Here is a 114,456-nt window from a genome sequence, read left to right as displayed (position 1 = left end):
ATTCGCCGACCTCAAGCAGCGCATTCTGCACGGCAACCCGCCGCCACTGCCACCGGAATCGTCGCCACCTTCCCCAGCCACGCCGCCGCACGACGAGAACGAATCCGGACCACAGCCTCAGAAACGTGGAACCGATGGCCGCATCTCGTTCCTGCTGATCACGGCAACGGCAGCATTCCTCGCTGGCGCCCGATCTGCAGGGTCTCCCGCCGGGACACGAATCGGACGCTCGGGGCTGCCGGTCCAGCAAGTAGCCAGCGATCCCAAGGCCATCTACCCGGACCAGCAGGTCACATCGAACCTTCTGGTCGCCCCACCGATCCAGCCCTCACAAGGCAGGGTCGTGTGGGAGCCCGATACTCCAGGATCTCAAACCGGAACATTGAGGGGCACACTGCACACCGGTGTCGACGCCGGCACCTCCCTCGGCCCAGGGCAGCTTCTGATATCCAAGAATGGCGAATACCTGGATATCCCGGTCACCAAGAACGGCAACGACTACGTCTGGGAAGTCCCCAACGCCAAATCAGGCGACGAGATACAAATTTGGCAGGAAGTCTACTTCCGCTCACTCAAAAAACCGCGGGACCAGCCGACAGTCACGTTCAAGGGAACGGTCCATCCACAGCAATACCCGCCACCCGACGCAATCAAAGTCACGCCGGAAACAAGAACAAGATCTATAACGGCCATCCGAATCCGAATGTTGAACATGGTGGTCATGGATGGAACGCAACGAACCCGAAGCGGAACAAGGATCTCTTTCCGGAGAGCTGGACAGAGGACGATATCGCTAGGGCCGCGATAGCGATTGCGAAGAACCCGAAGCCGTACCCGCGGCAACCACAGCGGGACAGCGGTAACTACATCGTCAACGGGTACGCCCCAGGTCCTGGCGGCGGGCTCAACATCAACGTTGTGGTTGCCCCGAACGGGGAGATCGTGACAGCGTATCCAGACGGAGGCCAGCCAGGGGTTGGCCGCACGGGCCCCGACGGCCGGCGCCGGTGACCTGCTTGTTGACAGAATCGGAAGGTGAAATGTGGATGAAGCCTACTACGCCCAGCAATTGAAGAATCACCATTGGTGGAGCGAGAGAATCGATAAACTGCTGGATGGCCTGCGCGCTAGATTGGAGGCGCGCTCGGCGGCGCTCGGCGACGATGAAAGTCCATACGTCTTCTACGATGCGATGCGGGAACAGGCAGAAACCCCAATTCTGGTCGACTCCATCGCGGCGACGCTGTACCGTGGGCAGATACCGATCACCCCCGCCGAACGCGACTTGTTCCGGGAACTCATGTACAAGATCGAAGATCCTGATCCGATGTTTCGGTTCTTACATGATCGCGACCACATCATGACAGAACTCAACGTCGTCGACGAGCTCCCCCCGCTACCCGATCCTGGGCAGGACGGGCACCCGGCACTCGAGGTCAGTATCGATCTGCATCGCCAGCCCGAATAGTGAGCTTGCGCGCCGGTGTGAACTATGCCTAACGAGCCTTGACCGACAAATCCTCGATAGGACGCTGCGGATCATGGCATAACTCTTGATCGCCGGACCGAGGATGGCTGATACGTGTTGGTCGATCTGCTGGCTCCGCGCGGATTCGGCGAGTGTCTTGCTAGCGAGGTATCCAGGCGGGGAGCTTGGCGCCGCGTTAGTTGCTCGTGACAACCCACTGAAATCCTCTGCATCACTTGAGCTTTGGGGGAGAGGCGCTTCGCGTCCCCTTCTCGGGGACTCCGTACCTATTGATATATCGGCTGGTCAGGGTAAGTTTTCTGGACTTGATTGGCCGGGGAGCTAGGCGCGACTGAGTTCGAGTAACGTGACATATGGTCCACTTCATTCGCTGGGTGAGCCCTGCACGCGGAATGCGCGTGCGGGGCTCATTTCGTCTGTTTTGTGGGGGCGCAACCCCCACGCCCCGCCCGGCGGGGCTTCGCCCCCCCCGGACCCCCCTTCTCGGGTTCGCCTGCCCGAGGTTGTTCGCGCCCTGGACTACCTCCTCCGGTGCGCCGAGCCGAGGCAGCACCGCCGGATCTCCTTGTCGGGCTCGCCTACCCGAGACCGTCTGCCCCCGGCCCTCTCCGGGGTTCGCCAATCCCGGAGTCGTGCGGAGTTTGGAGTCAGCACCACACGACTGGGTTGCCGGTGTCGGCGGCGGCTTGGAGCACTCGGGTCAACGGGATGAGTATGTAGTCGAACCGGTCTGGGCTGACCGGCGTGTTCTGCACGCGCATCCGGCGCGGATAGCTCGGAGAGTTCGTCGGGTTGATCGGACCGTGCACCGGGACCTTCGTCCGTTGTCCGGTGCCGAGGTCGGTGAACCAGTATCCGCCCCGCCACGACTGTTTCTGGGTGAAGTTGCGCGCCCGAAAGATCTCCGATTCGGGATCTGCGGCGGTGTCGACGATTGTGAGACCGGCTTCGGCATCAAGTGCAAAGTTGTGTTTTGTCCGGCCATCCCAGCTGAAAACTCCTTTGTATGCCGGTACCGCGGTTACCAGCGTTTCACCAGTTGAGGCGTCGACGAGCGTGGTTTCGGTGCCGACGGTGGGCCGGTCGCGGAATTCGGCGATTTCGATGAGCGCAGCCGAGGCTGACGTTGGTGACAGCTGGCCACCGTTGCGGTCGGGAAGTTCCGTGGACAGGGTCGGGAAGTCGGCTGCTCCGGCTGCCTCCAGGGCTGACCGAAAGAGTCTGTAGCCGGACCAGTTCGAGATCCGTTCGGATGCGAATTCCATATGTTCGTGCGGGCATGCGCCGTCACGGATCCAGCCGTCCACACTGTGGTGCTGATCTTCATGCCCTTCGTAGGGCAGCGAGAGCGTCAGATAGCCCGCGCCGTCTTCGACGATCAGGTCTACCGGGACCGGCGCGGCGGTGGTGCGGCCGTCCTGCCAGCATCGGCAGCGTACGAAGGCATCCAACCCCATGCCGCCATCGTAGAGACGGCTTTGACGACGTGCGTCGATGCCGGAGAGCTGTCCATTCCACCGGCAAACCACTGCCGATGAATTACGCACTGAAATTGATTCAAGTGTCCTCGGCATCGAGGGCGATGTTGCGGGCGAATACCAGTCTCCGCTGGGCTGCCACACCGCTGCGATCCCGTCGGCGAATCCCGTTTGGTCAGCAGCTCAGCCGCTTTCGGACGTGTCGGCCACGCCGTCGAGCCCGAAGCGCCGAGCTCGGTGATAGAGCGTGGGTGTCGGCGGTGGTGCTGCTCGGAACTTCAGTCCGTGGAGGTAGACACGGTTGTGAAGATGCCGTTGCTGTGGTTGGTCGTGTTCGGTAGCCTCCGAACATGAGTGATGGGGGGATTCCAGCAGCTGGACAAAGCGTTTCCGTAGTTCCCGAAAAGGTGCGTGATGTCGGCAAGTTCGTCTATGAGCTGGCCGAAGCGCTGCGCACGGCGTTGGATTCCGCGGCAAAGGACGTCGCCACATTGGCGGGTGGCACGTGGACAGGTGACTTCGCGAACGAGTTCGGTGATGGCTGGGCCGATGTGCGAGACGGCGGCGGTCAGATCATCGCCGCCTTGGCAGGTATGGCCGAAAAACTGGGGGTCACTGCCGAGACGTACCAAGCCCGCGATGAAAGCAACGCCACCGCACTGAACGCCTCCAGCTTGGATCTGCCGTGAGTGCGGAGTTCCAGGTCGATCTCGACCATCTCGATGAGATCGTGGCGAGGCTGGCCGGTCTGGCGGGGTTCGTCGCCGAGCGTCTGGATGAGGTCGATGACAAGGTCGCCACTCTTGCCGGGAGCGGCTGGGAGGGCGTCGCGGCACAGGCCTATGCTCAGGCGCATCGTGAATGGGCCACGGGTGCAAGAGAATTCGCTGACGGGGTCCGGGAAATGAGTGATGCCGCGCGCAAGGCCCACTCTGCTTACGGTCGGGCGATCGAGATCAATTTGAGGATGCTCAAAGGGGGCTGAGCAGTGCTCGTCAACTGGGAAACCTACTACGAGGCCGCCAAGAAGTGTCATGACCTTGCGGTTGAGCTGCGTAGTGCAGACAAGCCGGTGCACGATGCGGTCAAGGGTGAGTGCGCCGGCATGGCCGGTGACGCCCCCGGATGCAAGCAATGGGGCGAAACCTACGACCGGGTTGCCCAGGAAACGATGCAGACATGCACGCATCTGGCTGACGCTCTGACCAACTTCGGGAATGTGCTGTACGCCAGCGGATACAACTATGGCGTAGCCAACAAGAGCAGTCCGGCACCACCGCGACCGACGATCCAGCAGGTCGGGGAGTATAGGGTCAGTATTCCAACTTCTGTTCATGAAAATGGAAACGGTGTCAAACACAACGGCGGCGCCGAGGAGTTCTTCAGCGAACTCGTGGCCAAGCTCGTCAGCACATTCGAAAAGCTCCCCAACGGAGATGTCGACAAGCTCGCGAAAGCCTCCACCACGTGGAAGACATTTGCCGAAAACGAGACCGTCAAAGGTGCGAGCGCTAAGATCTCTACGATTTCCTCCTTGTTCGACGGCATGGACCAGGCTCACAACCGGCAGCTTATCCAGGAAACCTTCGGCTCCCTCAAGTCCGGAGCCGACAATCTGGCCGCGGCTTCACTCAATGTCGCTGCACCGGTCGCGGATTACCATGGCTCGACAAGAGAGGTCGGCGAGGCGATCAAATCGGCAATGGAAACGTTCGCTTGGGCCGTCGGGCTACTCGTTGCCGGTGCGGCATTGGGTGCTCTGTTCAGCTTCGGCGGTTCTATTGCGGTGGCCGGCGCGGGTGTTACCGCCGCCGCTGCCGATACAATCAACGTTATCCGCGGTCTCTATAGCAGCAAGAGGCTGTTTCAGATCCTCAAAGTCACGCTGGCCGCCAGCGTAACCGTAGGAGTCATCGACTCCTTCGACAAAGTTCCCACCCTCAGTGATGGCATCAAGGCTTTGGCCACCATCATTGCCATGCGCGCGGTGATCGATGATGGCGACCAGGGTTCTGGCACCGGGCCCGATTCGGCGGCGGTACCCAACAAGGATGTCACTGACGAGATGGCGCGGATGCTCCGTGAGGGCATCCATCCAGGTGAAGACTGTTCTGAGATTGCGGAACGATTGGAAAAGGTAGCGGCGGGCGCAGGAGAGATACTCAGAGTTGATCCACCACCCGGGAAAGATGTGACTGTCGAGGAATATGGGAGGCGCGAAGAATTCCTATATCATGAAGTCTATACAGACGGGAAGTACGTCTACGATCCACGGCATAATTCCAATCCGGTACCGATCGAGGAATGGCGGAAGACTATTATGGGAGATAATCCCGGTGCTACTATCAAGCCGGTGGGGTAATGAACTCTCGTGATTTCATTGCCCGACTCCAGCCCTACGGGGATCTCGAATGGTACCGGCACGCGGGCGGTACTCGCGATGACGGCTCGTCCGTTCCGCCGCTGGTGGTCTGGCGTTTTGCGGAACCTCGGCCGGTTGAGTTCGCAGAACAGCTGCGTAAAATTATCGATTCTGATCATCGTGATATCGACTGGCTGTTCGACACCACGCGGCGGAACTGGGTGTTGGTTCCGGAGCGAGTCATGGCCGAGAAAGAACATCACCGCTTCGCGACCGAAGCGCAAGCCTCGGATTTCCTGGAGCGGCAAGATAAAGAATTCTGCGAGCGTGCGGTAAAAGATTTCGACCGGATCATCGGTGAACTGGATGAGCTCTTGGGCGCTGGCGGAGCCCGGTAGGTGTTAGTGCGGTCGGACCGGTCGCACATCAGCCGAGCCTCACTCGAATGCGCACTTCATCCCGTCCTCATCAGGGAAAGGCCGCTGATTCGCGGAGGCGGTGTAGGCGTAGGGCGAGTTGGATTTCGAGGGCGCGGTCGGGGTGTTGCCAACCTTCGCAGAGGAGGGCGGTGATGCGGTCGAGGCGTTGGGTGACTGTGTTGACGTGGATGTGGAGGAGTTTGGCGCTGTTGCTGAGGCTGCAGCTGGTGGCGAAGTAGGTTTCGAGGGTGTCGATGAGGGGGGCGCCGCGGCGTAGGTCGTAGTCGATGATCGGGCCGAGTGTGGTGTTCAGGAATGCCAGTACGTTGTCGCCGCTGTTGATGAGCAGGCCGATGAATCCGAGATCTGCTGCGCTGGCGGATGATCCGTGTTTGCCGAGTGCGTTCATCAGTTGGATGCATTGGCGGGCTTCGCGGTAGGCGGCGGGTGGCCGGTTCGGTAGGTCGACTGGTCCGGAGCCGGCGACGGTTGCTGAAATCCCTAGTGCCGCACGGAGTTCCTTGGCGACGCAGTGTGCGGTGGTGGAGGCGTCGTTGCCGGGGAGCAGCAGGACGGTGTGCCTGCCGCGAGTTACCGCTAAACCGTGGCGGGACATGACGTAGTGGGTTGTCCACGCCGCGGCGCGGTGGTGGCCGCCGTGTTCGGCGACGACGAGCATCTGCGGTTGTGTCAGATCGATGCCGAGCAGGGTGGCCCGGCTGTGTAATGCCTTGTCGTCGATGACACGCCCGTCCAGCAGGTCGTCGAGGAGTTCGCCGCGCACTCGGCCCTCGGCTTCGGCGATGCTGCGCTGGAACAGCAACAGGAGTGCGGTGACGAGTGCGGCTCGCTCCAGGATGCGCTGATCGGCGGGCGGCAGTTCGCCGGGATGATGCAGGACCAGCGTGCACAACGGCCTACTGCCTGCGCCGCCCGGTGCGGCCCACAGCTCCTTCGCTACGACGGTGCGGCCGAGTTGTGCTGCGGTAGCGGCTATTTCGCGGACGGCCTGTTCGTCGCCGAGTTGCGCGCCGGCATCCGCTGGGCCGATTTCGGTGAGTCTGCGCCCGTCGGCGTCGAGTACCAGCAGCGCGCCGCCGAGAATGTCGGCGGCCACGGTCGCGACATCCGCTACGCCGCCGCCCCGAACGACCAGGTCGGTCATTCTGTCGTGTGCCTGCGCGGCGCGTTCGACGGTGTTGTAGTGCGCGTGCATGGCCGCGCTGGCCGCACTGAGTTCGGCTAGGGCGGTGCGTGTTTCGGTGAGCAGCCGCGCCGAGTCGACGGCGATCGTCGCGTGCGCGGCGAGGGAGACCAGCAGCGCTATCTCTTCGGGAGCGTAGGGGCGGAAGTCGCGATGCGAGGCGAAGAGGACACCGATGACCTGGTCGCCGAGCTTCATCGGCACGCCGAGGATGGCGACGAGACCCTCCTCCCGCACGGCACTGTCGATCTCCGTGGTGTGGCGGAACCGTTGGTCGGCAAAGTAATCCGCAGTGCTGTACGGCATTCCAGTCTGCGCGACCAGCCCGCCCAGACCATCGCCCATCGCCAGCCGGGTGGATCGGAAGGCCTGCGAGCCGGACCCGTCGGTGACTCGCATGAAGGTGTCGCCGCGCTGTGGATCCGGCAGGGTCAGATAGGCGACATCAGCGTGCAGCAGCCGCCGCGCGCGGTGCACGATGGCTTGCAGGACCGCGTCCACATCGCGTAGCCCGGCGAGATCTCCGGCAGTGTCGAACAGTGCTGCCAATTCGGCTTCCCGGCGAGCCCGGCGCTCCAGCAGCGCGCGGACTCGTAGCGCAGCGCACTTGGCGCTGTCCAGCTCGGCCAGTTCGGCGGCGGAAGCACCGGCGGTGCGCGCTTCGAGCAGTGGCGCTTCGAATTCGACGGCAGGAGCTTCCCGCTCGAGCATTTCCAGGAAGATCTCGCACGTCACGGCCATCATGGTGTAGCGCCTCCGCTCGGGGCGACATCGGCAGTCTCGATCCGGGCGTTGGTTGCCGGTCGCCATCGCCTGCCGGTCGGGGCTGTCGGTAGGTCGCGGCCGGCGCCCCGGTCGCCGTGGACCACCCATGGTGCCTCCACACCTCGAGATGTGCTGCCGAAAACACTATGTGTGGTCCAGCGGCGTGACGATGTGGGTGGCCGACACATTTGCCGCAGCGAATGTCCATCTCGCCCATACATTGATCGGCACACCACGGCCCGTATTCGACTGGCCCTCGCGCATGTGGGTGGTGACCTCCGCCATGATCTGCGGCGGAAAAGTGGGTGACGCGCACCTGTCGAAGCGGCCGACCGGCGAACAGACTTTCTGACATCACCGCTCGAAAAGGAACAAGATGCCGCTGTTTCGCCGTCTCTCCGCCACCGTAACGGCCGTCGTTGCGCTCGCGGGATCCCTTGTCGCCGTTTGCGTGCACACGCGAGAAGCGGTGAATACCCGACAACCGGTCGTGCGGTCCATGGCGTGCGTGGCTCCGCTCGTGGTGGGTGCGCAGCGGCAGGACGTCGCCTGCCTCGCAGACTTGACCACGGCAGGCACCGTCGCTTCGGGCCACACGGTGGCTGCGGATTGGGCCGGACTGCATCCTCCGGGCGCCCGCAATCCGACCGGCGTGCCGGGAATGCAGATCGACGGATACTTCCCCGACAACTCGACCACGAACACCAACCACGGCTGGAATCACGACAGCCAGTTCGTCATTCGGCTACCGGAACGCTGGAACGGTGGCCTGGTAGTCGCGGGCACGCCAGGAAATCGCCGCCAGTACGCCAACGACTTCATCATCTCCGACTGGGTACTCGCCCAGGGCTACGCCTATGCCGCGATCGACAAGGGCAACACCGGACCGGAGTTCTATCGTGACGGCGACGCTCCCGGCGATGCGATGGTCGAATGGCACAACCGGGTCACTCAGTTGACGATCGCGGCGCAGGCCGTCGTCGCCCAGCGTTACGCCCGCCCGGCCACCCGCACGCTGCTCGCCGGAATCTCCAACGGCGGCTACCTAGTTCGCTGGCAGCTGGAGAATCGGCCGTGGCTCTACGACGGTGGCGTGGACTGGGAGGGGCCCACCTGGCAAGCGAATGGCCCGAACCCGCTGAGCTATTTGCCGCCTGCATCGCGCGGTTACCAGGATTACCGTGCGAATCCGGCCGCCATCGACGGTATTGTCGCCGCTGGGTTCCCCGCCGAGTCGGAGCCGTTGTGGGAGTACCACGACAGGTCGTACTGGGGGCCCATCCAACGGGGTTACCGGCAGGAAATCGATCCTGGCTATACCGGTGCCGAGGCCGACTACGTCTTTGCCGACCGTCCGGCCGCCATCCGGGACGCCATGGGCCGAGTGTCACTCACCGGACGAATTCAGTGCCCGCTCATCACGATTCACGGCACCCTCGACGCGCTGCTGCCGATCGGTAAGGAATCGGACCTCTATGCCGAGCAGGTCAGCGGTCAGGGTCGTGCCGCGCTGCATCGGTATTACCGGATCGAGGGTGGCAACCATGTCGATGGGTTGTACGAGCAGCATCCGGATCTGGTGCGGCCCATGCTGCCGTGCTTCCGCAGCGCCTTCGCCGCGCTCGAAACGTGGTCCGGCACAGGGCAATTGCCGCCGCCGAATGCGACGATACCGCGTCCGGTGTCCGGTGATCCGGCGGAAACGTGCGAGCTGAGCGGCTGAATCGACCGGGTAAGGCCCGTTCCCGCGGGCCGAACTTTCCCCAATGATGAGGAAACGCAATGAAGATTAAAGAATTGGCGGCGGCGCTGGCCACCGCTGCTGGACTGGTGGCCGTCACCATGAGTTCGGTGACGGCCGCAGTCCCCAGCCCCACGCCGGAAGCCTTGCGCGGTTATAACATCAGCGCCACTTACGTTTCGGGCATCTCGTCCGGCGGGTACCTGGCGAATCAGCTACACGTCGCTTATTCCGATGTCTTCTCCGGTGCTGGGATATTCGCCGCGGGCCCGTACCGGTGCGCGGGGGATTTCGACTACGCGGTCAGAGCCCAGACCGGTTGTATGCAGAATGGAACACGCAAGTCGCCCGCGCAATTGGCGGAGGAGACCAGAACCCTGGCGGCGTCCGGCAAGGTCGACGCTGTCGCCAACCTGGCCGGTGACGCGGTGTACCTCTAACACGGCACGAACGACACGACCGTCCACCAAGCCGTGAACGACGATCTCGCGACCTATTACTCGGGTTTCGGCGCGAACGTCACCTACCGGAAGAACAGTGCGGCCGGGCACGCCTGGGTCAGCCCGCTGGGGCCGGTCGCCTGTTCCAGCACAGCATCCCCGTTCATCAACGACTGCGGTGACGACCCGGTGGGTGAGCTGCTGGCGGCGCTGCTGGGGACCGTCAACAGCCCGGCTGGAACGCTCAGCGGAAAGCTCGTCCAATTCGATCAGAACGCGTTCGCGCCCGGGGGGAATGCGAATGCGATAAGCATGGACGCCAAGGGTTTTGCTTATGTCCCTCCGGTGTGCTCCCAAGGCGCTTCGTGTCGTCTGATGGTTGCCCTGCACGGATGTAAACAGGGCTACAGCTATCAGTCGTTCGGCGACGCCTTCATGAAGAACGCCTATCTCAACGAGTACGCCGACACCAACAACATGATTGTTCTTTACCCGCAGGCGATTCCGCTCAGCACTGCGGGGACCACCAATCCGAACGGTTGCTGGAACTGGTGGGGATACGGCGGTGACGCGGCATATGCCTGGCACGGCGGTAAACAGCTGGAGGCCATATCGGCCATGGTCCGCAAGCTCTCGAGCGGATCGACCCCGACCACGCCGCCGACCACGACAATTCCACCGACCACCACCGCTCCCGCACCCACCTGCGTAACCGACACCAACTACGCCCACACCACCGCAGGCCGTGCCTATCAATCCGGTGGCTACGCCTATGCCAACGGCTCGAAGCAGAAACTCGGCCTCTGGACTATCTACAACAAGAGCACGATCAAGGAAACCGGCCCGGGGCACTGGGAGCTGTTCTGATTCGCAGCGCTGAGGTACACATCCTTGGTGTTTGTTCCGGATCGGCGCGGGTACGCGATGCCGGGGGCTACGGGAGGAGAGCGAGGATGCCGAAAACCACGAAGACGGGTAAGCCGATCAAGAGTGAGCTGCCGAGCACTCTCGTCAAGTCCGAGGCCAAAGCGCAGCGCACCTTTGCCGAGACCTACGACTCCGCGATCAAGGAATACGGCGACGAGGAACGCGCTCATCGAGTGGCCTACGCCGCACTGAAGCACAGCTACGAGAAGGTCGGCGATCACTGGGAACCCAAGGAACAAAAGGGACCCTCCGACGCGCGCGCAGAAAGCGGCGGGCCGAACGCCAGCGGAGAGACCGCGGAGGGCGTCGACGCGAACGCGAGTAAGAAGCATCTCCAAGACGTGGCACGCAGGCTCGACATCGCAGGACGTTCGACCATGACAAAGGACGAACTCGTCGAAGCAATCAAAAAGGCGAACAGGCGCAAAAGCGCGGCAGCACGCTGAAGGCGTTGCACGACTTCGAACCCGTGACCGAGGTTCGCGGTCTGGCCGATACCTGGTGGCGCGGCTCGGATTCGCTGGTGGCGATCTATACGGGGGAGGCCGAATGCTTTGGCGCACAGAAGTTCGCGCCGCCCGCGTATATGCCGGTCTCGACAAAGGGGACTGAGCGGAGAAACGGTGAACAGTCCACCGGCTGAAATAGCCTCGGCCACTTGGGCACCGCCTCGTTCAGGCGGCTAACAGCTATTGGACCAGGCTCGCTGGAGCTGGGGCGGCGGTGGGGCCGCCGCCGGGGAATGTCTCTGTGGTGAAACATGACATGGTGATTGCGGTGCCTGCGGGGCCGACGCCGACGATGGTGTCGAGTGTGTATGCGTCGGCCGGGTGGGCCTGAGTTGCGATGGCGCCGTTGGGGTATGGCGGTTTGCGGGCCGGCGGCCAGCCGAGGTTTTGCCAGGCGGATTCGGCGTCGGCCAAGGTGGTGTACAGGGTGTCGCTCGGCAATCGATAGCTGAGCGAGTAGTACTCGGGGTTGGGGAAGAAGGCGCTGCCGGTTCCGGTGGGTGATGCGTAACCGGGTGGCGTCTGGCGGTCGGGATGCGCTTCGAGGTAGGTGCCTTCGGGCATGGCACGGATGGTTTGCAGGAGGTATTCGACGCAGGCGTCCCGCGCTTGCTGTGCGTTGGCGGGTGGGGCGGCTTCGGCGGGGGCTGCGAAGGCGGTGATGGCGAGGAGGGCTCCGAGGCCGGGTAGGGCCCGGATGGCGAGGTTTCGCATGAAGGCTCACATCCTAAAATTTGGATTACCAGAGTTGCTGGAACGTAGCCTAGCAAGCGATGACGCAGATCACAATGGGTGCGGGCCGCCACGGTGGAGGCGTGCCTCCACCGTGGCGGGTCGGCATCATTCGCCGTCGGACCACCAATCGTCGAGCCACCAGCCGCCGTCGGACCATTCGTCCTCCGGCCAGTCGCTGTCGGACCACTCGTCCTCGGGCGCAGTGTCTTCCGGCGCTGCGTTGTCGTCGGCTTCGACATCCGTCCCGGTGTGCGGGTGGCTGGGGGCGGGAGATCCGGACTCTTGGCAGGCTGGTGCTACCGGTCCATTGCTTCCGGTTTCGAGGAAGCCGTCACTGATCCATTTGCCGTTGTCGAGTTTGTTCCACAGGTCGGTGCTGCCCCATTTGCCGTTGAGCCGGCCACCGCGGGCGGTGCAGGCGATGGTCAGTACTTCACCATCGCGGACCCCGCCGACGACCGAATGCTGGGTGCCGGGACCGGAACGCAGGTTCACCTTGCGATTTCGATCGGGATGGGGCCGCACCACACCCTTGGCCAGGGTGGGATCGGGCTTCGGTGGCTTGGGTTCGCTCGGCTTGGGCGGTGTCGTGGGTTTCGGCGGTGTCGTGGGCTTAGGGTCGGTCGGCTTCGGTGGCTTGGGGTCGGTCGGCTTGGGCGGTGTGGTCGGTTTGGGATCGGTCGGCTTCGGCGGGGTCGGCGGATTCGAGTTGTCACCGCCGCCGTAGTTGACCAGCCTGCCGCCGGCGCGGACCCGCTCACCTTCGTGCTCGGCGTACCCGCCGTACGCATCGGGACCTTCTCGGAATGTCCAGCCGCCGAGGGTGACTCCGTTGACGGGCACCGGTTGCGAACCCTTGTACAGCGACATGTGCACATGCGCCCCGCTGGCGAAGCCGCCGCAGGGCAGCTGGGTGCCGGTGCGGCCGAGGTAGGTGCCCGCGGTGATCTCGGTGCCGTCGGCGGCGCCGATGATGTCGGTCATGTGGTAGTAGGAGGTGGTAAAGCCGTTGTTGTGAACGATCTTCACCTCGGCGCTGCCGTTGCGGACGCACGTCTTGTAGATGCGACCCGACGCCGGCGCGGTCACGCGACCGTCACCACCGTTGAAGTCCAGCGAGTTGTACGGTCGGCTGCTGCCGCTGATGCCGTGCGGCCCGCCGCCCATGTACCAGCTCTGCCCCTGCTTCCACGGTAGCGAGAGCGAGGAATTCGCCGAGCGTGGCTGGGCGGTGGCGGCGGCGGTCAAGGTTGCCTTCTCGCCACCACTGACCACCGATTCCGGTGCGGCACTGACCATGTGGCCGAATTCGGGTGTGCCCTCCAGGGCGACTTCCCAATCTCCGTCCTCGTGTTTTGCCACGTACAGCGTCGATTTCGGCGGGTCCTCGCTCTCACTGTCCTGGGGGACCGTCGCGGCACCGAAGACCCACTCACCGTCGCTGCGCATGCGGTCGACGACGGGTGGCTTCTCGGTGGCGTCTTCCACCTGCTGTGTGACGAGGGTGTCGCTGATCGCGTCGTCCAGGCCGTCGGGACCATCGGTGGCCGGTTGGGCGCTGACCGGGCCGATGGTCATCGCCAGGCCGACGACGGTTGCGATGACGAGTGTGGTGACTGCACCGGGGAATATCCAACCTCTGCGGAGGCGTGGATCAATCGATCTCAATGTAAGGCAACTTTCTGCGTCGGTCGTGTCATCGATCGATAGGCCGAAACGGCCGGCCGGGCATGTGGGGTCGCGTATTTTCGACACGTCGAAACGAGGTGTCGTAGCTCCGTATCGGAAAAAGGCGACGCGACTTCTGAGCCGCCGGGCGGCGCTCAGCAGTGCTCGGCAGGCGCTCGACCGTGTCGATAACGGATCGGTCTCACTTGCCTGCTCGCATTCCCACTTCCCAGCCGAAAGTGTAGGTTAAGCGATTGGTGACAGGCGGAAGAGTTAGCCATTCTATAAATAGACTTAAGCCTGGATTTAATAAACAGGCATCAGTATTCTTGATAAGTTATGCGCATAATTGAGATCTATGCGTCGGTGCATATATCGCTTGCGGGTTCGACGCGTGGTGTCCGCCGAGGTCGGTCTGGAGCCGAACCACGGTTGCCTCGACACCCTCGACACCCTCGACACCCTCGACACCCTCGACACCCTCGACACCCTCGACACCCTCGACACCCTCGGCGCCGTCAGCCCTCGAACCCTCTGGCCTCGCACCCACTCCGGCCGCGCACGAAGGCCTCGCCCAAGCCCCTGGGCTCCCGTCCGGGCTGCGGTCCCGCCCATCGAGTAACGGTCGAGAGCGAATTTCGATATCCCCGTAGTTGCTTACGTATCGTTACACACGCTCCCCGTACCGATCTCGCGAGACGCGCAGTGCACTATGCGCGAGCACACCACCATCGTTGGAAGGTTGCAGGAATGCCATTCAAACAACTCGGCAAGCTATCGGCCGTTGCCGTCGTCGCTGTCGCGGCGCTCATCGGCGCGAGTGCCCCCGCCTCCGCATCGAATTATGTGGGAGTCAACTTGCCGATGACATCCACCGGCGCCGATGGAATCGGCTGCGCCGGCGATGTATGGGCCACGGGCAATGTATATCCGGACGGCGATGTGCCGGGAACGGTCGACCTGCAATTGAAGGGCTGGCTGAAGGTATTCGGAATTCCGGCCCCGTGGTGTTCGGTCACCGCAATCGTCGACTGGCGAAATCTCGATACCGGCGCAAGCGGCTCGGGCTCGGTATTCCTCGGCGGCGGTAATGGCACGCCGTTCTTCTGGACCGCTCCGCAGAACGGCAACCTCCGGTTGGTGACGGGCCGCGGCCAGGTGGCGTTCACGATCAACACCAATTTCCCGCACACCCCCAGCGAAACAACGTTCACCGTGTACTGAGTCACCGGTAGTCGAACGAGAACGGCGAATGCGCACGCTGCGCATTCGCCGTTCTCGCGTCAAAGCACCTGGGAGACTTGGTAAGCAACGCCACCCTCGATCAGATACCCCGAGCCGACGCAGACGATGTCGTTGAGCCACGCGTACTGCTCCGCCCCGGTCTCGAAGAGCGGGGCCGTCCGAAAGTAGTAGTCGGCCGGGTCGATCCGGCGACTCTCGACGGGATCGGCGATGGCGTCGCGCAGTTCGGGCCGGACGGTCCACCGTCCTCCATAAGCCATGTGAATCAAGGCGTCGTCGTGGGTGCGCAGCGTGAGCCGGACGTCCACCGTCATGGACCGGTCCGGCCGGAACAGTGTCCAATCCCCGCCGCCCGGCACCACTTCGCCGCGCAGCTTCGCGCCCGCGAACGATCCGCCCGCCGCGCCGAACAGAATCCGCCGCCCGAACGGTCCCGCACCGATATCCAACGGCGGGTTCAGGTCGACGACCATGTCGAACAGGTGCGTCGTCCGGATCTCACCCACGTCCTTTGCTCGCGTATCGAAGGTCATGTCTCGGCTCTGGCCGGTGTCGATAGTCACAATTCAAAAGTACGGTCGACCGTATGTATAGTCAAGAGGTGGGAGTTGGCCTGCCCGACTTGGCACTTGGCGACCGCGCTGGCGCAGCGGCGCCGATCCGCTCGGGCATTCGTCTTTTCCCGGCCCCACGCGTTAACTTGATCGGGTGATCAGGAATTCGGTACCCACAACGGCGGGAGCATGGCGGGCGGGTGACGGCGCCGCGGTGTCGTTGCGTGAGGCGACAGTGGCGTGGGCGCTGGCCGCGCACGCGGAACTGGCCGAGATCGCCACCGGGTACGGGCATTTCATCACCGTCGCGGAGCTGGCCGAGCGGGTGCAGGAGGTGTCCGGCGTGCATACCGGCGCGCCCACCCGTACCTGGATGGACGCGATTCTGCGCAAGATCGCCCGCCGCTGCCACGGCGCGGGCGAGCCGCCGCTCACCGCGCTCTGCGTGCGGCAGAACCACACGGTCGGCGACACCTACAAGTACGTGCTCGAGCTGGCCGGCCTGCCGATTCCGGATGATATGGAACTGCACGCCGCCTACGCGCGCTGGCAGTGCTACCAGTTCTACGGCGCCGCGATGCCTGCCGACATGGCAGTCCCGCCGCTCACGCCGAAGGTGGCGGGCCGCCGCGCGCCGAGCAGCACCGCGCAGGTGGAAACCAAACCGCAGCCGACGCGCGCGACGGTGTGCGCGCAGTGCTTCATCCAGCTTCCCGCCAACGGCACGTGCGAGTACTGCGTGTAATCGGCTCTCTCAGAACAACAAAGGCCCGCGCTCGGGGGAGCGTGGGCCTTTCGTTTATCACGAAACGGCGCCGATGAATCCACCGATGGCGGCACCGATCGCACAACCGATGATGGCACCGACGTGCGGCTGCTAATTCAGCGCGTCGGGCGCGGGACAGGGATCGCCGGCGTAAGGCAGGCCGAGGGCTCGGTGCACGAGAAACGCGACGGCGGGGGAGTCGGGGAGGATGCCGTGGTGGAAAGTATCGGTGGGGCACACGTCTTGCACCCAGAAATTCTCGACGGTCGCATTCCGGCCCGCGCGCAGAAAAGTCGCTTCCGGCGGGGTGACCACGCGATCCACACGGCTCGCGATCGCCGTGTACCGCACGCCGGGTTCGGTGTCGCCCGCGGCATTGAGCGTGCGGATGAATTCGCTGCCGGTCAACTGTTGCGCCGCGGCGGTGCCGAGCACCCTGGCGATCAGCGCGTCCGCGATACCGGCCGCGCTGCCCGAGGGTAGGAGGTGGCCGAGCCCGTCGGCCGTGGTGCCGTGGTGGGTGGCGGCAATGGTAACCAGGTCATCGACTTTGTTGCGCGCCGGGTCACTGCGCGACGCCCCGCCTTCGAATCGTAGGTACTGCCGGGTCAAAGGGCCGCCTTGCGAATGCGCGACGATATCGACTTTCGCCGCACCGGTGACCGCGCGCACCCGATCGATGAACTCCCCGAGTTCCTTGGCCGACGCGCGAATATCGGCGGTGCCGAAAACGCCGGGCGCCGCCCCGCGAACGCTGAACGGGGCATGTCCGTAATTGAGCGAAAACACGCACACGCCAAGGGCTTTCAACTGTGGAGCGAGCGTGGCCCAGGAGTTCTGATTACCCCACGTGCCGTGCACGAGCACCACCGGCTCCGGTTGGGTCGCCTGCGGCACGCAAGCCCAATCGTTCGCCCCGGCCGGCGCGATACTCCCGTCCTCGGTCACCGCGGCGAAAGCGGGAGTGGCGGCGACCATTCCCGCGATCGTGAGCGCCACGGTGAAGCCGATTCCTCGGCAGTATCGACCTGAATCGCGCGCACGCATCGCGGGACGGCTCCTTTCGCCAGCACAATTGAGCTACTCGGCAAATCGACTGCCAATCCCGTCACCAGGTCTCGCTGCTTCATGGAACCATTGCGGCGAATGAGTGGCAAACATGTTGGCGGAGTGGCGGGAAAACGTTTCGAGTTCGACCCGGCGGATTCCGGCACATGTGCTCCCACGGCTGCATAGGCTCACGGAGTTCGTAGTTCGACCGCCTGGAGTTTTTTGCGATGACGCAGCCCCCACCCACCGCGCACAACCGGGCCGTGCCCGGTTCGCCGATCGACACCGACGGGCCGCGGGTGTCGTTGCACGCACCGGAGTTCGCGGCGGATCCGCACGGCGCATATCGGAAGATGCGTGCGGAGTACGGGTCACTGGTGCCGGTGGAATTGGCGGCGGGGGTGCCCGCCACGCTGGTGATCGGCTATTACACCGCAGTGCGGATCTTCAATGATCCCGACCATTTTCCGGCCGACCCGCGGACCTGGCAGCGCAGCGTGCCGACCGATTGCCCGGTGCTGCCGATGATGCAGTGGCGGCCCAACGCATTACGGAATGCGGGCGCTGAGCACGCTCGCTATCGGCAGACCAATATCGCGGGCCTCGACAAGGTCGATCAGTACCGCCTGCACGACACCGTGGCCGAAGTCGCGATACCGCTGATCAATGCGTTCTGCGCGGACGGGTCGGCGGATCTGGTCCGCCAGTACGCGTTTCCGCTCGCCTTCGCCGTGCTGAACGCCATGCTCGGCTGTCCGGCCGAGATCGCGCAGCAGGCCGCGACCGGTATGGCGGCGATCTTCGAAGGCGTCGACGCCGAACAGGGCAACAAGATGCTCATCGGCGCGCTGCTGGAACTGACCCAGCTCAAGCGGGCCGAGCCGGGCGACGACATCACCACGCGCATGCTGCAACATCCCGCCGGGCTCACCGACACCGAAATGGTGCATCAGTTGGCCACGCTCTACGGCGCGGGCATCGAGCCGCAACAGAACCTGATCGTCAACACCCTGCTGCTGATCCTGACCGACGAGCGCTTCGGCGGCAGCGTGCTCGGCGGCAGCCTGTCCACCCGCGACGCACTCGACGAGGTGCTGTTCAACGACCCGCCGATGGCGAACTTCTGCATCAGTTTCCCGAGGCAGCCGATCCTCATCGACGACGTCTGGTTGCCCGCGCACCAGCCGGTGGTGATCAGCATGGCCGCCTGCAACACCGACCCGGCGATCAGCGCGAACCAGTACGCGGGCAACCGTTCTCATCTCGCGTTCGGCACCGGGCCGCACGTCTGCCCCGCCAGCTCGCTGGCCTACCTGATCGCCCAGGACGCCATCGACCAGCTGCTCGACGCGCTCCCCGAAGTCCGCCTCGCGGTACCAGCCACTGACCTGACCTGGCGTCCGGGTCCATTCCATCGGGCACTGACCGCCCTCCCGGCCACCTTCCCGGAGTCCGCGCCGATACCGCAGCCATAGCCCGGAATGCGCGCGGCGACACCCTGATTCGCGAACCAGGGTTTTCCCGGAGGCCCCGCACGGCCTGGCCCTGCCAAGCTTGAAGCGTGAAATCCCCTGGAGTGCTGCTGTTCGCCGCACCACTGTTCTTCGCCGGATACGGTGTGATCCGGCTCTTCGGCCGGGCGGACGGCAGGTACGGACCGGGGCTCGATTGGCAGGTCGCGCATATCATCGGGCTGATCGGCATGGTGCTGTTCGTGCCTGTGGTGCTGGGTATGGGGCGGCTGCTGCTGTCGAATGCCGTGCGCAACAGCGCGATAGCCGTCACCTTTATCGGCTTGGCGACGACGATTGTTCAGTTCGTCGCGGACGTCGCGTTCGCGGCTCAGGCCGCGGACAAGGCCGAAATGTCCAGGCTGAGCAATGCGTTCTCGGACATCCCCGGTGTGCGTCCGGCGTTCTACCTGGTGGGGCCGCCGCTGTTCTTCCTCGGGCTGATCGGGCTGACCATCCTGCTCGTCCGGGCCGGGCGACTGCGGTGGTGGAGCCCGGTGCTGATGGCGATCAGCACCTTGTCGCCGATGATCACCCTGGATCTGATTCCGCTGGCGGGCGTCGGCATGCTCGTGGCGCTGCTCCCACTCGGCAGCACCGCTGACAAAACCGCGGCGTCATCGCCTGCGCTCGGTGCCGCCGGTTGAGGTAAAAGCAGTGTCGCCCGGCTCGTTCCCCCTGGTAGGAATGCAGCCATGTCGACTGAACTGAGCCTCTTCGCGGGAACGGACCTGGCGGCGCGGATCGAACGCGCCGATCGGTCCTTGATGGCCGAAGGCGCCCGTGCCGCCGCCCGGCGCAACCCGCAGGAAAACGTGCTGCTGCAGCCGATCGGCAGCGGGCTCGCGGTGTGGGCAGGCGCGGCCTCGCCGCTCGACAAGGTCGTCGGCGTCGGCATGGGCGACGACTTCGACGACAGCACGCTGGACGCGGTGGAGCAGGCCTACGCCGAGCGTGACGCACCGGTGCAGTTCGAGGTGTCGACCCTCGCCGATCCGAGCGTCGTGGAGCGCCTGACCCGCCGCGGTTACCTGCTGACCGGCTTCGAGAACGTGCTCGGCCTGCGCCTCGAAGCGGACAGGCAGGCTAATCCCGCTGACGGAGTGGAGGTTTCGGCGGTCGGCATCGAAGATTTCGGGACCTGGCTCGATGCCATGATCGACGGCTTCGCCACTCCCGACACCCAGGGTGTCGCATCGAACGAAGACTTCCCGCGCGAGATCCTCGACGACGCCATGCGCGACATGGCCGCCGCCGAGGGCTTCACCGGTTCGCTCGCGCGCATCGACGGCGTGCCCGTCGGTGGTGCCAGTCTGCGCCTCGCCGAAGGTGTCGCCCAACTCTGTGGCGCGGCAACCCTGCCCGCTTTCCGGCGTCGCGGCGTGCAAGCCACGCTCCTGTCGACCCGCCTCGCCACCGCCGCCACGGCAGGCTGCGACCTCGCCGTGGTCAGTACTCTTCCCGGCTCGAAGTCGCAACAGAACGTGCAACGTATCGGCTTCCAACTCCTTTACGCGCGAGCGATTCTCGTGCGCCCCGCGCCTGCCTCCTAACGGGTCGACTACGCACCTGAACCGGGCCATCTTTGTCGCTCACCCACTCCGATCGGCGTGGGTGAGCATCTCTGGTACAGCTGCACGTCAGCTGGCGAGCGTGGTGTGTATCCGGCTGTGCGGGTCCACCTTTCGGCGGATCTCCGCCAGCCGGGGATAGTTGTGCGCGTAGTACCGCTGCATCGGATCGCCGGCTTCGAGATAGTTGACGTAGCCGCCTGCGGAAAATGGCGCGACGAGACGGTGCGCCTCGGCGATCCACCCTGCGGCCTTCTCGTGCGGGATCTGTTGGTAATTGCCCCATTCCACCAGCGCGGCATGCTCGCGCCACGGGAAGGCGGTCTCGTCGGGGCCGGTGTCGCGGACGGCGCCGTCGAGTGTGTTGATCTGGACCCACCCGGTGCCGCCCGCGCGGGAGTGCGCGGTGATCGCCTCGATGATCGCACCGATGGCAGCGGCGGAGAGTTCGGTGAGAACATCTGAGCCACAGGTGAACTGGGTGCGGGGCTGGGTGGCCGCGCCGCCGGCGAGGTGCAGGACCGCGTCCATGTGCGCCAGGCTCTTGTAGTCCACCTTCAGTGGTTTCGCTGTCGCCGCCATTACCGTGACGGCGGCCCGAATGCCCGCCTTGGCGGGGCATACCAGCTGTATCCAGCAGTTCAGCCCGCCGCGTCCGTCCGCATCCACGCTGACGCAGGCCCACTCGGCGGGGTCGGCGGTCCCGAGCCAGTTCGACCAACCGGCGATCACCTGCGCGGCGAGCGAACCGGGAAAAGTCAGGTGCACAATGTCTTTCGGTGTCGCCGGGCAGGTGCGATAGGTCAGCGAGGTGACCACGCCGAGCTGCGCTCCGCCACCGCGGAGCGCCCAGAACAGGTCGGGCCGGGAGGTCGGCGACACCTCGGCCACGCGGCCGTTCGGCAGCACCATCGACGCCGCGACGAGCCGGTCGCAGGTCAGCCCGTAGCGGCGGGATTCGAACCCGATGCCGCCGCCGAGGGTGAGCCCGGCCGCGCCGACCGCCGGGCACATTCCGGTCGGAATGCTCTGCCCGAAACGGTCCAGCTCGCGGTACACCCCGTGCAGGGTCATGCCCGGTGCGACAACGGCTTCGCCGTCGCGGAAACTCACCCCGGTCAGTCGGCGCAGGTCGATGATCATCGCGCCGGTCGCCGCCGAGGCACCCACATACGAGTGGCCGCCCGCGCGGGCGGCGAGCACAAGGTTGTGCTCGGCCGCGAAGGTGACCGCGGCCGCGACGTCGTCGACCGTGCCGACCTGCACGACGGCGGTCGGCTTCGAGGCGTCGAACCGGGTGTTGAAGAGCCGCTTCGCCGTCGCGTACTCCGCGTCGCCCGCCAGCAGGACCCGACCGCGTACCTGCCTGTCGAGCTTGCTCCAATCCACGCCCGCCGCAGTGCGGCTGGACGTTAGCGGCATGGGCTCGGCGCGGGCGCGGGACGCGTCGGGCAGACCCGCCGATGCCCAGCCGGCTATGCCGATGCCGAGTGCGCTCCGCAAGAAGGCGCTGCGCGAGAAGTTGGTGTCGATCCCCCTAGCCTAGGGTCGTGACCACGCAAAACAGCGCCGCGACACCTGCTGCCGACGCCTGTTCGGGCCTGACGAAGCGACTTCACCGGCCCGAGGAACCGACCATCCGAGGCGGCCGCAGGTCCGAGTGCGAGGCGACAGTCACGCGCTGGACGCCGATCGGCGCGGTAGCCGGTGGTTCACGGAACAGCGGAGCCGGTAGGTGTGCTCAACATCCGGATGACCGGCAGCGGGGCTGGTTGTACACCTCTCGGGCGAGCAATGGGGCTGGAAGATACCTCCTGAGGGGGATACCAGAGGGTCGACGGGGCGATGTGCGACTCCGCTGCCTGGCCGGACAATTCCAGGAGTGCTCGGCATTCGATCCGGGAGGTCCGTCATGACGAACGTACTGCGCAGTGGCACCTATATCGCCGCAACCGTGGACGAACTGCGCAGGCACAGCGCGGCGGACCGGGCGGCGGGGATCGTCAGCCAGCGCGCGCTGTTCCCTCGGCGCGGGCGGATCGAACTCGGCCCACGCGGCCTGGTGCTGACCGACTGGAGTGACACCGGCGACCTGACCCTGTCGCGCGAGGCGATCATCTCGCTGCGCCGCCAGTTCACCGCCCTCTACGGCAGATTGCTGGGCGGGCTGCTCAACGCGGGGAAGCCGCTGATCCTGCAGACGACCACAGCAGGGGAGATCTACATCCTGATCAACCGTCGGCAGATCTCCGAGTTCACCAACAATCGGCGCTGGGCCGCCGCGATCGCGACGTGGCAGGAGTCGTGATACTCAGGTGACCAGGACCGATCGGCGTGCCAGCCGGTCCGGTACGGGTGGTCGTGGGTTAATGAGCGAATGGTCCTTCGCTGGCTGATCGCGGCAGTGGCGGCTGTGCTGGCCGTGCTGATGATGCTGTTCGTCTATGTGATCATCGCGGTGCACATCCCCGCGCCCTTCGTGGTGCTGACGCACGTGGTGAGCGACTACGGGCTGTACCTGATCCCGCTCGGCCTGACGGGATTCGTATTGTCGCTCATCGCCTTCGGGCGCAAGGGCCGGGTCGGGGTGCGGCGGGTGGCGGCGGTGACCGGGCTGGTGTGTCTCCTCGGTACGGTCGCCGGCGGCTTTCCGTTGGCCGCGGCATGGGGGACGGCGGTGCGGCACGACGCGAAGCTGTCCTTCGACGACTACCTGTCCGGTGGCACGAACACCGGTGCGCCGGTCGAGGCGTTGAGCACCGTGTACAACACCGTCGACGGTCAGGACCTGAAGCTCGATGTGAAGCTGCCCGCGGGCACGTCGGATCGACCACGGCCGGCAGTGGTCTGGGTGCATGGTGGTGGCTGGCGAAACGGCGACCGCGGCGAGGCGCCGCTGTGGCATCAATGGTTGAACGACAAGGGATATGCCGTTTTCGCCATCGAATATCGGATGACCCTGCCCGCGCGCTGGAACCAGGCGCCCGGGGATGTGAAGTGTGCCGTCGGGTGGGTCAAGCTGCAGGCGGAAAAGTACGGTATCGATCCCGAGCGGGTGATGATCGCGGGCGGCTCGGCGGGCGGCAATCTCGCGCTGATGGGCGCCTACGCCGACGACCGGGTGCCGCCGAGTTGTGCGGTCACCGACACGGCGGTCAAGGCGGTCGCGGCGTTCTACCCGGTGCCCGATCTGGCCGAGGCGTGGCGCGACACCGGCCTGCCCGGGCGGATGCGCTCCTTCCTGATGGACTACACCGGCGGCACGCCCGACGAGGTGCCCGACCGGTACAAAGCGGCCTCCCCGGTCACCTATGTCCGCCCGAATGTGCCGCCGACCCTGCTCATGCACGGCAACCGCGACCACGTCGCGCCGTACCGCGGCTCCGCCGAACTGGCCGAACGGCTGCGCCGGGTCGGTGTCGAAAATCAGCTGCTCGCAGTGCCTTACGGCGAACACATCTACGACTTCACCTGGGCGGGGTGGGGTACTCAGCTCTCACGGCATGTCTTCGGCAAGTTTCTCGCCGAGCACTTCCCGGCGTCCTGACCGCGCGGTGTGCGCATTCTCGGTGCTTCGTCCGCCGGGATGACGGTTGCGCCAGATCCAGAACACCGCGCACGCGACCAGTGCCCATCCGGCCAGCACCAGGAACGGGAAAATGTGTTGGTGCGCACCGAAATACACGGCGGTGTGCTGTGCATTGACCGAGGCACCCGGCGGCAGCCAGCGGCCGATGTGGCCGAGCAGTGAGGGGAGCAGCGGCCAGGACACCGCCCCGCCGGAGGACGGGTTGCCGAGCAGCACCATCAGGCCCCAGGTCGGCAGGATCGCCCACCGTCCGACCAAGGTGTTGAACATGGTGAACACCATGCCGGAGGTGAACATCGTCAGCGACAGGATGCCCCAGGACTCCAGGAACGGCAGGCGCAGTGCGCCGAGTACCCAATCCGCTACTGCCGCAATGGCAAAGCCGCCTGCCACGGCGTAGAGCGCGGTGAAGACGATCCGCTCGACCGGGTTCAGCGCCGACGCGTGCACACTGAACTGGGTCGCGCCCACGAACCCGATGATCACCGCTGCCAGCGAGATATAGAAGATCGCGAGCCCGCGCGGATCGCCACGCTGCAACGGCACGACATCGATGACCTCGGCCGGAATCCCTACCGTCGGGCCGACTTCGGTGGCGGCCTGGGTGAGCAGCTGAGCGACCGACTGACCGGACGCACTCGACACCTCGAGGCGCACGCCGGGCGACTGCGCCGTGACAATGGCGAACATCTGCTGCTCGTGGACCGCCGACCGCGCCGCCGCCGCGGAGTCGTAGTCGCGCACCGCCAGCGAACCATCCAGCGACCCTTGCATCTCCGCCAGGAACCGCTGGACCGAACCTTCCTGCTGCGGCCCGACTACGGCGATCGGAATCAACCGCGGCGTCGGATTCGCCAGCGCATAGGTATACGACCCGGCGAACAGCCCCGCCGCCGCAGCCACCAGCAACACCAGCACCGTGGCAGGCAGATACGGCGAAGCCCGCACCATCGCCCACCACTCGGCCCGCGTCCGCCGCCGCCCATGCTGACCATGCAGGTTAGCCATCCCCGCACACTAGGTCCCACCAGCCCCGATACCCCCCAACCCACCCGGCCTGTCGGAACCGAGGAGGGGGATCAGGCCGAGGTGGTCGCCGATCAGTACGTCGTCGAGCCTGCACCCCCCGACCCGCGGCACCACGTGTCACCGCCGTCGAGCACACCACTCGACGGTGTGCAAAGTACATAAGTGATTTAAATAAATTGGTGATATATTTCTGGCATGGCAGTACGGCGGGAACTGGATGCCGACGAGCTTGCTCGGGTGATGGGGGCGTTCACGCGGGCGTCGATTCGGTTGCCTGGTGCTGAGAAGCACACCTTCACAACGCTTTCGGTGCTGCATACGCTGCTGCATCGGGGGCCGATGCGGATGACCGCGTTGAAGGTGACCGAGCAGATCACCCAACCCGCCATTACTCAGCTGGTCGGTCGGCTGGAACGGGATGGGTTGGTCGAGCGGTGGCCGGATCCTGGGGATGGTCGCGCGGTGCTCGTGCAGGTTACGGAGGCGGGGGCGCGGATCGTGCAGTCGCGGCATCAGGAGCGGGTTCGTCGGATCACGCAGCTGGCCGACGCGTTGGGCGCTGCGGAGCGCCGTGCGATCAGTGCGGCACTGCCTGCCCTGGAGCGGCTGGCCGTGCTGATGGACGTCGACTTACCCGCTGCCAATCACGTTGAAGTGGAAGGACATTCATGACATCGCAGTTCCCCCTGGAACCTTCTCCCATCCATGTGTCCGATGACGTACTGGAAGATCTCGCGACCCGGCTCCGGCTGACCAGGTGGCCCGACGACGTCGGCAACGACGACTGGCACTACGGCGTCCGCCGCGAGTATCTCCAGGAGCTCGTCGAGTACTGGATCAACGAATACGACTGGCGCAAAGCCGAATCCGCGATCAACGCGTACGAGCACTACCGGGTGACCATCGATGATGTCCCGATCCACTTCCTGCGCAAGCCGGGCGTCGGACCCGCCCCGACGCCGCTGATCCTCACCCACGGCTGGCCATGGACCTTCTGGCACTGGGCCAAGGTGATCGACCCGCTCGCCGACCCCGCGGCCTTCGGCGGCGACCCGGCGGACGCGTTCGACGTCATCGTCCCCTCGCTGCCCGGCTTCGGTTTTTCCACACCGCTGCCGAAGCATCCGGACATGAACTTCTGGAAGGTCGCCGACCTCTGGCACACGCTGATGACCGACACCCTCGGCCACGAGAAGTACGCCGCGGCGGGGTGCGACGTCGGCGCGCTCGTCACCGGCGAACTCGGCCACCGCTACGCCGACGAACTGCACGGCATCCACATCGGCTCCGGCCAGAAGCTCACCCTCTTCAGCGGCGACCGCGCCTGGGATCTCAGTGGCGGGCAACCGATTCCGCCGGACTTGCCCGAGCCGGCCTACCGCCAACTGCTCTCGCTGGAGCGCCGGTTCGCCGTCCACCTCGCCGCGCACGTCCTGCAACCGAGCACCCTGGCCTACGGCCTCACCGACTCACCCGTCGGCCTGCTCGCCTGGATCCTGCAGCGCTGGGTCACCTGGAGCGACAGCCACGGTGACGTGGAGACGGTCTTCAGCAAGGACGACCTGCTGACCCACACGATGATCTACTGGGTCAACAACGCCATCGGCACCTCGATCCGCTACTACGCCAACGCGAATCGCTACCCGTGGACGCCCGCGCACGATCGCATCCCGGTGATCGAGGCACCCACCGGCATCACCTTCGTCGGTCACGAAAACCCGCCGGGCGTAACAACTCCCGAGCAACGGGTGCAGAGCTGGCTCGCCAGCGACCGCGCCGAGTGGTACAACCACGTCAACCTGACCGCCCACGAGGCGGGCGGTCATTTCATTCCGTGGGAACTCCCCGACGCCTGGATCGGCGACCTGCGCCGCACCTTCCGCACCCGACGCTGAACACCGAAGAGCCCGAGCGGATTTCAGCCCTTCTCCCGCACCATCGGCGGCTCCGTCGCCGCCGGGATCGGCAAGCGCCCGAGTTCGGGCGTCACCCCGAGCAGCCGCAGCAACGGCGACGTCATGGCCGTGGTCACCAACGCCATCACGACCAGAATCGAGTACAGCTGCACGCCGATGAGTCCCGTGGTCAGCCCGACGTTCAGGATGATCAGCTCGGTGAGCCCTCTGGTGTTCATCAGGCTCGCCAGCGCACCGGCCTCGCGCGGCTCGATCCCGTTGGCGCGCGCGGCGAAATAGGTGCCACCGAGCTTTCCGGCCAGCGCGGTCACCAGGATCGCGATCATCTCAACGACGCCAGCGCGGTCGAGCGAGCTGAGATCCACCTGGAGTCCCGCGATGACGAAGAAGGCGGGCAAAAATACCGAACTCAGCAGTTGCGCACCGGTTTCCACCACCGGCCGGTGCGTGCGCGGGAAGATGACGCCGAACAGGAAGGCGCCGAAGATGAGGTGCAGGCCGATCCATTCGGTGGCCGCACCGAAGACCAGCGCACCGCAGACGGCGAGGAAGATCATCGTGTTGTCGTTGGTCGCCGCGGTGGATCGGGAGGCGCGGACCAGCAGGGGCCGCACCAGCCACCACATCGCCGGCACCAGCGGCACGAACAGCAGCAGTCGCCACTGGTCGCCCGCGCCGGGCCGGGCCAGCCCGATGACGAAGGCGAGCACGATCCACGCCAGGATGTCGTCGATGGCCGCGCTGGCCATGCTGAGCTGGCCGATCCGGGTGCCCATCAGGTCGCGCTCGATCAGGATGCGGGCCAGCACCGGGAACGCGGTGACGGCGAGCGCACAACCGATGAACAGCGCGAAGGTCAGCCGGTTGTCCTGGTGATATCTCGACAGAACCAGCAGTGCGACACCGCAACCGAGCGCGAACGGCACGAAATAGGCGGACAGCGAAACGGTGGCCACGGCCCGGCGATTGCCGTTGAACGAGCCGCGGTCGATCTCCAGGCCCGCGAGGAACATGAAGATCATCACACCGACATTCGCGAACGCGCTCAGATAGGAACGCACGTCCTGCGGAAATACGATGCCGGATAAATGTGCCCCCAGAATTGTGGGCCCCGCGATAATTCCCGCCGCGATTTCCCCGATTACCGCGGGCTGACCCAGGCGCTCGGCCAGCTTGCCGAGTAACCGCGCCGCCACCGCGATGAGCACGAGATCCAGTAGCAGGAACACCATTTGGTTACTGGGCAACGTTTCGCTCCGTTCGAAATGGGCGTGCCGCAGCCCGCCCGGCTCCTCCGTCGGAACCGCGCCGAAAAACCCATGGATAGTGGTTTTCGGCTTGGTTCCCGACTCCCCGGCTACCACGATAACGGTGGCGTGCCGGGCGTGCGGAGTTGTCCGGAACTAGCCGGCCTGCGGTCCGTCGACGTCGAGCCCCGCGGCCTGCGCCGCCGTGCTCAGCACCGCCTCGACCATCGCGGGCGTGAGCCGGCCGGTGAAGGTGTTCTGCTGGCTCACGTGATAGCAGCCGAACAGGTGCAGCGGTGCGCGGTCGGATTCGGCAGGGGACAGCTGCACGTGCACCCCGTGCCCGAACTTCGGTCGCGGACGCGGAATGACCCACCCCGCCTCCGCCAGCACGGGCAGCAGCGCCTGCCAGCCGAACCCACCGAGCACCACCACGGCGCGGACAGTCGGTGCCAGCAAAGCGAATTCGGTGGCCAGCCAGTGTTTGCAGCGGTCGCGCTCGGCGGGCGTCGGCTTGTTGTCCGGCGGTGCGCAGTGCACCGGCGAGGTCACTCGGACGCCGTTGAGGCGCAGGCCGTCGTCGCGATGGGTCGCCGTGGGCTGGTTGGCCAGCCCGACCGCGTGCATGGCGGCGTAGAGCACGTCGCCGCTGCGGTCACCGGTGAACATGCGGCCGGTTCTGTTGCCGCCGTGCGCGGCTGGTGCCAACCCGACGACGAACAGCCGGGCATCGTCGGGCCCGTAACCGGGAACGGGCCGGCCCCAATAGGTTTCGTGCTGGAACGCGGCGCGCTTCTCCCGCGCCACCTGTTCGCGCCAGGCGACCAGTCGAGGGCAGGCGAAGCAGTCGGCGACCGCGGCGTCCAGCTCGGCGATGGTGTGGCACACGGGAATCACTCTAGATCCGGGACCAGCGCGCCGGTCAGGTGGTCGACGGCCACGTGGGCGTGCAACCGGACACCGGTGACGAGGGTGTCGTCGTCGGCGTAGAAGTACGGGCTGTGGTTCATGAACAGCCCGCGGCCGCCGGGCGCGGGCACCGGCATCCCGTTGTCGGCGAGTTCGGCGTCCTGCACGCCGAGCGTCACATACAGCCCGCCGTATTTGTTGACGAACTCCGAGACATCGTCGTAGCCGAGGGTCGCCGGGCTCTGCACGACGCGGTCGACGCCCGCGACCCGGCAGAACGTCGGCAGACCTGCGTCGATCCACTCCTTCTTGTTGTGCACCGCGGGCACATCCTGCAGATAGTCGACGGTCGCGGTGGTGTTGTAAGCCTGCGCGGTGTGCTCGGCCAGCGTGCCGAGCCGTTTCTGTACCTCGGCCATATCGGCTTCCACGGCACAGCGGATGGTGCCCCACAGGGTGACGGTGCGGCCGATGATGTTGAACCGCCCCACATCCTCGATGTGCCCGATCGACACGGTGATCGGCTCGAACGCGTTCACCTGCCGGTAGAGCTGGCCGATGCCGGTGAGCACGGCGCCGACGGCGGGCATCGGATCGATGCCCAGCCACGGTGTCGAACCGTGCACCTGCTGTCCGGTGATGGTGATCCGCACCAGACACGAGGCACCGAACTGGTTGCCTACCCGATACCCGATGTAGCCCTTGGGAAATGGTGTGACGTGGAATCCGAAGGCCATCGTCGGCACCGGGTCGGCGAACACGCCCTGCGCGAGCATCTCTCGGGCGCCGCCCTTTTCGTCGACCGGCGGGCCCTCCTCGGCGGGCTGGAAGACGAACAACACCGTGCCGGGCAGCCGATCGCGCACGCCCGCAAGCACACTCGCGGCACCCAGCAGCATCGCGGTGTGGCAGTCGTGGCCGCAGGCGTGCGACACCGGGAACGGGCCGCCGGGGTATGCGTCGTCGACCACGTGCGAGGCGAAGTCCACGCCGCATTCGTCGGGCACCGGCAGCGCGTCGATGTCGGCGCGCAGCGCGATCACCTTGTCGCCGGGTTGCCCGCCGCGCAGTACCCCGACGACGCCGTGCCCGGCGATTCCGGTGCGGACCTCGTCGAGGTGCAGCGAGCGCAGCTGGCCGGCAATGAGCGCGGCGGTCTCGACCTCTCGGTTGGACAACTCGGGATGCTGATGCAGCTGCCTGCGCCAGGCAATCACCTGGTCGGCCAGCGCGGCGGCACGCTCGTCGAGTTCGTCGTGGATCGGGCTGTCGTTCGTCAGGTCTCCGTTCGAGGTCGACGGTTGGCCAGTTGATCGGCAAGCGAAACGATCATGTCAACTATGCATGAGTGCGTTTCCGGCGGTGTCGCTTTACCCGACGCAGGTCATTTGTCCAGTTCGGAGCGGTCGTGACCGTGGATAACAAGCCGGACATGTGATCGTGACCACGCGGTCTGTGTTGATAGCATGGCCTTTCTGGCCGACCGGATGCGGGCATCGCCCCCGGATTCATCTCGAAAGAGTCTTTCCATGCAGTTTGAAATCGTCGAGCGGGACGAAACGTGGGTTGCCGGGTTGCCGGTGCGCAGCCCTAAACGTGCGCTCGGAGAGCTGCGTGACCACGACCTCGAGGCCGCCTGGGCGACCGTGCTGCACCAGGAGCTCGGCGGCCCGCTCGCCAGCGCCTACACCGACTACACCGGTGAGCTCGGCACCTACAACACCCAGATCGTCGGCTACGAGTGCGCGTCCTTCGGCGACGTCACCCGCGGTCATCTGGTGGCCAGGCTGCCGCGCGGCACCTATGCGCGGTTCTCCTCGGTCGGTAACTTTCCGCAGGTGATGACCGACCTCTGGACCCAGATCGCGTACGCCGAGGAACACAACCAGATCAAACGGACCTACACCGGTGACTTCGAGTGTTATCCGCATGCCTACAAGATCGAGCTGTATCTGGCGGTAGACGCCCGATGACTTATGCGATCGCAGTGCGTGGTGAGGCGATTTACGGCGGCCTGGTGGTGCCCCGGGTGCGCCCGAGCTTCAAGGTCAGCAACAGCGACCTGATCGAGTTCCTCAAGGACCGCCTGCGCGACCGCAAGGGCGAGGACCGTCCGATGTACACCGTGTACGTGCCGGACCCGGCCGGAAATTACAACGCTGTGGTCTGCTTCGAGTACCGCGAACCCGAATCGGTGCCGATCGGCGACGTCCTGGTGCGCGTGCCGAAGGGCGTGTACGCCCGCTTCGCGCCGAACGGCGACTATCACGATCCGGTGGAGGACGTGTGGGCGCAGGTCGATGACGCGACAGCATCGGCCGAGATCACCCGGGCTTATCGGGAAGAGATCGAGATCTGGCAGGGGCCGGATTCGGTCGAGCTGTTCATCTCCATCCTCGTCTAGCTTGCTGCTGGTTAGCTGCGCTAGAACCGACCAGTCACTCTGGTATTTTGCTCAAGCCCGAGATGGGTTCTGACCAGGGGGAATTTACAGGGGCGCATCCAGTTTTCGGAAGATTAACCAGACGTCTGGTCAATTCTTGCCGGATGACGGATACTGCCCTAGGCAAACCCGTCCGAAAGCAGGATTCGGGTGGAGATGTCGGCCCCGGTTCGACGACCGCGTAAGGATGCGGAGCAACGGAGTAGGAACAGTATGGCTGTCGAGGCGAGCACCGCCGCTGCGCCGATCCGGGTTGCTGGCGGCTTCGGTTGGGCGGTAGCAGGTCATTTTCCGCCGGGTCCCGATTCCCATGATCGCTATCGGGGCGATCCGATCTGGTGGGATAATCGGGGATGTCGGGCAATTGCCGATGAATTGCACGGCTCGCCGATTCGAGTCGAACAGCCCGGCCGCCGTGCGTCGGATACCGACCCCGGAATGGTGGGGTGACGGATGGGCGCGGACAGCAGCCGAAAAGCGCGACTCCCTGGCGCACCGGCCACGATTTTCCCGGATTTCGTGGATACACTGGCGTCGCTTCGATTCTCGGACCTACTCGGAGTACCTGAGCATGAGACCATGGCGTTGGTGCTATGCCTGAGCGAATCGGCTGCTGCCCGGAGTCGTAATGGGCGGCTCCGCAGGCGGCGGCGGCCGGTGCCGGGCGTGGACACCCGTGGATAGCGTGATCGGAGACAAGGTGCCTCGGCGGACGCTCGACTCATTGGTGACCCAGGTCGCCTCCGAGCTGATGGGTGTCGACGCCACGACCATGGCCGAGGCGACCGAACGGGTGCTGGCCCAGCTGGTCGAATACTTCGATGTCGACTTCAGCTACGTGCGCCACACCGACCGCGAGCGCAGGGCGTCGGTGCTGATCGCGGAGTGGCCGCACCGGCCGCAGGTGCCCGATCCGGATCCGCTGGAGGTCGTCTACTTCGAGGGCGCCGATCCGGTGTTCCGCGCGTTCGAGCACGGGACCGAACCGATGATCGCCCGCCCGACACCGGAGTTCGCCGACTATCAGGAGACGATGCGCCGGGCCTCCGGCATCCCCGTCGTCACCACCGCCGCGGTGCCGCTGCTCTCGCGCGGCGAGTCGACCGGCGTGCTCGGCTTCATCAAGACCGGCGACCGGGAGTGGAGCACCCGCGAGCTCAACGTGCTCAAGGCGATCGCCGCGCTGTTCGCGCAGTTGCAGGCGCGGGTCGTCGCAGAGGAGCGGTTGCGCTACATCGCGCTGCACGACGACCTGACCGGACTGGCCAACCGCCGCGCGTTGCTCGAGCACATGGACGAGCGGCTGAAACCGGGCAGCCCGGGGCCGGTGGCGGCGTTCTTCCTGGACCTGGATCGGCTCAAGGCGCTCAACGACTTCCTCGGCCACACCGCGGGCGACAACTTCATCCGTACCCTCTCCTCGCGGCTGCGCGAGCACCTCGACCCGGACGACATGATCGCGCGGCTCGGCGGTGACGAGTTCGTCATCGTGCCGGCCAAGCCGATGGACGCGGTCGCGGCGGAGGAGGAGGGCACCCGGATCCAGCAGCTCATCGGCCGCCGGGTCACCGTCGGCGGGGAATCGGTGAGTCGCGCGGCGAGTATCGGTGTGGCCGTCGGCATCCCCGGCGAGACCACCGTCGCCGACGTGTTGCGCCGCGCCGATCATGCGCTGCTGTCCGCGAAGTCGGGCGGTGGCAACGGTGTGGCTGTGTTCACCGACGCCATGCGGGCCCAGTTCGAGCTGCAGGACGATGTGGAGCTCAACCTGCGCGGCGCCGTGTCCGACGGCTCGCTGCTGCTGCACTATCAGCCCGAGGTCGATCTGCGGACCGGGCGCATCGTCGCGCTGGAGGCGCTGGTCCGCTGGCTGCATCCGACCAGGGGTCTGCTGCCGCCCGCCGCGTTCGTCACGGTGGCGGAGGCGACCAACCTGGCCGGTGAGCTCGGGCGCTGGGTGATCAGGTCGGCGTGCGCGCAGTTCGCCGAGTGGCGCAGGCGCGGCCTGGCGGCGAATGTCGTGATGCGCATCAATGTTTCGCCGGTGCAGCTGGTCAGCCTGGACTTCGTGGAGCGGATCGAGGACATCCTGCGGCTGTTCGGCATCGACGGCAGTTCGATCTGCCTGGAGATCACCGAGCACGTCGTGGTGCAGGATCTGGCGCGCACCCAGGTCACCCTGCGCGGACTCAAGCGGATGGGCGTGCAGATCGCCATCGACGATTTCGGCACCGGCTACAGCTCGCTGTCGCATCTGAAGGCGCTGCCGGTCGACGCGGTGAAGATCGACCGCGGCTTCGTGCAGCGCCTCGGCGCCAGCACCGACGATCTGGCGATCGTGAAATCCATTATCGGACTTGCCGGTTCGTTCGGCCTCGGCGTAGTGGGCGAAGGCGTCGAGACGGCGGTGGCCGCGCGCACCCTGGTCGGGCTCGGTTGCTATCGGGCCCAGGGCTTTCTGATCGCCCGGCCGATGCCCGCCGACGAGGTGGAGGCGCATCTGGCGGTCGGCCGCATTCCACTCGATCTCGACTTGCCCAGGGCGAGTCGCGGCACTGCGGGGATATGACCGACGGACGCTCGACCGAACATCAACTGTCCGAACATGATTGGTTGCTGATCGAAACGTTGGGCCGCACCCCGGACGGACAGTGCGCGGTGCCGACGCTGGTGTCCGACGGAACGAAGGTGAAGGACTGGGCTCGCCTGCTGCGGGTCCGCCGGGAACTGCATGCCGCGGCGCCGCAACGCATCATCGAGGTGGTGCAGCGCTGCGTCGAGACCGCTGAGTCCGTGACCCATTGCGAGACAGGGCTTGTCGTGCACGGTGTGCCCATTGTCTGCGCGTTCGACGAGGTGCACGGCGTGCAGGTGTGGGCCGGGACTGCCGATCAACAGCCGCCGCCGCGTCTGCGGGTCGCCGCCTGGGACTGGGAGGCCGACACCGAATTGGCGCACCACGGACCGGGTTTGGAGGAACTGGTGTTCGCCAGGGCGCCCGAGGACGTCCGGGTGATCCGCACGCCGCCGGAGGCCTTCGGCCGCATGGTGCGTTTCGAGGGCCGGATCGACTATTTCGCGACGGTCGGCACGCTCGACGGCAGGCACCAGAGCGAGGTCGACATGCTCGGCGACGACGGCGTGGTGCGCAGCTTCCAGATGGTGACCAGGGCCGATCCGGTGGCCCGCCGGATCAGGGCGGTGATGCACGAATTCGCCGATGCCGCGCCCGCCCAACCGCATGTCGACATGACCATGCTGCGCGCGGTGTCGCAACGGGCGGACGACGGCGTCGGCTTCGTCGGGCTGAGCTCCTGCCTCATCTACGAGTGGACCAGGACCCCGGCCCCGCCGCTGGACCGCTGGGCCGTCGAACGCCCGAAGGTGCACCCCGACGACCTCGCCGACTTCCGTGCCGCCTGCGCCGAGCTGGCCGCCGAACCCGCCGGCACGGATGCCAGACACCTGCGACTACGCGTGCGGTTCACCGACACCGAGTGGATCCCGGTGCGGGCCGAACTCTCGCCGGTGCTGCCCGCCGCGAGCGGCCAAGGGCTGATCAAGGTGTGGCCGGAGTAGCCCTGGCAAGCTGGTTCGCCGGGTCTTCCACGGCTGTTCACGCCGCGTTGGGCGCATCGGTCCCGAGGATCACCCGATGGCCTGCACCATCGGCGAGGTGCGCATAGTTCAGCTTGCGAACTTCTACGGCCCGCGGTCGGGTGGGTTGCGCACTGCCTTGCATCACCTCGGCGAGGGCTACGTGGCGGCAGGCCACGAAGTGGTGCTCATCGTGCCGGGCGCACGCCGCTCCGAAGAGCTGCTGCCGACCGGCGTGCTGCGAATAACCCTGCCCGCCTTGGCTATTCCGTGGACCGGCGGCTACCGTGCGGCCGACCCGCGGCGGGTGGCCGATGTACTCACCGGGCTGCGCCCTGACGTGCTCGAGGTGTCGGACCGGCTGACCCTGCGCGGTTTCGGCCGCTGGGCCCGGCGCCGCGACGTGACCGGGGTGATGATCTCGCACGAACGACTCGACCGGCTGCTCGGCCAGTTCATGCCGGGCCGGGCCGCGCGCCGCTGCGCCGACGTGGCCAACGGCCGCACCGCCGCCGACTACGACATCGTCGTCTGCACCACCGAGTTCGCCCGCGAAGAGTTCCTGCGGATCGACGCGCCGAACGTCGAGCTGGTGCCGCTCGGGGTGGACCTGGAGTTGTTCAGCCCGCGCAGGCACGACGGCAGGCTGCGCGCCGATCTCGGGGTGCCCGGCCATCCGCTGCTGGTGCACTGCGGCAGGTTGTCGGTGGAGAAACGGGTGGAGCGCAGCATCGAGGCGGTCGCCGCCTTGCACGAGGCGGGCACCGAGGTCCGGCTGGTCGTCGCCGGTGACGGGCCGCGCCGCGAGGCCTTGGAGCGCCGGGCGCGTGCGCTGCCCGCACTGGCAGGCGGACTGCCCGCCGTGCACTTCACCGGCTTCATCTCCGAGCGCGCGATGGTGGCGAAACTGCTTGCCACCGCGGATGTTTCACTGGCGCCCGGCCCGCACGAGACGTTCGGCCTCGCCGCGCTGGAGGCACTGGCGGCGGGCACCCCGGTGGTGGCGAGCCGGTCCTCGGCGCTCAAGGACATCGTGACCGCCGAGTGCGGCGCGGTCGCCGACGACCGCGGCTCCGCGTTCGCGCAGGCGGTCACCGACGTGCTCGCGCTGCCGACGGTGGGCCGCAGGCGCGCGGCCCGCAGCCGGGCCGAGCAGTACACCTGGCCCAGGGCGGTGGCCGGAATGCTCGCCGTACTGGGCCGCTGAGCCGCGCTCGATTACCCTGCGGTGAGCCGATTCGAGAAATTCGAGATGAGGATGCGCAGTGCGAGGTAATGGGCGACCGGGCCGCAGGACAGTGCGGGACGCGAAGGTGCTGATCACGGGCGCCGCCAGCGGAATAGGCCGGGCCACCGCGCAGGCCGCCGCCGCGGCGGGCGCCGAACTGGTGCTCACCGACATCGATGCCGCCGGGCTCGACGACACAGTGGCAGACATCCGGCGCGACGGCGGCGTCGTGCTCGCCGCGCAGGCTTTCGACATCACCGACTTCGACGCCGTCACCGCCTTCGCCGAGCAGGTGCACGGTGAGCACGGCAGCCTCGACATCGTGATGAATGTCGCGGGCACCTCGGCCTGGGGCACCGTGGAAAACCTGGAGCACAAGCATTGGCGGCGCATGGTCGACGTCAACCTGATGGGCCCGATCCACGTGATCGAGAACTTCGTGCCGCCGATGGTGCGGGCGGGCAAGGGCGGCTCGCTGGTCAACGTCTCGTCCGCGGCCGGTCTGCTGGCGCTGCCCTGGCACGCGGCCTACAGCGCGAGCAAGTACGGCATCCGCGGCGTCTCGGAGGTGCTGCGCTTCGATCTCGACCAGCACAACATCTCGGTGCACCTGGTGGTGCCCGGCGCGGTGGACACGCCGCTGGTGCACAGCGTCGAGCTGGTCGGCGTCGACCGGGAGTCACCGAAGATCCGCAGGCTCACCGAGTCGTTCACCAAGCACGCGGTGTCGCCGGAGCATGTGGCGGCCTCGATCCTGCGCGGCATCGCGCGCAACCGGTTCCTGATCTACACGTCCTTCGACATCCGCTTCGGCTACTGGTGGGCGCGAAAGTTCGCGCTGCCCTACGAGATTGTGATGCGGCGCGCCAGCGCCAGGTTCAGCCGGTTGCTGGCCGCGCAGCACAATTGAGCTGCACATCCAGCACGCGCGCACCGGGGCCTTCGGTGCCGAGCCGGTCGTGCTCGTTGACCAATTTGCAGCTGCCGAGTGACAGGCAGCCGCAGCCGATGCAGCCGGTCAGGTTGTCGCGCAAGCGAATCAGCTGGGTGATGCGGTCGTCGAGGTCGGCGCGCCAGGTGGTGGACAGCGTCTCCCAGTCGCGGCGGGTGGGGTTGCGGCCTTCCGGCAATTGATCGAGCGCGTCGCGAATTTCGCTGAGCGGGATACCGACCCGCTGAGAAATGCGGATGAAGGCGACCCGCCGCAGCGTCTCGCGCGCGTATCTGCGTTGATTCCCGCTGGTCCGCCGACTGCTGATGAGTCCTTCGCGTTCGTAGAAGTGCAACGCGGAAACTGCTACTCCGCTACGCTCGGAAAGCTGCCCGGGGGTCAGCTCCTTTGCTCGCCAATCGGCTGTCGACATGCACGCTCCTCCATTCCCCTCAACAATACTTGAGGTTAGCCGGAGCCGGTGGAGGAATCGCCCGCATCGGCAAGTCGGCCCGATCCGCCGATGGCGACTGCTGCACCACGCCGCAAGACCACAACGAACCCCCGAATAACGTGCTCTGGAGCCCGCGGCGAACTACGGTCTGAGCATGGGAGCAGATGCTGTGCCCGCGCGGCACGGAGAGGACTCGGACGCGGACGGGCTGGACCCCGACAGTCCGGGCACGCGGTTGACGGTGACCTCCGAGGTCGGCACGTTGCGCACGGTGCTGCTGCATCGGCCCGGCGACGAGCTGCGCAGGCTCACCCCGCGCAACAACGATCAGCTGCTGTTCGACGGCATTCCCTGGGTGGAGCGGGCCCAGCAGGAGCACGACGCGTTCACCGGCGTGCTGCGCGAGCGCGGCGTCGAGGTGCTGCTGCTGGCCGACCTGCTCGCCGAGACCCTCGCGGTCAGCGGCGCCGCCCGCATCCAGGGCATCTCCGCTGCCGTGGACGCGCGCAGGCTCGGGCACACGCTGGCCGACCAGCTCGCCGCCTTCCTGCGCGGCGTCCGGGCCAGGGACCTGGCCAACATCCTGATGGCCGGGATGACCTTCGACGAACTGCCGTTCGGACCCGACGCCACCTCGCTGGTGCGCCGGATGCACCACGGCGCGGATTTTGTCATCGATCCGCTGCCCAACCTGCTGTTCACCAGGGACTCCTCCTTCTGGATCGGGCCACGCGTCGCGATCACCTCGCTCGCGCTGCCCGCCCGGATCCGGGAAACCTCGCTCACCGACTTGATCTACGCCTTCCATCCGCGCTTCCTCGGCGTGCGCCGCGCCTACGAATCGCACACCGCGCCCATCGAGGGCGGCGACGTGCTGCTGCTGGCGCCCGGCGTCGTCGCGGTGGGCGTCGGCGAACGTACCTCGCCGGCCGGCGCGGAAGCGTTGGCGCGCAGCCTGTTCGACGACGACCTCGCGCATACCGTGCTGGTCGTCCCGATCGCGCAGAACCGGGCGACCATGCACCTGGACACCGTCTGCACGATGGTGGACAGCGACGCGCTGGTGATGTACCCGGCGGTGCGGGACTCGCTGTGCGCGTTCACCATTCAACGCGAAGACGATTACGGCGGGCGCAACGGCGGGGGCCGGGTGGCGATGAGCGGACCCGATCCGTTCCTGGTCGCCGCGGCCAAGGCGATGGGCATCGACAAGCTGCGGGTGATCGACACCGGCCTCGACGGCGTCACCGCCGAGCGCGAACAGTGGGACGACGGCAACAACACGCTGGCCATCGCGCCGGGCGTGGTGGCCGCCTACGAGCGCAACGAGATGACCAATGCTCGCCTGGAAGACGCGGGCATCGAGGTGCTGCGCATTCCTGGCTCCGAATTGGGTTCCGGTAGAGGCGGACCCCGTTGTCTGTCCTGTCCACTATCCCGGGATGAGTTGTGATCCAACCATGTTCAACATCACCGTGTCGCATGAGTCGGCTGTCCCGCCCTACGAGCAGCTACGCATGGGGATCATCGCCAAGGTGCGCTCCGGCGAGCTGACCGCGGGCACGAAGATCCCCACCGTGCGGGCGCTGGCCGCGCAACTCGGCCTCGCGCCGAACACGGTGGCGCGCGCCTACCGCGAGCTGGAGGCCGACGGCGTGGTCGAAACCCGGGGCAGGCAAGGCTCTTTCATCGCCTCCTCCGGGGATCCGACCCGCGACGTCGCGGGCCGCGCCGCCACGGCTTACGTCGCCACCGTTCGCCGCTTGGGGCTCGACGACGCAGCCGCGCTCCGTTACGTCAAAGCGGCGCTGGAGGGTTGAGCGGCGCTGCGCGTGCTCAGCGCCAGCTGGGCAGCCAGAGGTGGTCGTGCCAGTTGCCCGGCGTGATCGGCAGCGCGGTGAGGATCGGCCAGAGCCAGATGAAATTGGCGATCACCAGGCCGAGGTAGAGACAGACGGCGAGCAGGCCCAGGGCGTGCCGTTCGTCGGGTGCGACCGGTAGATAGGTGCCGACCGGACTGCGCGGCACGGGTATTCGCCGGGACGGGCCGAGGATGTCGCCGAGGACCAGCGCCATGCCCATCACCAGGAACGGGGCGAGCGCCACGGCGTAGAAGTAGTACATCTGCCGGTCGAGGGTGAGGAACCAGGGCAGCAGCGCCGCGCTGTAGCCGACGAGCACCGCGGCGTAGCGCCAGTCGCGCCGCACCACGATGCGCCACACCATCCAGGCGATCACCGGGAAGGCCAGCCACCAGATGGCCGGGGTGCCGATCAGCATGACGGCCTTGACGCACTGGGTCTGCCCGCAGCCGCTGACGCCGTTGTCGGCGTAGTAGTAGAGCATCGGCCGCAGGCCCATCGGCCAGGTCCACGGCTTGGATTCCCAGGGGTGGTGATTGCCCGCCGAATTGGTCAGGCCTTCATGGAATTTGAGCGCCTCGCCGCTGTAGAACCAGAGCGAGCGCAGGGCAGCGGGGATCCAGCTGAACGGCCCGCCGGTGCCGACCTGATTGCCGACCGCCCACCGGTTGACCCCGGTCTCGCTGGCGAACCAGGCCCAGTAGGTGCCGAGATACACCCCGAGCGGCACCAGCACCAGCGCGTACAGCGCGGGCCCGATATCGCGGATCGCCGTGCCCGACCATGGACTGCGCACGCCGTAGGCGCGCCGGGCCGCCAGGTCGAAGCCGACGCTGAGCAGGCCGAAGGCGATGATGAAGTAGACGCCGGACCATTTTGTCCCGCAGGCCAATCCGAGCAGCACGCCGGCGCCGAAGCGCCACCAGCGCACCCCCAGGCGGGGTCCCCACGGCGTCGCGTCGATCCGGCCTTCGGCGTCGGCCTTGGCGAACCGGGCCCGCACCTCGTCCCGGTCGACGATCAGACAGCCGAAGGCGGCCGTGACGAACATCGCCAGGAAGATGTCGAGCATGCCGATGCGCGAGGAGACGAACGTGGTGCCGTCGGCGATCAGCAGGATACCCGCGATCGCGCCGATCAGGGTGGACCGGGCCAGCCGCCGCACGATGCGGATCACCAGCAGGACGAGCAAGGTCCCGGCCACTGCGGACGCGAAGCGCCAGCCCCAGCCGTTGTAGCCGAACATCGCCTCGCCGATCGCGATGAGCTGCTTGCCGACCGGCGGATGCACCACCAGCCCGTAGCCGGGGTTGTCCTCCACCCAGCCGCCGTTGAGCATCTGCCAACCCTGCGGCGCGTAATGCTTCTCGTCGAACACCGGGGTGCCCGCGTCGGTGGGGTAGTTGAGCATGGTGAATCGCGTTACCGCCGCGATCGCCGTGAGGAACGCGGTGACGAGCCAGCCGCGCAGCGTGTCGGTCGGCCCGAAATCGGGCGAGGGCCGCCGCGGCGCGGGGCTCGACCAGGAGGGCACGGACCCGAACGGAGCGGTCGCGCGCTGGTCGGTCACCTGTGTCACGCTCCGATCGTATGCTGTGCGCGCCACGAGGTCCCGCAGCGGTGAGCCCGACACCGTGTGAAATCCCTAGCACGCGCGTACTCGCCGCGTGGTCACGATCACATACCGAGTACGCCGACCACCGCCGCGCGCCGAACCGGGTGTCCGGAGTGATGCGTACATCCCACGATTTGCCGCGTACGCGTCCATGTTGCCGGGAATGTCTCGTGCTGCCGCGCATGTCTCGTGTCGCCGCGCGCGTCTCGTGCTGCCCGGTATGTCGCATGGTTGCCGTGCACGAACCGATGGCAAGAACGGGCGCGTGGCGCATTCGGCTGTGCGTGGCGCAGTAGGGCTGCGGGCGCTGGGTGGGTGGGTCGATAGGCTGCGAAGGTTCGGTGGGTGCCGGGCGTGGTGAAGACGGGAGTGCGGTGGCGGACGAGGCGACAGGGCCGGGCAGGCTGGTGCTTGCGGCGACGCCGATGGGGGATATCGGTGATGCCTCGCAGCGGCTGCGCGACGCGCTCGGGTCGGCCGACATCGTCGCGGCGGAGGACACCCGGCGGACCAAATCGCTCGCCAAGGCACTCGGCGTGGAGATCACCGGCCGGGTGATCAGCTTCTATGACCACGTGGAGGTCGCGAAGATTCCGGCCCTGCTCGCCGATATCGAGGCCGGGCGCACCGTGCTGCTGGTCACCGACGCGGGCATGCCGTCGGTGAGCGACCCCGGCTACCGGCTGGTCGCGGCGTGTGCGGAGCGCGATCTGCCGGTGACCTGCCTGCCCGGCCCGTCGGCGGTTACCACGGCGCTCGCGCTGTCCGCCCTTCCGGTGGAACGGTTCTGCTTCGACGGCTTCGCCCCGCGCAAGGGCGGTCAGCGCCGAGAGTGGTTGCGCACCTTGGCCACCGAGTCGCGCGCCTGCGTGTTCTTCGAGGCACCGCACCGCCTCGCCGACTGCCTGGCCGACGCCGTCACCGTGCTCGGCCCCGACCGGCGCGCCGCCGTCTGCCGGGAACTGACCAAAACCTACGAGGAGGTCATCCGCGGCACCCTCGCCGAGGTCGCCGCCTGGGCCGTCGACGGCGCCCGCGGCGAGATCACCGTCGTCCTCGAAGGCGCGCAACCCAAATCCGCCGACCCGGTCGACCTGGTCGACGAGGTCGAAGCGCTCACCGCTGAAGGCATCCGCCTCAAGGACGCCTGCGCCCAGATCGCCGGCCAGAACGGCGTCTCCCGCAACGAGCTCTACGACGCGGTGCTGGTCGCCCGCCGCGACGGCGCGGACTGACCGGCCGTTTGTGCGGGGGACAGCGGTCAGGTGACGAACCGCGCCATGGTGCGCGCCGCGCCGACGCGGCATGATCGTCCTATGTCTTCTCTGGAAAGCAAGGCCAAGGCCTTCCTCGCACTGCACCGTCCCGGTGATCCCGCCGTACTGCCCACCGTGTGGGACGCGTGGTCGGCGAAGGTGGCGGTGGATGCCGGGTTCGCCGCGCTCACCGTGGGCAGTCATCCGGTGGCCGACTCGATCGGCCGCGCCGACGGCGAGGGGATGACCTTCGCCGAGTTGCTCGCCAGGGTCCGGCAGATCACCGAGGCCGTCGACGTGCCGGTGTCGGTGGATATCGAGTCGGGCTACGGCCTCGAACCGGCTCAGCTGATCGACGGTCTGCTCCAGGCGGGCGCCGTCGGGCTCAACATCGAGGACACCGTGCACAGCGAGGGCCAGCGGCTGCGGGCGCCGCAGGAGCACGCCGATCTCGTGCACGGCCTGCGCCAGTTCGCCGACGCGGCGGGGGTGCACGTGGTGGTGAACGCCAGGACCGACCTGTTCCTGCGCCAGGACGGTGACGAGGCGGACCGGGTCGATCGCGCCATCGAACGGCTGCGCCTGGCCGCTGCCGCGGGTGCCGACGTGCTCTTCCCGGCGGGTGCGTCCGGCGACGCTGCCGTGCGCAGGCTGACCGGTGAACTGCCCCTGCCGATCAGCATGGTCGGCCTGCCGGACAAGTCCGACAAGGCGGTGCTCGCGGATCAGGGCGTGGCCAGGATCAGCTTCGGGCCCTTCCTGCAGCGGGCGCTCACCGCGGAGATCGAGCGGCTGCTCGCGCGCTGGAAGTAACCGTTCGCCGCTGAAAAGCGAAGCGGCACTACGGTTACAAGCCGAGGGTGGCGTTGACGAATTGCACGAACAGCGGAGCCAGGTCGGGGACGCGAGCGGGGCCGTCGGACACGATGACGCGGCGGGTCCGCTCCCCGATCGCGTCCGGAAGTAAGGCGATCAGCTCGTCCGACACCTCCGGTAAGGCCGGATCCGCTTGGCGCGCTTGGTCATAGAAGAGCCGGTACAGCTCGGCGAAGCGGTCGACGGCCAGGTCGCGGAAGTCGACGGCGGCCTGGTTCACCTTGAACGACTCGACCAGGATCAGTCGCGCGAAATCCGGTTCGGCAGCGACGGTTTCGCAGAAGGTGACGACGATGGACTCGATCCTGGCGTGCGCGTCGGCATCCGGCGCGAGCTGGCCGAGTTCCTCGGCGATCCGGGTGGCCACGATGTCCACGCCGGTGTGCACCGCCTCGACGAAGCACTCCTCCTTGTTCGCGAAGTGCTCGTAGAAGGTACTGCGCGAGACTCGTGCTCGGGCAACGATATCGGTGAGCGTGGTACCGGAATACCCCATGCTGTCGACGCATTCGACCATCGCCTCGATGAGCCGCCCACGCTGCGAGACCAGGACCGCGTCTCGTGCCGCGCGATGCCGATCGGCGAAGCTGTTCTGCGGCATGGGTGTCGATCCTGTCGCCTGTTCTCGGCGCATCGGTGCCCTCCCTGTTCAGCGAACATATGCATTCGTAACCAAGCATTATGCGTCTGTGCGCCAGGGGATTACGCGCCGGTGGGCAACGATGGCCGTTTCGGTCCGGGTTCGGGCCGCGTGCGGTACCTTCCGGTAGGTGTTCAGTACGCGGTGGTACACGGGGCGGAGAATCGAACGGGGAATCCGAGAGTTGTTGCGCACTACGGTGAGAGCGCTACTCGCCTCGATCGGCCGTAGCCGCCCGGCTGCCGTCCCGGTCCACCCCGAGCGCGGCCCGCTCGGCCGGACCGTGCCGCGCGCGGGCTACTCGACCATCAGGCAGTGTGTGCCCGCGCGCAGCAGCATGGTGCGGCGTCGCCAACGCGGCACGGGCACAGCCTGATTCGACGCACGCGACCGAGCAGGCCGCGTGCGGTTCACTCCTTCGGCTCGATGTACTTGGGGTACACCGGTTCCGGCGCGGGCAGCGGCACACCGGGCACGATCGGCGTCGCGATGTCGGCGAAGCTGCGATCCTGCTGGCCGAGCTGATCGAGGATCTTGCCCGCCGAACCCGGCATCACCGGCTGCACCAGGATCGCGACGATGCGCAACACCTCGAGCGTCACGTACAGCACCGTCGCCTCGCGGGCCAGATCCGCCGGCGTGCCGGACTTGGCCAGCGCCCACGGCGCCTGCGCGGAGAAGTACTTGTTCGTCTCGCCGAGCGTCAGCCAGATCGCTTCCAGCGCGAGATGCATTTGCTGCGCGTCGAATTCAGCGCGGCAGCGGTCGAGCAGCCCATTGGTCAGCGCCAGCAGTGTCTGGTCGGCCTCGGTGAACTCACCCGGCGTCGGTACCACGCCGCCGCAGTCGCGCGCGACCAGCTTGGTGCTGCGCTGCACCAGGTTGCCGAACTCGTTGGCCAGGTCCGAATTGATCCGGCCGACGATCGCCTCGTGGCTGTAGCTGCCGTCCTGCCCGTAGGAGATCTCGCGCAGCAGGAAGAAGCGCACCGCGTCCAGGCCGTAGGTGTCCACCAGCTCCAGCGGATCGACCACATTGCCGACCGACTTGGACATCTTCTCGCCCTTGTTGTACAGGAACCCGTGCACGAAAACGCGTTTCGGCAACTCGATGCCCGCCGACAGCAGGAACGCCGGCCAGTAGACCGTGTGGAACCGGGTGATGTCCTTGCCGATGATGTGCACGTCGGCGGGCCAGAATCGCTGGAACGCAGCGGATTCGGTGTCCGGGAAGCCGACGCCGGTGATGTAGTTGGTGAGCGCGTCCACCCACACGTACATCACGTGATCGGGGTGGCCGGGCACCGGCACACCCCAGTCGAAGGTAGTGCGCGAGATGGACAGATCCTTCAGCCCCGCCTTGACGTAGCTGACGATCTCGTTGCGCCGGGTGGCCGGCGCGATGAACTCGGGATGCTCCTCGTAGAGCGCGAGCAGCTTGTCCTGGTAGGCCGAGAGCCGGAAGAAGAAGTTCGACTCCTCGGTCCAGGTGACCGGCGTCTTCGTCTCGGTGGAGATCCGGGTGCCGTCGTCGAGCAGCGTGGTCTCTTCCTCGGTGTAGAACGCCTCGTCGCGCACCGAGTACCAGCCCGAGTAGTTGCCCAGGTAGATATCACCGTTGGCGAGCATCCGCTCCCAGATGGCGACGCTGGCCGCCTGATGGTCCTCGTCGGTGGTGCGGATGAACCGGTCGAAGGTGACGTCGAGCGTCTTGTCCATCGACTCGAACACGTCGGAGTTGCGCGCCGCGAGCTCCTGCACCGGGATGCCCTCGGCGACGGCCGTCTGCTGCATCTTCTGACCGTGCTCGTCGGTGCCGGTCATGAAGAAGACGTCGTACCCGTCGAGCCGCTTGAACCGGGCGATGGCGTCGGCCGAGATGTACTCGTACGCATGCCCGATGTGCGGCGCACCGTTCGGGTACGCGATGGCCGTGGTGATATAGAAGGCGGGGCGGTCGGCTTCGCTCATGACTCCACCTCGCTGCGCTCGGCTCCGTCATGCGCGGGGCGCGCTGTTAATTCGATTCGCTCGCTACGCTCGCTCATGGTGTGTCTACTGTAATGCGCGTGGTTTCCAACCTTCGCGCGAATATCCGCTGTGCCGATTCGCTGGTCGCCGCGGGCCGACCTGCCGGTGCCGATGTCGCTGTGTCCGGCGGTGCCCGATGAGCAACAAGCGCCCCGCGCCGGACCTGCCGGAGCCGCTCGCGCCGATCGTCGACGCGCACACCCACCTCGATGCCTGCGGTGCCACCGATGCGGCCTCCACCGCCGTGATCGTGGACCGGGCCGCCTCGGTCGGCGTCGGCCAGGTGGTCACCGTCGCCGACGATCTCGCCGCCGCGAAGTGGGCCGTGCAGGCCGCGCACTGGGATCCCCGCGTCTACGCCGCCGTCGCGCTGCACCCGACCCGCGCCAACGCGCTCGACGAGGCCGCGAAGGCCGAACTCGAGCGGCTCGCCGCCGACCCTCGCGTGGTCGCGATCGGCGAGACCGGACTCGACTACTACTGGCCGGGCAAGCTCGACGGCTGCGCCGACATCGAGACGCAGATCGAGGGTTTCCGCTGGCACATCGACCTGGCGAAGCGGCTGCGCAAACCGCTGATGATCCACAATCGCGAGGCCGACCACGATTTGCTGACGGTGCTGCTGGACGAGGGTGCGCCGAATTCCGTTATCTTCCATTGCTTCTCGTCGGATACCACTATGGCGCTGGCCTGTGTGGCCGAGGGCTATGTGCTGAGTTTCTCCGGCACGGTCAGTTTCAAGAATGCGCATGAGTTGCGGGAAGCCGCGAAAGTAGTACCCGACGAGCTCATTCTGGTCGAAACGGACGCGCCTTATTTGACCCCGCATCCATTCCGTGGTGCCCCCAACGAACCGTATTGCTTGCCGTACACGGTGCGTGCGCTGGCGGGAGTGCGCGAACAGGACCCTGCCGAATTGGCGAAGATCACCACGGCGAACGCTCGGCGCGTCTACGGCATCTGAGTCGTACCCGCTATTTTTCGGCACTCCGAGTACCCGTAAGGGGGCTGGATATGCCTGGTGTGGCCTAGATCACTATGGTGGTCACAATTCGTGATCAACCTGCGGCGTCGATATCTTTTCGTGATATTGATAGCTCCAGCTGAAGCCAGTGAAGGTTGTCTACCCCCAAACCCCTCGTTATCGTACTGTGACCATGTCCCCATTCACGAGGATCAACCAGTCTCGCTCCCCGCTGCTGTACGTAGCGGTCGGCGCGTTGCTGATGACGCTGATCGTCGGCGCCGGGCTCGCGATCGTGAACCGCAAGACGGTGACGGTCGTCGTCGACGGCGAGAAGCGGGTCGAGACGACCATGTCGCTCAATGTGCGCGGTGTGCTGCGCGCCGCAGGCTTCGCGGTGACCGAACGCGACAAGGTGGCCCCCGGGCTGGCCGCGCGGATCGGTGACGGCGCCACCATCACGCTCAACCGGGCGCGCGAGGTGCAGCTGATGGTCGACGGTCAGGCCCGCAAGGTGTGGACCACCGGTCTGACCGCGGGCGAGGCGCTCGAGCAGCTGAGCCTGCCCAGCGAGGTGTACGTCTCGCCGGCCCGCACCGAGAAGCTGCCGCTGGAGGGTGCCGCGCTGAAAGTCGCGACGCCACGGGCTGTCTCGCTGATCGACGGCAGCGGCGCACCGGTCGACCTTCGGTTGGCCGCGCCGACCGTTGGCGAATTGCTCACGGTCGCGGGCGTTCCGCTGATCGAGCAGGACACCGTCGAGCCCGCCGCGTCCACCCCGCTCACCGATGGCGCGCGGATCACGGTGACGCGCAAGCGGATCGAGCAGCGGACGGAGACGCTGCCGCTGGACCCGCCGGAGAACGTGATCGAAGACCCGACCATGAACATGAGCCGCTCGGTGGTGGAAACCCAGGGTGCGGCGGGCGTGCAGGACGTCACCTTCGCGGTCACCATGGTCAACGGCGCCGAGGTGGAGCGTAAGCCGATCGCCTCGACGGTGACGGTGACCGCGCAGCCGAAGACCATCCGCAAGGGCGCCAAGCCGGGCACCGAGGTGCCGCCGGTGCGCGACGGAGCGGTCTGGGACGCGCTGGCCCGCTGCGAGTCCACCGGTAACTGGAGCATCAACAACGGCAACGGTTACTACGGCGGCATCCAGTTCGACCAGAGCACCTGGGAACGGCAGGGTGGCCTGAAGTACGCACCCCGCGCCGACCTCGCGACCCGCGAGGAGCAGATCGCCATCGCCGAGGTCACCCGTGCTCGCCAGGGTTGGGGCGCCTGGCCCGCCTGCACCAGCCGCCTCGGCATCAGCTGAACACTCCAGAGCCGCACACTTTTTGATTTCCCGCATAGGAAATCGCATGCGATTTCCTATGCGGGAAGACAGAACCTGTGCGTGTGATGGCGGTTACGCGACGGAACCCCTTCGTGTTGCCTTTGATTCGCTGAGCGGTCACGGCGACCAGGCAATATTCCGCTGATCTGTACACTCGTCCAGGTTTGTGACGGTGTGGGTCGGGTCAGTGAGGTGTGGTCGATGAGGGTTGTTCAGGCGTGTCGGCGTGCGGTGGCGGTAGCCACGTTGTCGGCCAGTGCCGCGTTGTGCGTGAATGTTGCTCCGGCACACGCGGAAACTCCCGGGACGCTGATCTCGGTCGCCGCCCAGCCGGACGGCTGGCACGGGGTATCGGGCGGCTCGGTGGTCGAGTACTGGATGCGCGCATCGGACGGAACGCCGCGGCAGGTCAGCGGCGCGCTGTTCGTCCCGCAGGGCACGCCGCCCGCGGGCGGCTGGCCGGTCGTCGCCTACGACCACGGCACCAGCGGTCTCGGCGCGGGCTGCGGCGGGCAGTCGGAGCCCGCGGGCCATCCTTATCAGGAGATCCGGTCCAAAGAGGACCAGCTGATACAGCGCCTGCTCGGCCAGGGCTTCGCCGTGGTCGCGCCCGACTACCTCGGACTCGGCCGCTTCGACACCGGCCCGCACCCGTACCTGGAGATCGCCTCCGAGGCGACCGCCACCATCGATCTGCTGCGCGCCGCCCGCACCACCCACCCCGAACTGTCGCGCACCTGGGCCGTGCTCGGGGTGTCGCAGGGCGGGCAGGCCGCGCTCGGCACCGGCCACCTGCAAGCCACTTACGCGCCCGATCTGGATTTCCGCGGCACCATCGCGATCGATCCCGAATCCGATGTGGAGAAGGTGCTGCCGCTGGCCGGGCCGGACATCCCCGCGGTCCGCGGCGGTGACGGCGCGATGAGCTTCTTCGTCAGCATCCTGGCCGGCCTGCGTGCCGCCCGCCCCGACGTGCATGTCGACCAGTACCTCACCCCGCAGGGTCGCGAGGTTCTCGACAGCGTCGGCACCCTGTGCCTGGACGGCATCACCGAGCGCGTGCGCGGCCTCGGCGTCGGCGACCTGCTCGCCAGGCCGCTCGCCGACGAGCCCATCCGCTCCGCCCTCGACACCTACCTCACCGTCCCGACCTCGGGTTACGACGCCCCGATCCTGTTGCTGCTCAACATCACCGACACCGTCGTGCCGTCCCCGCTGCACGCCGCCTTGGCCGCCCAGTTCGCCGCCAACGGTGTCGATTTCCAGACCGTCACCGGCACCGGCAGGCACACCCAGCTCAACCCGCCGATGTGGGCGGCCATCGATTCCTTCCTCGACCGCGTCAAGGCACCGGCGCCGCAGCGGTAGTCCACGGCCTCCGACTGGACCGCAACGAGGCGGAGCGGCCGGGCACATCCCGGAGGTTGATAGGTTCTTCAGGTGTCCGAACCTGAAGTTGCTGCTCGTGGGAGTGCCGCGTTGCTGGGGCCCGCCGAAGTGCGGGTGCTGGCCGAACGGCTCGGCGTGCGGCCGACCAAGCAGCTCGGGCAGAACTTCGTGCACGACGGGAACACGGTGCGCCGGATCGTCACGGCGGCCGGGGTCGGGCGCGACGACGTGGTGCTCGAGGTCGGGCCGGGCCTCGGTTCGCTGACGTTGGCGCTGCTCGACGTGGTGGATTCGGTCGTCGCCGTCGAAATAGATCCGGTGCTCGCCGAGCACCTGCCGGTGACCGTCGCGGACCGGGCGCCCGAACTGGCCGACCGGTTGACGGTCGTCGAAGCGGACGCGTTGCGGGTCGCCGCCGCCGACCTCCCGGTGTCGCCGACCGCGCTGGTGGCGAATCTTCCGTACAACGTGGCGGTCCCGGTGCTGCTGCATCTGCTGGCCGAATTGCCCAGCATCACAGTGTCTTTGGTGATGGTGCAGGCCGAGGTGGCGGATCGGCTCGCGGCAGCGCCCGGCAGTCGCATCTACGGGGTGCCCAGCGTGAAGGCGGGATTCTTCGGTACCGTCCGTCGCGCGGGCGCCGTCGGCACCCAGGTCTTCTGGCCGGTTCCGCGCGTCGATTCCGGCTTGGTCCGCGTCGACCGCTACGCCGAACCCCCGTGGTCGATGGACGACGACCATCGCCGCCGCGTCTGGGAGGTCGTCGACGCGGCTTTCGCGCAGCGCCGCAAAACTCTGCGCGCGGCGTTGGCCGGCTGGGCAGGCTCACCCGCCGAAGCCGAGCGTCGCCTCGTCGCCGCAGGTATCGCCCCGACGGCCCGCGGTGAAACCCTCGACACCGCTGCGTTCGTTCGTCTCGCCGCCCAGGCCTGATTAAAGCAGTCTGCGGAGAGCGCGCGGGCGTACTGGTCGGTTTGTGTTGCGGCCGAAGCGAATACGCGCCCGGCGAACCTGCATCGGTAACGCGTTCCACCGGTGATTCTGGCGATGCAGATTGTGGATAACAGACATTTGCCTTTGTGTCGCATCGTCGGCGGTCGCAGTAACGTAGTCGATCCGATTGTGCTTCTTCACGATTCGCGCGGCGCAGTAAACGCAGGTCAACCCGCCTGTCGACGGCCCGATCGAGCGCAGACCTTCGAGTGTGAACCTCCGTACCGGGCACTCCGACGCGGTGTGTCGTCGGATGTGGATGGGCCTGTGGATGATTCGACCATGGCGCCGTCCATGGTGAACGCTGCGGTGCGCACCGTGCCGCCGGAGGAGAATTCTAGATAGCGCCGATGCGCGCCCGCGCTCGGGGGTCTGCGCATGGCACGCGACTTCGGGTGCGATCGGTCGCACCTGATCCTGCGTCGTGTCGGGCCGGATGATCAGCTCGGCTTCCTGTCGTGCTGGATGCGGGACCGGACATGCCCGGTCCCGCATCCGAAAGTGCAAGGCTCCGGCCTGATTCGGCGCCCGAAGGCGGCGAACTCCCACCGGTCCTGTATCAGACGGCGACCTCGTAGCCCGCCTCGTCCACGGCGGCGGCGATCTCGGAATCGGCGATCGGTGCCGCGCTGTCGACGGTGACCGCACCGCTGGCGAGATCGACATCGATACTGGTGACACCGTCGATCTTGCCGATCTCCGTCTTGACGGAGCTCACGCAGTGCCCGCAGGTCATCCCCGTGACGGTGTAGGTGGAACTGGGCATCTCCGACTCCTTCGCTCATTTTCATCATACGGGCCGGGGGTACCCCGACATCAACGAACATACCCCCCACGGGTATGTCACGCAAGTGGTGATTCGACTGTTCGCCACGACCGTACTGCGAGGGTCACCGCGGTCCCGACAACAGCACCCCCCGCGATGAACACGACCTGCGGGGTGCCGAGCGTCTCGTCCCCGGCGGTCAAATAGATCCCGACATTGATCAACCAGTGCCCCACCGCCGCAACCACAATCCGCTGCCGGCAGCTACCGGTGCCGAGGCTGCCGAGCAGCACCGCGAACGCCATCGCGGAGACGAAGAAGGAAACGGCGACCACCGGACCCGCACCGAACGCCTGCACGTGCCACAGCGCCCATGCCGCGCCGGTCACCGCGATCGCCACGAACCGGCGCACTCGCGATTCCAGCAGCGGTTGCAGGAAGCCGCGCCACCCGATCTCCTCACCGGTCGCGCCGACGAGCTGAATCACGAAGAACACCACGAAGGGAACGCCTCCGACCGCCGCGGGCCCGACCAGATCGTGCCCCGCGAATGCCGTTGCCCCGGCGATCAATAACCCGCACAGCAGGCAGGCAACCAGAACGTATCCGAGGTTCGTGCGAACCTGCCTGGCAGGCACCGGCGCCGGAAGCAGTGGCCCGACAATCCTGCGTCCGACAAACCAGGTGACCAACGCGCCGAGCGCCGGACCGAACTGAACCAGCGCGAGCGCCGCCGGGTCGATGCTCGAAACCGGTTGCAGCGCAAGCATCGCCGCCGAGCCGAGCAGGGTCGCCAGAATGTACAGCCCGACGAATGCCCAGAAGATCCGGCCGCCCGGTGCGGAAACCGGCAGCTCCGTCCGCGTCCCGATGTCCGGTCCGGCATGAATTTCAGGCTGATCTATCACCGGACGATCGTCACACGGTGCCAGCACTGTTCCTTTCATACTTCAGAGCCATTTATCGCGCTGCGACGTCATCCTTCCGGTGTCGTCGCCACCCAGCCGTGCATCGCCAACTCGGCAACCTTCTCCAGTTCCGCTCGGCTCGCCCCGTCCCGCGACGCGTGCGACATCCCCTGCATGACGGTGCCGATGTAGGTCGCCAGGGTCGCCGCGTCGGCATCGGTGACGAGCACGCCCGCATCGATATCGGCCTGAATGCGTTCCCTGATCAGTCCAAGGTTTCGCTCGCGCAATCCGCGCAACATGTCGGCGACCTCGCCGCTCGTCGTGTTCACGCCCGCACTCATCACCAGGCAGCCGTGCGGACAGTCCGGCCGGGTGTACTCCGCCGCCCCCTCGCGCAGGAAGCGCCGCACCGCCGCCTCGGCGGTCGGCTCCTCCGCCAATGCGCGGGCAATGAATTGGCCGTACTGCGCGCCGAAGGTCTGTACTGCCTCGCTGAACAGCGTCGCCTTGTCGCCGAAGGCCGCGTAGAGACTCGGCGCACCGATGCCCATCGCGGCGGTGAGATCACCGATCGAGGTGGCCTCGTAGCCGCGCGCCCAGAACAGGCGGGTGGCCTTGTCCAGTGCGGCCGCTCGGTCGAACGATCGCGGCCTGCCTCGGGTGGAGGTGCTCATGGAACCCATTCTATAGCGATCGCTAGATAATGTGCTAACGTCCCATTCTGTAGTGATCGCTAGAGAAAGGGACCCACAATGGGCGCACTGACAGGCAAGACCGCACTGGTGACCGGAGCCAGCCGGGGCATCGGCCGCGGCATCGCCGAACGACTCGGCCGGGACGGCGCACGGGTAGCGGTTCACTACAACGGCAACGAGGAGGCGGCCAAGGAAACCGTCGCCGCGATCGAGGCCGCGGGCGGCTCGGCCTTCGCCATCCGCGCCGAACTCGGCGTCCCCGACGACGCCGCGGCACTGTGGGCCGCGTTCGACGCGCACGCCGACGGAGTGGACATCCTGGTCAACAACGCGGGCATCGACGGCATCCGCGAGCCGATCGCGGGCACCGACGAGGCCGCGTACGACCGGGTCTTCGCGGTCAACACCAAGGCGCCGTTCTTCGTGACCAAGCTCGGCCTGGACCGGCTGCGCGACGGCGGCCGGATCATCAATATCTCCACCGGCCTCACCCACGGGGCGCACATGCCGGAGCTGATCGCCTACACGATGACCAAAGGCGCGATCGATGCCATGACCACCGTGCTGGCCAAGGAGGTCGGCGCGCGCGGGATCACCGTGAATGCGGTCGCACCCGGTGTGATCGACACCGACATGAACGCGCACTTCTTGAACGATGCCGAGACCGCGGCGATGGTGTCGCGCATGTCGCCGCTGAACCGGCTCGGTCAACCCGCCGAGGTGGCCGATGTCGTCGGTTTCCTCGCCTCCGCCGATGGGCGCTGGGTCACCGGGCAGTGGATCGACGCTACCGGCGGTGCGCTGCTGTAACCATACGATTCCGCTTGAGGGATAGCCCGATATCGGGGGGCGCGACGGTCGGGACCACCCGTTAGGCTTGGGCACCGTGCTGTCAGTTGTGCCGAGCCCCATCACCGTGCGCGCGCCGTCGAAGGTGAACCTCCATCTCGGAGTCGGTGACCTGCGCGCCGATGGGTTCCACGACCTGACAACGGTGTTCCAGGCGCTGTCGCTGAGCGACGACGTGGAGATCGCCCCCGCGGCCTCGTTGGCCGTGCGGGTCTCCGGCGAAGGCGCCGCCGACGTGCCCACCGACCGCACCAATCTGGTGTGGCAGGCGGCGGTCCGGCTGGCGCATCTGGCGGGCCGGGCGCCGCTGGTGGAATTCGCAATCGCCAAGGGCATTCCGGTGGCCGGCGGAATGGCCGGGGGCAGCGCGGACGGCGCCGCGGCGCTGGTCGGACTCAACGAACTGTGGGATCTCGGGCTCACCCGCGACGAACTCACCGCCGTGGCCGCCGAACTCGGCAGCGACGTGCCGTTCGCGCTGCACGGCGGCACCGCGCTCGGCACCGGGCGCGGCGAACGACTGCTTCCGGTGCTGTCCCGCAACAGCTTTCACTGGGTACTCGCGCTGGCCAAGGGCGGATTGTCCACCCCGGCGGTCTTCGCCGAACTCGACCGGCTACGCGAGCACGGCACGCCCCCGCGACTCGGCGAACCCCAGCAGCTGATGCAAGCCTTGGCCTTCGGCGACCCCAAACAGCTCGCCCCCCTGCTGGGTAACGACCTGCAGGCGGCCGCCTTGTCACTGAAGCCGGAGTTGCGCCGGACCTTGCGCGCCGGCGTCACCGCGGGGGCACTGGCCGGTCTGGTCTCCGGCTCCGGCCCCACCTGCGCGTTCCTCTGCGAAAGCGAGGAATCCGCAGTCGCGGTAGCGGCGGAGCTGGCGGGCGCCGGCGTCTGCCGCAGCGTCCGGACCGCGAGCGGCCCCGTCCCCGGCGCCCGTGTCCTCAACAGCGAGAGCCCGGGCAAACGCTGAAGGGTGCCCGATCTTCGCCGGTTCAGGCGATGGCGTCGGCCAGGCGGTCGACCTGGTCGGCGTCGCTGCCGTAGCAGTAGAGCATGACTTCGTCGGCGCCGAGGTCGTCGAACTGCTTGATGGCGGAGCGGATCGCGTCGGGTGTGGTGAGCATGCCCGCGAGCATGTAGTCGGCGCGGCCGCTGAATTCGTAGTAGCTGCCCATCGAGGCGCGAGCTTCATCGATCAGGCTCTGGTCGCCGAGTGCGACGTTGACCTGCGCGACGATGCGCGGCTGGCCGGTGCGGCCGTTGTCGGTCCAGGAGCGGCGCACGGTGTCGAACAGTCCGCCTGCCCAGGAGGGTGCGGCAGCGGCGAGAAAGCCACCGCCCCACCGGCCCACGCGTTCGAGCGCGGCGGGCTGGAAGCCGCCGAACAGGACTTCGGGGCCTTCGGGGCGCAGCGGCGCGGGGCCGATCGGACCGCAGTCGGTGCGGTACGGCGCGCCGGACCAGACGCGGCGCATGATCTCCATCTGCTCGTCCAGGCGGCGGCCGCGGGTGCGCAGGTCGGTGCCGGAAGCGATGTGGTCGTCCGCGCGACCGCCGACACCGAGGCCGAGCACGAAACGTCCGCCGGACATGCGGTCCAGCGTCGCGACCTGCTTGGCGAGCAGGGTCGGTTCGCGCAGCGGCGCGATGAGCACCTCGGTCTGCAGTTTGATGCGGGTGGTGGCGCCCGCGGCGATGGCGAGTGCGACGAGCGGTTCGGGGTTGTCGTAGACGAGCCGGTCGAGCAAGCCGAGGGTGGAGAACGGGCCGGCCTCGGCGCGGCGGGCCCAGTCGAGCAGGACGGTGGGGTCGGAGATGGGCAGACCGAGACCGACGTGCATGGGAAACCTCCAGGAGGAAAACGAAATGGATGGCGCCGCCCGCGCACCTCGTTGCCGAGGTGGGGCTCCCGTTCTGCGGCTATGTGTCTGGAGAGCGCCTATTTAACTAACGACGTTCGTGGCGAACGCTGTTCGTTGACATCAATCTAGGCGAACGCTGTTCGTTACGCAAGAGGCGCGGTATCGGCCACGGACATGGGCACGCGGAACGTGGCAGTCGGAGCTCAGTACGCTGGCTCAGGGCAAGCAACGAGCCCGCCACCGTTAGGACCGGAAGGATTCATGTCCAACCTGATCAACCTCGAGCAGGTCTCCAAGAGTTTTGGGATCACTCCGCTGCTAGACAACGTATCGATGGGCGTCCACGCGGGCGAGCGTATCGGGGTTGTCGGTTTGAACGGTGGCGGTAAGACGACGCTGCTCGAGGTGCTCACCGGGCTGGAGCCGCCGGACAGCGGACGGGTCAGCCGAGTCGGCGGGCTGCGGATCGCCACGGTGACGCAGCGCGGCGTGCTGCCCCCGGGTTCGACGGTGGGTGACGTTGTGCTGGCGGGTCTGGCGGACGACTTGCACTGGGCATCGCGCAGCGATTCGATGGGGGGTGGTGGTCGGGCGACGGGTGGGCCTGACGACGTCGCCGAGCACGAGTGGGCGGCGAACCCGCGCATCCGAACGGTGATGGAGGGTATCGGCATCGCCGGGCTCGGCCTGGAAACCTCCATCGACAATCTCTCCGGCGGCGAGCGGCGCCGTGTCGCGCTGGCTGCCGCGCTGGTCCGCGAGCTCGATCTGCTCGTGCTCGACGAACCGACCAACCACCTCGACGTCGAAGGTGTGCAGTGGCTGGCCCAGCATCTGCTCAACCGGCGCAGCGCGCTGGTGGTGGTGACCCACGATCGCTGGTTCCTCGACACCGTCGCCACCAACACCTGGGAGGTGGTCGGCGGCAAGGTCGAAACCTATGAGGGTGGCTACGGCGACTGGATCTTCGCCCGCGCCGAGCGCGCCAGGCAGGCCGACGCCTCCGAGGCGCGGCGCGCCAACCTGGCCCGTAAGGAACTGGCCTGGCTGCGGCGCGGCGCCAAGGCCCGCACCTCCAAGCCGCGCTACCGGGTGGAGGCCGCCGAGGCGCTGATCGCCGATGTGCCCGCACCGCGCGACAGTGTGTCGCTGGCCGCGTTCGCGCGAAAGCGCCTGGGGCGCGTCGTCATCGAGCTGGAGGACACCACCCTCACCACCCCGGACGGCCGGGAGTTGGTGCGCGACTTGACCTGGCGGCTCGCGCCGGGGGAGCGGGTCGGCCTGGTCGGGGTGAACGGTTCCGGCAAGACGACCCTGCTGCGCACGCTGGCCGGTGAGACGGAACCGGCGGTGGGCAAACGCATTCAAGGCCAGACGGTGCAGATCGGCTGGCTGCGACAGGAACTCGACGACCTGCCTACCGACATGCGCGTGCTGGAGGCGGTGCAGCAGGTCGCGCAGCGAATCATGCTGGGCGACAAGGAGATCTCGGCGGGGCAGCTCGCCGAGCGGCTGGGCTTCACCCCGGCCAGGCAGCGCACCCCGGTCGGCGATCTGTCCGGTGGCGAGCGGCGCAGGCTGCAGCTGACCCGCATCCTGATGGCCGAGCCGAACGTGCTGCTGCTCGACGAGCCGACCAACGACCTGGACATCGACACGCTGCAGCAGCTGGAAGATCTGCTCGACAACTGGGCGGGCACCCTGGTCGTCATCAGCCACGACCGCTATCTGATCGAGCGCATCTGCGACTCCACCTGGGCGCTGTTCGGCGACGGCAAGCTCACCAACCTGCCCGGCGGCATCGACGAGTACTTGAAGAAGCGCGCCGCACAGGGTGACGCGGTGGCCCGTTCGGGCGCCGCCGACACGAAGTCGGCGCCGGTGACCGACGCGGCGACCCAGCGGGCCGCCCGCAAGGAACTGTCGAAGCTGGAACGGTCCATCGAGAAGTTCGACGAACGCGAGCGGCAACTGCACGCCGCACTGGCCGAGGCCGCGACGGACCCGGACAAGCTGGTCAAGCTCGGGGCCGAGCTCAAGCAGGTCATCGCGGAAAAGGAAGCGGCAGAGGAACGTTGGATGGAGCTGGCGGAGGGTCACTGACCCCGCCGACCGCCGCCGGAGCCGTCAGTGCCCGGCGGCGCGATCGTCCTCGATCGCGACCGGCAGGCAGGTTCGCACGAAGTCGCCACCGAACCCGGTGAGCGCCACGCTGCGGTAGATGACCTTCGTGCCGAACCCGGAGCGCTTCAGCAGCTCGCGCACCGGCGCCTGCGCCTCCAGCAGCTGGTATCGGTGCGGATTGCCGACCGGCTCCCGTGCGTGCTCGACCAGTCCGAGCCTGCGCAGGTTGGTCAGGTACTGCTGGATCCGGTTCGGAAAGCGCAGCCCGGCCTGCTCGCCGACCAGCGTCAGCATCGACCCGACGCGTTCGGCGCCGAGCGCGCGCGGGCGTCCGGTCCGAATGTCGATCGAGGGCTGCGGGCCGTCCAGGCGCAGGAAGCGCAGGATCCGGGCTTCGTCGGGGGTCAGTTCGGCCAGCATGCCCGCGAACGCCGGATGGTTCTCCTCGTCGCCGTGCGTGCTCGCCGACAGTCGCAGCAGCGCCGCACCCTGCTCGCGCAGCGTGGGAACGGCTTGCGCGGCAGTCTCGTTCGGGGCTTCGGGGAAGCCGAGCGCCCGGCGCACCCGGTCGCGCACCTCGGATTCGGCCTCGGCCAGCACTTCTCGCGGCGGCACGCCCTGGATGCTGCGTTGCACGACCGTGGCGGTGACACCGACCGCGGTGCCGACACCCCACGCGGTCGCACCGGTCACCGCGGACCAGGCCACCCTGGCCACGCCGGTCGCCGCGCGCACCCCGGCGATGGGATAACCCACCCGCGAAGGCGATTCGTCGTGGCGTAAGACGTTGCTGTCCGGCCGTCGCGCGAGCTCGGTCGACGGCACGACGGCCGCGGCGGAGTGCTCGACGGCCCCGGCATCGTCGCCGGGGTCGGATTTCGCTACAGCCATGTGGTCGCCACTCCTGTTCCGAATATCAGAATATGAGCGTATCCGGCGAACAGGCCCAACACGCCGCCATGGAGAAAAAGCAGCCACTCATCTTGCTTGATGGCCGATCTCAGCATGTCGACGAAGTCCGGCGGCCGCAGTGCCGCCATCTGTTTGGCGATGTAGGAGTTGATCTGCCTGCCCTGGCGGACGTTGAACTCCGGGTCGGCGAAGGCGATCGGGGCGATGGCCATGGCCTCGGCGGTGAAGGTGTCCTGCAGCGAGTCGTAGTCGCGGCTGCCGAGCATGAACTTGACGGCGGGCCTGGCCGGGCCGAGCGCGCGGTCGGCGGCGGGCCGCAGGGTGTCCTCGAGCATCTGGATGGTGCGGTCCGAGCGCGGGCCGTTGAGCAGCTCGTCGCCGATGTTGGCGACCGTCAGTACCTGACTGGAAACCAATTCGGCGTAACCGTCGGTGATTTCGGACTGCCGCTTGATCAGCAGACCCTGCCGCCACGGGCACCACCACTTCGGGTAGGCGGGCGCGAAGATCATATTGATGCCCACCCAGTTGACCACCCAGCCGATGATCACCCCGCCGATCGGCAGCACGATCAGCGACGACAACCCGGTGAAATGCAGCAGGGCAACCAACACCACGCCCATCGGCGCACCGAAGTAGAAGCCGAAGTTGATCATGAACCGCAACTCTTTCGCACCGAGTACTTGAAACAGGGTGTTGAGCAGTTGCGGCCTGCCCTGGAAGTAGCGAATCACCATCTGCTTCACATCGAGCAGTTGATCAATATTCGCGCCTAATTCATCGGTCAGTTCGCGCAGAATATCCGGCAGTTGTTGCCGGACTCGGGCTTGCACCATGTCGCGCACTTGGCTCGGCAGGTTGTACCAGAGCTGCGGATGCTCCCGCTTGAGAATATCTTCGACGATCGTCTGGATCTGTTCGTCAGCGATGCTCGCGAGATGCTCGGCGAGCTTGTCCGGCTCCAACTCGCGATAGAAATCGGCGACACTTCCCAGTTTGGCCAGACCCTTGTCGACCGCGATGCTCGCCATCTTGTCCGCGCGCGACGGGACGATGCCCTGCCAGCCGAATCGGCCGTCGTAACTCAGTAGCGGAAGTACCTGAATTCTTTTGGGCAGGAAGGGATACAGCGCGCGAAGACCGGGTAGTCGGAAGCCATGGAACGCAAGTGGGCGGAACAGCATGAGCACGCCGGTCCAGTTGGTGATGTAGCCGATGATTCCCGTGAAAAGTGGGATAGTCAGAAGCTCTAGGAGGATTGTCGGGTGGATCCCGAACACACTCTCTAACACGACACCCTCCTGCCGACACACCGGTGACCGCCGCCTCACCGGAACATCAAGTTAGCACCATGTCGGCACCGGGACCTTATTGTGAGATGTCTAGCGGGGTCCACCGCCAGTGCGCGGTGCCACAGTGTCGCACGTCGAGACATCGGTCACAGTGTTTGTGCGGAATGCCGCATCGGCCGGGCCCGACCGCGACAATGACCAGCGACACAGGGGGCAGTAATCTGTGGGGCGGGATTCGTTCACCTGGCGATATCGGAGTATGACGTGGCAGACGACAGGGCCGGACAGGACTCGCGGGGTCGGCAGCCGTCGGAGCTTGCGGAGACGGCGGGGTGGGTAAGTCCAGCCCGAGCCGGTTCCCGCGCCGTTGAGCGCAGTTCGGATGTCGAACAGCGGCAGATCAGCAACGAGGCTCGGCTGATTCGCGGCGTATTCCGTGCGGCCGGCGTCGCGGCGGGCAGTGTCGTGCGCGGTGGTCAGTGGGCGGTCGGTACCACCTATGAGGTCACCAAGGAGATCACCCAGGCCGCGCTGGACGGTGAGTCGTCCGCCGATATCGCCGAGCGAACCGGAAATGCGTTGCGCTCCATAGCCCGTAGCGCGCTCGGCGTCACCGAGGGCTCGGTGCGCGAGATCGTCAGCTACGTGCCGACACCCAACGGCCCCGGTAATAGCAGCGGTGCGCAGCAGCAGGCGCTGGCCGTCGGCTCCTATCTTCGTTCGGCGAGCATCGATGAGCTACGCAGACGCGGCGACGCGCTGCTCGCCCGATCCGCCGACGTCTATTTCACCGAAGATGTACACCCCGCCTACGACCGAATTCTCGACGAACTGGCCCCCGACGAGGCGCGCATTCTGCGCTTCATGGCGCAGAACGGCCCGCAGCCCTCGGTCGATGTGCGCACCAACCGGCCGCTCGGCATCGGCTCCGAACTGGTGCAGGGGGATCTGACCTCGGTGCCCGAGCAGGCCGGCGTCCGCTACCCGGACCGGTCCCGCCTCTACCTCATCAATCTCAACCGGCTCGGGCTGACCGGCATCTCCGACGACCCGGTGGTGCTGAGCCGATACATGGTGCTCGAGGTGCAGCCGCTGGTCGAGGCGGCGCTGAAGAAGGCGGGCCGCGCCCCGAAGATCGTGCGCAAGAGTCTGCGCCTGACCGAGTTCGGCGAGGACTTCTGCCGCACCTGCTTCACCATCGGGAACTGACGCGGGATTCTGCGCGCACAGCCGGTCAGCCACCGATTCTTCGGACAAAGAATCGCGGTGTACACCACCGACACAATGTGGGGCCGTAGTCGCCGTGCGCCGAGAAAGCGGACGCGGATGGTACAAATCTCCCAAATCATGAAGCTGGCGGGCTTCGGATGGGATTGTTAAGTATGGATCAGGGAACCGGCGGGCAGGGCCGCGGCGACCCGAGCGCGGGTGGTGGCGGGCAGGAACGGAACAACTCGGGGATCGGCGTCGGCGCACAGCAGCGCGGCGACCCGTCGATCGGCGCCGGCGGGCGAGCCACCGGAATGAACGCGGGCGAGCAGCAACGCCGCGAGGGCGCGCGCCGCGTCGACGATCGGCAACTGGACGACGTCACGGCGATCAGCCGGCTGAAGTTCCGCTACCTACGCACCCTCGACACGAAATCTTGGGATGAGTTCGCGGACACCATGATTCCCGAGGCCACCGCCACCTACAGCGAATACCTCCAGTTCGAATCGCGCGATGCGTTTCTCGCCTTCATGCGCAACACCCTCGGCCCGCACGTCATCACCGAGCACCGCTGCGACCACCCCGAAATCGACATCGACGGTGACTCCGCGACCGGCACCTGGTACCTCGCCGACACCGTGCTCATCCCCGGCCACAACATGATGCTGCGCGGCGCGGCCTTCTACTCCGACAAATATGTCCGATGCGACGACGGCCGCTGGCGCATTTCGCATACCGGTTACGAACGCACCTATGAAGTGGTGGTCTCGCTCAGCGACCTGCCCAGCCTGCGCCTGACGTCGAGCCGCTGGGGCCTCATCTCCCGGGAAGACGGCGTCATCTCGTCCGTCGAACGCGACCCGGGCGCCCCGCCCGTGCGGCGCGAACCCGAAGCCGGGTGATCAGTCCGCCGTCGCGACCAGTGGCTCCAGCGTCAGCTTCGGGAATTCCTTCTCGATGTACTGCAACCGCCACTTGTCGCTGAACAGCGCGAGCAACGCACCGTCGCTGCGGGTGAACACCTCGACGCCGCGCTGCTTGCCGAGCTCGTCCGCCGACGCCGCGTCGGTGCGCCTGGCCAGCGTGTAGGGCAGGTTGTCCAGCTTGGTCTCGACGTTGAACTCGGTCAGCATGCGCGCGGTGACCACCTCGAACTGCATCGGCCCGACGGCCGCGAGCACGGGGGACGCGTCGCCGCGAATGTCGTTGCGCAGCACCTGGACAACGCCCTCGGAGTCGAGCTGATCGATGGCCTTGCGGAACTGCTTGTACTTGCCCGCGCTCTCGGCGCGCAACACCGCGAAGTGCTCCGGCGCGAACGACGGGATCGGCGGGAACTCCACCTTCTTCTCCACGAACAGCGTGTGGCCCGGCGCCAGCGCCGTCGCGTTCACCAGGCCGACCACGTCACCCGGGTAGGCGGTGTCGACGGTGTTGCGCTCCCGGCCGAACACGGTCAAGGCGTACTTCGTCGCGAACGGGCGACCGGTCTGCGCGTGCGTGACCACCATGCCGCGCTCGAACTCACCCGAGACGATGCGCATGAACGCCAGCCGGTCCCGGTGCGCGGCATCCATGCCCGCCTGCACCTTGAACACCACCGCGCTGAACGGCTCGGTGACCTCGCGCGCGCCGCCGTGCACGTCCGGGCGCGGACCCGGCGCGGGCGCCAGCGAGACCAGCGTCTCCAGCAGCTGCCGCACCCCGAAGTTCAGCATCGCCGAGGCGTAGATGACCGGGGAGGTCTGCCCGGCGAGGAACATTTCCTGGTCGTGGTCCTGCCCGGTGGCCGAGAGCAGTTCGCTCTCCTCGACCGCGGTCGTCCACGCCTCGCCCTCGCGGGCCTCGGCCTGGTCCGGGGTCAGCGACTCCTCCGGCGCGATGGTCGCGCCGCCCGCGGTGCGGGTGAAGTGGACGTACTCGAGCGGGGCGCCCTCTTCGCCGCGGCGCAGCAAGCCGCGGAAGTCGCCTGCGATGCCGACGGGCAGGAACAGCGGCGTGGGGGTGAGCCCGATCCGCTCGCTGATCTCGTCGAGCAGTTCCAGCGGCGCCTGACCCGGCCGGTCCCACTTGTTGATCACGGTGATGACCGGAATACCGCGATGGCGGCACACCTGGAACAGCTTGAGCGTCTGCGGCTCCAAGCCCTTCGCGGCGTCGATCAGCATCACCGCGGCGTCGACGGCGGTGAGCACCCGGTAGGTGTCCTCGGAGAAATCGGAGTGACCCGGCGTATCGACGAGGTTGATCACGCTGTCGGTGTCGGAGCCCTCGGCGCGGTAATTGAACTGCAGCGCGGTCGAACTGACCGAGATGCCGCGCGCCTTCTCCATCTCCATCCAGTCCGAGACGGTGGAGCGGCGTCCGGCTTTACCGTGGATCGCGCCGGCCTCGGAGATCATCCTGGCGTGCAGCGCGAGCGCCTCGGTGAGCGTCGACTTGCCCGCGTCGGGGTGCGAGATCACCGCGAATGTGCGCCGTCGGGAAACCTCGGCGGGCAGTCCCTCAGGGGAGGCGGTCAACGGAACAACCTTTCACAGACGACCGATCGGCAACCGCTCTAATCTACGCGATCGCCCTGGCCACGACACGACCAGCGCCTGACCACCCGATTCCATCTGCGCATAACCATTGCGGTATGGTGTTCGGGTTGTCTCGGCGAGGGTGACCGCAGACCTGATTTTGCGTTCACCGTGATCGACGCGGCTCGGCTCCTGGCCGTCCCCGTTCGTTCTTCGTCGGACGAGTAGACCAATCAGCCAGGGCGGAAACAGACCCTGGCGCACTGTTGACAGCCCGGAACAGCCGTAGGGAGTAGATCCAGTCATGTCCGACGCCAACCTTCTCGAAGCCGCCGTACGCACCGAGTTCGGTAAGGGTGCCGCGCGCCGTACCCGTCGCGCAGGCAACGTTCCCGCCGTGCTGTACGGCCACCAGGCCGACCCGCAGCACCTCTCGCTCGACGCCCGCGCCTTCTCCGCCATTCTGCGCGAGCACGGCACCAACGCGGTGCTCAGCCTCGTCATCGACGGCAAGAAGCAGCTCGCGCTCACCAAGTCCGTTGTCGTGCACCCGATTCGCCGCTACATCGAGCACGCCGACCTGCTCATCATCAAGAAGGGCGAGAAGGTCACCGCCGATGTGAACGTCATCATCACCGGCGACGCCGCGCCCGGCACCCTGGTCACCCAGGACGCCACCACCATCTCCATCGAGTCCGACGCGATGAGCATTCCCGAGTCCATCGAGGTCTCGGTCGAGGGAGTCGAGGCGGGCACCCAGATCAACGCAGGCTCGCTCGAGCTGCCCAAGGGCGTCACGCTGAACGTCGACGCCGAGACGCTGATCGTCAACGTCATCGCCGCGCCGCAGTCCGAGGCCGAGGTCGAGGAAGCCGCCGAGGCTGCCGAGGCCGCCGCCGAAGCCGCGAACGCCGAGTAATTACTCCGGTATCGGTTCCTAGATGACCGACGCCGCGACCGGGCCCGCGCTCGTTGTCGGACTGGGTAACCCAGGACCCGAATACGAGCGCACCCGGCACAACGTGGGGTTTCTGGTCGCCGACGTGCTCGCCCAGCGCGTCGGCGGCCGCTTTGCCGTGCACAAGAAGTCCGGCGCCGACCTGCTGCAGGCCCGCCTCGACGGCCGCCAGGTGCTGATCGCCAAGCCGCGCTCGTTCATGAATCTGTCCGGGCGCCCGGTCGCCGCGCTGGCGAAATTCTTCTCCGTGCCGCCCACCGAGGTGATCGTCGTGCACGACGAACTCGACCTGCTCTTCGGTGAGATCCGGCTCAAGCGCGGCGGCGGCGAGGGCGGGCACAACGGCCTTCGCTCCGTGTCGAGCGCGCTGACGACGAAGGACTATCTGCGCACCCGGATCGGCATCGGCCGTCCGCCCGGTCGGCAGGATCCGGCCGACTACGTGCTCAAGTCGTTCGCGGCGGCCGAACGCAAGGAAATCCCGGTGATCGTCGAGCAGGCCGCCGACGCGGTCGAGCTGTTGCTGCGCGTCGGATTGGAAACCGCGCAGAACCAAGTGCATTGAGTGCGGATGTGGCGAATTCGCCACGTTGCCAATGTTTTTCGATAGCTCAAGCAGCTATTCAGCTGAACACGTAGCGAATTCGGCTCGCCCGTACCACCGAACCGGCGGTACGGGCGTAGTGCTGCTCAGCGCAGGTGTGCGGCGGTGGCGGCGCGGCGCAGCTTGCCCGAGGACGTCTTGGGCAGTGCGCCGGGCCCGAGCACGGCGACGGTGCGCGGACGGGAGCCCACTTCCGAGAACACCGCGTGCACGATCTCGCGCTCGATCCGCTTGACCGCCTCGGGATTCTGGTAGTCGTTGCTCTCCACCACCACCGCGAAGCTCTCCCGCTTCTGCCCGGCGTCCAGGCGCACGGCGACCGCGTTGCCCGGCCGCACGCCGCTCACCCGGGTGGCGGCGCGCTCGATGTCGGTGGGGTAGATATTGCGGCCGCCCATGATGATGACGTCCTTGATCCGGCCACACACCACGATCAAGCCCTCTTCGGTGAAGTAGCCGATGTCGCCGGTGTCGAGCCAGCCCGCGGCGTCCTGCGCCGGTCGGAAACCTTCGACCGTGACATAGCCGGAAGTGACCGCAGGCCCGCGTAATTCGATCACGCCGACCGAACGCGGCGGCAGCGGCTGATGCTCTGTGTCCACCACGCGGCCTTCCAGATGGTCGACCAGGTAACCCAGCGTGGGCAGCCTGCGGATATTGCCGGGATGCCCGTGCTCGTCGGGCACCGGAACGGCCTTACCGAGCGCCTCCAGCAGGTCGGCATCGATGACGTCGAGCACCTGGCCCAGTCCGGGATCCGGAATCGACACGGCCAGCGTGGTTTCCGCCATGCCGTACACGGGGGTGAGGGCCATCGGGCTGAGCCCGAAGCGCTTTCCGGCCGCGGCCAGTGTCTCCATGGTGTCCGGGTCGACCGGCTCGGCGCCGTTCCACATGTAGCGAACGCTGCTCAGATCGAACGCGCCGTCGTCGGCCTGCTTCAGCCTGCGGGCCAGCAGCGAGTACGCGAAGTTCGGTGCGGCGGTGACGGTTCCGCGATACTTGGTGATCAGCTCGGCCCACAGTAATGGGCGCATCAGGAAGTCCAGCGGCGTCACGCACACCACCTCGGCGCCGATTTGCATGGGGACGCTGAGGAATCCGACCATGCCCATGTCGTGGAACAGCGGCAGCCAGCTGACCATCACGTCGTCGTCGAGCTGGAATTTGACCCGATCGAACATGGCGTAGGCGTTGACGAAGAAGTTGCCGTGCGTGATCCGCACCGCCTTGGGCGACCCGGTCGATCCGGAGGTCAACTGCTGCAAGGCGATATCGTCCTCGGCGGTCGGCACCGGGTCGGTGTCCGTGCCGTCGCGCAGCTGATCGATCCGCACCACCGTGATGCCGCGCTCGCGCAGCAGCGGTTCGGCCGCCTCGAACGGGGCACCGAGCACCACCGCGCGCGCCTCGATCATGGTCAGCACGGTCTCGGTGTCGCGCGCCCAGACGACCAGATCGGTGCGCGGCGTCGGCTGGTGCAGCATGGTGATCGAGGCGCCGCGCATCCAGATGGCCTGGCAGGCCGGTGCGATGTCGACCGGCATCCCCGCCAGCACGCCCACCGCGTCACCGTGTCCGATGCCTGCCGCCGCGAGCCCACCGGCCATCCGCCGGGCGATCCGATGGATCTCGCCCCAGCTCTGCCGCAGCGGTGCGTTCGGTTCGCCGGTCACCAGCCCCCGGGTAGACGCCTGCGCCGTCGCATACATCTCGTCGGTGAACCTGCTCAACGTCAACTCCCTCATCACCAGCTTCGGGTCGCCTGCCGACCTCCCTCAACTATCCCGCCATTCCGGCGTGGCGTTAACCCTTTTCCAGCGTGTCTGCGTTTGCTGGAGTGTCGCGGGTAACCGGATGTGCGGTCCGGACCGCGCATAGGCGCGGATACGGTCCGGAGCGCGGGTGGCCGGCCTGCTCGGTCCGCCCATCGCTCCAGTGCCGCACCGATCCTCGGTGGGTGACGACGCGTGCTGGGGCGGGGATGGGGCGCCGGTCAGCGAAAGGTGGTGGCGTACTGGTCGACATAGTGGCGGCCCGCGCGGGTGGCGAGGTCGCGCATCAGTTCGTCGGTCGCGGTGCGTGCGGTGTGGTGCTGCTCGGCGGGCAGGTAGTAGCGCGGGGTGCCGAAGCTGATCCGCACCTTGCCGAAGCGGGGCAGTCGCTTGCCGCGGGGGTTGACGCGATCGGTGCCGGAGAGCACCACCGGGATCACCGGTGCGCCGGTCGCCATCGCGACCCGCAGGGTGCCGGTGCGGCCGCGGTAGATCCGGCCGTCCGGCGAGCGGGTGCCCTCGGGGTGGATGGCCCATACGCCGCCCGTCTCGAGAATGCGGGTGGCGGCGGCGAGCGCGTCGGCCGCGGCGCTACCACCGGTCCGGTCGACCGGCACCTGACCCGTCGCCGAGAAGAACCACCGCTGGAACCGGCCGCGCAGGCCGGTGCCGGTGAAGTACTCCTGCTTGGCCAGGAACGTGACGCGCCGGGGCAGCACCAGCGCGAGGTACAGCGAGTCGATCACCGCCAGGTGGTTGGCCGCGACGATCACCGGCCCGGTGCGCGGAACATGATCCAGCCCTTCGACTTCGGGTCTGCCGAGCACCCGCAGCACGGGGCCGAGCAACACGTGTTTGAAGAGCCAGTACCACACGGAGAACCTCCCGATCGAAATGTGTAGACAATGTCTACCGCACTGGCGTAGACAGTGTCTACACCCGGATGTGGCGGCTGGCTGGCTGCCGTAGACAATGTCTGCATGGTCGAGAGTGAACCGCTGCGGGAGCGCCTGGTCGGGACGGGTGTCGACCTGTTGGAAGAGGTCGGTGCGGCGCAATTGGGACTTCGGGCGATAACGCGCGCTGCCGGTGTCTCACATGGGGCACCGCGCAGGCACTTCCCGACGCACCGCGCGCTACTCGCGGCCATCGCGGCGCGCGGGTTCGCCGATCTGATCGACCGGTTCGCCGCGGCCGATCCCGGTGGGTCCGCCCGAGATCGACTGGCGCGCATGAGCGTCGAGTACGTCGGGTTCGCCGGCGAGCGGCCGGAGATGTTCACCCTGATGTTCCGGCACGACCTGCTCGAAGGCTCCGGCGAGAATCTTCGCGCGACGACGTTGCCGCTGTTCGAGCGATTCGTGGCGCTGGTAACCGAGGCCGCCAAGGCTGGGTCCGTGGATGCTGCGCAGCGTGCGATAGCCCTGTGGACAAACCTGCACGGCATCGCCGCACTTCAGGCGAATCGCAGCCTGCGCCTGGTCGCGCCCGCCGCCGATCTCCGCGCGCTCGTGGACCGCGCCCTCGAATTACATCTGGCCTGAACGCAATTCCTCCGCTACTCGCCAGTCGAGCAGAGTGGTCTGGCCGCTAGCTGATCGAGCAGAGTCATCTGGTTGCCGTCCAAGGTCTCTGAGCGACCAGATGACTCTGCTCGTTGAGCGCTGCGGTCCGGCAGTTGCTTACAGCGCGGCGACGGCGGCCACGAATCGGTCCAGCTCCTCGAAGCTCACGAAGCAGTGCGGGGAGGCGCGGACCACGGACTGCAGCCCGCGACCGGTCATGTCCAGCAGCGTCGAGCCTGCCCGGCTGACGGTCACCGTGATGTTCTGCTCGGCAAGCCGATCGCGCACCGCGAGGGAATCGACACCGTCGACGGTGAACGACACGATGCCGCTGTGCTGAACGCCGATGTCGCGCACCGTCACTCCGGGAAGCTCCGGCAGTGCCTTGCGCAGGTGCTCGGCGCGGGCCGAGATGGCCTCGTACACATTCGCGGGACCGAGCTCGAGCAGGTACCGCACGGCCGCGCCGAGACCGAGGCGCGCGGCCACATCGCATTCCCAGAACTCGAAGCGGCTGGCGTCGGGCGCGAGGCGGTATTCGTCCGGGGCGGTCCACTCCGCACTGTGCAGGTCGAGCCGCGCCGGTTCCATCGTTGCCGCCAATTCCGGTCGCACGTAGAGGAATCCGGTGCCGCGCGGCCCGCGCAGCCACTTGCGGCCGGTGGCCGAGAGCGCGTCGACGTCGAGTTCGGCGACATCGATCGGGAGCTGTCCGGTCGACTGGCAGGCGTCGAGCAACACCAGCGCACCGACCGAACGCGCGATCCTGGTGGCCTCGGCGGCCGGGTTGACCAGGCCGCCGTTGGTGGGCGCGTGCAGCACCGAGACAAGCTTGACCCGCTCGTCGACCAGCGCCGACAGCGCGTCGAGGTCGAGCTGCCCGGTGCTGTCGCTCGGGATCTTTTCCACGGTTGCCCCGGTGGCGCGGGCGCGCTGCAGCGCCGCGATGGCGTTGCTCGCGTAGTCGGCCTCGGAGACCAGGATGCGATCACCCTCGGCCAGCGGAATCGAGTAGAAGAAGTCGGCCCACGCGCGAGTCGCGCTGTCGCTCAACGCGATACTGGACGGCGCCGCGTTGATGAGCGTGCCGATCGCGGTCTTCACCGCGGCGAGATCGTCGAGGCGCTCGTTCGCGGCGCGATAGCCACCGATCTCGGCTTCGCGGCGCAGATGGTCGACGACGGTGTCCAGGACGACGCGCGGGGGCAGTGACGATCCGGCGCTGTCGAGGAATACCGGACCCGGCTCGGCACCGGACGCGCAACCAGGGGTGTCGGCTCGGACACGATCTTCAGCCAGCATGATTCCGACCTTAACGGGCGCGGCGGGACCGGGTCTGTCCGTGCCCGGTCGGTCCCCAGTTCGGTTTCTTGTCGATTTCTTGTCGGTGGTGATCGCTACTCTGGATGGATGCCGCGAGCGGAATACAAAACGGCCACGCGGCGATAACAGAACGACGGCGGACACGAAACCACAGCGATTCGGACCCACAGTGGAGGTTGGTATGGCGGTCACGCTGGAGCATTCGGAGCTGGTCAGCCGGGTAATCCACGATGGGGAGCTAGGGTCGCGAGCCGCCGCCGAGGCGTATATCGGCGGCGTCTGCTTCAAGCAGGGACCACCGACGCTGATCGGCGCCGAGCTCGAATGGCTCACCGTGCAGGGTGAGTGTTCGGCGTCAGGCCCTTCGGCCGCCCCGCGTCCCCAGTTGACTGCCCTGGCGGATGCCCTCGGACCGTATGCACCACGGTCCATCGCCCCCGATTCCCCGGAATTGGCCTTACCAGGGGGCAGCCGGGTCACCATCGAACCCGGTGGCCAAATCGAATTGTCCAGCGCACCGTTCGCTGATGCCGCGCAGCTGAATACCTCGCTCCGCGACGATGCCCGCCTACTGCGGGAACTTCTCGAATCTCGTTCCATCCGAACCGTTTCCGTCGCTGCCGACGCGGACCGCCGCCCCAAACGGCTGCTCCAGCTACCGCGCTATCGCGCCATGGAACAGACCTTCGCCGGCATCGGCCCGTTCGGCAAACTCATGATGTGCAATACCGCCGCGACCCAGGTCAGCGTCGACGCCGGTGCCGATCGCGCCGATATCGCCGCCCGCTGGACCGCGCTCTACGCCATCGGCCCGGCACTGCTCGCCGCCTTCGCCTGTTCGCCCGCGCTGCGCGGCGCCCCGGCGGGGGAGTGGGCGTCGCAACGCATGCGCGCCTGGCTGCGGCTGGACAACGCCAGGACCCGGCCGCCGCTGATGGACTGGGTGGATCCGATCCACGGCTACAGCCGGTGGGCCCTGGACGTGCCGCTGCTGTGCGTTCGAAGACCCGACGATGCGGCCCGCGCACCCGGCAACGGCGATACCGGCTGGTCGCCGCCGCCGGGAGCGACCTTCGCGGACTGGCTCTCCGGTGCCCTCGACGACGAGGTGGGCCGCCGCCCCGACCGCAACGACCTCGACTATCACCTGACCACGCTGTTCCCGCCGGTGCGCGCGTCCGGTTACCTCGAGGTCCGCTACATCGACGCACAGCCCGGCGACGGCTGGACCGTGCCGATCCACGTGCTCGACGCGCTCATGTCCAGCCGTGCCGTTGTCGCCGAGGCGACCGCCATCGCCGCGCCGCTGGCGGGCCACTGGCTCGACGCCGCCCGCTACGGGTTGGCCGATCTCGACATCCGCGCCGTGGCGGTGGAGCTCCTCACGCTGGCCGCGGCCCATGCGGCGACGGACGAGGCGGTCCGCGAGATCGAAGCCGCCACGCAACGATGTCGCAGCGGCCAGGGACCCGGGGCGGACGGTCCCGGAGCCGTCTCGTGACACGGGTGGCAGCGAGCCGAGTCGTGCAAAGAGCCTGTCTGCATTGCCGATCCGGTCCGGCGTTGAGCCGTGCCGACGCCGACGCCGAACTATCCCCCGGAGACCTATCGTGACCATTCACCATCCGCCTGCCTCCGACGTTTCCGACACCGAGCACCTGCGTGACCGGATCGCCGAGGTACTGACCCGTGCCAGACAGCGCACGCTCACCCTCACCGACTGCATCGACGAAGCCGAACTGGTGGCGCAGCATTCACGGCTGATGAGCCCGCTGGTGTGGGATCTCGCGCACATCGGCAACCAGGAAGAACTGTGGCTGGTCCGCGATGTCGGCGGCCGCGAGGCGGTGCGCGCCGACATCGACGAGCTGTACGACGCGTTCAAGCACGCCCGCTCGAACCGTCCCGCGCTGCCGCTGCTCGACCCGACCCAAGCCAGGAGATATGTCGGTACCGTCCGCGACAAGGTGTGGGATGTGCTGGGCCACAGCGATTTACGCGGCGCGCCGCTGATCGATGGCGGTTTCGCCTTCGGCATGATCGCCCAGCACGAGCAGCAGCACGACGAGACCATGCTGGCCACCCACCAATTGCGCACCGGCCCAGCGGTATTGACCGCGCCCGCCGTGCCGATCGCGCCCACTCCCGTCACCGGCGAAGTCGTCGTTCCCGCAGGTGAATTCACCATGGGCACGTCCACCGAGCCGTGGGCGCTGGACAACGAGCGCCCCGCGCACCGAGTTCGACTGCCCGGCTTCGCCATCGACGCCGCGCCGGTGACCAACGAGCAGTACCTGGCCTTCATAGACGACGGCGGCTACGAGCGCCCAGAGCTATGGTCCGAACGCGGTTGGGCGCACCGGCAGGAGGCCGGCCTGGTCGCGCCGCAATTCTGGGAGCGCGACCCCGCCGGTCACTGGTGGCGTCGCGTCTTCGGTGTGATGACGCCGCTGCGCCCGCATCAGCCGGTGGTGCATGTGTGCTGGTTCGAGGCCGAGGCGTACGCGAACTGGGCGGGCAAGCGGCTGCCCACCGAGGCCGAGTGGGAGAAGGCCGCGCGCCACGACCCGGCCACCGGCGCAGACCGCCGATTCCCTTGGGGCGACGCCGAACCCGACGAGGCCACCGCGAATCTGGGTCAGCGCCACCTGGAACCCGCCGACGTGGGCGCCTATCCGGCGGGTGCGACACCCGCCGGTGTGCATCAGCTCATCGGCGACGTCTGGGAGTGGACCGCGTCAGGTTTCGATCCCTACCCGGGCTTCCACGCCTTCCCCTATCGGGAGTACTCGGAGGTCTTCTTCGGCGGCGACTACCGGGTGCTGCGCGGCGGCTCGTTCGGCACCGACCCGGTGGCCTGCCGCAGCACCTTCCGCAACTGGGATCACCCGATCCGACGGCAGATCTTCTCGGGATTCCGGCTCGCTCGCGATCTGCGACCGGGGGAGGGCGAGTGAGCGCGGAGGTTGCCCATTGCCGGTCTCGGCCGCCAGAGGTGCGGAGTAGATCAATGCGGAAAACTTCCGGTCGCCCGACGAGAGGTGGTTACTGATGTGCAGACATCTCGGTTACCTGGGCCCGGCGGTGAGCGTCGGTGAGATGCTCACGGCCGGTACACATTCCCTGCGCACCCAGGCATGGGCGCCGCGGGACATGCGCGGCGGCGGCACGGTCAACGCCGACGGGTTCGGTGTCGCGTGGTGGCGCGCCGCCGAGGTCGACGGCACCCGAAACCCCTTGGCGACCAGTGCCTTACCCGGCGGCGGCTCGCCGAACAGCACGTTGATCGCCAGCCGGTACCGCAACGCCGCGCCTATCTGGACCGACCCGGCGGTGGAAGAGGTACTGACGCAGCTGCATTCGACCGCCGTGCTGGGGTCGATCCGGTCGGCCACCGTGGGGATGCCCATCGAGCGGACCGCGTGCGCGCCGTTCACCAGTGGTCGCTGGGCCTTCAGCCACAACGGCGCGGTGCCGAACTGGCGTCCGGTCGTCACCGCGGTGTCCTCCGACCTGGACATGGCCGCCACCCAGGTCGGCGCGACCAGGCTCTTCGAGACGATTCAACTGCTCGAGGCGGAAGCCCCCACCGACGCCGCGACGCTCTGGGTGCTGCTGCGGCAGATGCTCACCGCAATGGAGCCCGGCGGTTTCGTCGACTCCCCGGGCACCGCCCTCGGCCTGCTCGTGTCCGGCGTGCTGCGCCACGCACCCAACGCCCGGCTCAACTTCCTGCTCGGCGACGGCGAAACCCTCTGGGCCACCACGGTGCACCACTCGCTGTCGGCCCTGATCACCGACACCGTCGCGGTGCTCGCCTCCGAACCCTATGACGACGACCCGAATTGGCAGTCGATCCCCGACCGCAGTCTGGTGATCGCCCGGCCAGGCCAGCTTTCCATCGACCCATTGCCCGACGGCACGAAAGGCGCACGATGACCGCACCGACGCTGGAGATCCACCTATCCGACGACGACCTCACCTCGGCATTGCGGGCGGACGCCCGGCTCGGCCTCACCGCCGACCCGAAGTGGCTGCCGCCCAAGTGGTTCTACGACGCCCGCGGCAGTGAATTGTTCGAGCAGATCACCGAGCTCCCCGAGTACTACCCGACGCGCACCGAACGCGCGCTGCTGGAGCGGGTGGTCGGCGAGATCGCCCGGGTCGCGCAGGCCGAGGTGCTGGTCGAGCTCGGCGCGGGCTCGGCCGCCAAGACGCGGCTGCTGCTGTCCGCGCTGACCGCCGAGGGTCCGCTGAAGACCTATGTCCCGCAGGATGTCTCGGCCAGTGCGCTGCGCGCGGCGGCGGACGAGATCGCGGGCGAGTTTCCCGGGCTCGCCGTGCACGGGGTGGTCAGCGACTTCACCGACACCCTGCACAACCTGCCCGGCGGCGGCCGCCGGATGATCGCGTTCCTCGGCGGCACCATCGGCAATCTGGTTCCCGCCGAGCGCGCCGAATTCCTCGCCAGCATCTACGAGGTGCTCGAGCCGGGCGAGCAGCTGCTGCTCGGTGCGGGGCTGGTGATCGACCCCGCCGTGCTGGTCCCCGCCTATGACGACGCGGCAGGCGTCACCGCGGAGTTCAACCGGAATGTGCTGCACGTGTTGAACTCTCGGCTCGACGCCGATTTCGCGCCGGAGAAGTTCGAGCACGTCGCGCTGTGGGACGCGGCCAACGAGTGGATCGAGATGCGCTTGGCGGCCACCGAGGACATGACCGTCACGGTCCGCGAGCTGGACCTCACCGTGCGTTTCGCCCGCGGCGAGCAGCTGCGGACCGAGATCTCGGCGAAGTTCCGGCTCGACGGTCTTGCCGCGGAGCTGAGCGCCGCCGGGTTCAGCACCGAGCAGGTGTGGACCGACCCCGACAACCGCTTCGCGCTCGTCCTCGCGGCTCGCGACTAGGCCAGCAGGGGTGACCGGGTGGTCGCCCCGCTGACCACGGCGCCGAGCCAATCGATCAGGGGCCGCATCGTCTCCCAGGCGGTGCGGATCTCCTTGGCGGCCCGTGGCTGGTCCAGCCACGGCGGCGCCCCGAACTCCTTGTTGCAGACCAGGGCCTTGCGCCGGAGCAGGTCGATGCGCGGATGGTCGGCGTCGTAGCCTTTCGGCTTGGTCTTGAGCTGCTCACCGCCGATCGTGTAGCCGGCCTTGGTCAGCTTCGCGAGAATCTTTTCCAGCTCCGGACCGCGCACCTCGTGGTCGATGGTGGCGCGCAACTGGGCGATCTGTTCCGAGGAACCACCGTAGAAGCCGCCCGCGACGTAGAGTCCCGCCGCGCCGATCTGCACATACCAGCCGGTGCTCGGCGCCACCGACACGTACGCGCCCTGGTGGTCCTTGTACGGCGTCTTGTCCTTGGAAAAGCGCACGTCGCGATACGGCCGGAAGATCTTGGCCGGGCCGAAATCCGGCTCCAGCTCGGCGGTGAGGGCGAGCATCGGCGCCTTCACCGCCGTCTCGTACACGTCTTTGTGCGCGGTCCAGAACGTCTTCGAGTTGTCCGCCTCGAGATCCTCGTAGAAATCCAGCCCCGCCAGCGGAAAGCCGCTGAACTTGTTCATGACTGTGCCTCGCTCATACCGAGCAATCTACGTTCTCAGGTCTCCGTTGAAGATGAGGAACCCCACCAGGAAGCCGATGATCATGGTGACGCCCGACGCGATCGCGGCCCACTTGCCGAGGGATTCGCCCTTGCTGTGGCCGATCAGCCCCAGGACGATGCCCGCGGGGCCGAACAGGATGGGGCAGAACAACACCGCGATCGCGGCGCAGACGAATCCGATGATGGAGAACACCTGGGTGCCTACGGTCCGCGGGGCGGCGTATGGCTCGTAGGACTGCTGCGAGTAAGCGGCGTAGCTGCCCTGCTGCAGACCGGGCTGTTCACCGTAGCCGCCGCTCGGCGGGTAGTTGTACATCCCGCCCTGCGGATACTGCGCCGGGCCGCTCGCGTCGTGGAGTCGGCCACCTCCCGGATACTGCTGCGGGCTCGAATCTTGCGGCTGGCCGCCGGGATACTGCGCGTACTGCTGCGGGCTGCCCGAATCCGGTGGTTGGCCGCTGCCGGGGAACTGCGGATATTGATGCTGTGGATCGGATTGCGCGCCCCACTGCTGCTGACTGCTCTGCGGCCCGGCAGGTCCCGAGTCGCCGGTCGGTTGGCTGCTCGACGGCCCCGCGGGCCCCGTACCCCACGGTTGCGCATGCCCACCGAGCGGTCCGCTCGGCGCGTCGGTCGGCTGCCACCACTCGCCGGGCGCGGGCGGCGGCGGGGTGTACGGCTCGCTCGAAGGTTCCGCCGCACCAACATCTTTCGACAGCGAAGGCGGCGAGCTCGCTTCTGCGGATTTCGCCGACGAGCCGGAGTCGCGCGACGCAGGCGCGGCACCGGTGTCCGTCGACGGATCTCCCGACCCGCTCGCACTCGCCGACGACGCGGACTGCGCGCCCGCCGACCCCGGCGCACCGCCGGGACGTTCCGGATTCTGCGGCGTACTCATCGCGCCTCCTCATGTCGTCCGGCCGCCATCGCTGCGCTCCGCCGCCACTGACCACCGACAGCGGACGGATCGCGTCCGGCATGTCCGTCATGCGTACCACGGCGGCCGAGCTGTCATAGCCGATTGCGCTAGGTGGCGCCGCCGGCCGTGGGCAGGACGTCAGAAATCGGAATCGTCGACGATCTCCATGGCGATCACCTCGGCGGGCCGCTCGTCGTCCTGGGCCTTCTCGGCGCGCTGTTCGCGCGGGGTCGACTCCTGCGCCAGTTCGTCGGCGATGCCGAGCCTGCCGTCGTCCTCGTTCTCGTGATAGCGAATCCGCAGGTCATCCGGCGGATCCTCGACATTGCGCTTGTAGGCGCGGATCTCGTCGGCTTGGTCGTCGTCTCCCATGTCTGTGTCCAACGGTTCACGGTCCATACCTCTCAGTATCCCCGTGCAAAGCCATCGCTACCGGAACCGGCGCAAAAGAAATGGCGGCCCGGACCGAAGCCCGAGCCGCCATCTCGCGGTATGTATCTATGCGTTGCCGTTGAAAAGGCCGGTGACCGAGCCGTTCTCGAAGACCTCGCGGATGGTGCGGGCCAGCAGCGGGGCGATGGACAGCACCGTCAGCTGCGGGAACTTCTTCTCTTCGGTGATCGGCAGCGTGTTGGTGACCACAACTTCCTTGGCACCGCAGGCGGCGAGCCGCTCGGCGGCCGGGTCGCTCAGCACGCCGTGCGTGGCGGCGATGACCACGTCACCGGCGCCCGCGTCCTTGAGCACCTTGACCGCGCCGGCGATGGTGCCACCGGTGTCGATCATGTCGTCGATCAGGATGCAGGTGCGGCCCTCGACGTCACCGACCACGCGGTTCGCCTTGATCTGGTTGGGCACCAGCGGGTCACGGGTCTTGTGGATGAACGCCAGCGGCGAGCCACCGAGCGAGTCGGCCCACTTCTCGGCGACGCGCACGCGGCCGGAGTCGGGGGAGACCACGGTGATGTGATCGAGGGTGTAGTTCGTCCGGATGTACTCGGCGAGCTGCAGCTGCGCGTGCATGTGATCGACGGGGCCGTCGAAGAAGCCCTGGATCTGGTCGGTGTGCAGGTCGACGGTGATGATGCGGTCCGCGCCCGCGGTCTTCAGCAGGTCGGCGACCAGGCGAGCCGAGATCGGTTCGCGACCACGGTGCTTCTTGTCCTGGCGGGCGTAGGGGTAGAACGGCAGCACGGCGGTGATCCGCTTGGCCGAACCGCGCTTGAGCGCGTCGATCATGATGAGCTGCTCCATCAACCACTGGTTCAGCGGCGCGGGGAAGCTCTGCAGCACGAACGCGTCGGAGCCGCGGACCGACTCCTCGAACCGGACGAAGATCTCGCCGTTGGCGAAGTCGCGTGCCGTCTGCGGCGTGACGTGGACGTCGAGTTCCTTGGCGACCTGCTCGGCCAGCTCAGGGTGGGCGCGTCCCGAGAAGAGCATGAGGTTCTTCTGGTTGTCGATCCATGACGCGGTCACTGCTGTTTGCCATCCTTTTGCTCGATTGCCGGACCGGAGTTGTCTTTGGCGGCGTTGGCTTCTGCCGCCGCGCGCGCCGCGGCCGTTCCGGGACGGTGCCGCTGCACCCAGCCCTCGATGTTCTTCTGCGGTCCGCCGGAAATCGCGAGTGCGCCGGGCGGAACGCTTCTGCGCAGTACAGTACCCGCCGCCGTATACGCTCCGTCACCCACCGTTACCGGTGCGACAAACATCGTGTCGCTTCCCGTTCGCACATGCGATCCGACAGTGGTGTGATGCTTGGTCACTCCGTCGTAGTTCACGAAAACACTCGAAGCGCCGATGTTGCTGTGCTCGCCGATGGTCGCGTCACCGACGTAGGTCAGATGCGGCACCTTGGAGTGCGCGCCGATCGAGGCGTTCTTGGTTTCCACGAACGCGCCCAGCTTGCCGGAATTGCCGACCACCGTGCCCGGACGTAGGTAACTGAACGGGCCGATCGTCGCGCCGGGGCCGATCATCGCGCCCTCGCCGTGCGTGCGGATGACCCGGGCACCGTCGCCGACCACCACGTCGGTCAGCGTGCTGTCCGGCCCGATCTCGGCGTCCTCGCCGATTACGGTGTCGCCGAGCAGCTGCACGCCGGGGCGCAGAATCGCGTCCCTGCTGATCCGAACGCTCGCATCCACCCAGGTCGAGGCGGGGTCGATGATGGTGACGCCGGCCCGCATGTGCCGTTCCAGGATGTAGCGGTTGAGTCTGCTCGTCGCGCTGGCCAGCTGGACCCGGTCGTTCACGCCGGTGACCTTGGCCGCGTCGACCAGGCGGGCGCCGTGCACCGGATGCCCGGCCTCGCGGGCCAGCCGCAGCACGTCGGTCAGGTACAGCTCGTGCTGGGCGTTCGCGGTGGACAACCGGCTGATCATGGTGCGCAGCACATTCACGTCGAACGCGTAGACACCCGAGTTGACCTCGGTGATCGCGGCCTGCTCCGGAGTGGCGTCGGCGTGCTCGACGATCTCGGCCACCCGGCCGTGCGCGTCACGGACGATGCGGCCGTAGCCGTTCGGGTCGTCCGGCACGAAGGTCAGCACCGTCACGGCGGAACGCTCGGTATAGCTGCGGTGCTCGTCGAGCAGCGCGGACAGCGTGTGCCCGTCGAGCAGCGGTACATCGGCGGAGGTGACGAGCAGGTCGCCGGTGAAGCCGACGGGCAGCGCGGCCAGTGCGCACTGCACGGCATGTCCGGTGCCGAGCTGTTCCTCCTGAATGGCGGGAGTGATCTCCCGGCCCAGGTCGGTGGCCACCGCGTTGACGGCGGCGCCGACCTGCTCGCGGTCGTGACCGACCACGGTGATCAGGTATGCGGGGTCGATCTCGTTCGCCGCATGCAGCGCGTGTGCGAGCATGCTCCGACCGGCCAGCGAATGCAGCACCTTGGGGGTCTTCGACCGCATTCGCGTCCCGGCACCGGCTGCGAGAACGACGACGGCGGTCTGCTGTGGCATGGATCTCCCTCGGCTGCCTGTCATCGTGCTTGGCTCTGCTCATCGTGCGGGGGTCTGCTGTGCTGGGCGCCGATGTGCGGGCCAACGATAGTCATCGTGCTGCCGAGCTCCGCCGCCAGGACTCGAACCTGAACTATCTGAACCAAAATCAGAGGTGCTGCCATTACACCACGGCGGATTGTCACATCGGCGGATCGGGAACACCCGCCGCTGTGCCACGGCACGGGAAAGATCCTCGCATACACCCGCGCCTCTCCGCGATTCTTGCCGGTAGTTGGAGCGTCGACAGGGTCGCGGCGGCAGTTGATCGGGGGCGCGCCCGGGGTTGACGGCGCAATCTGCGGTGCTGTCTGGAACAGTTAAGGCACCGGACGGTCTTTGGCGAAGGGAGGCGGGAGCGATGTCGACCAGTGAACCGCCCAAGGTGTCGCGTCCGCGGATGACGGGTACCCAGCGGCGTCAGCAACTGATCGAGATCGGTCGCGCACTGTTCGCCGAGCGCGGTTACGACGCCACCTCGATCGAGGAGATCGCGCAGCGGGCCCAGGTCTCCAAACCCGTGGTGTACGAGCATTTCGGTGGCAAAGAGGGTCTGTACGCGGTCGTGGTCGACCGGGAGATGTCGATGTTGCTCGACATGATCGTCTCTTCGCTCACCCAGAACCGTTCTCGGGTCCGGCTCGAGCAGGTCGCGCTCGCACTGCTCACCTACATCGAGGAACGCACCGACGGCTTCCGCATCCTGGTGCGCGATCAGCCGACCGGCAATGCCGAGGGCCGATACTCCAGCCTGCTCAACGAGGCCGTGAATCAGGTGGCGCACATCCTCGCCGGCGATTTCGATCGCCGCGGTTTCGACACCAGCCTCGCCACCCTCTATGCCCAGGCGTTGGTCGGCCAGGTGGCCACCGCCGCGACCTGGTGGCTGGACGAACGCAAGCCGTCGAAAGAGGTTGTCGCCGTGCACTTGGTGAATCTGTGCTGGAACGGGCTGAGCCATCTGGAGGCCGACCCGCACCTCAGCTCGGAGTGGCGCGCTGGTATCGAGGAGTGACTCGGGTTGTTAACCAGCGAATTGCGAAGCGGGTCCAGTCGAATGCTCGAATTGACTGCCGAGGGCCCGCCTGGTGGTACGGTTCACCCATCCTTTGGGTGCTGTTCGGGCGGTAAGTCGGTCTACTTCGTGATGTCGGTCTACTTCAGGATGGCTGGTTTTTAGGATGACAGGCGGATCTGATGGCTAGGCAAGCGCGCGCGGAGATCACCCGCGACTCCGTTCTTGCGGGCGCTGCCGATGTCTTTCTGCGCTTGGGTTACGCGAACGCGAGTCTGAGCGAGATCATCGCGCAGTCCAATGTGACCAAGGGCGCCTTGTACTTTCACTTCGGCTCGAAGGAAGAGCTGGCGCGCGCGGTGGTCGACCAGGGCAACGAGCGGCTGGTCAGCTCGTGCCAGGGCTTCTTCGATCCCCGGGTGCCCGCACTCGAGGCGTGCATCGGCATCACCTACGTCGTGGCCGACCTATCGATGAACGATCCGATGGTCGGCGCGATGCTCAAGCTGACCCATCAGATCGGTGACTATCGCGGCGCGCAGGGCGACAACATCGCCAAGACGTGGGGCGACACCTACCGCGTACTCTCCGAAAGAGCCATCGCCCAAGGCGATTTGCAGCCGGAGCTCGACGCCGAGGTGATCGGCATGCTGCTGCAGGAGATGACCGCGGGCGTGCACATCATCGCCGTCGGCACCGAGTCGATCGACCAGATGGCGACCAGGATGGAACGCGTCTGGTACTTCCTGCTCCCGTCGATCGTCCCGGCCGAGAAGCTCGCCTACTTCCGCGAGTTCGCGGCAAGGCGCCTGCGCAGGTACGTGCCCTAACGGCCCGAGCTCGATGTGTCGGCGGGCTTGACTAGACTCGGCTCGCTGCTGGAAATACCCGGCTCGAGCTCAGGAGTTGTGATGCCGACCCATCGCCCACCGCTGGCGGGACTCGCGGCGGTCGCCGGTGCCGACGCCGCGATGCGGACCGTCGCCGAACTGGTCGGCAAGTCCTCGGTCGAGCTGGTCGGACCGTCCGGTGTGCGTGCGTTTGTGGCCGCGACGATCGAGGCGAAGCGGCCGCTGGTCGTCGTCACCGCGACCGGGCGCGAGGCCGATGATCTGACGATCGAGCTGGAGGAGATGCTCGGCCCGGCGGTCGCGCAGTTCCCGTCCTGGGAGACCCTGCCGCACGAGCGGTTGTCGCCCGGCGCCGACACCGTCGGGCGCAGGCTCGAAGTGCTGCGCAGGCTGGCCCACCCCGAAGACCCTGCCTTCCCCGCGCCGTTGCGCGTTGTGGTGACCACTGTGCGGTCGCTCATGCAGCCGATGGCGGGCAGCCTCGGCGACATCGAACCGATCGTGCTGCGCGTCGGCGCCGAACTGGACTTCGATGAACTACTCACGCGCCTGGTCGAATTCGCCTACAGCCGGGTCGACATGGTCGGCAAGCGCGGCGAGTTCGCAGTCCGCGGCGGCATCCTCGACCTGTTCCCGCCGACCGCCGATCATCCGGTGCGGGTGGAGTTCTGGGGCGACGAGGTCACCGAGCTTCGCCCGTTCGCCGTCGCCGACCAGCGCTCGCTGACCGAAGTCTCGGTCGATGTCGTCGTCGCGCCGCCGTGTCGCGAGCTGCTGCTCACCGCCGACGTGCGCGAGCGCGCCGCAGCGGCCGCCGTCGCCAACGCGGCCGACGCCGCCTTGGTCGAGATGCTGGAGAAGCTGTGCAACGGCGTCCCGGTCGACGGCATGGAGGCGCTGCTCCCTGTGCTGAAGCCGGGCGAGCTGCGGCTGCTCACGGAGGTGCTGCCCGAGGGCACCCATCTGCTGCTGTGCGATCCGGAGAAGATCCGCACCCGCGCCGCCGATCTGGTGCGCACCGGCGAGGAGTTCCTGGAGGCATCCTGGACCGCGGCCTCCTTCGGCGCCGCCGCGCCGCTCGGCGCGCACGGTCTGGACCTGGCTGCCTCCGGCTATCGGGCGCTGCCCGAGGTGCACGCGAGCGCGGACGAGCACGAACTGCCCTGGTGGACGCTGAGCCCGCTCACCGCAGGCACCCCGGCCGAGGTGGTGCTGCCGGTGCTGGCCGGGCCGACCGCCCGCGGCTCCGACGAGCTCGTCGCGACCATCTTCGCCTCGCTGCGCGCGCACGTGGCCACCGGCGGTCGCGCCGTGGTCGTGGTCGCCGGACACGGTACGGCGCAACGCATTCTGGAACGCCTCGCCGACGCCGAGGTGCCCGCCGCCGCGCTGGAACCGGGCGCCGAACCCGGCAACGGCGTGGTCGGCGTGCTGTGCGGTTCGCTGCACGACGGACTGGTCTTCGACGACGCCGGGCTGGTCGTCGTCGCCGAATCCGATCTCACCGGCAACCGGATGACCGCGCCCGGCGACGGCAAGCGACTGCCCGCCAAGCGCCGCAACCAGGTCGACCCGCTGGCGTTGAACGCGGGCGACATGGTCGTGCACGACCAGCACGGCATCGGGCGATTCGTCGAGATGATCGAACGCACGGTCGGCGGCGCCCGCCGGGAATACCTCGTCATCGAATACGCGCCCGGCAAGCGCGGCCAGCCCGGCGACCGGTTGTTCGTGCCGATGGAGTCGCTGGATCAGCTGTCGCGCTACGTCGGCGGCGAGCTGCCCAGCCTGTCCAAGCTCGGCGGGTCGGACTGGGCCAACACGAAACGCAAGGCGCGCAAGGCGGTTCGTGAGATCGCCGGCGAGCTGGTGCAGCTGTATGCCGCGCGCCAGGCGGCGCCGGGGCACGCGTTCGGCCCCGATACGCCGTGGCAGCAGGAGATGGAGGACGCGTTCGCGTTCACCGAGACCGTCGATCAGATGACCGCCATCGCCGAGGTGAAGTCGGACATGGAGAAGCCGGTCCCGATGGACCGGGTGGTGTGTGGCGACGTCGGTTACGGCAAGACCGAGATCGCCGTGCGCGCGGCGTTCAAGGCGGTGCAGGACGGCAAGCAGGTCGTCGTGCTGGTGCCGACAACGCTACTCGCGCAACAACATCTGCAGACCTTCACCGAACGCGTCGCGGGCTTCCCGGTGACCGTGAAGGGTCTGTCCCGATTCACCGATCCGGCCGACGCCCGCGCTGTACTGGAGGGCATGGCCGACGGCAGCGTCGACATCGTGGTCGGCACCCACCGCCTGCTGCAGACCGGCGTGCGCTGGAAGGACCTCGGGCTCGTCGTGGTCGACGAGGAGCAGCGCTTCGGCGTCGAACACAAGGAACACATCAAGGCGCTGCGCACCCATGTCGACGTGCTGACCATGTCCGCGACGCCGATCCCGCGCACCCTGGAGATGAGCCTGGCCGGCATCCGCGAGATGTCGACCATCCTCACCCCGCCGGAGGAGCGGCATCCGGTGCTCACCTACGTCGGCGCCTACAACGACAAGCAGGTCACCGCCGCCATCCGGCGCGAGCTGCTGCGCGACGGCCAGGTCTTCTACGTGCACAACCGGGTGTCCTCGATCGACAAGGCCGCCAAGCGGATTCGCGATCTGGTGCCCGAGGCCAGGGTGGCCGTCGCGCACGGTCAGATGAACGAGGACGCCCTCGAATCCACCGTGGAGGGTTTCTGGGAGCGCGAATTCGACGTGCTGGTCTGCACCACGATCATCGAGACCGGCCTCGACATCTCCAACGCCAACACCCTGCTGGTGGAACGCGCTGACGCCCTCGGCCTTTCGCAGCTGCACCAGCTGCGTGGCCGGGTCGGACGCAGCCGGGAACGCGGGTACGCCTACTTCCTGTACCCGCCGGAGAAGCCGCTCACCGAGACCGCCTACGACCGTCTCGCCACCATCGCGCAGAACTCCGACCTCGGTGCGGGCATGGCGGTGGCGATGAAGGACCTCGAAATCCGCGGCGCCGGTAACGTGCTCGGTGCCGAGCAGTCCGGGCACGTCGCCGGCGTCGGCTTCGACCTCTACGTCCGGCTGGTCGGCGAGGCCGTCGAGGCGTACCGGGCCGCCGCCGACGGCAGGCCCATCACCACCGAGGAACCCAAGGAAATGCGCATCGACCTGCCCGTCGACGCGCACATCCCGCCCGACTACATCGGCAGCGACCGGCTCCGGCTCGAGGGATACCGCAAACTGGCCTCCGCGCAGGACGATTCGACCCTCGCCTCGGTGGTCGAGGAGCTCGTCGATCGGTACGGCCCGCTGCCGGTCGAGGTCGGCCGCCTGGTCTCGGTCGCCAAGCTCCGGCTGCTGGCCCGCGAGTACGAGGTCACCGAAATCGCGGTCACCGGAACAACACTCAAGGTCTCGCCGCTGCAACTGCCGGACTCGAAGCAGATGCGCCTCAAGCGGATCTACCCCAGCGCCAGCTACCGCGCGGCCAGCGGGGTCATCTCGCTGCCACTGCCGCGCGTCGAGGACAGCGTCGGGGCGGACCGGGTCCGCGATGTCGTGCTCCTGCAGTTCGTCGCCGACCTACTGCTCGCGTTGGATGGAAAGGCGCAGGGCGCAGTAGATCTCACCACCGCGACCGAGGTCTCGGCCGCCCGATGAGTACCGACCGGGACGAGGCGGTGCTGCGGGCCGCCCGCCACGCCGCCGCCAGCCAGCCGACCGAGGCACCCTCCGACACCGCCGTGGTGGCGGCCGGTCTCACCGGTGCCGTGGAAGTCATGGACCGCCTGTGGAATTTCGGCGGCTGGGAAGTCACCCAGACCCACGACTCGCTGCGCCCCTACCTGCTCGAGGAAACCTACGAACTCCTCGACGCGATCCAGCACAACGACGCCGAAACCATCAAGGAAGAACTGGGCGACCTGCTGCTCCAGGTGCTCTTCCACTCCCGGATAGCCCAGGCGGCAGGCGAATTCACCGTCGATGACGTCGCCGCCGCCCTGGTGGCCAAGCTGGTCAACCGCAGCCCCTACCTGCGCGACGCCGACTTCGCCGCCGACACCTCCCTCGAAGAGAAGATCGCGGCGCAGGAAAGTGCCTGGGAAGAACGCAAATCCGCGGAAAAGTCCCGCCGCTCCTGCCTCGACGGCATCGCCATGGCGCAACCCGCGCTGGCCCTCGCCGAAAAGATCCGCGACCGGAGCACGAAGGCGGGCCTGCCCGCCGACCTGATCCCCGAGGACCTGCGCACAGTTCACCTCGGTGGGCCCGACAGTGCCGAGGAACGCCTCCGCAAAGCCACCCTCGCCTTCGCCGCCACCATCCACGCCACCGAAGACGCCGCCGAAATCGCCCGCGGTGAACGCCGTCCGCTCACCAGCGACGATTGGTACAAGTACTGGGCGGCCGACGCGTAGCGTTGACGAAACGAACGTCGGCGGTCGGGCAGCAGTGTGCACGGGATTCGGCACAGCCCGGCTCGGGATCGGGAGGTTTCGGATGTTGAGTGTGTTTTCGTCGCCGGGGCACTACGTGCAGGGGCGCGCGGCCACCGAGCAACTCGGCGCGGAGATGGCGCGGCTGGGGATCGAGGGGCCGGTCACCATCGTGGCCGGGCGTAGCGCGCAGCGGTTGCTGGCCGAGGCGTGGGAGCGGTCGCTGACCGACGCGAAAATCGCTTACACCGTGCATCTTTCGAGTGGGGAGTGCACCAGGGCGGAGATCGCGACGATCACCGCGGCGGTGCGGGACAGTGGCAGCACCGCGGTGCTCGGGGCGGGCGGTGGGAAGGTGCTCGATTCGGCGCGTGCGGTCGCCGACGATCTGGCGTTGCCGATGATCAGCTGTCCGACCACCGCGTCGAGCGATGCGCCGTGTAGCGCGCTGTCGGTGATCTACACGGCGGCAGGCGAAGTCGAGACCTACCAGCTGGTCCGCCGCAACCCGGCGCTGGTACTGGTGGACACCTCCGCCATCGCCCAGGCGCCGGCCCGGCTGCTCGCCTCCGGCATGGGCGACGCGCTCGCCACCTGGTTCGAGGCGCGTACCTGCACGGCCGCGCGGGTGCGCAATATGCGCGGTGGTGCGTCCACTCGCAGTGCCACCGCCCTCGCCGAACTCTGCTACAACACGCTGCTGGCGGACGGCACGCAGGCCTTGGCCGCGGTGCGCGAGCACGCCGTCACCCCCGCGCTGGAGCGCATCGTCGAGGCCAACACCCTGCTATCCGGTCTCGGCTTCGAATCCTCCGGGCTGGCCGCCGCGCATGCCGTGCACAACGGACTCACCGCCGCCCCGCAGACACACGCGTTTCTGCACGGCGAGAAGGTTGCTTTCGGCGTCCTCACCCAGTTGGTGCTGGAAGGTGCCGCGGCCGGCGAGATCGATACCGTCCTCGACTTCTGTACCGAAGTCGGCCTGCCCACCACCCTCGCCGCGCTCGGCCTCGCCGATGCCGACGAAAATACGCTGTTCGCCATCGCAACCCGCGCCACCGCACCCGGCGAAACGATCCACAACGAGCCGTTCACCGTCGATGCCGAGATGACCCTCGACGCGATTCGCGCCGCCGACGCCCTCGGCCGGCGCTGAATCGTACGTCAGTCCGCGCGTAGCCGATGTTCAACGTCGCAAGGGCCGTGCGCCGTTGAACGAACCGCCCGCGCGTGCGACATCGAGACGTCGCAAAGGCTTGAGCCGTGGTGCCCCGCTGGTGCCTGCCACGCCGAATCAAACCCCTATTCGGCTATGAGACGCGTCACTGATCAATTCGGCGCGCGGTGACGTCGGCCCACCTCGGCGGGATTTCGACATCCAAACCTCACCTTCCCGAAAGCATGTCGTCACCGTCTGGCGGGAAACCTGTCAGTAGTCCTTCGCTATTCTGGCGGTGGAATCCGAAGCCAATGGCGGGCAAACCGCCGGGGAGGACGTTCGGTCCGGTGCACATCAGCAGAGTCGCGGAGCACCCGCGACCGGATCATGTGTTGTTCCACTTCAGCGACACCCACGTGATCGCCGGCGACGGGGATTTGTACGGTGACGTAGACGCGGACCAGCGATTACGCCAGTTACTAGAGCAGGCCGCGGCCAGTCGGATCCAGCCGACCGCGATCGTGTTCACCGGTGATCTCACCGACAAGGGTGAACCCGCGGCGTACGACAAGCTCAAGGCCTTGATCGAGCCATTTGCAAGAAGTTTGCCAGCGCCCATCGTATGGGTCGCGGGGAACCACGATGACCGCAGTCTCCTGCGCCGCAAGCTGCTCGGCGAACGAGGATCGACCGCGCCGCTGGACCGCGTCCATCTGATCGACGGCCTGCGCATCATCGCCCTGGATACTTCGGTCCCCGGCCACCACTACGGCGAGATCTCCGACGAACAGCTGGATTGGCTGCGTTCGGTGCTCGCCGAGCCCGCACCGTTCGGCACCATCCTGGCCATGCATCATCCGCCGGTCCCGTGCGTGCTCGACCTCGCCGTCACCGTCGAGCTGCGCGACCAGCGCAGGCTGGCCGACGTGCTCGACGGCAGCGACGTCCGGGCCATCCTGGCCGGTCACCTGCACTTCTCCACCAACGCCACCTTCGCGGGCATCCCGGTCTCGGTGGCCTCGGCGACCTGCTACAGCCAAGATCTCGGCGTCGAGCAGGGCGGCCTGCGCGGTCGAGACGGCGCGCAGGCCTTCAACTACGTGCACATCTACCCGGACACCGTGGTGCACTCGGTGGTGCCGATCGACCGCGGCCCGACGGTCGGCTCACCCGCGACGGCCGAAGAGGCCGCTCAGACGCTCGCGGCGGCGGGCATTGTCATCCCGCCCGCCGCACGCATCCCGCATGTCATGCGGCGCCGGGAGACGACTCCGGAATCGGATGACGAGACGGTGCGCTGAGCCGCTCCCACGGTGCCGGATCCGGGAAGTAGCCGGACAGGAACTCTGAAACCGCCTGTACCCGTTCGGTTTCGGTGATCTCCGGGAAGCTTCCGTCGTTCAGGCAGAAGAAGTCGACATCACGCCGTTCGGCGATACCGTCCAGCAGCGCAAGCCCTGTGCGGCTGGTCGTGTCGACGTAGCGCATCTTCGCCTTCTCCTGCGGCACCGCGCGCCCGGTGAGCAGCGCGTAGTAGTGATACAGCGAGTTCGTGACGGAAATGTCGGTGGCCGAACGGAACCGGCTGGCCCTGGTGCGCGCGAAGTCGGCACCGAACTCGGCCTCCATCTCCAGTAACACGCTGCGCCGCAATGGAACCGGCGTGTGCTCGAGGTGCCGGGTGATGACGTGACCGAACCGCTCGGCGAGCAGTTCCCGGTTCCTCCGCGCGGCGTTCTCGAAACCGCTGCGCCGCTCGTTGTTTCCGCCCGGCCCGATCCTGGTGTCGGCCTCGATGAACCGGCTGACGCCGCCCGCGGTGAAGAACATCGACGGGCGCACCGGACGGGCGAAGAACATGTCGTCGTTGGAGTACAGGAAGTGCTCGCTGAGCCCCTCGATGTGCTGCAACTGGCATTCCACCGCATGGGAATTGAACGTCGGCAGTCCGCTGGTGTCCGAAAAGTGGTCCAGCGCACGGACAACCGTCACCCGGGGATGCTCGGCCAGCCACGCGGGCACGGTCGAGTCGGTGGCGATGAAGATCCGCCGGATCCACGGCGCGTTCTTGTCCACCGACCGCAGTGCGTATTTCAGCTCGTCGATCTGCCGGATGCGCGCGTCGGCGTCGTCACCCTCGCCGACCACCACCTGCGCCAGCATCCCGGCGCGGCGGGCCCGGAACTCCGGGTCGGAGCCGTCCACCCAGGAGAACACCAGGTCGATGTCGAAGTTCACGTCGGTGGCCTGCGGCGCGAACATGTCGACCAGGGTCGGCCAGGCGCGGTCGAACAGCAGCACCTGCGTATGTTCGACATCGGCCAGGTCGAACACGTTGCGGGTGAGGGCATTCGGGCGCGGGCACTCGACCGTGTCGCCGTGGTATTCCCACAGTTCCAGCTCGACGTGGTGGGCCGGATCGCTGTCGCGGCCGAGCCGGAAAACGTTGTGCCGCACTTCGGTACACGCGAAGCCGGCGGTCGTCGCGGCGGCCGTCACCCGGCGCACCATCAGCTGGTGTGCGGCGTCCGTCGCGAGCATGAGTCGTGCGCCGCTGTCGCGGATCAGCAGGAACGGCACCTCGGCGGCCGCGAGTTCGCTACGCAGCCAGCCCAAATCCTCGATCATCGCAGCCGATACGGCCAGGTTGCCCGCCATCGGCCGGGTCACCATCTCTACTGCCGTCGGGTTCACAGCCCCCATGTCCATCATCAGTTTCTTCTCCACATCCGTTCGTGCACCGTTGGGTCCCAGCTCCGAGGCACCGCGCCGGGGCCGAGCGGCGCTGCCGCCGGCGTCGTGACGCCGACTGGGCAGCACCGCGCCCGGCGCGGTCGGATTCAGAAGTGGGGCACGATGCCGTAGCGCGGGAACGAATTGATCACGCGGATTCCAGACGATCGGTTAACCATTCGTTTTCACCTCACTCACGGCAGGACGCACAAGCGTCGGATGGGTGTGCTGGATCCGTGCGCGCGGCTGACGAACGACCGAGCGTGCGCACGGGAGACAGCACGCTGGCCGGACAATCATCGGCCGGCAGAAGAGAGATGTCCTAGACAACAATGGGGACTGTACGAATGATGCATCTACGGTGACATTTCGTCAATCGGGACACTCCGTCCCACCCGCTGCCGTTCCGCTGCCTCTGGCGTGGCCCTTTGCGGTGCCGACCGCATAGCGGCCGGTCGCGCAAGGCATCTCGGCATGGTTGTGCTGGGCGTACGCCGGCTAGCGCGTTCGCGCACCGTGATTGTCATCATGACCGGGCGATGAACGAACGGCACGGGGTAGCGCCGCCTGGGTAGCATAGTTAGGATAGCCTCACCAATATTGATCGGAGAAGGGAGCGCAACGCCGTGCGCGTCGTCATTCTGTTCGGATCCGAGATGGGCACCGCCGAAACCGTCGCAGACACCGTCGCGGACGCGCTCTCCGCATACGACGTATCGGTCTACGACCTGAGCGATTTCGCCGTCGACGACCTCGACGCGCACGACTTCCATGTCATCGTGTGCTCCACCTACGGCGACGGCGATCTGCCGACCGGTGCGGAGTTGTTCTTCGACGAACTCGCCGCCGCGGCCCCCGACCTGACCGGCCTGCGCTTCGCCGTGTTCGGCCTCGGCGACAGCATCTACGGCGACACCTTCAATCGCGGCGGGGAGATCGCGGCCGAACGGCTCGTCGAGTGCGGCGCCACCCAGGTCGGGGCGCATGCTCGCCACGACGCGTCCACCGAAATCCGCGCGCGGGACATGGCCCGCGACTGGGCGGCAACCCTGCCCATCCGCGCGCTCGCCCCGGCCTGATAGTCCGCTGAGAGCACTCCGGACATCGGGACCAGCGCCAGCGGACAAGTGGCCCAGCACTTTAGACTGCTATCAAGCGCGGCACAGCCCGTCGCGCTCGACGATCCATGAGGTGACGAAAGATGGCAGCCGGAGCGAGCCCCGCGCAACGTCAAGACCACTCGACAGATCATCACGACGATCACCCCGAGCTGGACGTGCTACCGGAATGGCCCCGGGAAACGATCGCCGTGCTGGTGACCACCGACCCCGGACCGCACGCGATCCCGGTGTCCTGGCCGGTGCGCGCCGGTGATCGGCAAATCCTGCTCAGTCTCAAGTTCGATCGCGGGTCGCTGGCCCGGCTGCGGGAACGACCGCAGGTGGCGCTGCTGATCCTCGGCGGCGGCAACGTCGCGCTGTGCGCGCGCGGCACCGCGCGGGTGATTGCCGAGCAGATGCCCGACGCCGCCGACTATGTCGCGGTGCGCATCGATGTCGAGGCGATCGACGACCATCGGCAGTCGGCCTTCGCGGTGGCGGGCGGCATCCAGCGCACCGTGCTCGACCCGGCCGAGCTGCACGCGCTGGAGGGTCGCGTGAACACACTGCGAGCGTGGGCCGACGGTCAGAACTGAACCTGCGTAACAGGTCCGGGGCCGGACAATAATCGAGATGAAGGCGGCGCGAACGGGCCGCATGGAAGGGACTCATGAGCGTCACATTGGCCAAAGGCGGAAATGTCTCGCTGTCGAAGCAGGCAGCGAACCTCACCAAGGTCGCGGTGGGCCTCGGGTGGGACGTGCGCACCACCACGGGCGCCGACTACGACCTCGACGCGAGCGCGCTGGCGACCGGACCTGATCTGAAGGTGCTCTCGGATCAGCACTTCATCTTCTACAACAACCTGCGTTCCCCCGAGGGCTCGATCGAGCACACCGGCGACAACCTGACCGGCGAGGGCGAAGGCGACGACGAGGTCATCAACGTCGACCTGGCCGCCACCCCGCCGACCATCACCAACATCTTCTTCCCGGTGTCCATCCACGACGCCGACGCGCGTAGCCAGTCCTTCGGCCAGATCCGCAACGCGTTCATCCGCGTGGTGGACGCGTCGACCGGCATCGAACTGACCCGCTACGACCTCACCGAGGACGCCTCCACCGAAACCGCGATGATCTTCGGCGAGCTGTACCGGCACAGCAACGAATGGAAGTTCCGCGCCATCGGCCAGGGCTACGCCTCCGGTCTCGCGGGCATCGCCCGCGACTACGGCGTCCACATCTGATCGAGCCGGCGCGGTCGCCCTGTCGGTCCTTGCTGGTACGAAGTTGTTGTGGCGCAACCTATCGAGCAGTACCGGGCGGTGTATGCCGCGGTCGACGAGCTGGCGTCGCCGGACCCACGGATCCGGGATTCGGCGGCGGCGATGTTGGTCGCGGCAGGTCCGATCGTGGTCGAACCGCTGGTGTACGGGGTACTGCACGAGCAGGACACGCCCGCCGATGTGGCGCTCTGCGCGTCGGTGCTCCGGCAGATCGGCCCGCCCGCCTTCGGTGCTCTGCTCGAACTGATCGCGTGCGACTTGTCGCCGGAGCTCACCGGCCGGGGGTGTCTGGCCCTCGGTATCGCGCCGTCGGATGAGGTCATCCCCTATGCGCAAGAGCTGGTTTCCGAGGATGCGAAAGAACGCGGCGAGCTGGCCTGGATCATCGGCTACCGGCGCAGGCTCGAGTACGCGCCCTTGCTGATCGTGCTGCTGTCCGATCCGGCGGAACCGGTTCGGGCCAAGGCGGTGGCCGCACTCGGCCGGCTCGGCCCCTCCGTCGTGCCGTTGCTGCGTCGGGTGCGTCGCGGACCGGAGCTGACCGCCCGACGTGGCGCATTGGCCGCCATGGCCGAGATCGGCTGGGACACCTTCGATTCGGCGGATCAGACGGTATTGCGGCGGCTCATCCGGCTGACGCATGCCAGGGAAGTGCCGACACCGTTCACCGTGCAGGGTGAGTGGTACGCGGTGCGAACTACGGATCAGGCGGCGGTGCTGGCGGCTTTCGGGCTCGCACAGCCAGTTCCTGCCACGCTGGCAATGGGCCGGGACGGCCGGGTGTGGGACGGCGTCGGCTACCCGGGTGATCGAGGATACGAAGACCACGCGGGCTGTGCTCGGATGTATGTGAGTCCGGTGCTGGACAGCTGGACATTGGTCTTCGGCGTCCCCGTCGTCGAGCAGGAATTGCCGGCCCATGACCGCAAAGTCGCGGCACTCCTGGCGGATTCGACAGCAGAAGACGAAGCAGGAACTCCGGCCGCGGACACCGACTCAGCCGAACACGCGGCACGGCAGGCATTCTGCGCCGAACTGAGCCACCGATTCGGTGCCGCGCAGTGGTACGCCAATGTCCAGGACGGCGGCTGCTCGCACTGGTGGGGTTGGTGCTTCGCCGAGGACGGTGCCGTAGTGCAGTACTTTTCTTCAGACCAGCGCACGGGCATGCCCGATGTCGCAACGCCTTTCGAGATCGCTGATCGAGTCTCGGTCAGTCCTACCAGCCTGGGCCCGCACACTCGCGTTGCGGGCCACGGTGTCCTTGCGCTGACCGCATGTGGTCAGCGCTTCGGACACCGCGGCGCGCTGCCGATCAGCTCGGGCTGCTGAGGCTTTCCGGGGCTTCCGGAATCAACCGGGGGCGGTCGCGTTCCCTGGCGTCGAGCATGGCGAAGTAGCGGCGGAGCATGAGGACGGCCGTGGTGGCCAGGCCCGCGGTGAGGCCCCACCAGACGCCGGCCGCGCCGAGGCCGACCGGGAAGGCCAGCAATAGGGCGACGGGGAGGCCGACGCCCCAGTAGCCGACGAGCGACAGGCGGAAGCCTGCGTTGGTCTCCTTCAGCCCGCGCAGCAGTCCGGTGCCGATGTTCTGGGCGGCGTCGAAGAATTGCAGCACGATGCCGATCAACAGCAGGGTGTGTGCGATCTCGATGGTGCTGGTGTCGTTCGAGTTCAGGAACGGCCGCAGCACCAGGTCGGGTGCGATCACGTAAATCGCGCCGGTGATCGCGGCCACCACGCCGACGTGCCGCAGTGCGAGCCAGGCCAGCGCCCTGGCGTGCTGGTACTCGTCGCGGGTGACGGCGTGGCTGACCAGGATCGACGCGCCGTGTGACAGGCCGATGGCGACCTGGAACACGATGTAGATGATCTGGTAGACGACATTGTGCGCGGCCAGCGCCGCCGGACCGATGCTGCCCATGACGAGGGCGAGCACCGAGAACATGCCCGCCTCGGAGCCGTAGGTGAGGGCGATCGGCCCACCGAGGCGCAGCTCGGCGAGCACGGTGGACCGCCGCACCGGCCACGGGCGCAGCGGCAGCGTGGCACCGAGCCGGGGGTCCCGGCGCACCATCGCCCAGAACACGCCGAAGGTGATCAGGAAGACCAGCGAGGTGGCCACGCCGATACCGGTGAGGCCGAGCTCGGGCAGTCCGGCGCGGCCGTGGATGAAGCCGAGCGCGAGAACCAGATTCAGCACCACCGAGCCGAGCGTGACCAGCAGCAGGGCCTGCGGGCGCTGCATGCCGACGGTGTACTGACGCAGCACCTGGAACCACAGGCACGGCAACAGACCCGGCGCCAGCGCGACCATCAGCGGACGCGCGTCGGCCAGCACCCCGGCGTCCTGGCCGAGCCACTGCAACGACCAGCCGAGCCCGATGAGCAGGACCCCGCCGACGAGGCCGGCCAGGGTGGCGATCAGAAAGCTCGACCGCAGTACGTCTTTGATCTCTTCGTCGGGGGATTCGCCACGCTTACCCGCCGAACTCACCGCGGTGGCAATCTGATTGCCGCTCGCGGTGATCAGCCCGACGCACATGGTGCGAATCTGGTTGAACAGCGCGATCGCCAGCCCACCTGCGGCCACCTGCTGCACGCCGAGCGTGCCCATCAGCACGATGTTGGTGGTGGACACCGCGATCTGCGCCAACTGCGTCATCGCGATCGGCGTCGCGAGCGCGGTGAGCCGACGGCTGTCGGCCCGGTAGCCCGACAGGTTCACCGGGCCACCTCATACCGGAAGCTGCGGACGGCGCCCGAATCTGCCGTGCGCGGCAGACCGTTTCGTTCGCCGCGCCGACCGGGGGCGGTTAGCAAGTGCTTCATCGAACCTCCGCGAGCTCGGCACGGCGGACAGTGGGGGTGTAGCGGTGCAGCATCGCCAGCACTTCGGCTTCGGCCGCGGGGTCGAGCAGGTCGCGTTCGGCCATCCAGTCGTCGTCGAAGACGGTATCCAGGTACTTCTCGCCGCCGTCACAGACGAGGGTGACGATGGTGGAGCCGGGCGGGAACTCGTCGAGCCTGCTGAGCGCGGCGTGCACCGACCCGCCCGCCGAGCCGCCGATCATCAGACCGAGCTGAGCGGCGACGGCGCGGGCGGTCGCGAAGGCGTCGACATCGGTCACCTTGACACCCTCGTCCAGCAGCGAGTAATCCACGGCGGTACCGATGGTGGCGCCGGGCGGGGTGCCGGTGCCGGACTGCCAGTACGGCCCGCCCTCGCCGCCGAAGGCGATCGAGCCGACCGGCTCGACGCCGATCACCCGTGGCACACAACCGAGTTGGCGCAGCCGGGTCGCGGTGCCGAACAGCGAACCGCCGGTGCCGACCGAGGAGAGCAGGATGTCGACCCGCTCAACGTCTTCCAGCAACTCTTCGGCGACCGCGTAGTAGCCGACCGCGTTGGCGTCGTTGTTGTGCTGCTCGGTGAAGTACGCGTCCGGCCGGGCAGCCGCCATCGCCTCGGCCAGGTCCTCCCGGGCCGAGGTGGCCAGGTTGTCGTCGCCATCCTCGGCGACGAACACCAGTTCCGCACCCATTGCTCGCATAGCGCGCAGCTTGTCCTTACATGCGTGATGATCGACCACTGCGGTAAAGCGATACCCACGTTCGGCAGCTACTACCGCGAGACCGAGTCCGGTGTTCCCGGATGTCGACTCGATGATATGCCCGCCACTTCCCAGCAACCCGCGCCGCTCCGCATCGAGCACCATTTCGCGGGCCATTCTGATCTTGGCCGCGCCGGTCGGGTTGAACTGCTCGAGCTTGAGCAGTAACCGGGTGCCGGTCGAGGTGGCCGCCAGTTCGAACAGCGGCGTGCGGCCGATCAGATCCGTCACGCGCGTGACGAGCGGCATGGATTCTCTCCTCGTTCAGGTAGTGGGTGTCAGCCGTCGAGCGTCCAGCGGAGCCGATCGCCGGGTGCGTCGTGCAGCAGCACCTTCGGCGGTATCGGCAGCTCATGGAAGGCGGACTCGTTCGAGTCCATTTGGTAACCGGCGGTATTCGGGTAGATCAGCAGGTCACCAACCACGGCGGCACGCGGTAGCGGGATCCGCCGCCAGCTGAGCATGTCGGAGTCGAGGCAGGTGGCCGCGCCGACGCTGGTCGGGGTGGTGCTGCCCGGCCGGGTGGGCCACAGCAGCGGGTCGGGCAGGTATTCGCTGTCGAACCACTGCTCGGACAGGCTCAAGCTGGTGCCGTCGACGGTGAGCAGATGGTACGGCGCGCCGTCGACGTGCCGGATCTTGCTGCCCTGGACCCGGAAGGCGGTGAAACCGGCATGCGCGAGCAGCGCGCGGCCCGGCTCGATCGCCAGCCGGATGGCATTGTCGCGCAGTCGCTGTGCGAGCCCGTCGTGGTCGAGGATCGCGGCGAGCATGGCCGGACCAGGCGCGGGGAAGTGATAGGGGTAGTAGGACTCGAACGACTTGCCCGAGTGGAACCACTGCCGGTCGACGTGCTCGGTGAACTCCGCCCAGGCGGCGGCAGGCACGTAATCGACGCCGAAGCCGCCACCGATCGACAGCGTGGTGGCGGGCTGGCCCAGCGTGCGCGCGTGCAGGCAGCGAGCGATCAGATCACCGGCCAGCTCGGCCCTGGCGACGGCGTCGTAGCCGGACAGGTGAAAGCTGAAGCCTTCCAGCCGGATAGATGCGCGACCGTCGAACGCGGCCAGCGCACGGTCGAGCTCGGCCTCGGTCATCCCGAACCGGCTGGCCGACGCGGCGGGCAATACCCGGAGCATGATCCGGACCGGCGCGGTCGAGTCGTCCAGTGCGGCAAGGCGTTCGAGCTCGTCGAGATCATCGACCGCGAGCAGCGCGCCGTGCCGGGTGGCCAGCCAGAGCAGGTCGTCGGACTTCGCGGGCCCGGTCACCATCAACTCGGCACCGCGCACGCCCTGCGCCAGCGCGGCCGTCAGCTCACCGACACTGGAAACATCCACGCCCGCACCGTGTTCCGCGCAGGCCCGGACGACGGCGGCGGACTTGTTCGCCTTCTTGCCGTAGTAGACGACGCCATCGATCCCCGCCTGCGCGAAGGCCTCGTGGAATCCCTGGATATTGCGCCCCACCCGCGGCGGATACAGCACGTGAAACGGTCCGCCCACCGCGAAGCTGATGTCGCCCAGCAGATTCGGGTCGCCGAGCACGCGGCGCTCCCAGTCGTCCAGGCGCGCCGGGACCGGGGCGGCGCTGATCGCCTCGCGCGTCACCCCGACCCCGCCCGCGTCTAATCCCACAGGGGCACCTCCGTGCCGCGTCCCTCGGCGATGGCGCGCTCGGCGAGTGCGTGCGCGACCGCGATGTCGGTCAGCACGAGCCCGCTGTTGTAGACGAAGATGCGCTCGTCGTCCGAGCGCCGTGCGACCGCGCGACGGCTCAGGATCTGCGGCAATTCGGCGTCCACCGCGCGCAGCCGCCCGTCCGGCCCGACCATGTCGGTCCCGGTCAGCGCCATCTGCTCCGCGCTGGTCGCGACGACCCGATCGGCGTCGATCAGGGTCGAGGGGGCCAGCCCGTAGCCGACGAGCACCACCGTCGAACCCGGTGCCAGATCACTGGATTCGAGCGCGACCTCGGTGCCGGGGCCCGCGGTGGCCAGCACCACGTCGGCGGTGGCCGCGGCGGCCTGCGGGTCTTCGACCGTCTCGAGCAGCGCGTGCGGGTAGTACTCGGCCAGCTGCCGGTGCACCGCGTCCAGCCCTTCGGGGTGGGTGCCGTACAGCATCAACTTGCGCAGCTGCGGGTTCGCGGCGAGCAAGTGCGGCAACGCGTTTCGGCCCTGGGTTCCGGTGCCGATCAGCAGCACGCTCTCCGCGCCGCGGCGGATGGTCTCACGCACCAGCAGCGCCGACACCGCAGGCGTGCGCAGCGCGCCGACCCGCGAGCAATCCATCAGTGCGATCGGCGCACCGGTGCTGTCGTCGTAGAGCGTGATGGTCGTGTAGTAGCGCTTGGTGCTGCGATCGTGGCCGGGATCGAACTTGTAGGACGTCTTCATCGCCACCACCCGGCGGCGGCCGTCGCGGCCGAGCATCGCGTAGGACACCGACCAGCCGTCCGGGTTCGCGACGCTGAGTTTGCGTGGGTTGTCCGAATCCCCTGCGGCGAACGCCAGATACGCGTCCTCCACGGCGCGCACGACATCGCCGGGCGTGATCGGCACGCCGGCCAGGTCACTGCGGCTCAGCACCCGTAACGGGGTGCTTCGGTCACGGATGTTCAATGGATCCTCGATCATGTGCTGCTTCCCGCTCTATCGCCACCGGATGGGACTCCCGGTGTTCGTCCGTTCGGGCCGACTCGCGGCCACCGGACACGAACGCGGTAGTTTTTGCCGCTCGGAACGGGGCGACGACTCGCTGCCCGTACCCATTCTCGTCGGCCTCTTCGGCCCGCCGCGGTCGATCAGGCAGGCGGATGTTCACTCGCTTGAGCCAGCGGTCGGTGCCGTCGTAGCGCGCGGTGAACGGTACCCGGCCGTGCACCGCGACGTCGTTGTCCACCAGCAAGATTTCACCGGGCGTCAGTGCCGCCGTCACGCAGACGCGCTCCAGTTCGGCGGTGAGCCGGGCGTAGGCGGCGCGGTATTCGGCGTCGGCGTCGTCGAGCGGGGTGTAGGCGGGGTCGTAGCGCAGCGTCGCCTCGTCCGGCCCGGCCGAGGTCCACAGCGTCGGCAGCGGCGTGGCCGAATACTGCTCGTGCCCACTGCCGTAGGAGACGTCGGGCAGGATCGGCAGCGTCGGCGTGCTGAGCAGCCTGCGCTGGGCGGCGCTGAGCTCGACCCGCCGGACCGAGGACACGGTGGTGCCGACCAGGTCCGGATTGCGCAGGCAGCCGAGCATCAGCAGGTTGGCGCGCTGCGGGTGGAAAGCATCTTCGGAGTGCGGGCTGAGCAGGGTCTTGCTGCTCGCGCCGGACTGTTCGTCCTCGTGACCGGGGGAGGGCAGGATGTTGTTGACCAGCCGTCCGCCCTGCTGGCCCTGCCAGCCGAAAGGCTCACCGGCCGAACGGGCGAGCAGCAGCATGACCAGGTCGAGCTCGAACGAATGCGCGCGCCGTGCGGCATCGCCGCTCCACTGCGCGGCCTCGCGCCAGCTCGGCGGGGTCGGGCCGAATTCGGCATCGGTCAGTGGCAGTCTGCGCACGATGGTCGCGCCTGCTGCGGTGGCCGGCGGGCGCATGGTGCGCCGCACGTCGGCGGGTAATTCGGCGAATCTGCGTTCGATCTGCGCGATCACGATCGGATCGGTCAGCGTGGCGGCGGTGCTGGCTGGGTCGGGCAGCGTCGAATCCAGTGTGGTAGATATCTCTCGCGCGAGCTCACGTACCGCACGCCCGGCGGCGACGGGCAGCTCGCGACGTTCGATATCCAGCGGGTGAAGCGTCTTACGTTCGGAGAGAACGCCTTTCACCGAGGGTGTCCCTTCTTCGCATCGTTCGAAAAAGCAGGAGTGACGTCGATCTGCGAAGCTATCCGGTCTCGTGCGGTTAAGCAAGGCTTACCTAAGCGAGTCCGCTAAAAATAGCAGAAACGTATAACACTAGTGAAGTTTGGCTTAATCGCCGTCGCGTGACGCGCAACCAATTAGGCTAGCCTGTCCTGATCGCATCGGCGCTGGCTCAGCACCTCGTCGACCGTGCGCGGATGTTTGTCCAGGAAGAAGGCGGCGCAATGGGTTTGAATCGGCGGCAGCTCCTCCAATCAGGGCTCGGCATCGGGGCGGTGATATTTGTCGCCGCGTGCTCGAAGGGGACGGATTCGTCCGGGCCCGCCCAGCGCGGCGGCACCCTGCGAGTGGGTGCGCTGGGCACCGCGGCGCGGATCGAGCGCGATCCGCACGCCAACCTGAGCAACGACAGCGACTTCCTGATCACCTCGCTGGTGTACGACGCGCTCACCGTGCCGGGCGCCGATCCGAATGTCGCGCCGCGCTTGGCGACTCGGTGGGAGCCGGACGCGCAGCGCCGCCGCTGGACCTTCACCCTCGCCGACGGCGCGACGTTCCACGACGGCAGCCCGGTCACCGCCGACGACGTGGTGTGGTCGCTGCGCAGGCTGCGCACGGTCGGCGGCGCGTCCAAGATGCCGGTCGCCGCCGAGGACATCACCGTGGACGGCCCGAACCGCGTGGTGCTCACCGTGCCCGAGCCGAACACCCAGCTGCCGCTGCTGGTCCGGCTGATGACGTTCACCGTCAAGAAGGACACCACCGACTTCACCAAAGCCGTTGGTACCGGGCCGTTCCGGCTCGAGTCGTACCAGGCGGGCAACGCCAGGTTGGTGCGCAACGAGCAGTGGCACGGCACGCCGCCGCTGCTCGACGCCATCGAGATCACCATGTTCGAGAGCGTCACCGCGCTGGGCAACGCGGTGCTCGGCGGGCAGATCGACCTCGCCTCCAACGTCGGCGCGATCGCGGGCCGGACCGCCGAGGGGCGCGGTGACCTGCGGGTGGTGCGTCGTGCCGACGACACCATGCTCGGCGTCGCGATGCGCGCCTCGGACGGGCCGTTCGCCGATGCCAGGGTGCGCACCGCGCTGCGGCTCGGCGTCGACCGGAACGCATTGGTGAGCCAGGTGCATTCGGGCTACGGCAAGGTCGCCAACGACATCCTGGGCACCGGCGACCCGATCTACGACAAGTCCATCGCGCAGCGCACCCGCGACGTCGACCGCGCGAAAACGCTGCTGCGCGAAGCCAATTTCGACACCGGCCGCAGGTATCCGCTGATCACCAAGGCGGAGGCGCCCGGTGAGGTGGAATCGGCCAAGGTCATCGCGACCCAGCTCGCCGACATCGGCGTCCGCCTCGACGTGGTGACCCAGGATTCGAATGCCTTCTACGACCAGACCTGGTTGAAGGGCGCGCTGTACACCGTCTCCTGGGGCACCAACGATTCGGTGCTGTTCTACGCGGACAAGCTGATGTCGAGCCGGTCCAACCGCAACGAAACCGATTTCAAGGACGCCGAGTTCGACGCCGCCACCGCGAAAGCCATGGCGGCGCAGAGCGACTCGGAGTACACCCAGGCCTGTCGCGACGTGCAGCGGATCCAGCACGAGCGCGGCGGATACCTGGTGTGGGGCATGGCCGACGGCATCGACATCGCGTCCGCGCGGGTGCACGACCTGCCCGCGCTCGGCGGCTTCGCGCGGGTGCAGCTGGAACGGGCCTGGTTGGCCGGGTGATCTCGTTCGCGCGCCTGCTGATCCGGCGCATCGCCCTGCTGATCGCCCTGCTGGCAACGGTCTTCGTGGTCGTCGACCTGCTGCCGGGCAGTACCGCACGGGCGGTGCTCGGCCGGGATGCGACGCCGGAACGGGTCGCGGCCAAGGAGCGTGAACTCGGGCTGGATCACCCGCTGCCGCAACGCTTCTGGGACTGGATCTCCGGCGTGGCGACCGGCGACTTCGGCCGCACCACGCGCGGGCGGCCGATCAACGAGCTGCTTGCCGACAAGTTCCCGCCGACCCTGCTGCTCGGTGGGCTCGCGTTGGCGGTGACGGTGGTCGTTTCGCTGCTGCTCGGCCTCTGGTGGGCGCAGCGGCCGGTGCGGCCGTTGCAGCCGGCAACGACCATCGCGGCGGCGATACCGGAGTTCGTGGTGGCGACGCTGTTGATTCTGGTCTTCGCGCTCGGCGCGGGCTGGCTGCCCGCCGTCACCATTACCGATCGCTCCGGTTTTCCGGCGAGCCCCGACATGCTGGTGCTGCCGGTGCTCGCGCTGGCGATCCCGCAGATCGGCTGGAATACCCGGGTGGTGCGCGCCGCGCTGGTGGACGCGGCCCAGGCGCCTCACGTGGAAAGCGCTGTGCTGGACGGTATTCCCGCCCGCAGCGTGCTGCTGCGGCACGTGCTGCCCTTCGCGCTGCCGACGATCGTGGCGAGTTTCGCCACCACGGTCGGGATGGTGCTCGGCGGTTCGCTGGTGGTGGAGACCATCTTCAACTACCCGGGTCTGGGCGCCGTGCTCGCCGGGTCGGTGGCGGATCGCGATGTGGCGGTGGTCGCCTCGGTGGTCGCGCTGTCCGGCGCGGTGATCATGTGCGTGCTCGCCGTCGCCGACGGGATTCGTACCTGGTCGTTGCGGGGTGTCCGATGAAACGGCTACTGCGCCCTCGGGACCCGGCTGCGGCAAAGGCATCGCCGGATCGCGGTCGAGTGCGCCGCCTTCGGCTGCTGACAGTGCTGCCCGCCGTGGTGGTGACGCTGCTCGCCATGTGCGGACCCGCGCTTGCCCCGCACCCGGCCGAAGCCCCCGTCGGTATCCCATTCGGCAGGGCCGGTGCCGACGCCTGGTTGGGCACCGACCGGCTTGGCCGCGACGTGCTGAGCCAATTGCTCTACGGCGGTTGGGGTCTGCTGCTGCTCGCCGCGGTGATCGCGGTGGCGGTTACGGCGCTGGCGTGCGTGCTCGGCGCGGTCACCGCGCTGCGGCCCGGGGTCGGCGCGCTGATCGAACGGGCCGTCGACTTCGCCATGCTGCTGCCTGCCGTCCTCGGCATCCTGCTGGTGCTGACCGCCTGGCCGGACGCGGATCCCTTCGGCTTGGTTGTCGTCGCTCTCCTATTCGGCACTCCGTACTGCGCAAGGGTTTTCGCGGCCGCAGCGGCGGGAGTCGCCGCCTCGGGGTACGTCGAAGCCGCGCGAGCGAGCGGTGAAACACTGTCGCACTTGGTCTTCCGTGAGGTGATACCGAATCTGCGCGAAGTGATCGTCGTTCAGCTCGGACTGCGCTTCGTAACCGCCGTCTACGTGGTCAGCACAGCGTCGTTCCTGCAACTGCCGACCACCCTCGGCGCGAGTAACTGGGCGGTCATGGTGCGCGAGAACTCGTCCGGCATGCTGCTCAACCCCTGGGCGGTGCTGGCGCCGAGCCTGGCGATCGCGGTTGTCGCGGTGAGCGTGAACCTCGCGGTCACGGCCTTCGGACGAGGGGAGCGGTGGTGAGCGAACCCGTTCTCGACCTGCCGATCGACGATGACCCGCTGCGTGCAGCCGGCCCGCGCCGGAGTGGCACGGAGGCTCTCGGTGACCTGACGGGTTCGGCACCGGTCGTGGTCGACCAGTTGTCGATATACGGCGCGACAGGGCAGGAGTTGGTCGAGCCCACCAGCTTCCGGATCGCGGCAGGGCAGATCACCGCCCTCACCGGGCCCTCCGGGTCGGGCAAGACAACACTGATGCGGGCGCTACTCGGACAGTTGCCGCCCGGTGCCGTCCGGCGTACCGGTTCGGTCGAGGTCGCGGGCCACGATGTCTTCGCGTTGGATCCCGTTGCCCGGCAGCGGTTCCGGCGCACCCAGGTCGCCTATGTCGGGCAAGATCCCGGGTCGGCGCTCAATCCCTTGATGCGCGTGCACGCTCTGCTGCACGAGGTCGCCCGGGACGCCTCCCGTGACACCGTGCTCGAGACCCTCGAACTGGTCGGCCTCTCCGCGGAACACCTGCGCCGCCGATCCGGCGAACTCTCCGGCGGTCAGCAGCGCCGAGTGGCCCTGGCCCGGGCGTTGATTCGCCGGACCGGCGTGCTGATCCTCGACGAACCGCTCGCGGGTCTGCACGGCGCGTTGCGCACCGACATCGCGCGCCTCCTGACCGAGATCGCCGCCGAGCGTTCGACCGCCATCCTGCTGTCCGGCCACGACACCACCGCCGTGCACGCGATCGCCGACAACGTCATCGAACTCGGTGCCGGAGTCACGGTGGACGGCAAGGTCGAAACCGCGCACGCCCCTGACCGGGACTCGACGGCGCAGGGCCCGCTCCTGTTGCGGGCCGGCAACCTCGGCGCGACGATCGGTGCGCGCACAGTGCTGGCCGAGGTAGACCTCGAGCTCGCCCCCGGCTCGGCACTCGCCGTGGTCGGCGTGTCCGGTGCCGGTAAAACCACCCTCGCCCGGGTGATCGCGGGCCTGCACCGCTCGGCCACCGGCTCGCTCGAGCTGGCCGGAACGGCGATCCCGGTCGTCGGAGGTGGACGAATCGCCAGCGGCCGCAATGGCATTCAACTGGTCACCCAGAATCCGCGCGCCGCGCTCAACCCGCGCCGCACCGTGGCGCAGACCGTCGGCCGGCCGCTGCGCCGCATCGGCGGTGTGCCGAGACGGCAACTGGCCCAACGGGTCAGCGACCTGCTCGCCTCGGTCGAGCTGGCTCCCGAGCTGGCCCGCCGCTATCCACACGAGCTGTCCGGCGGGCAACGGCAGCGGGTCGCGCTGGCCCGCGCGCTCGCCGCCGAACCCGCGGTCCTGATCTGCGACGAGATCACTTCCGCGCTGGACCAGGCGACGGCCACGTCGATCATGCGGCTACTCGACCGGATGCGCCGTGACCGTGCCATGAGCCTGCTGGTGATCAGCCACGACATGGGTCTGGTGGCCGCACACTGCCCGCGTCTGGTGGTGCTCGACCACGGCCGGATCGTCGAATCCGGGGAGACGCACGCCATACTCGCGGCACCGGCGCACTCGGCGACGCGCGAGCTGCTCGGCTGAGATTTCGCTGAGCACTGCGCCGGATCTGGATGATAGGTGGAGTGCTCCTGAAGAAGACCGGCGCTGTGGCCGCCGTCCTGGTGACCCTCGTGCTTGCCGGTTGTGGGATCGACCGTGATCTCCCGCCGATCCCCGAGGGCATTCCGCCCGGCCCCGGTACCCCGCTGCCGCTGATCGACCTGGACGGTCCCGGTCGCACCGCGCTCCAGTTGCGCGGGTGGGCCGAGGAACAGGCGGATCGCATGGCCATGCCGTCGGTGGCGTTGGAGGCCTACGGCTACGCGGCGGCGATCCTGGCCAGGTCCAGGCCGGACTGCGGCATCGCCTGGACGACCATCGCGGGGATCGCGAGCGTGGAGAGCAAACACGGCACCCATCGCGGTTCGCGCATCGACGCGGACGGCGTGGTGCGCCCGCCGATCATCGGCATCCCGCTCGACGGTGCGCCGGGTGTCGCCCTGATCAAGGACACCGATGGTGGTGCGCTGGACGGTGACCCGGTCTTCGACCGCGCGGTCGGCCCGTTGCAGTTCATCCCGGAAACTTGGAAGCGCTGGGGCGTCGACGCGAACGGCGACGGCGTCGCCGATCCGCAGAACATCGACGACGCGGCCCTCAGCACGGCCCGCTACCTGTGTGCCAGCGGCGGCGACCTGACCTCCGAGCACGGCTGGCAGAAAGCGCTGCTCACCTACAACCAGTCCAACAGCTACTTGCTGACGGTGCGTGACCGAGCCGCCGCCTACAGCGTCGGTCGCCGGGTCTGAGCTGCGGCACCGGAGTGCCGGTTACCCGCTCGGCTCGGCGGAGGCTAGGCTCGCAGCGCACGGCAATTCCCGTAAGACCCACCGTGCCTGCAGCCGAAGGAGTGTCGTTTTCGTGGCCATCATCGAACAGGTCGGAGCTCGCGAGATCCTGGATTCTCGCGGAAACCCCACTGTCGAGGTCGAGATCGCCCTCGACGACGGCACCCTGACCCGGGCCGCCGTGCCCTCCGGCGCCTCGACCGGCGAGCACGAGGCCGTCGAGCTGCGTGACGGCGGCGACCGCTACGGCGGCAAGGGCGTACAGAAGGCCGTCGAGGGCGTGCTCGACGAGATCGCGCCGGCCGTCATCGGCCTGGACGCGGTCGAGCAGCGCACCGTCGACCAGGTGCTGCTGGATCTGGACGGCACCCCGGACAAGTCCCGCCTCGGCGCGAACGCGCTGCTCGGTGTCTCGCTCGCGGTGGCTCGCGCCGCCGCCGAGTCCTCCGGCCTGGAGCTGTTCCGCTACCTCGGTGGCCCGAACGCGCACGTGCTTCCGGTGCCGATGATGAACATCCTCAATGGTGGCGCGCACGCCGACACCAGCGTGGACGTCCAGGAATTCATGGTCGCCCCGATCGGCGCGCCCACCTTCAAGGAGGCGCTGCGCTGGGGTGCCGAGGTGTACCACGCGCTCAAGGCCGAACTGAAGTCCAAGGGCCTGGCCACCGGCCTCGGCGACGAGGGCGGCTTCGCCCCCGACGTGGCCGGCACCCGCGAGGCGCTCGACCTGATCAGCGTCGCCATCGGCAAGACCGGCCTGAAGCTCGGCAGCGATGTCGCGCTGGCGCTCGACGTCGCGGCCACCGAGTTCTACACCACGGGCAGCGGTTACAAGTTCGAGGGCAGTGTGCGCAGCGCCGCCGAAATGACCCAGTTCTACGCCGAACTGCTCGCCTCCTACCCGCTGGTCTCCATCGAGGACCCGCTGTCGGAGGACGACTGGGACGGCTGGGTCTCGCTCACCGACGAGATCGGCGAGAAGATCCAGATCGTCGGCGACGACCTGTTCGTCACCAACCCGGAGCGGCTCGAAGAGGGCATCGCCAAGGGCGCCGCGAACGCGCTGCTGGTGAAGGTCAACCAGATCGGCACGCTCACCGAGACTTTGGACGCCGTGGAGCTCGCGCACCGCAACGGCTACAAGACGATGATGAGCCACCGCTCCGGCGAGACCGAGGACACCACCATCGCCGACCTCGCGGTCGCGGTGGGCAGCGGTCAGATCAAGACCGGTGCGCCCGCGCGCAGCGAGCGCGTCGCCAAGTACAACCAGCTGCTGCGCATCGAGGACGCCCTCGGTGATTCGGCACGGTACGCCGGGGACGTCGCGTTCCCGCGCTTCGTATTCGAGGGTTAGTCAAACAGGGGACGTAATGACGGAGCGACGTGCGCGAGGTACCAGTCCAGCCGGGCGTGGGGACCGCCGCACGTCGCGTTCCGCCACTTCGCGGCCCAAGGCCGGATCCGACACGGAGACGGCCGCCCGCCCTGCCGCGGTAAAACGCACCGCGCGCAGGCGGTCGGAGGACAAGAAGGCCGGTCCGCAGAAGGTCGGGTTGCGCACGAGCGGCCACGGCGCGGACAAGCACGACCGCACGATTCTGGGTCTGTCCACCGGCAAGGCGGTAGTGCTGGCCATCGTGGTGTGTGCGCTCGCGCTCACTTTGGCCGTGCCGATGCGTACGTACTTCACCCAGCGGGCCGAGGCCTCGCAGCTCGCACAGCAGCGCAAGGACCTGGAGGCCGACCTCGCGCGGCTGCGGGATCGCCGTGCGCAGCAACAGGATCCGGCCTACATCCGCTCCGAGGCACGCGACCGGCTGCGGCTGGTGCTGCCCGGCGAGACCCCGTACATCGTGCAGGTGCCCGGCATCGAGGCCCCCGCCGCACCGACCGCCGCGACCAAGTCCCGGGAGCCGGACCCCTGGTACACCGAACTGTGGCGCAGCATTTCCGAACCACAACCCGCCCCCGCGGCCGAGCAGACGCCGGCGCCCGGCCTGCCGCCTGCCGGGCCGCCGCCAGGACCGGAAGGACCCAGGTGACAGCGCCGAACGACCAGGATCTCGCGATTATCGCCAAGCAGCTCGGCCGCGAACCGCGCGGCGTGCTCGCCGTCGCTTATCGCACCCCGGACGGGATCCCGGCCGTCGTGAAAACCGCGCCGCGCCTGCCCGACGGCACGCCGTTCCCCACCCTGTACTACCTGACCGACCCGCGGCTCACCGCCGAGGCGAGCAGGCAGGAATCCGCGGGTGTGATGCGCGAGATGACCGAACGGCTCAGCGGCGACCAGGAATTGGCCGCCGCCTACCGCGCCGCGCACGAGAGCTATCTGGCCGAGCGGAACGAGATCGAGTCGCTGGGTACCGATTTCACCGGCGGCGGGATGCCGGAGCGGGTGAAGTGCCTGCACGTGTTGATCGCGCATGCGCTGGCCAAGGGGCCCGGCGTGAATCCGTTCGGTGACGAGGCGGTCGCGCTGGCCGCCGACAATGGGTTGCGCGGCACCGCGATTCCGGCCGACTGGCCGAAGTACGAGCGGACCGGAGTTCAGGAAGCGGAGCACAGGCATGAGTGATCGGGTAGCCGCCGTCGATTGCGGAACCAACTCCATCCGACTATTGATCGCCGACGTGCTTGCCGACGGCAGGCTCGCTGACGTGCACCGCGAGATGCGGATCGTGCGCCTCGGCCAGGGCGTGGACGCGACCGGTTCGCTTGCGCCGGAAGCGATCGAGCGCACCCGGGTCGCGTTGGCCGACTATGTGGCACTGATGCGGGAGACCGGCGTCGGCCGGGTGCGGATGACCGCCACCTCCGCCACCCGGGACGCGGCCAACCGCGAGGACTTCTTCGCCATGGCCCGCGCCGAACTCGGCACCGTGGTGCCGGGCACCGAGGCCGAGGTGATCACCGGCGACGAGGAGGCGAGGCTGTCGTTCGCCGGTGCGATCGGCGAACTGTCCAGCGAGGCAGGGCCTTTCGTCGTGGTGGACCTCGGCGGCGGCTCGACCGAGCTGGTCTTCGGCGACAGCGACGGCGTGCAGGCCGCCTACTCCGCCGACATCGGCTGTGTCCGGATCACCGAACGCTGCCTGCCCGGCAACCCGCCGACCGCCGAACAGATCAGCGCCGCACGAGAATTCGCCGCCGAGCGACTGGCCGAAGCCTTCGCGAAGGTGCCCGTCACCGGTGCGCGCAGGTGGGTCGGCGTCGCGGGCACCATGACCACGCTGGCCGCGGTCGCCCTCGATCTGCCCGAATACGACTCGGCGAAGGTGCATCTCACTCGTCTAACGTTGGACGAGCTGCGCGCCGTGTGTGATCGCCTGGTCGCCATGACGCACGACGAGCGCGCCGCCCTGGGCCCCATGCACCCGGGTCGCGTCGATGTGATCGGCGGCGGCGCCGTCATCGCCGAGGTGCTCGCCGACGAATTGGCGCGCCGCGCGGGCATTTCCGAGCTCGTCGTCTCCGAACACGACATCCTCGATGGGATCGCACTGTCCATCGCGTAGTGCGTTGAGTGCGGGTTGCCTACGGGGACTTGCCTTCTCGCGCCCGACCGGCCACCAGGTCCGCCAGCCTGGACAGTGATTCCTTGTTGCGCGGTACCAGCAGCTGCGCCTGGACCACGTCGGGGACCAGCGCGGCCGGTCCGCTGATCGCGCGTTCGAACATGCTGATCCGGGTGCTTTCGGGGGTCACCTCGCTCAGCTCCAACCGGATCCACGCCGAACCGACCGGCCACAGCCGCGCCTCCAGCTCGATCATCCGCGGCGGATCCACCTCGCGGACCTTGGTGGTGTCGGACAGGTTGAGCGGCCAGGGACCGACGCTGTGGTGGATCCGGGTGCCCACAGCGGGCCAGCCGGCATCGACATCGCGGATATGCGAGGCGCCGACCACCCAGAGCGGGTACAGCCAGCCGTCGGCCAGCACTGCGAACGTATCCGCCACCGAGGCGGGCACCGTGATTTCTATCGGTTCCATCCGTGCGTCACTTTCGTCGTCCGACGGGGTCGCCGTGGCGGGGACTCGGCTGCGGCGTGTTGTTCCCGGATGCCCAGGGCGGGCCTGAGGAAACGCTCGATTACGCAGTCTGGCACGATCCGCAACCGGGCGCGACGCTGCGAGGATCTTCGAGATTTCGGTGTTGATGCCGAAGAATCGTCGCAAACATGGGAAGGTCTGAGGATGTCGGAAGTGAAAACGGCTGATTCACCGATTGCCGGACGTACCGTCTTCGGTCACCCGATCGGGTTGACCAACCTTTTCGGAGTCGAACTGTGGGAACGGTTCTCGTACTACGGAATGGTCAGCATCCTCGGGTACTACCTGTACTACTCGACCACCGAGGGCGGCCTCGGACTCGCCCAGAGCACCGGTGTCGGCATCGTCGGCGCCTACGGCGGCCTGGTCTATCTGTCCACCGTGCTCGGCGGCTGGATCGCCGACCGGCTGCTCGGCATGGAACGCACGGTGTTCTACGGCGGCGTGGTGGTGATGGCCGGCCATATCGCGCTGGCGGTGCTGCCCGGCCTGACCGGTGTCGGCGTCGGCCTGGTGCTCGTCGCGCTCGGCAGCGGTGCGCTCAAGGCCAACGCGTCCTCGCTGCTCGGCACGCTCTATCCGAAGGGCGACGCCCGCGCGGACGGCGGCTTCACGCTGTTCTATCTCGGCATCAACCTCGGCGCGTTCAGCGGCCCGTTGCTCACCGGCCTGCTGCGCGACCACCTCGGCTTCCACTACGCGTTCGGCGCCGCCGCGATCGGCATGGCGCTCGGGCTCATCCAGTACGTCGTGTTCCGCCGCAATCTCGGCACGCACGGTCAGGAGGTGCCGAACCCGTTGCCGCGCAGCGCGATCGGCCCGATGATCGGCCTGCTCGCCGGCGCTGCGTTGCTGGTTGCCCTGGCCTTCACGACCGGCCTGGTGACCCTGGACAACCTGCCCGACGTGACCACCGGCGTCATCGCCGTCGCCGCGATCATCTACTTCATCGTGATGCTGACCAGTGCCAAGGTGACCCCGATCGAGCGCAGCCGGGTGCGCTCGTTCATCCCGCTGTTCATCGCCAACGCCGTGTTCTGGTCGCTGTTCCAGCAGATCTTCACGGTGCTCACGGTCTACTCCGACGAACGGATCGACTGGCGCATCTTCGGCTGGACCGCCCCGTCGAACTGGGTCAGTTCGGTCGAGCCGGTCTGGATCATCACGCTCTCGCCGCTGTTCGCCATCATGTGGACCAAGCTCGGCTCGCGCGCGCCCAGCACGCCACGCAAATTCGCGCTCGGCGTGATCGGCATGGGACTGGCGTTCATGTTGTTCGTGCCGCTGTCGTTCATCACCGGCCAGCACGTGCCGATCCTGCTCATCGTCGCCGTCCTGGCCGGATTCGCGGTGTCTGAGCTGCTGCTCTCACCGATCGGTCTTGCGGTGACCACCCAGCTCGCACCGGAAGCTTTCCGGGCACAGATGATGGCGCTGTACTTTTTCTCGGTTGGCATCGGCACGTCGATGTCGGGTACTTTGGCTCGGTTCTATGACCAAGACCACGAAATCGCCTACTTCGGAATCACCGGCGCCGTCGCGGTCTGCGCCGGACTGATCGTGGCCGCCATCGCGCCGCGGATCAGCAGGCACATGGCGGGTGTGCATTAAGCCCAGCCAGCCGGGCATAGACAGGTTCGACAGCATGACCAGAGGTAGAGGAGAAGGTGTGGCGATCGAAAAGGTCGACGACGCAACCGGACAGGGAAGTCCATGGGGCGGGTTGTTCCGCACCAAATCGGTCGAGCAATCGATCAAGGACACCGACGAACCGGATTCGAAACTCCGCAAGGACCTGACCGCCTGGGACCTCACCGTCTTCGGCGTCGCGGTGGTGATCGGCGCGGGCATCTTCACGCTCACCGCACGCACCGCGGGCAATGTCGCCGGACCGTCGGTGTCGCTGGCGTTCGTCTTCGCCGCGATCGCCTGCGGGCTGACCGCGCTCTGCTACGCCGAGTTCGCCTCGACGGTTCCGGTGGCCGGTAGCGCGTACACGTTCTCCTACGCCACCTTCGGTGAGCTCGTCGCGTGGATCATCGGCTGGGACCTGATCCTGGAGTTCGCGCTCGCCACCTCGGTGGTGGCCAAGGGTTGGTCGCAGTACCTCGGCGAGGTGATGGGGACGACGCCGGTCGTGCACATCGGCTCGGTGTCCTTCGACTGGGGCGCGGTCCTGCTGATCGCCATCCTCGGTGTGCTGCTGGCGACCGGGACCAAGGTGTCCTCGCGGGTGTCGGCGGTGGCGGTCGCCATCAAGCTGGCCGTGATCGCACTCGTGCTGATCGTCGGCATCAGCTACTTCAAGTCGGAGAACCTGAAGCCCTACATTCCGCCGTCTCAGCCGGGCGCCGAGGGTGACGGCCTGCGCCAGTCGCTGTTCTCCTTCCTGACCGGCGCCGGGCACAGCAGCTTCGGCTGGTACGGCCTGCTCGCCGCGGCCAGCCTGGTGTTCTTCGCGTTCATCGGCTTCGACGTCGTCGCCACCACCGCGGAGGAGACCAAGAACCCGCAGAAGGCGGTGCCGCGCGGCATCCTCGGCTCGCTGCTGATCGTCACCATCCTGTATGTCGCGGTGTCGCTGGTGCTCACCGGCATGGTGCCCTACACCGATCTGGCCGGTGAGAACGCCACGCTGGCAACGGCTTTCGCAATCCACGGCGATACCTGGGTGAAGAACATCATCTCCATCGGCGCGCTCGCCGGGCTCACCACCGTGGTCATGGTGATGTTCCTCGGGCAGACCCGCGTGCTGTTCGCCATGGCGCGCGACGGGCTGATGCCGCGCAAGCTGGCACACACCGGCAAGCACGGCACGCCGGTGCGGATCACCGCGATCGTCGGCGTGGTCTGCGCGCTGCTCGCCGGGTTCGTCGACTTCGGCACGCTGGAGGAGATGGTCAACATCGGCACGCTGTTCGCCTTCGTGCTGGTCTCGATCGGCGTGCTCGTGCTGCGCCGCACCCGACCCGACCTGCCGCGCGGCTTCCGCGTTCCGTGGGTGCCGGTCGTCCCGATCCTCGGCGTCCTGGCCTGCCTGTGGCTGATGCTGAACCTGTCGGTGGAGACGTGGCTGCGCTTCCTGGTCTGGATGGCGCTCGGCTTCCTCATCTACTTCGCCTACAGCCGCAGGCACTCGGTGCTGCGCAACACCCCCGTCGAGTAGTGGGCCGACGAGTGGCACCCGTGTGTGGAGAATCGCGAGCTCCCTGGTGTGCCACTCGTCCAACTGGGGATGCGCTGGCGGCCCGAGGTGGGCGGTAGCGTGGCCAGGGTGTCGCAGCGCGAGCTCGTCGTCCTCGGGACCGCCAGTCAGGTGCCGACCAAGCAGCGTAACCACAATGGATATCTGCTGCTCTGGGACGACGAAGGGGTGCTGTTCGATCCGGGGGAGGGGACGCAGCGGCAGATGACCTATGCCGGTGTGTCGGCCACCGACCTCACCCGAATTGCGATCACCCATTTCCACGGCGATCACAGTCTCGGGTTGGCCGGAGTGGCACAGCGGATCAGTCTCGACCAGGTGCCGCACCCCGTCGACGTGTGCTTTCCCGCCTCCGGCGCCGAATACTACGACCGGCTCGTCAACGCCACCGCCTACTATCAGCGCGCCGAATTGCGGCCCCGCCCGGTCGAATCGGCAGGCCCGGTGGACTTCCCCGGCGCGCCGTTCGCGGTGACGGCGGTCCGGCTGTCCCACCCGGTCGACACCTTCGGCTACCGGCTCACCGAGCCGGCCGGGCGTCGCATTCTGCCCGACCGCCTGCGGCACTTCGGGCTCAGCGGTCCCGTCGTCGGCCGACTACAGCAGCAGGGCCACCTCGAAATAGCCGGTCGCACCATCACTCTCGACGAAGTCAGCGAACACCGCCCAGGTCAGAGCTTCGCCTTCGTCATGGACACCCGCCTCTGCGACGGCGTGCACGAACTCGCCGCAGGCACCGACCTGCTCGTCATCGAGGCCACCTTCCTCGACGCCGACGCCCCCCTCGCCGCCGAATACGGCCACCTCACCGCGGGCCAAGCCGCCCGCGTCGCCGCCGAAGCAGGCACCGACACGCTGGTCCTCACCCACTTCTCCCAGCGCTACCGCGACCTCACCGACCACCTCACCGAGGCCCGCAAATACTTCCCCGGCACCATCCACATCGCCACCGACCTGACCCGAATCCCCCTCCCGCCCAGACGATGACAGCCGCCACCTGAACCCCCGCCCGCTCCCCACTCTTTGGTCAAATGCCCGACTTTTTCCAGGAGGACGCCGACACGTTGCACAGCTAGAACACTCGGAATTCCGGTACACCCGTACGACTCGGTACGCTGTCCCGGACGCCCCCATAGCCCAATTGGCAGAGGCAGTGGACTTAAAATCCATCGAGTGTCGGTTCGAGTCCGACTGGGGGCACTGACAGCATCGACACAGGCGCCGTCGCCTGCGGTTTCACCAGGCGGTATACAAGGCAAAGCCCTTCCGTGACCCCAACCAGACGAAGGCGCGTGCTCGTTGATGCGACAACCGTGAATGGCCAGGTCGCCGACACGGCGACCTGGCCATTCACTGGGAATCACGTACGTACGGGTAACTCGTTGCCGACCATTCGGCTCGTGCTCTAGCGGCTCGAAGGCTCAGGCAACGACCACTGCGAATCGCCGATCAGGGCAGGACCTGCGGAATCACATCTGGTGCAACCGCACCCAGGATCGCACCGATCACCGCAGCGAACACGACGTAGCTGATCCCGCTGGCCACGATGCAGGCGAAGTAGCCGATGATGAAGGCAAGCACGGCGGGAATGCACAGGATTGCGGCGATGCCGAGGCCGGTGAGCGCACCGGCCG

Annotated in this window: 109 protein-coding genes and 2 tRNA genes; 72 read left to right on the top strand and 39 right to left on the bottom strand. The window is 67.4% G+C overall.

The genetic code is table 11. The annotated features are described in order from the left end of the window. The first annotated feature begins 345 nt into the window (after positions 1-345). Together IBX18_RS43565 and IBX18_RS40510 are read left to right on the top strand one after the other, a co-directional pair. Positions 346-1,011: an EndoU domain-containing protein gene (locus tag IBX18_RS43565; protein WP_373889273.1), complete on the top strand. Its 666-nt coding sequence runs from the start codon at positions 346-348 to the stop codon at positions 1,009-1,011. Positions 1,012-1,042: 31 nt separating this feature from the next. Beyond that, on the top strand, positions 1,043-1,468 hold the full coding sequence (locus IBX18_RS40510) for a hypothetical protein (protein ID WP_194838699.1): 426 nt from the start codon (positions 1,043-1,045) through the stop codon (positions 1,466-1,468). A 668-nt stretch (positions 1,469-2,136) separates the two neighbouring features. Here IBX18_RS40510 and IBX18_RS40505 read toward each other — a convergent pair. Further along, positions 2,137-3,063: a hypothetical protein gene (locus tag IBX18_RS40505; protein ID WP_194838698.1), complete on the bottom strand. Its 927-nt coding sequence runs from the start codon at positions 3,061-3,063 to the stop codon at positions 2,137-2,139. Between the two features lie 254 nt (positions 3,064-3,317). Here IBX18_RS40505 and IBX18_RS40500 point away from each other — a divergent pair, with 254 nt between their 5' ends. The 4 genes from IBX18_RS40500 to IBX18_RS40485 are packed head-to-tail and all read left to right on the top strand — an operon-like array spanning position 3,318 to position 5,727. Continuing rightward, a complete protein-coding gene (locus IBX18_RS40500; protein WP_194838697.1) occupies positions 3,318-3,656 on the top strand; it encodes a type VII secretion target in 339 nt (112 codons plus the stop codon). Further along, the gene (locus IBX18_RS40495) at positions 3,653-3,952 is read left to right on the top strand and encodes a WXG100 family type VII secretion target (RefSeq protein ID WP_194838696.1); all 300 of its coding nucleotides are present in this window, start codon (positions 3,653-3,655) and stop codon (positions 3,950-3,952) included. Before IBX18_RS40500 ends, IBX18_RS40495 begins: the two co-directional genes overlap by 4 nt. A 3-nt stretch (positions 3,953-3,955) precedes the next feature. Then, positions 3,956-5,329, top strand: a complete 1,374-nt coding sequence (locus IBX18_RS40490) for a hypothetical protein (protein WP_194838695.1) — start codon at positions 3,956-3,958, stop codon at positions 5,327-5,329. Then, positions 5,329-5,727: a hypothetical protein gene (locus IBX18_RS40485; protein ID WP_194838694.1), complete on the top strand. Its 399-nt coding sequence runs from the start codon at positions 5,329-5,331 to the stop codon at positions 5,725-5,727. The genes IBX18_RS40490 and IBX18_RS40485 overlap by 1 nt, the downstream gene beginning before the upstream one ends. Before the next feature lie 70 nt (positions 5,728-5,797). Here the strand turns inward: IBX18_RS40485 and IBX18_RS40480 are convergent, their stop codons facing one another. Then, positions 5,798-7,696, bottom strand: a complete 1,899-nt coding sequence (locus tag IBX18_RS40480; protein WP_228542534.1) for a GAF domain-containing protein — start codon at positions 7,694-7,696, stop codon at positions 5,798-5,800. Between the two features lie 190 nt (positions 7,697-7,886). Here IBX18_RS40480 and IBX18_RS40475 point away from each other — a divergent pair, with 190 nt between their 5' ends. The 6 genes from IBX18_RS40475 to IBX18_RS40450 all read left to right on the top strand — a co-directional run bounded on the left by IBX18_RS40475 (position 7,887) and on the right by IBX18_RS40450 (position 11,468). Beyond that, positions 7,887-8,069 carry a hypothetical protein gene (locus IBX18_RS40475; RefSeq protein ID WP_194838693.1) on the top strand — a complete coding sequence of 61 codons (183 nt, stop codon included), beginning with the start codon at positions 7,887-7,889 and terminating at the stop codon, positions 8,067-8,069. 156 nt (positions 8,070-8,225) lie between these two features. Next, entirely contained in the window at positions 8,226-9,440 is a 1,215-nt protein-coding gene (locus IBX18_RS40470; RefSeq protein WP_306796632.1) for a tannase/feruloyl esterase family alpha/beta hydrolase, read from the top strand. A 59-nt stretch (positions 9,441-9,499) separates the two neighbouring features. Further along, positions 9,500-9,898, top strand: a complete 399-nt coding sequence (locus tag IBX18_RS40465) for a PHB depolymerase family esterase (protein WP_194838691.1) — start codon at positions 9,500-9,502, stop codon at positions 9,896-9,898. 33 nt (positions 9,899-9,931) lie between these two features. Beyond that, positions 9,932-10,765, top strand: a complete 834-nt coding sequence (locus IBX18_RS40460; protein ID WP_194838690.1) for a PHB depolymerase family esterase — start codon at positions 9,932-9,934, stop codon at positions 10,763-10,765. A gap of 86 nt (positions 10,766-10,851) precedes the next feature. Next, positions 10,852-11,271, top strand: coding sequence for a ChaB family protein (locus IBX18_RS40455; protein ID WP_194838689.1), 420 nt, complete (start codon positions 10,852-10,854; stop codon positions 11,269-11,271). Positions 11,272-11,276: 5 nt separating this feature from the next. After that, positions 11,277-11,468: a hypothetical protein gene (locus IBX18_RS40450; protein ID WP_194838723.1), complete on the top strand. Its 192-nt coding sequence runs from the start codon at positions 11,277-11,279 to the stop codon at positions 11,466-11,468. A gap of 46 nt (positions 11,469-11,514) precedes the next feature. Here the strand turns inward: IBX18_RS40450 and IBX18_RS40445 are convergent, their stop codons facing one another. Continuing rightward, positions 11,515-12,048 carry a hypothetical protein gene (locus IBX18_RS40445; RefSeq protein ID WP_194838688.1) on the bottom strand — a complete coding sequence of 178 codons (534 nt, stop codon included), beginning with the start codon at positions 12,046-12,048 and terminating at the stop codon, positions 11,515-11,517. Between the two features lie 126 nt (positions 12,049-12,174). Beyond that, on the bottom strand, positions 12,175-13,647 hold the full coding sequence (locus tag IBX18_RS40440; protein ID WP_194838687.1) for a peptidoglycan DD-metalloendopeptidase family protein: 1,473 nt from the start codon (positions 13,645-13,647) through the stop codon (positions 12,175-12,177). 484 nt (positions 13,648-14,131) lie between these two features. On the opposite strand from IBX18_RS40440, the gene IBX18_RS40435 reads away from it, so the two are divergent. Both IBX18_RS40435 and IBX18_RS40430 read left to right on the top strand, forming a co-directional pair. Next, positions 14,132-14,359: a hypothetical protein gene (locus tag IBX18_RS40435; RefSeq protein ID WP_228542533.1), complete on the top strand. Its 228-nt coding sequence runs from the start codon at positions 14,132-14,134 to the stop codon at positions 14,357-14,359. Between the two features lie 83 nt (positions 14,360-14,442). Beyond that, on the top strand, positions 14,443-14,961 hold the full coding sequence (locus IBX18_RS40430; RefSeq protein WP_194838685.1) for a hypothetical protein: 519 nt from the start codon (positions 14,443-14,445) through the stop codon (positions 14,959-14,961). Between the two features lie 59 nt (positions 14,962-15,020). Here IBX18_RS40430 and IBX18_RS40425 read toward each other — a convergent pair whose 3' ends face one another. Then, complete coding sequence (locus tag IBX18_RS40425) at positions 15,021-15,545, bottom strand: DUF3237 domain-containing protein (RefSeq protein ID WP_306796630.1); 525 nt, start codon at positions 15,543-15,545, stop codon at positions 15,021-15,023. Between the two features lie 145 nt (positions 15,546-15,690). Between IBX18_RS40425 and IBX18_RS40420 the strand changes: the two genes are divergently transcribed. Continuing rightward, positions 15,691-16,281 (top strand): hypothetical protein, encoded by a 591-nt coding sequence (locus IBX18_RS40420; protein WP_306796629.1) that lies wholly within the window; start codon positions 15,691-15,693, stop codon positions 16,279-16,281. Between the two features lie 132 nt (positions 16,282-16,413). Here IBX18_RS40420 and IBX18_RS40415 read toward each other — a convergent pair whose 3' ends face one another. Continuing rightward, positions 16,414-17,349, bottom strand: coding sequence for a triacylglycerol lipase (locus IBX18_RS40415; protein WP_194838684.1), 936 nt, complete (start codon positions 17,347-17,349; stop codon positions 16,414-16,416). 230 nt (positions 17,350-17,579) lie between these two features. Between IBX18_RS40415 and IBX18_RS40410 the strand changes: the two genes are divergently transcribed. From IBX18_RS40410 to IBX18_RS40400, 3 genes are all read left to right on the top strand, one after another. Continuing rightward, entirely contained in the window at positions 17,580-18,827 is a 1,248-nt protein-coding gene (locus tag IBX18_RS40410; protein WP_194838683.1) for a cytochrome P450, read from the top strand. An 86-nt stretch (positions 18,828-18,913) separates the two neighbouring features. Beyond that, positions 18,914-19,510: a hypothetical protein gene (locus IBX18_RS40405; RefSeq protein ID WP_194838682.1), complete on the top strand. Its 597-nt coding sequence runs from the start codon at positions 18,914-18,916 to the stop codon at positions 19,508-19,510. A 48-nt stretch (positions 19,511-19,558) separates the two neighbouring features. Beyond that, positions 19,559-20,416 (top strand): GNAT family N-acetyltransferase, encoded by an 858-nt coding sequence (locus IBX18_RS40400; RefSeq protein ID WP_194838681.1) that lies wholly within the window; start codon positions 19,559-19,561, stop codon positions 20,414-20,416. Positions 20,417-20,503: 87 nt separating this feature from the next. Here IBX18_RS40400 and IBX18_RS40395 read toward each other — a convergent pair whose 3' ends face one another. After that, positions 20,504-21,856 carry an FAD-dependent oxidoreductase gene (locus IBX18_RS40395; RefSeq protein WP_194838680.1) on the bottom strand — a complete coding sequence of 451 codons (1,353 nt, stop codon included), beginning with the start codon at positions 21,854-21,856 and terminating at the stop codon, positions 20,504-20,506. Here IBX18_RS40395 and IBX18_RS42955 point away from each other — a divergent pair. From IBX18_RS42955 to IBX18_RS40385, 3 genes are all read left to right on the top strand, one after another. Then, complete coding sequence (locus IBX18_RS42955; RefSeq protein ID WP_255528296.1) at positions 21,855-21,980, top strand: hypothetical protein; 126 nt, start codon at positions 21,855-21,857, stop codon at positions 21,978-21,980. The genes IBX18_RS40395 and IBX18_RS42955 overlap by 2 nt on opposite strands. Positions 21,981-22,346: 366 nt before the next feature. After that, a complete protein-coding gene (locus tag IBX18_RS40390; RefSeq protein WP_194838679.1) occupies positions 22,347-22,742 on the top strand; it encodes a hypothetical protein in 396 nt (131 codons plus the stop codon). 69 nt (positions 22,743-22,811) lie between these two features. Beyond that, on the top strand, positions 22,812-23,981 hold the full coding sequence (locus tag IBX18_RS40385) for an alpha/beta hydrolase (protein ID WP_194838678.1): 1,170 nt from the start codon (positions 22,812-22,814) through the stop codon (positions 23,979-23,981). On the opposite strand, the gene IBX18_RS40380 is transcribed toward IBX18_RS40385, so the two are convergent. Further along, entirely contained in the window at positions 23,931-25,031 is a 1,101-nt protein-coding gene (locus IBX18_RS40380) for an ABC transporter permease (RefSeq protein WP_228542532.1), read from the bottom strand. The genes IBX18_RS40385 and IBX18_RS40380 overlap by 51 nt on opposite strands. A 216-nt stretch (positions 25,032-25,247) precedes the next feature. Here IBX18_RS40380 and IBX18_RS40375 point away from each other — a divergent pair, with 216 nt between their 5' ends. After that, positions 25,248-25,724: a MarR family winged helix-turn-helix transcriptional regulator gene (locus IBX18_RS40375; protein WP_194838677.1), complete on the top strand. Its 477-nt coding sequence runs from the start codon at positions 25,248-25,250 to the stop codon at positions 25,722-25,724. Then, complete coding sequence (locus IBX18_RS40370) at positions 25,721-26,947, top strand: epoxide hydrolase family protein (protein WP_194838676.1); 1,227 nt, start codon at positions 25,721-25,723, stop codon at positions 26,945-26,947. Before IBX18_RS40375 ends, IBX18_RS40370 begins: the two co-directional genes overlap by 4 nt. Before the next feature lie 23 nt (positions 26,948-26,970). Here IBX18_RS40370 and IBX18_RS40365 read toward each other — a convergent pair whose 3' ends face one another. The 3 genes from IBX18_RS40365 to IBX18_RS40355 all read right to left on the bottom strand — a co-directional run bounded on the left by IBX18_RS40365 (position 26,971) and on the right by IBX18_RS40355 (position 30,353). Next, positions 26,971-28,215, bottom strand: a complete 1,245-nt coding sequence (locus IBX18_RS40365) for a cation:proton antiporter (RefSeq protein ID WP_194838675.1) — start codon at positions 28,213-28,215, stop codon at positions 26,971-26,973. A 156-nt stretch (positions 28,216-28,371) separates the two neighbouring features. Next, positions 28,372-29,103 (bottom strand): uracil-DNA glycosylase, encoded by a 732-nt coding sequence (locus tag IBX18_RS40360; RefSeq protein ID WP_194838674.1) that lies wholly within the window; start codon positions 29,101-29,103, stop codon positions 28,372-28,374. A gap of 5 nt (positions 29,104-29,108) precedes the next feature. After that, a complete protein-coding gene (locus IBX18_RS40355; protein WP_228542559.1) occupies positions 29,109-30,353 on the bottom strand; it encodes a M20 family metallopeptidase in 1,245 nt (414 codons plus the stop codon). A 300-nt stretch (positions 30,354-30,653) separates the two neighbouring features. Here IBX18_RS40355 and IBX18_RS40350 point away from each other — a divergent pair, with 300 nt between their 5' ends. The 6 genes from IBX18_RS40350 (at position 30,654) to IBX18_RS40325 (ending at position 37,302) form a co-directional block, all read left to right on the top strand. Then, entirely contained in the window at positions 30,654-31,097 is a 444-nt protein-coding gene (locus IBX18_RS40350; protein ID WP_040738955.1) for a GyrI-like domain-containing protein, read from the top strand. Then, complete coding sequence (locus IBX18_RS40345; RefSeq protein WP_107659313.1) at positions 31,094-31,528, top strand: effector binding domain-containing protein; 435 nt, start codon at positions 31,094-31,096, stop codon at positions 31,526-31,528. Before IBX18_RS40350 ends, IBX18_RS40345 begins: the two co-directional genes overlap by 4 nt. 790 nt (positions 31,529-32,318) lie before the next feature. Continuing rightward, positions 32,319-34,136: a bifunctional diguanylate cyclase/phosphodiesterase gene (locus IBX18_RS40340; protein ID WP_135237606.1), complete on the top strand. Its 1,818-nt coding sequence runs from the start codon at positions 32,319-32,321 to the stop codon at positions 34,134-34,136. Beyond that, on the top strand, positions 34,133-35,146 hold the full coding sequence (locus IBX18_RS40335; protein WP_194838673.1) for a GAF domain-containing protein: 1,014 nt from the start codon (positions 34,133-34,135) through the stop codon (positions 35,144-35,146). The genes IBX18_RS40340 and IBX18_RS40335 overlap by 4 nt, the downstream gene beginning before the upstream one ends. Positions 35,147-35,243: 97 nt before the next feature. After that, positions 35,244-36,371, top strand: a complete 1,128-nt coding sequence (locus IBX18_RS40330; RefSeq protein ID WP_194838717.1) for a glycosyltransferase — start codon at positions 35,244-35,246, stop codon at positions 36,369-36,371. Positions 36,372-36,477: 106 nt separating this feature from the next. Further along, a complete protein-coding gene (locus IBX18_RS40325; protein WP_306796626.1) occupies positions 36,478-37,302 on the top strand; it encodes an SDR family oxidoreductase in 825 nt (274 codons plus the stop codon). On the opposite strand, the gene soxR is transcribed toward IBX18_RS40325, so the two are convergent. Continuing rightward, a complete protein-coding gene (gene soxR / locus IBX18_RS40320; protein WP_107659310.1) occupies positions 37,271-37,756 on the bottom strand; it encodes a redox-sensitive transcriptional activator SoxR in 486 nt (161 codons plus the stop codon). The two genes, IBX18_RS40325 and soxR, sit on opposite strands and share 32 nt — an antisense overlap. Positions 37,757-37,931: 175 nt before the next feature. Here soxR and arcA point away from each other — a divergent pair, with 175 nt between their 5' ends. Both arcA and IBX18_RS40310 read left to right on the top strand, forming a co-directional pair. Next, entirely contained in the window at positions 37,932-39,230 is a 1,299-nt protein-coding gene (gene arcA, locus IBX18_RS40315) for an arginine deiminase (protein WP_228542530.1), read from the top strand. A gap of 7 nt (positions 39,231-39,237) precedes the next feature. After that, positions 39,238-39,597 (top strand): GntR family transcriptional regulator, encoded by a 360-nt coding sequence (locus IBX18_RS40310; RefSeq protein ID WP_135237604.1) that lies wholly within the window; start codon positions 39,238-39,240, stop codon positions 39,595-39,597. Positions 39,598-39,613: 16 nt separating this feature from the next. Here IBX18_RS40310 and IBX18_RS40305 read toward each other — a convergent pair whose 3' ends face one another. Then, positions 39,614-41,218, bottom strand: a complete 1,605-nt coding sequence (locus tag IBX18_RS40305) for a dolichyl-phosphate-mannose--protein mannosyltransferase (RefSeq protein ID WP_194838672.1) — start codon at positions 41,216-41,218, stop codon at positions 39,614-39,616. Between the two features lie 410 nt (positions 41,219-41,628). Between IBX18_RS40305 and rsmI the strand changes: the two genes are divergently transcribed. Together rsmI and IBX18_RS40295 are read left to right on the top strand one after the other, a co-directional pair. Further along, complete coding sequence (gene rsmI, locus IBX18_RS40300) at positions 41,629-42,489, top strand: 16S rRNA (cytidine(1402)-2'-O)-methyltransferase (protein WP_194838714.1); 861 nt, start codon at positions 41,629-41,631, stop codon at positions 42,487-42,489. A gap of 81 nt (positions 42,490-42,570) precedes the next feature. Further along, positions 42,571-43,323, top strand: coding sequence for an isocitrate lyase/phosphoenolpyruvate mutase family protein (locus IBX18_RS40295; protein WP_194838671.1), 753 nt, complete (start codon positions 42,571-42,573; stop codon positions 43,321-43,323). A gap of 34 nt (positions 43,324-43,357) precedes the next feature. On the opposite strand, the gene IBX18_RS40290 is transcribed toward IBX18_RS40295, so the two are convergent. Continuing rightward, positions 43,358-43,987 (bottom strand): TetR/AcrR family transcriptional regulator, encoded by a 630-nt coding sequence (locus IBX18_RS40290; RefSeq protein ID WP_228542529.1) that lies wholly within the window; start codon positions 43,985-43,987, stop codon positions 43,358-43,360. Between the two features lie 449 nt (positions 43,988-44,436). Next, complete coding sequence (metG, locus tag IBX18_RS40285; RefSeq protein ID WP_194838669.1) at positions 44,437-45,996, bottom strand: methionine--tRNA ligase; 1,560 nt, start codon at positions 45,994-45,996, stop codon at positions 44,437-44,439. Positions 45,997-46,192: 196 nt separating this feature from the next. On the opposite strand from metG, the gene IBX18_RS40280 reads away from it, so the two are divergent. From IBX18_RS40280 to rsmA, 4 genes are all read left to right on the top strand, one after another. Next, entirely contained in the window at positions 46,193-47,020 is an 828-nt protein-coding gene (locus tag IBX18_RS40280) for a TatD family hydrolase (RefSeq protein WP_194838668.1), read from the top strand. 193 nt (positions 47,021-47,213) lie between these two features. Continuing rightward, the gene (locus IBX18_RS43320) at positions 47,214-48,341 is read left to right on the top strand and encodes a transglycosylase family protein (RefSeq protein WP_306796625.1); all 1,128 of its coding nucleotides are present in this window, start codon (positions 47,214-47,216) and stop codon (positions 48,339-48,341) included. 222 nt (positions 48,342-48,563) lie between these two features. Beyond that, the gene (locus IBX18_RS40270) at positions 48,564-49,730 is read left to right on the top strand and encodes an alpha/beta fold hydrolase (protein ID WP_194838667.1); all 1,167 of its coding nucleotides are present in this window, start codon (positions 48,564-48,566) and stop codon (positions 49,728-49,730) included. A gap of 72 nt (positions 49,731-49,802) precedes the next feature. Continuing rightward, entirely contained in the window at positions 49,803-50,684 is an 882-nt protein-coding gene (rsmA, locus tag IBX18_RS40265; protein WP_107659300.1) for a 16S rRNA (adenine(1518)-N(6)/adenine(1519)-N(6))-dimethyltransferase RsmA, read from the top strand. 619 nt (positions 50,685-51,303) lie between these two features. Here rsmA and IBX18_RS40260 read toward each other — a convergent pair. The 3 genes from IBX18_RS40260 to IBX18_RS40250 all read right to left on the bottom strand — a co-directional run bounded on the left by IBX18_RS40260 (position 51,304) and on the right by IBX18_RS40250 (position 53,095). Continuing rightward, positions 51,304-51,510 (bottom strand): heavy-metal-associated domain-containing protein, encoded by a 207-nt coding sequence (locus tag IBX18_RS40260; RefSeq protein WP_194838666.1) that lies wholly within the window; start codon positions 51,508-51,510, stop codon positions 51,304-51,306. Between the two features lie 77 nt (positions 51,511-51,587). Then, complete coding sequence (locus tag IBX18_RS40255) at positions 51,588-52,418, bottom strand: CPBP family intramembrane glutamic endopeptidase (protein WP_194838665.1); 831 nt, start codon at positions 52,416-52,418, stop codon at positions 51,588-51,590. 68 nt (positions 52,419-52,486) lie between these two features. After that, positions 52,487-53,095, bottom strand: coding sequence for a TetR/AcrR family transcriptional regulator (locus tag IBX18_RS40250; RefSeq protein WP_194838664.1), 609 nt, complete (start codon positions 53,093-53,095; stop codon positions 52,487-52,489). A 78-nt stretch (positions 53,096-53,173) separates the two neighbouring features. On the opposite strand from IBX18_RS40250, the gene IBX18_RS40245 reads away from it, so the two are divergent. Then, positions 53,174-53,926, top strand: coding sequence for an SDR family oxidoreductase (locus tag IBX18_RS40245; protein WP_194838663.1), 753 nt, complete (start codon positions 53,174-53,176; stop codon positions 53,924-53,926). Positions 53,927-54,002: 76 nt separating this feature from the next. Next, a complete protein-coding gene (locus tag IBX18_RS40240) occupies positions 54,003-54,938 on the top strand; it encodes a 4-(cytidine 5'-diphospho)-2-C-methyl-D-erythritol kinase (protein ID WP_194838662.1) in 936 nt (311 codons plus the stop codon). A gap of 22 nt (positions 54,939-54,960) precedes the next feature. Here the strand turns inward: IBX18_RS40240 and IBX18_RS40235 are convergent, their stop codons facing one another. Beyond that, positions 54,961-55,809, bottom strand: coding sequence for an LLM class flavin-dependent oxidoreductase (locus IBX18_RS40235; RefSeq protein ID WP_194838661.1), 849 nt, complete (start codon positions 55,807-55,809; stop codon positions 54,961-54,963). Positions 55,810-56,091: 282 nt separating this feature from the next. Here IBX18_RS40235 and IBX18_RS40230 point away from each other — a divergent pair, with 282 nt between their 5' ends. Continuing rightward, the gene (locus IBX18_RS40230) at positions 56,092-57,933 is read left to right on the top strand and encodes an ABC-F family ATP-binding cassette domain-containing protein (protein ID WP_194838660.1); all 1,842 of its coding nucleotides are present in this window, start codon (positions 56,092-56,094) and stop codon (positions 57,931-57,933) included. A 24-nt stretch (positions 57,934-57,957) separates the two neighbouring features. On the opposite strand, the gene IBX18_RS40225 is transcribed toward IBX18_RS40230, so the two are convergent. Both IBX18_RS40225 and IBX18_RS40220 read right to left on the bottom strand, forming a co-directional pair. After that, a complete protein-coding gene (locus tag IBX18_RS40225; RefSeq protein ID WP_194838659.1) occupies positions 57,958-58,845 on the bottom strand; it encodes an Abi-alpha family protein in 888 nt (295 codons plus the stop codon). Next, positions 58,836-60,158, bottom strand: a complete 1,323-nt coding sequence (locus IBX18_RS40220) for a hypothetical protein (RefSeq protein WP_246180947.1) — start codon at positions 60,156-60,158, stop codon at positions 58,836-58,838. The genes IBX18_RS40225 and IBX18_RS40220 overlap by 10 nt, the downstream gene beginning before the upstream one ends. Positions 60,159-60,422: 264 nt before the next feature. Between IBX18_RS40220 and IBX18_RS42655 the strand changes: the two genes are divergently transcribed. Together IBX18_RS42655 and IBX18_RS40210 are read left to right on the top strand one after the other, a co-directional pair. Then, a complete protein-coding gene (locus IBX18_RS42655; protein WP_306796623.1) occupies positions 60,423-61,367 on the top strand; it encodes an Abi-alpha family protein in 945 nt (314 codons plus the stop codon). 314 nt (positions 61,368-61,681) lie between these two features. Continuing rightward, positions 61,682-62,269: a nuclear transport factor 2 family protein gene (locus IBX18_RS40210; protein ID WP_228542550.1), complete on the top strand. Its 588-nt coding sequence runs from the start codon at positions 61,682-61,684 to the stop codon at positions 62,267-62,269. Here the strand turns inward: IBX18_RS40210 and IBX18_RS40205 are convergent, their stop codons facing one another. Then, positions 62,270-63,889 carry a peptide chain release factor 3 gene (locus IBX18_RS40205; protein WP_194838658.1) on the bottom strand — a complete coding sequence of 540 codons (1,620 nt, stop codon included), beginning with the start codon at positions 63,887-63,889 and terminating at the stop codon, positions 62,270-62,272. 304 nt (positions 63,890-64,193) lie between these two features. Here IBX18_RS40205 and IBX18_RS40200 point away from each other — a divergent pair, with 304 nt between their 5' ends. Both IBX18_RS40200 and pth read left to right on the top strand, forming a co-directional pair. After that, a complete protein-coding gene (locus tag IBX18_RS40200) occupies positions 64,194-64,808 on the top strand; it encodes a 50S ribosomal protein L25/general stress protein Ctc (protein ID WP_194838657.1) in 615 nt (204 codons plus the stop codon). A 22-nt stretch (positions 64,809-64,830) separates the two neighbouring features. Beyond that, positions 64,831-65,412 carry an aminoacyl-tRNA hydrolase gene (gene pth, locus IBX18_RS40195; protein ID WP_194838656.1) on the top strand — a complete coding sequence of 194 codons (582 nt, stop codon included), beginning with the start codon at positions 64,831-64,833 and terminating at the stop codon, positions 65,410-65,412. A 125-nt stretch (positions 65,413-65,537) separates the two neighbouring features. Here pth and IBX18_RS40190 read toward each other — a convergent pair whose 3' ends face one another. Both IBX18_RS40190 and IBX18_RS40185 read right to left on the bottom strand, forming a co-directional pair. Beyond that, positions 65,538-67,184 carry a fatty acyl-AMP ligase gene (locus tag IBX18_RS40190; RefSeq protein ID WP_194838655.1) on the bottom strand — a complete coding sequence of 549 codons (1,647 nt, stop codon included), beginning with the start codon at positions 67,182-67,184 and terminating at the stop codon, positions 65,538-65,540. A gap of 263 nt (positions 67,185-67,447) precedes the next feature. Then, a complete protein-coding gene (locus tag IBX18_RS40185; RefSeq protein WP_194838654.1) occupies positions 67,448-68,101 on the bottom strand; it encodes a 1-acyl-sn-glycerol-3-phosphate acyltransferase in 654 nt (217 codons plus the stop codon). A gap of 105 nt (positions 68,102-68,206) precedes the next feature. Here IBX18_RS40185 and IBX18_RS40180 point away from each other — a divergent pair, with 105 nt between their 5' ends. After that, positions 68,207-68,770 carry a TetR/AcrR family transcriptional regulator gene (locus IBX18_RS40180; protein ID WP_194838653.1) on the top strand — a complete coding sequence of 188 codons (564 nt, stop codon included), beginning with the start codon at positions 68,207-68,209 and terminating at the stop codon, positions 68,768-68,770. Positions 68,771-68,908: 138 nt separating this feature from the next. Here IBX18_RS40180 and IBX18_RS40175 read toward each other — a convergent pair whose 3' ends face one another. After that, entirely contained in the window at positions 68,909-70,093 is a 1,185-nt protein-coding gene (locus tag IBX18_RS40175; RefSeq protein WP_194838652.1) for an aminotransferase class V-fold PLP-dependent enzyme, read from the bottom strand. 202 nt (positions 70,094-70,295) lie between these two features. Here IBX18_RS40175 and egtA point away from each other — a divergent pair, with 202 nt between their 5' ends. From egtA to egtD, 4 genes are all read left to right on the top strand, one after another. Then, the gene (egtA, locus tag IBX18_RS40170; protein ID WP_194838651.1) at positions 70,296-71,615 is read left to right on the top strand and encodes an ergothioneine biosynthesis glutamate--cysteine ligase EgtA; all 1,320 of its coding nucleotides are present in this window, start codon (positions 70,296-70,298) and stop codon (positions 71,613-71,615) included. 109 nt (positions 71,616-71,724) lie between these two features. After that, on the top strand, positions 71,725-73,071 hold the full coding sequence (gene egtB / locus IBX18_RS40165; RefSeq protein ID WP_194838650.1) for an ergothioneine biosynthesis protein EgtB: 1,347 nt from the start codon (positions 71,725-71,727) through the stop codon (positions 73,069-73,071). 94 nt (positions 73,072-73,165) lie between these two features. Continuing rightward, positions 73,166-74,053, top strand: coding sequence for a class II glutamine amidotransferase (locus IBX18_RS40160; RefSeq protein ID WP_194838649.1), 888 nt, complete (start codon positions 73,166-73,168; stop codon positions 74,051-74,053). After that, a complete protein-coding gene (egtD, locus tag IBX18_RS40155; protein WP_194838648.1) occupies positions 74,050-75,021 on the top strand; it encodes an L-histidine N(alpha)-methyltransferase in 972 nt (323 codons plus the stop codon). Before IBX18_RS40160 ends, egtD begins: the two co-directional genes overlap by 4 nt. Here egtD and IBX18_RS40150 read toward each other — a convergent pair. From IBX18_RS40150 to IBX18_RS40125, 6 genes are all read right to left on the bottom strand, one after another. After that, a complete protein-coding gene (locus tag IBX18_RS40150; RefSeq protein ID WP_107659281.1) occupies positions 75,018-75,680 on the bottom strand; it encodes a DUF2461 domain-containing protein in 663 nt (220 codons plus the stop codon). The two genes, egtD and IBX18_RS40150, sit on opposite strands and share 4 nt — an antisense overlap. 27 nt (positions 75,681-75,707) lie before the next feature. Next, on the bottom strand, positions 75,708-76,619 hold the full coding sequence (locus IBX18_RS40145; protein ID WP_194838647.1) for a hypothetical protein: 912 nt from the start codon (positions 76,617-76,619) through the stop codon (positions 75,708-75,710). Positions 76,620-76,778: 159 nt separating this feature from the next. Beyond that, positions 76,779-77,039, bottom strand: a complete 261-nt coding sequence (locus IBX18_RS40140; RefSeq protein ID WP_194838646.1) for a hypothetical protein — start codon at positions 77,037-77,039, stop codon at positions 76,779-76,781. A 99-nt stretch (positions 77,040-77,138) separates the two neighbouring features. Then, entirely contained in the window at positions 77,139-78,119 is a 981-nt protein-coding gene (locus IBX18_RS40135) for a ribose-phosphate diphosphokinase (RefSeq protein ID WP_107659278.1), read from the bottom strand. Further along, positions 78,116-79,606, bottom strand: coding sequence for a bifunctional UDP-N-acetylglucosamine diphosphorylase/glucosamine-1-phosphate N-acetyltransferase GlmU (gene glmU / locus IBX18_RS40130; RefSeq protein ID WP_194838645.1), 1,491 nt, complete (start codon positions 79,604-79,606; stop codon positions 78,116-78,118). Before glmU ends, IBX18_RS40135 begins: the two co-directional genes overlap by 4 nt. 107 nt (positions 79,607-79,713) lie before the next feature. Beyond that, a tRNA-Gln gene (locus IBX18_RS40125) sits at positions 79,714-79,784 on the bottom strand. 222 nt (positions 79,785-80,006) lie between these two features. Here IBX18_RS40125 and IBX18_RS40120 point away from each other — a divergent pair. The 6 genes from IBX18_RS40120 (at position 80,007) to IBX18_RS40095 (ending at position 88,422) form a co-directional block, all read left to right on the top strand. Beyond that, positions 80,007-80,660, top strand: a complete 654-nt coding sequence (locus tag IBX18_RS40120) for a TetR/AcrR family transcriptional regulator (RefSeq protein ID WP_135233382.1) — start codon at positions 80,007-80,009, stop codon at positions 80,658-80,660. A 182-nt stretch (positions 80,661-80,842) separates the two neighbouring features. Further along, a complete protein-coding gene (locus IBX18_RS40115) occupies positions 80,843-81,490 on the top strand; it encodes a TetR/AcrR family transcriptional regulator (RefSeq protein ID WP_014988187.1) in 648 nt (215 codons plus the stop codon). 141 nt (positions 81,491-81,631) lie between these two features. Then, positions 81,632-85,186, top strand: coding sequence for a transcription-repair coupling factor (gene mfd / locus IBX18_RS40110; RefSeq protein ID WP_373889274.1), 3,555 nt, complete (start codon positions 81,632-81,634; stop codon positions 85,184-85,186). Beyond that, the gene (locus IBX18_RS40105) at positions 85,183-85,944 is read left to right on the top strand and encodes a MazG family protein (protein WP_194838643.1); all 762 of its coding nucleotides are present in this window, start codon (positions 85,183-85,185) and stop codon (positions 85,942-85,944) included. Before mfd ends, IBX18_RS40105 begins: the two co-directional genes overlap by 4 nt. Positions 85,945-86,026: 82 nt before the next feature. Next, positions 86,027-87,118, top strand: coding sequence for a glycerol dehydrogenase (locus IBX18_RS40100; protein ID WP_194838642.1), 1,092 nt, complete (start codon positions 86,027-86,029; stop codon positions 87,116-87,118). 350 nt (positions 87,119-87,468) lie between these two features. Then, positions 87,469-88,422, top strand: a complete 954-nt coding sequence (locus IBX18_RS40095) for a phosphodiesterase (RefSeq protein WP_194838641.1) — start codon at positions 87,469-87,471, stop codon at positions 88,420-88,422. Here IBX18_RS40095 and IBX18_RS40090 read toward each other — a convergent pair. Continuing rightward, positions 88,370-89,833, bottom strand: a complete 1,464-nt coding sequence (locus tag IBX18_RS40090; protein ID WP_194838640.1) for a stealth family protein — start codon at positions 89,831-89,833, stop codon at positions 88,370-88,372. The two genes, IBX18_RS40095 and IBX18_RS40090, sit on opposite strands and share 53 nt — an antisense overlap. A gap of 647 nt (positions 89,834-90,480) precedes the next feature. Here IBX18_RS40090 and IBX18_RS40085 point away from each other — a divergent pair. The 4 genes from IBX18_RS40085 (at position 90,481) to IBX18_RS40070 (ending at position 93,571) form a co-directional block, all read left to right on the top strand. Continuing rightward, positions 90,481-90,933 (top strand): flavodoxin domain-containing protein, encoded by a 453-nt coding sequence (locus IBX18_RS40085; protein WP_194838639.1) that lies wholly within the window; start codon positions 90,481-90,483, stop codon positions 90,931-90,933. A 122-nt stretch (positions 90,934-91,055) separates the two neighbouring features. Further along, positions 91,056-91,550 (top strand): hypothetical protein, encoded by a 495-nt coding sequence (locus tag IBX18_RS40080; protein WP_107659272.1) that lies wholly within the window; start codon positions 91,056-91,058, stop codon positions 91,548-91,550. 74 nt (positions 91,551-91,624) lie between these two features. After that, positions 91,625-92,200 carry a TerD family protein gene (locus IBX18_RS40075; protein ID WP_194838638.1) on the top strand — a complete coding sequence of 192 codons (576 nt, stop codon included), beginning with the start codon at positions 91,625-91,627 and terminating at the stop codon, positions 92,198-92,200. 48 nt (positions 92,201-92,248) lie between these two features. Then, positions 92,249-93,571: a HEAT repeat domain-containing protein gene (locus IBX18_RS40070; RefSeq protein WP_194838637.1), complete on the top strand. Its 1,323-nt coding sequence runs from the start codon at positions 92,249-92,251 to the stop codon at positions 93,569-93,571. Here the strand turns inward: IBX18_RS40070 and IBX18_RS40065 are convergent. The 5 genes from IBX18_RS40065 to IBX18_RS40045 form a co-directional block, all read right to left on the bottom strand. After that, positions 93,555-94,967 carry an MATE family efflux transporter gene (locus IBX18_RS40065; RefSeq protein WP_194838636.1) on the bottom strand — a complete coding sequence of 471 codons (1,413 nt, stop codon included), beginning with the start codon at positions 94,965-94,967 and terminating at the stop codon, positions 93,555-93,557. The genes IBX18_RS40070 and IBX18_RS40065 overlap by 17 nt on opposite strands. A gap of 100 nt (positions 94,968-95,067) precedes the next feature. Continuing rightward, the gene (locus IBX18_RS40060; protein WP_194838635.1) at positions 95,068-96,102 is read right to left on the bottom strand and encodes a PLP-dependent cysteine synthase family protein; all 1,035 of its coding nucleotides are present in this window, start codon (positions 96,100-96,102) and stop codon (positions 95,068-95,070) included. A 29-nt stretch (positions 96,103-96,131) separates the two neighbouring features. Next, positions 96,132-97,490: an alanine racemase gene (locus tag IBX18_RS40055; RefSeq protein ID WP_306796619.1), complete on the bottom strand. Its 1,359-nt coding sequence runs from the start codon at positions 97,488-97,490 to the stop codon at positions 96,132-96,134. After that, positions 97,481-98,491 (bottom strand): ornithine cyclodeaminase family protein, encoded by a 1,011-nt coding sequence (locus IBX18_RS40050; RefSeq protein WP_194838634.1) that lies wholly within the window; start codon positions 98,489-98,491, stop codon positions 97,481-97,483. The genes IBX18_RS40055 and IBX18_RS40050 overlap by 10 nt, the downstream gene beginning before the upstream one ends. Beyond that, the gene (locus IBX18_RS40045) at positions 98,463-99,665 is read right to left on the bottom strand and encodes a TauD/TfdA family dioxygenase (RefSeq protein WP_194838633.1); all 1,203 of its coding nucleotides are present in this window, start codon (positions 99,663-99,665) and stop codon (positions 98,463-98,465) included. Before IBX18_RS40045 ends, IBX18_RS40050 begins: the two co-directional genes overlap by 29 nt. A gap of 260 nt (positions 99,666-99,925) precedes the next feature. Here IBX18_RS40045 and IBX18_RS40040 point away from each other — a divergent pair, with 260 nt between their 5' ends. From IBX18_RS40040 to IBX18_RS40000, 9 genes are all read left to right on the top strand, one after another. Further along, a complete protein-coding gene (locus tag IBX18_RS40040; protein ID WP_194838632.1) occupies positions 99,926-101,443 on the top strand; it encodes an ABC transporter substrate-binding protein in 1,518 nt (505 codons plus the stop codon). After that, positions 101,440-102,357 carry an ABC transporter permease gene (locus IBX18_RS40035; protein ID WP_194838631.1) on the top strand — a complete coding sequence of 306 codons (918 nt, stop codon included), beginning with the start codon at positions 101,440-101,442 and terminating at the stop codon, positions 102,355-102,357. Before IBX18_RS40040 ends, IBX18_RS40035 begins: the two co-directional genes overlap by 4 nt. After that, positions 102,354-103,205: an ABC transporter permease gene (locus tag IBX18_RS40030; RefSeq protein ID WP_194838630.1), complete on the top strand. Its 852-nt coding sequence runs from the start codon at positions 102,354-102,356 to the stop codon at positions 103,203-103,205. Before IBX18_RS40035 ends, IBX18_RS40030 begins: the two co-directional genes overlap by 4 nt. After that, entirely contained in the window at positions 103,202-104,752 is a 1,551-nt protein-coding gene (locus IBX18_RS40025) for an ABC transporter ATP-binding protein (protein WP_306796617.1), read from the top strand. Before IBX18_RS40030 ends, IBX18_RS40025 begins: the two co-directional genes overlap by 4 nt. Before the next feature lie 29 nt (positions 104,753-104,781). Continuing rightward, on the top strand, positions 104,782-105,519 hold the full coding sequence (locus IBX18_RS40020; RefSeq protein ID WP_147141635.1) for a lytic transglycosylase domain-containing protein: 738 nt from the start codon (positions 104,782-104,784) through the stop codon (positions 105,517-105,519). A gap of 112 nt (positions 105,520-105,631) precedes the next feature. After that, entirely contained in the window at positions 105,632-106,918 is a 1,287-nt protein-coding gene (eno, locus tag IBX18_RS40015; RefSeq protein WP_194838628.1) for a phosphopyruvate hydratase, read from the top strand. 16 nt (positions 106,919-106,934) lie between these two features. Continuing rightward, entirely contained in the window at positions 106,935-107,606 is a 672-nt protein-coding gene (locus IBX18_RS40010) for a septum formation initiator family protein (RefSeq protein WP_135233366.1), read from the top strand. Beyond that, positions 107,603-108,142, top strand: coding sequence for a DUF501 domain-containing protein (locus IBX18_RS40005; RefSeq protein WP_135233365.1), 540 nt, complete (start codon positions 107,603-107,605; stop codon positions 108,140-108,142). Before IBX18_RS40010 ends, IBX18_RS40005 begins: the two co-directional genes overlap by 4 nt. Then, positions 108,135-109,082, top strand: a complete 948-nt coding sequence (locus tag IBX18_RS40000; protein ID WP_194838627.1) for a Ppx/GppA phosphatase family protein — start codon at positions 108,135-108,137, stop codon at positions 109,080-109,082. Before IBX18_RS40005 ends, IBX18_RS40000 begins: the two co-directional genes overlap by 8 nt. A gap of 19 nt (positions 109,083-109,101) precedes the next feature. Here IBX18_RS40000 and IBX18_RS39995 read toward each other — a convergent pair whose 3' ends face one another. Next, positions 109,102-109,557: an SRPBCC family protein gene (locus tag IBX18_RS39995; protein WP_194838626.1), complete on the bottom strand. Its 456-nt coding sequence runs from the start codon at positions 109,555-109,557 to the stop codon at positions 109,102-109,104. A 204-nt stretch (positions 109,558-109,761) separates the two neighbouring features. Between IBX18_RS39995 and IBX18_RS39990 the strand changes: the two genes are divergently transcribed. The 4 genes from IBX18_RS39990 to IBX18_RS39975 all read left to right on the top strand — a co-directional run bounded on the left by IBX18_RS39990 (position 109,762) and on the right by IBX18_RS39975 (position 114,022). Further along, positions 109,762-111,228: a peptide MFS transporter gene (locus IBX18_RS39990; RefSeq protein WP_194838625.1), complete on the top strand. Its 1,467-nt coding sequence runs from the start codon at positions 109,762-109,764 to the stop codon at positions 111,226-111,228. Between the two features lie 58 nt (positions 111,229-111,286). Then, positions 111,287-112,783 carry an amino acid permease gene (locus tag IBX18_RS39985; RefSeq protein WP_306796615.1) on the top strand — a complete coding sequence of 499 codons (1,497 nt, stop codon included), beginning with the start codon at positions 111,287-111,289 and terminating at the stop codon, positions 112,781-112,783. Positions 112,784-112,891: 108 nt separating this feature from the next. Continuing rightward, positions 112,892-113,809, top strand: coding sequence for a ribonuclease Z (locus tag IBX18_RS39980; RefSeq protein WP_194838624.1), 918 nt, complete (start codon positions 112,892-112,894; stop codon positions 113,807-113,809). Positions 113,810-113,948: 139 nt separating this feature from the next. Next, positions 113,949-114,022, top strand: a tRNA-Leu gene (locus IBX18_RS39975). 249 nt (positions 114,023-114,271) lie between these two features. Here IBX18_RS39975 and IBX18_RS39970 read toward each other — a convergent pair. Beyond that, positions 114,272-114,456 (bottom strand): hypothetical protein (locus tag IBX18_RS39970; RefSeq protein ID WP_194837711.1); only part of this gene is annotated, 185 nt, incomplete at its 5' end.

Origin of the sequence: Nocardia sp. XZ_19_369 (assembly GCF_015355715.1) — a bacterium.
In the GTDB taxonomy this organism is placed as follows: Bacteria; Actinomycetota; Actinomycetes; order Mycobacteriales; family Mycobacteriaceae; genus Nocardia.
This window is presented reverse-complemented; position numbering and strand designations above follow the sequence as displayed.

Excerpts from the sequence above, each read along its gene's own strand:
- IBX18_RS40505 (WP_194838698.1), bottom strand. The coding sequence starts at position 3,063 with ATGCCGAGGACACTTGAATCAATTTCAGTGCGTAATTCATCGGCAGTG.
- IBX18_RS40500 (WP_194838697.1), top strand. The coding sequence starts at position 3,318 with ATGAGTGATGGGGGGATTCCAGCAGCTGGACAAAGCGTTTCCGTAGTT.
- IBX18_RS40485 (WP_194838694.1), top strand. The coding sequence starts at position 5,329 with ATGAACTCTCGTGATTTCATTGCCCGACTCCAGCCCTACGGGGATCTC.
- IBX18_RS40480 (WP_228542534.1), bottom strand. The coding sequence starts at position 7,696 with ATGATGGCCGTGACGTGCGAGATCTTCCTGGAAATGCTCGAGCGGGAA.
- IBX18_RS40475 (WP_194838693.1), top strand. The coding sequence starts at position 7,887 with ATGTGGGTGGCCGACACATTTGCCGCAGCGAATGTCCATCTCGCCCAT.
- IBX18_RS40465 (WP_194838691.1), top strand. The coding sequence starts at position 9,500 with ATGAAGATTAAAGAATTGGCGGCGGCGCTGGCCACCGCTGCTGGACTG.
- IBX18_RS40455 (WP_194838689.1), top strand. The coding sequence starts at position 10,852 with ATGCCGAAAACCACGAAGACGGGTAAGCCGATCAAGAGTGAGCTGCCG.
- IBX18_RS40445 (WP_194838688.1), bottom strand. The coding sequence starts at position 12,048 with ATGCGAAACCTCGCCATCCGGGCCCTACCCGGCCTCGGAGCCCTCCTC.
- IBX18_RS40440 (WP_194838687.1), bottom strand. The coding sequence starts at position 13,647 with ATGACCATCGGCCCGGTCAGCGCCCAACCGGCCACCGATGGTCCCGAC.
- IBX18_RS40415 (WP_194838684.1), bottom strand. The coding sequence starts at position 17,349 with ATGCGTGCGCGCGATTCAGGTCGATACTGCCGAGGAATCGGCTTCACC.
- IBX18_RS40410 (WP_194838683.1), top strand. The coding sequence starts at position 17,580 with ATGACGCAGCCCCCACCCACCGCGCACAACCGGGCCGTGCCCGGTTCG.
- IBX18_RS40400 (WP_194838681.1), top strand. The coding sequence starts at position 19,559 with ATGTCGACTGAACTGAGCCTCTTCGCGGGAACGGACCTGGCGGCGCGG.
- IBX18_RS42955 (WP_255528296.1), top strand. The coding sequence starts at position 21,855 with ATGGGCTCGGCGCGGGCGCGGGACGCGTCGGGCAGACCCGCCGATGCC.
- IBX18_RS40395 (WP_194838680.1), bottom strand. The coding sequence starts at position 21,856 with ATGCCGCTAACGTCCAGCCGCACTGCGGCGGGCGTGGATTGGAGCAAG.
- IBX18_RS40390 (WP_194838679.1), top strand. The coding sequence starts at position 22,347 with ATGACGAACGTACTGCGCAGTGGCACCTATATCGCCGCAACCGTGGAC.
- IBX18_RS40385 (WP_194838678.1), top strand. The coding sequence starts at position 22,812 with ATGGTCCTTCGCTGGCTGATCGCGGCAGTGGCGGCTGTGCTGGCCGTG.
- IBX18_RS40380 (WP_228542532.1), bottom strand. The coding sequence starts at position 25,031 with ATGGCTAACCTGCATGGTCAGCATGGGCGGCGGCGGACGCGGGCCGAG.
- IBX18_RS40375 (WP_194838677.1), top strand. The coding sequence starts at position 25,248 with ATGGCAGTACGGCGGGAACTGGATGCCGACGAGCTTGCTCGGGTGATG.
- IBX18_RS40370 (WP_194838676.1), top strand. The coding sequence starts at position 25,721 with ATGACATCGCAGTTCCCCCTGGAACCTTCTCCCATCCATGTGTCCGAT.
- IBX18_RS40350 (WP_040738955.1), top strand. The coding sequence starts at position 30,654 with ATGCAGTTTGAAATCGTCGAGCGGGACGAAACGTGGGTTGCCGGGTTG.
- IBX18_RS40345 (WP_107659313.1), top strand. The coding sequence starts at position 31,094 with ATGACTTATGCGATCGCAGTGCGTGGTGAGGCGATTTACGGCGGCCTG.
- IBX18_RS40340 (WP_135237606.1), top strand. The coding sequence starts at position 32,319 with ATGGGTGTCGACGCCACGACCATGGCCGAGGCGACCGAACGGGTGCTG.
- IBX18_RS40335 (WP_194838673.1), top strand. The coding sequence starts at position 34,133 with ATGACCGACGGACGCTCGACCGAACATCAACTGTCCGAACATGATTGG.
- soxR (WP_107659310.1), bottom strand. The coding sequence starts at position 37,756 with ATGTCGACAGCCGATTGGCGAGCAAAGGAGCTGACCCCCGGGCAGCTT.
- arcA (WP_228542530.1), top strand. The coding sequence starts at position 37,932 with ATGGGAGCAGATGCTGTGCCCGCGCGGCACGGAGAGGACTCGGACGCG.
- IBX18_RS40310 (WP_135237604.1), top strand. The coding sequence starts at position 39,238 with ATGTTCAACATCACCGTGTCGCATGAGTCGGCTGTCCCGCCCTACGAG.
- IBX18_RS40295 (WP_194838671.1), top strand. The coding sequence starts at position 42,571 with ATGTCTTCTCTGGAAAGCAAGGCCAAGGCCTTCCTCGCACTGCACCGT.
- IBX18_RS40290 (WP_228542529.1), bottom strand. The coding sequence starts at position 43,987 with ATGCCGCAGAACAGCTTCGCCGATCGGCATCGCGCGGCACGAGACGCG.
- metG (WP_194838669.1), bottom strand. The coding sequence starts at position 45,996 with ATGAGCGAAGCCGACCGCCCCGCCTTCTATATCACCACGGCCATCGCG.
- IBX18_RS40280 (WP_194838668.1), top strand. The coding sequence starts at position 46,193 with ATGAGCAACAAGCGCCCCGCGCCGGACCTGCCGGAGCCGCTCGCGCCG.
- IBX18_RS43320 (WP_306796625.1), top strand. The coding sequence starts at position 47,214 with ATGTCCCCATTCACGAGGATCAACCAGTCTCGCTCCCCGCTGCTGTAC.
- IBX18_RS40270 (WP_194838667.1), top strand. The coding sequence starts at position 48,564 with ATGAGGGTTGTTCAGGCGTGTCGGCGTGCGGTGGCGGTAGCCACGTTG.
- IBX18_RS40260 (WP_194838666.1), bottom strand. The coding sequence starts at position 51,510 with ATGCCCAGTTCCACCTACACCGTCACGGGGATGACCTGCGGGCACTGC.
- IBX18_RS40250 (WP_194838664.1), bottom strand. The coding sequence starts at position 53,095 with ATGAGCACCTCCACCCGAGGCAGGCCGCGATCGTTCGACCGAGCGGCC.
- IBX18_RS40245 (WP_194838663.1), top strand. The coding sequence starts at position 53,174 with ATGGGCGCACTGACAGGCAAGACCGCACTGGTGACCGGAGCCAGCCGG.
- IBX18_RS40235 (WP_194838661.1), bottom strand. The coding sequence starts at position 55,809 with ATGCACGTCGGTCTCGGTCTGCCCATCTCCGACCCCACCGTCCTGCTC.
- IBX18_RS40230 (WP_194838660.1), top strand. The coding sequence starts at position 56,092 with ATGTCCAACCTGATCAACCTCGAGCAGGTCTCCAAGAGTTTTGGGATC.
- IBX18_RS40225 (WP_194838659.1), bottom strand. The coding sequence starts at position 58,845 with ATGGCTGTAGCGAAATCCGACCCCGGCGACGATGCCGGGGCCGTCGAG.
- IBX18_RS40210 (WP_228542550.1), top strand. The coding sequence starts at position 61,682 with ATGAACGCGGGCGAGCAGCAACGCCGCGAGGGCGCGCGCCGCGTCGAC.
- IBX18_RS40200 (WP_194838657.1), top strand. The coding sequence starts at position 64,194 with ATGTCCGACGCCAACCTTCTCGAAGCCGCCGTACGCACCGAGTTCGGT.
- pth (WP_194838656.1), top strand. The coding sequence starts at position 64,831 with ATGACCGACGCCGCGACCGGGCCCGCGCTCGTTGTCGGACTGGGTAAC.
- IBX18_RS40180 (WP_194838653.1), top strand. The coding sequence starts at position 68,207 with ATGGTCGAGAGTGAACCGCTGCGGGAGCGCCTGGTCGGGACGGGTGTC.
- IBX18_RS40175 (WP_194838652.1), bottom strand. The coding sequence starts at position 70,093 with ATGCTGGCTGAAGATCGTGTCCGAGCCGACACCCCTGGTTGCGCGTCC.
- egtA (WP_194838651.1), top strand. The coding sequence starts at position 70,296 with ATGGCGGTCACGCTGGAGCATTCGGAGCTGGTCAGCCGGGTAATCCAC.
- IBX18_RS40160 (WP_194838649.1), top strand. The coding sequence starts at position 73,166 with ATGTGCAGACATCTCGGTTACCTGGGCCCGGCGGTGAGCGTCGGTGAG.
- egtD (WP_194838648.1), top strand. The coding sequence starts at position 74,050 with ATGACCGCACCGACGCTGGAGATCCACCTATCCGACGACGACCTCACC.
- IBX18_RS40150 (WP_107659281.1), bottom strand. The coding sequence starts at position 75,680 with ATGAACAAGTTCAGCGGCTTTCCGCTGGCGGGGCTGGATTTCTACGAG.
- IBX18_RS40145 (WP_194838647.1), bottom strand. The coding sequence starts at position 76,619 with ATGAGTACGCCGCAGAATCCGGAACGTCCCGGCGGTGCGCCGGGGTCG.
- IBX18_RS40140 (WP_194838646.1), bottom strand. The coding sequence starts at position 77,039 with ATGGACCGTGAACCGTTGGACACAGACATGGGAGACGACGACCAAGCC.
- glmU (WP_194838645.1), bottom strand. The coding sequence starts at position 79,606 with ATGCCACAGCAGACCGCCGTCGTCGTTCTCGCAGCCGGTGCCGGGACG.
- IBX18_RS40120 (WP_135233382.1), top strand. The coding sequence starts at position 80,007 with ATGTCGACCAGTGAACCGCCCAAGGTGTCGCGTCCGCGGATGACGGGT.
- IBX18_RS40115 (WP_014988187.1), top strand. The coding sequence starts at position 80,843 with ATGGCTAGGCAAGCGCGCGCGGAGATCACCCGCGACTCCGTTCTTGCG.
- mfd (WP_373889274.1), top strand. The coding sequence starts at position 81,632 with ATGCGGACCGTCGCCGAACTGGTCGGCAAGTCCTCGGTCGAGCTGGTC.
- IBX18_RS40105 (WP_194838643.1), top strand. The coding sequence starts at position 85,183 with ATGAGTACCGACCGGGACGAGGCGGTGCTGCGGGCCGCCCGCCACGCC.
- IBX18_RS40100 (WP_194838642.1), top strand. The coding sequence starts at position 86,027 with ATGTTGAGTGTGTTTTCGTCGCCGGGGCACTACGTGCAGGGGCGCGCG.
- IBX18_RS40090 (WP_194838640.1), bottom strand. The coding sequence starts at position 89,833 with ATGATGGACATGGGGGCTGTGAACCCGACGGCAGTAGAGATGGTGACC.
- IBX18_RS40080 (WP_107659272.1), top strand. The coding sequence starts at position 91,056 with ATGGCAGCCGGAGCGAGCCCCGCGCAACGTCAAGACCACTCGACAGAT.
- IBX18_RS40075 (WP_194838638.1), top strand. The coding sequence starts at position 91,625 with ATGAGCGTCACATTGGCCAAAGGCGGAAATGTCTCGCTGTCGAAGCAG.
- IBX18_RS40060 (WP_194838635.1), bottom strand. The coding sequence starts at position 96,102 with ATGCCGCTCGTCACGCGCGTGACGGATCTGATCGGCCGCACGCCGCTG.
- IBX18_RS40050 (WP_194838634.1), bottom strand. The coding sequence starts at position 98,491 with ATGATCGAGGATCCATTGAACATCCGTGACCGAAGCACCCCGTTACGG.
- IBX18_RS40040 (WP_194838632.1), top strand. The coding sequence starts at position 99,926 with ATGGGTTTGAATCGGCGGCAGCTCCTCCAATCAGGGCTCGGCATCGGG.
- IBX18_RS40030 (WP_194838630.1), top strand. The coding sequence starts at position 102,354 with ATGAAACGGCTACTGCGCCCTCGGGACCCGGCTGCGGCAAAGGCATCG.
- IBX18_RS40020 (WP_147141635.1), top strand. The coding sequence starts at position 104,782 with ATGATAGGTGGAGTGCTCCTGAAGAAGACCGGCGCTGTGGCCGCCGTC.
- IBX18_RS40010 (WP_135233366.1), top strand. The coding sequence starts at position 106,935 with ATGACGGAGCGACGTGCGCGAGGTACCAGTCCAGCCGGGCGTGGGGAC.
- IBX18_RS40000 (WP_194838627.1), top strand. The coding sequence starts at position 108,135 with ATGAGTGATCGGGTAGCCGCCGTCGATTGCGGAACCAACTCCATCCGA.
- IBX18_RS39995 (WP_194838626.1), bottom strand. The coding sequence starts at position 109,557 with ATGGAACCGATAGAAATCACGGTGCCCGCCTCGGTGGCGGATACGTTC.
- IBX18_RS39990 (WP_194838625.1), top strand. The coding sequence starts at position 109,762 with ATGTCGGAAGTGAAAACGGCTGATTCACCGATTGCCGGACGTACCGTC.